This window comes from Streptomyces sp. P3 (genome assembly GCF_003032475.1).
Classification (GTDB): domain Bacteria; phylum Actinomycetota; class Actinomycetes; order Streptomycetales; family Streptomycetaceae; genus Streptomyces.
The window spans coordinates 230,686-346,028 of record NZ_CP028369.1 but is presented as its reverse complement, the minus strand read 5'-3'; the positions used below and the strand labels follow the sequence as shown (position 1 = coordinate 346,028).

The following is a 115,343-nucleotide window of genomic DNA, read 5'->3' as shown; positions in this document are numbered from 1 at the left end:
CATGGGCCAGATCAAGGACCAGATCGCCAACCTCGACGAGCGCGACGTCGACCGCACCGCCGCGATCATCAAGTCGATGACCCCGGGCGAGCGCCAGGACCCGACGATCATCAACGGCTCACGCCGCGCCCGTATCGCCAAGGGTTCCGGCGTCGAGGTCAGCGCCGTGAAGGGGCTGGTCGAGCGGTTCTTCGAGGCCCGCAAGATGATGTCCCGGATGGCCCAGGGCGGCGGAATGCCGGGGATGCCGGGGATGCCGGGCATGGGTGGCGGCGCGGGCCGGCAGAAGAAGCAGCCGAAGCAGGCCAAGGGCAAGCAGCGCTCCGGCAACCCGATGAAGCGCAAGCAGCAGGAGCTGGAGGCGGCCCAGCGTCGCGAGGCCCAGGCCCAGGGCGGCAACGCGCTCGGGCTGCCGCAGCAGGGCGCCCAGGACTTCGAGCTGCCGGACGAGTTCAAGAAGTTCATGGGCTGAGTCCGCCAGCCGTCGAGGGCGTCCTCCCGTGTCGGAGGGCGCCCTCGGTGCGTTCCGGCGCACCCCTCAGCGCATGCCGTGCCCGGCGCTCTGTCGTAGCGTCCAGATATGAGCAATGCCGCTCCGGAGCGCAAGGCCCCCGACCAGCCCTGGCGCACCGAGGGGACCCCGGACGACGACGGACGGCGCCCCCCGGACGGCAGGAGGGCGCGCGGCCGCTGGTGGGCACTGGCCGTCACCGCGGTGATCGTCTTCCTGTTGGTGTACGTCGGACTGAACTACCTCGGCGGCGGCGGCGAGCCGACGATCTCCTACACGGAGTTCAGCAGACAGGTCGACGCGGGCAACGTCGACAAGATCTACTCCAAGGGCGACGCCATCCAGGGCCAGCTCAAGAAGGCCCGCGACGACCCCGACGGCGGCGGCCAGTACACCAAGTTCACGACCCAGCGCCCGGCCTTCGCGGACGACGACCTCTGGCAGAGCCTGGATCGCCAGGACGTCACCGTGACGGCCCGGCCGGTCGTGCAGCAGCGCAGTCTGCTCGCCAACCTGCTCCTCTCGCTGGTGCCGATCGTGCTCCTGGTCGCCGTGTGGATCTTCTTCGCCCGGCGCTTCCGCGGCGGTCCGGGCGGCGCGGGCGGCATGCTCGGGCGCAAGACGCCGCCCAGACCGGTGGGCCTGCGACCCGACGGCCGGCGGACCACGTTCGCCGACGTGGCCGGCATCGACGAGGTCAAGGGCGAGCTCGACGATGTCGTCGACTTCCTCGAGCACCCGGAGGTCTACCGCCGGATGGGCGCGAAGATGCCCCGCGGCGTGCTGCTCGCCGGGTCGCCCGGCACCGGCAAGACGCTGCTGGCGCGCGCGGTGGCGGGCGAGGCCGGCGTGCCGTTCTTCTCGGCCTCGGCCTCCGAGTTCATCGAGATGATCGTGGGCGTCGGCGCGTCGCGCGTCCGTGAACTGTTCGCCGAGGCCCGCAAGGTGGCGCCGTCGATCATCTTCATCGACGAGATCGACACCATCGGGCGGATCCGCAGCGGCGGCGCCTCGGTGGGCGGGCACGACGAGCGCGAGCAGACGCTGAACCAGATCCTCACCGAGATGGACGGCTTCTCGGGGGCCGAGGGCGTCATCGTCATTGCGGCGACCAACCGCGCCGACATCCTGGACCCGGCGCTGACCAGGCCCGGCCGTTTCGACCGGGTGGTCAGCGTCTCCCCGCCGGACCGTGCCGGACGTGAGGCGATCCTCGCCATCCACACCCGCGAGATCCCGCTCGCACCGGACGTCGACCTGGCCTGGATGGCGCGGACCACCCCGGGCATGACGGGAGCCGATCTCGCCAATCTCGCCAACGAGGCAGCGCTGCTCGCCGTGAAGCGCGAGCAGGAACAGGTGACGCAGTCCGACCTGTCCGAGGCGCTGGAGAAGGTGCAGCTCGGGGCCGAGCGCACGCTGATCATGCCCGAGGAGGACCGCCGGCGCACCGCGTTCCACGAGAGCGGCCACGCCGTCCTCGGCATGCTGCAGCCCGGCGCCGACCCGGTCCGCAAGGTCACCATCGTGCCGCGCGGCCGCGCTCTCGGGGTGACCCTGTCGACCCCGGAGGTGGAGCGGTACGCGCTCTCCGAGGAGTATCTGCGCGGCCGGATCATCGGTGCCCTCGGCGGCATGGCGGCCGAACACATCGTCTACGGCGTCGTCACGACCGGCGCCGAGAACGACCTGGAGCAGGTGACCAACATCGCGCGCGGGATGGTCGCGCGGTGGGGCATGAGCGAGCGGGTGGGCCGCCTCTCCGCCCTCCCCGACGACGCCCAGCAGGCCTACGGCCTCGCCGCCGCCCCGGCGACCCTCGACGTCATCGACCACGAGATGCGCCGCATCGTCGACGAGTGCTACGAGGAGGCCTGCCGCAAACTCCGCGACCACCGCGAGCGGTTGGACGCCCTCGCCCTGGCGCTGCTGGAGCACGAGACGCTGGAGGAGGCGGACGCGTACCGCATCGCCGGCATCACCCGCCTGACCAAGGAGGACGTGTAGCCCCGGCCCGGGACCACGGCCCGGCCCCGGCGGTGGGCCCGGTCCGGAACCTGTACGGCCTCCGGTGAAGGGATCGTGCGCTCACGGGGTCCGGGCGATCAGATACCGGAACACGTTCGGCATCCAGACCGTGCCGTCCGGTCGCCGGTACGGGTGGAGTGCCTCCGCCGTCTCCTTCTCGACCTGCGCCTGGTCGCTCGCCGCGACGGCCGCGTCGAACAGACCCGTGGAGAGCAGCCCCTTGAGTGCGCTGTCCACGTCGGCGTACCCGAACGGACAGGCCAGCCGGCCCGATCCGTCCGGCCGCAGCCCGGCCCGCCGGGCGACGTCCTCGAGGTCGTCGCGCAGCGCGGGGCGCAGCCGGACCGTGCCGCGGTCCTGGTCGGCCGCCTTGGCCGCGACCCGGAGCACAGCCGTGGTGGCACAGCGCTCGGGCGGTCCCCAGCCGACGAGCACCACGGGGGCGCCGCGCCGGGCGAGCGGCGTCGCCGCCGCCAGCAGCGCGGTCAGTTCCTCCGTGTCGCCCGCCACGCGTCCGATCGGCTCGAAGGCCGTCACCAGGGTGTACGGGGACGTCTGCGCCCCCGGCCGGTCCGTGGGCAACCGGTCGGTGAGCCGGACCTCCGTACGCGCGTGTGCCCCCCAGCCCTCCCGCAGAGGCAGCCGCTCGCGCGCGAGGGCCAGCCGTGCCGGGGAGGAGGACTCGACGCCGGTGAGGGCCGCGCCTCTGGAGGCCGCCATCACCAGGGCGAGCCCGGAGCCGCAGCCGAGGGAGAGGAGCCGGGTGCCCGGCCCCACGTCCAGTCGCTCGTAGACGGCCTCGTAGAGCGGAACCAGCATCCGTTCCTGGATCTCGGACCAGTCACGCGCGCGTGCACCCAGATCCGCGTGGGGCGCCGGCCCCGCGTGAGGCAGGTGCTGTCGCACGAGCACAGGTGTCATGGAAAAGCGCCCCAATCCGCCGAGAGTCTGCTGCCGTACCCGATCAGGTGGGCCCCCGTGCAGTGCTCCGGCACCGCCCCCGTATGCCAGGTAACTCCCCGTCCGGGGCCGCGTCCAGGGGTTGCGGAGCCCTGCTTGAGGACGGCATGTGCCGGTGGCGAGAATTCACGTCCCGGCAATGTGGGCCCGTACCATCGCGCCATGGCTGCCCGCCGTCCTCGAGGAGGAGCAGGCGCTGCCGCTCCGGCAGTCGGGCGAGCGCCGCGAGTCGCGGACGGCGGACGTGTCGACGGGCGGGGCATCCGTCGAGGCGGTCGGCGCCGGCGGCTGGGCGCGCGTCCCGTGGGCGGCTCTCGGCGAGGAAGGCGAGGCCGCCGAACCGGTCGAGCAGCCGCTGACCGTACGGTGCCCGGTCGCCGAGGACGGGTCGGTGCCGGACGACGGGGGCGCCCCCGGTAACGTCGCGGTCGTCGCACGCGCTTACCGAGACAGCGCCCTGCGTACGTGAGAGCGGCCGAAACGCCCCTTGCGCCCCCGGGAGACCTCCGCGCTCCGGCGCGTGGAGAGGGTCTACGCGCCGGGTCGTACCGGGGACTACGCACCAGCTTGATACGAGCTGCGAGGCTTCTCCGCAGATCAGCGCACCCGCCCTCGTCCGGACGCATGAGTACCGACTGACGGGTACGTGCAAATTATTTGGGATGCCCCGGAATAGGAACACTGGGGCACCCACGCTCGTTGTCATTACGTGAGCACGACACAGACACCACCAGTTCTCGCCGCAGAGCTGGCAGAGGCGTGGGCCGATATTCAGCGGTACCACCCCGAGCTGCCGGATCTCGCCGCGCCAGAGTCCCTGATCGGGGAGTCGTCGTCCGCCTGCGGTCACGAGCTCTCCTTCGAGCGACTGCTTCACGAGGCAGTCCATGGCATCGCCGCCGCCCGTGGCGTCCGCGACACCTCCCGCGCCGGCCGCTACCACAACCGCAGATTCCTCGCGATCGCCGAGGAGATGGGGCTGGACCACCCCGAGGAACCGCACCCCAGCAGCGGCTTCTCCCTGGTCACGCTCAACCCCGAGGCCAAGCGTCGCTACCGCCCGACGATCGAGCGCCTGCAGCGGGCCCTCAAGGCCCACACGGCGGCCACCTCCGCCGACACCGCCCGCACCTTCCGAGGTCCGGCGGCCCGGCACGGCTCCTCCGGCGGAGGCGTCCGCGTCAAGGCCGTGTGCGACTGCGGACGCAACGTCCGGGTCGTGCCGTCGGTCCTGGCCCAGGCGCCGATCGTGTGCGGCGGTTGCGGCAAGCCGTTCCGGATCCCGGAGATCGCCGGCGCGGCCTAGCCGAGGAGGGTCCGGTACCGGCAACTCGTGGCTGCCGGTCCACGGCGAGGGCGGGGCGCCCGTCCGCCGCGTTCAGCAGCGCCTCCCCGGCGCCCCGACGGGCCCGGGGGCCTTCAGGGGCGCTTGCCGGGCACGGCTGCGGCGCCCCGCTGTGCCGGGCCGCGCATCGGGTCCGCCGGCGTGCGACGCCGGCGGCCGCACAGGCGTGCCCGGACGCCGCCCCGCGCGCTGCCCCTCGGCCGAGGGGACCCGCCGGGTATGGCACAATGGTCAGCTGTACTCGACAGTCGCACAGGACCCCTCTCTCCTCCGGCTGACGCGTCCATCGGGCACTCGGGTACCGCAACCCCACGCGGCCATCTCGCCGTGCCCAACCACGTCAAGACCAGGAGACACCACTTCCGTGGCAGTCAAGATCAAGCTGAAGCGTCTGGGCAAGATCCGTTCGCCTCACTACCGCATCGTCGTCGCCGACTCCCGCACCCGTCGTGACGGCCGTGCGATCGAGGAGATCGGCAAGTACCAGCCGACGTACCACCCGTCCGTCATCGAGGTGGACGCCGACCGCGTCGCCTACTGGCTGGGTGTCGGCGCGCAGCCGACCGAGCCCGTCCTCGCCATCCTGAAGAAGACCGGCGACTGGCAGAAGTTCAAGGGCGAGCCCGCCCCGGCGCCGCTGCTCGTCGCCGAGCCGAAGAAGGCTCGCCCGTCGTTCGAGGCCCTCGGCGGCGACGACTCGGGCAAGGGTGAGGCCATCACCCAGAAGAAGAAGGCCGAGAAGAAGGACGAGGCTGCCGCCGAGTCCTCTGAGTCGACCGAGGCCTGAGCACCATGCTCGAAGAGGCGCTTGAGCACCTCGTGAAGGGCATCGTCGACAACCCCGACGATGTGCAGGTCGCCTCGCGCAACCTGCGCCGCGGGCGGGTGCTCGAGGTCCGTGTCCACCCGGACGACCTCGGCAAGGTGATCGGTCGCAACGGCCGCACCGCACGCGCCCTGCGCACCGTCGTGGGCGCCATCGGCGGCCGGGGCGTCCGCGTCGACCTCGTCGACGTGGATCACGTCCGCTGACGCGTTTTCGCACCACCGGCTCGGGCCGGGGAAGGCCACTGGGCCGTCCCCGGCCCGTAGTCGTTACGGCACTCGTGACGACAGGCACGACAGGAGATCTTCAGAAGTGCAGCTCGTAGTCGCACGGATCGGCCGCGCCCACGGCATCAAGGGCGAGGTCACCGTCGAGGTACGCACCGACGAGCCGGAGCTGCGGCTCGCACCCGGCGCCGTCCTGTTCACGGACCCGGCTCCCACCGGCCCGCTGACCATCGAGACCGGCCGCGTCCACAGCGGCCGCCTCCTTCTGCGCTTCGAGGGCGTGCGCGACCGCAACGCCGCCGAGGCCCTGCGCAACACCCTCCTGATCGCCGAGGTCGATCCCGAGGAGCTGCCCGAGGAGGAGGACGAGTACTACGACCACCAGCTGATGGACCTGGACGTGGTCACCGTGGACGGCGCCGAGGTCGGCCGGATCATCGAGATCTCCCATCTGCCCTCCCAGGACCTCTTCATCGTGGAGCGGCCCGACGGCAGCGAGGTGATGATCCCGTTCGTCGAGTCGATCGTCACCGAGATCGACCTCGAGGAGCAGCGGGCGGTCATCGACCCGCCGCCCGGTCTCATCGACGACCGCGCCGAGGTCGCCGACACCCGGGACCCGGCCGGGGAAGAGTCCTGATGCGCCTCGACGTCGTCACGATCTTCCCCGAGTACCTGGAGCCGCTGAACGTCTCCCTCGTCGGCAAGGCACGCGCGCGCGGGCAGCTCGACGTGCGGGTGCACGACCTGCGGGAGTGGACGTACGACCGGCACAACACGGTCGACGACACCCCCTACGGCGGCGGTCCGGGCATGGTCATGAAGACCGATCCGTGGGGCGACGCCCTCGACTCCGTCCTCGCCGACGGCTACGAGAACGGCTCGCACGCCCCCGCGATGGTCGTCCCGACCCCCAGCGGCCGGCCCTTCACCCAGGAACTGGCGGTCGAGCTGTCCGAGCGCCCCTGGCTGATCTTCACGCCGGCCCGCTACGAGGGCATCGACCGGCGGGTCGTCGACGAGTACGCCGCCCGGATCCCCGTCTACGAGGTCTCCATCGGCGACTACGTGCTGGCCGGCGGCGAGGCGGCCGTCCTCGTCGTCACCGAGGCCGTCGCACGGCTGCTGCCCGGCGTGCTCGGAAACGCCGAGTCCCACCGCGACGACTCCTTCGCCCCCGGCCCCATGGCCAACCTCCTCGAAGGCCCCGTCTACACCAAGCCGCCCGCCTGGCGCGGCCGGGAGATCCCCGAGGTGCTGATCAGCGGGCACCACGGGAAGATCGCCCGGTGGCGCCGCGACGAGGCCCTGCGGCGCACGACGGTCAACCGGCCCGACCTGATCGAGCGCTGCGCACCCGCGTCCTTCGACAAGAAGGACCGCGAGATGCTCTCCATCCTGGGCTGGACGCCCGACCCGGAGGGCTCCCCCTACGGCCGATTTTGGCGCAGGACCGACGGCATGGAAGAATAGGTCGCTGTTGTGCGCCGTCCGGTGTGCGCCCCTGCCGCAGGGGGACACGACGCCCGCCTCGACGGGCACACGGCACTCAATCCCCGAACATCTAGTTCCGTTGATGACCTGTGGCATCAGCGAAGAAAGCAGACGAAATGTCTCACCTGCTCGACTCCGTCGACGCCGCGTCGCTGCGCAGCGACGTCCCGGCCTTCCGCCCGGGCGACACCGTCAACGTCCACGTGCGCGTCATCGAGGGCAACCGCTCCCGTGTGCAGCAGTTCAAGGGCGTGGTCATCCGCCGTCAGGGCGCCGGCGTCCGCGAGACCTTCACGGTCCGCAAGGTCTCCTTCTCCGTCGGCGTCGAGCGCACGTTCCCGGTGCACACCCCGATCGTCGAGAAGATCGAGCTCGTCACCCGCGGTGACGTGCGTCGCGCCAAGCTCTACTACCTCCGTGAGCTGCGCGGCAAGGCCGCGAAGATCAAGGAGAAGCGCGACAACTGAGCGCCTTCCGGAGTTCATGGAGGGGCCGGATAACATCTGGCCCCGATGGACACCGAAGCTCAGCCGACGCCGGAGCGCGATCGCTCCTCCCGCCCTTCCGTGGCCGCCGACGTCTCCCAGGAGACCGCGGACCCGGAGGGACCGGAGGGGCGGTCGCGTTTTGCGTGGGCGGGGCGGATCGTGTCGTGTGTTCCCGGAGGTCGCTACAGCCTGACCGCGCTGGTCAGCCTGCTGTTTTTGCTCGTCCTCAACGCGTTCGTGGTGCAACCGTTCCAGATTCCCAGCGGATCCATGGAAAACGCGTTGAGGATCGGTGACCGCGTTCTCGTAAATAAGTTGGCGTACCGTTTCGGTGCCGAGCCGCGGCGCGGCGACGTCGTCGTGTTCGACGGCACCGAGTACTTCGGGAACTCCGACTACATCAAGCGCGTCGTGGGTGTGGGGGGAGATCACGTGGTCTGCTGCGACAAGGAGGGGAGGATCCAGGTGAACGGCCGGTCGGTCGACGAGTCGACTTTCCTGTATCCCGGCGACAGCCCGTCCACGGCCGCCTTCGACGTGGTCGTGCCCGACGACGCCCTGTTCGTTCTGGGCGACCACCGCAGCCGCTCCAGCGACTCCCGGGACCATCTGGGCTCACCGGGCGGCGGCATGATCCCCGTCGGCCACGTGATCGGCCGCGCCGACTGGATCGTCTGGCCCTTCGCCCACCTCACCCGTCTCTCGCGTCCGAGCGCCTACGCGCACGTGCCCGGCTCGGAGGGCGCCCGTGGGTAACCGCGGCAAGCCGCGCGGCCTCCCGGACAGCGCCGCGGACAATCTCCTGCCCACCGGCGTGCGGCGCACCGCCGGCCCGGGCCCCGGCCGCTCCCGGGCGGAGCGGCGCAAGCTGCAGCGCAAGGTCAAGCGCAAGCGCAGGCGATCGGCCGTGCGGGAGATACCACTGCTGGTCGGCGTCGCCGTCCTGATCGCCCTGGTTCTGAAGACGTTCCTGGTGCAGGCCTTCGTGATCCCGTCCGGCTCCATGGAACAGACCATCCGGATCGGCGACCGGGTCCTGGTCGACAAGTTCACCCCGTGGTTCGGCTCCAGGCCCGAGCGCGGGGACGTCGTCGTGTTCAAGGACCCCGGCGGCTGGCTCGACGACGAACAGACCACCGCCAAGAAGGCGGATCCGGTCGTCGTCAAGCAGATCAAGGAAGGGCTCACCTTCATCGGTCTGCTGCCGTCCGACAACGAGAAGGACCTCATCAAGCGGGTCGTCGGGGTGGGCGGCGATCACGTCAAGTGCTGTGACGCGCAGGGGCGGGTCACCGTCAACGGTGTTCCGCTGGAAGAGGGAAGCTACCTCTACCCCGGCAACACCCCCTCGGACGACCCGTTCGACATCACCGTCCCCCAGGGGCGGCTGTGGGTGATGGGCGACCACCGGGCCAACTCCGCCGATTCCCGGGCGCATCGCAACACCGACTACGGCGGCACCGTCTCGGAGGACGAGGTGGTCGGCCGGGCCATGGTGATCGCCTGGCCCCTCGGTCACTGGATCCGTCTCAAGGAACCGCAAACTTTCTCCTCGGTGACCGGCTCGACGGTCGGGGCGACCGCCGCCGCCCGGCCGTCGCATAGGGTTGCTTCCGACGGTCCGAACGGATCGATCGGAAGACTCCCGACCCCTGCGGAACTCCCGCTCGTTATGGGAGTGGTGGGCCTGCGTCGTATGTGGGGCAGGCAGCGGCACAAGGTGAGGAGTTGGCGTGGGGGATGTGGCGGTTGGCGCACGGTCCGGGCACGACGGCGAGGAGCACCGCGGGCACCCCGTGGGCGCGGCCGACCCGGTCGCGGACAGCGCCGTGACCTCCGGGAGTGACCCCGTGGCGGGCGGCGACGGTCCGCCGCCGGACGAACCGCCCCGGACCGGCGGCGACGGTCCGGACGGCCCGGCGCCGAAGGCGAAGAAACCCCGCTCCTTCTGGAAGGAGCTGCCGATCCTGATCGGCATCGCACTGGTTCTCGCGCTCCTGATCAAGACGTTCCTGGTGCAGGCCTTCTCCATCCCGTCGGCCTCGATGGAGAACACCCTCAAGATCGGCGACCGGGTTCTCGTCGACAAGCTGACCCCGTGGTTCGGCTCCGAGCCGGAGCGCGGCGAGGTCATCGTCTTCCATGACCCCGACAACTGGCTCGCGGGCGAGAACACCGTCGAGCCGAACGCCTTCCAGACCCTCCTCAGCTGGATCGGCCTGATGCCGTCGGCGGAGGAGAAGGACCTGATCAAGCGGGTCATCGGCGTCGGCGGAGACACCGTCGCCTGCAAGGGCACCGGCCCGCTCACGGTCAACGGCAAGGCGCTGAACGAGCCGTACGTGTACCCCGGCAACACCCCGTGCAGCCAGGACGACCAGGGCGGCCAGTTCTCGGTGAAGGTCCCCAAGGGCTACGTCTGGGTCATGGGCGACCACCGCCAGAACTCGCGGGACTCGCGTTACAACCAGTCGGACAAGAACCACGGCATGGTGCCCGTCGACCAGGTCGTCGGTCGCGCCATCGTCAAGGCCTGGCCGCTCACCCACTGGGGCACGCTGCCGGTGCCGGACACCTTCGAGCAGACCGGTCTGAACGACAGGTCCGCGGCGTCCGCGGCCCTCACCGTCGCGCCGCAGGGTCTCGCCCTCGCCGGGGTCGTACCGGTGGTCCTGTGGCGGCGCCGGCGCAGCGGGGACTCCGGGACCCGCTGACCGCGAGGCCCCGGCGGCCCGCCGGGCCCTCTCTCGGCAAACCCTTTCCCAAGCGTGTGACCTCGGCCTGCGAAGACCGGGCCGAACCGGGCGGGGCCGGGAAAGAGGGGCTGACCGGGTTCGGTACCGCCGGGTAGGGTGCGGGTCCATGGGTGGCGAGAGCACTACACGAACGGCCCCGCACAGCGGCGGTGGCACCAGCAGCGGCCCGGTGGGCAGCCGGACCGGACAGCGACTGTCCGGACTGGCCGTCGCACTGGGCCTCGTGCTGTTCCTCGGCGGGTTCGCCTGGGGAGCCCTGCTCTACCGGCCCTACACCGTGCCCACCAGCTCCATGAGCCCGACGATCGCCGCCGGCGACCGCGTGCTCGCCCAGCGCGTCGACGGCGGCGAGGTGCACCGCGGGGACGTGGTCGTCTTCACCGACAAGACCTGGGTGAGCAACGCGCCCGTGGTCAAGCGCGTGGTCGCGGTCGGCGGCGACACGGTCTCCTGCTGCACCGACGGCAAGCTGACCGTCAACGGCAAGCAGATCGAGGAACCGTATCTGCCGCCGGGCACGCTGGCCGAGATCAAGAACTTCCCGACCGTGACGGTCCCCGAGGGCAGGCTCTTCCTCCTCGGCGACGAGCGCCAGGGCTCCCTGGACTCCACCGCCCACCTCACCGACGCGGCCCAGGGCACGGTGGCGCGCAGCGCCGTCAAGGCCCGCGTCGACGCCGTGGTCTGGCCCATGAAGGGCATGCTGAAGCGGCCCACGGGCTTCACGGACCTCGGCGCGCTCTCCGAGCCGGGTCCGCTGGGCACGATCGGCTGGCTGATCGTCGGCGGCGCCGTGCTGGTGCTCGGTGGCGGCGCATACGGCCCGATCGCCAAGCGGACGGGCCGCCGCCGTACCCGGCCGGAGCCCGCCGGTGCCCGCTGAGCCGGCGGACGAGCCGACCGGCGTGGGCGTCGACTCCTACGAGGGCGGGCTGCGCAAGGTGGCGCGGGTCGTCCTGCTCGACCCGCAGGACCGCATCCTGCTGCTCCACGGCCATGAACCGGACGACCCCGCCGACCACTGGTGGTTCACGCCCGGCGGCGGTGTGGAGGGCGACGAGACCCTTGAGGAGGCCGCTCTGCGGGAACTCGTCGAGGAGACCGGCATCACCGAGGTCGACCTCGGCCCCGTGCTGTGGCGGCGGAGGTGCTCATTCCCCTTCGCCGGACGCCGCTGGGACCAGGACGAGTGGTACTACCTCGCCCGGACGACGGTGACGGCGACCCGGGCGACGGCCCTGACCGAGCTGGAACGGCGCAGTGTCGCCGGAGCGCGCTGGTGGACGTGTCAGGAACTGACCCAGGCACATGAGACGGTGTATCCGACCAGACTCGCCGAGCTGCTGCGCAGGCTGCTCGACGAAGGTCCCCCGGCCGGACCGGTGACCCTTGAGACGGAAATCGTCTAGGGGCACTCGGGACTGGCGCACAATGGGGGGATCGCACGGCTGAAGGGGAACATGCCATGAGCGCCGAGGACCTCGAGAAGTACGAGACCGAGATGGAGCTGAAGCTCTACCGGGAGTACCGCGATGTCGTCGGTCTGTTCAAATACGTGATCGAGACCGAGCGTCGTTTCTATCTGACCAACGACTACGAGATGCAGGTGCACTCGGTCCAGGGCGAGGTGTTCTTCGAGGTGTCGATGGCCGACGCCTGGGTGTGGGACATGTACCGACCGGCCCGCTTCGTGAAGCAGGTGAGGGTCCTCACGTTCAAGGACGTGAACATCGAGGAGCTGAACAAGAGCGACCTGGAGCTTCCGGGGAACTGACCCCCCGGCCGCGGGCCCCGCCGGGTGCACGCCGCCTGCCCGGTGAGTGCCCCCGCCGGCCGGCGGCTGAGCCGGACCCCCCGGGCGGGTGACGGAGTTCTCCACAGTCGCCGGTCCGTCCACCAAGATCCTTTCGGTGGAGGCGGATGCGTGAACGTTGGCGCCGGAGGTGGTGCCGACATGAACGCACAGCTGGCACGTGGTGCACTCGGCAGGTACGGCGAGGAGCTGGCCGCCCGGCGGCTGGCCGAGACGGGGATGACGGTCCTGCAGCGCAACTGGCGCTGCGGCAGGAGCGGCGAGATCGACATCGTCGCGAGGGACGGCGACGTCCTGGTGGTCTGCGAGGTGAAGACCCGCAGGGGCGGCGGCTTCCAGCACCCGATGGCCGCGGTGACGCCGGAGAAGGCGGAGCGCCTGCGCGGGCTCGCCGAGCGATGGATCCAGGCACACGGCGGAGCCCCGCCGGGCGGCGTCCGGATCGACCTGGTCGGCGTGGTCCTGCCGCGCCGCGGAGCCGCCGTCGTGCAGCACGCGCGGGGGGTGGCCTGAGATGGGCTTCGCGCGTACGTGTGCGGTGGCGCTGGTGGGCGTCGAGGGCGTGGTCGTCGAGGTCCAGGCCGACCTCGAACCCGGAGTGGCGGCGTTCACCCTGGTGGGGCTGCCGGACAAGAGCCTGAGCGAGAGCCGGGACCGGGTGCGGGCGGCGGTGGTGAACTCGGGCGGCGAGTGGCCGCAGAAGAAGCTCACGGTGGGCCTCAGCCCCGCCTCCGTGCCCAAGGGCGGATCGGGCTTCGACCTCGCCGTGGCTTGTGCGGTGCTCGGCGCGGCGGAACGGATCGACCCGCGGGTGCTCGCCGACATCGTGATGATCGGCGAGCTGGGCCTGGACGGGCGGGTGCGGCCGGTGCGGGGCGTCCTCCCCGCGGTGCTGGCCGCCGCGACCGCCGGATACGAGCAGGTGGTCGTGCCCGAGAGCGCGGCCGCCGAGGCCGCGCTGGTGCCGGGCGTCTCCGTGCTCGGAGTGCGCAGCCTGCGGCAGCTCATCGCCGTCCTCGCCGACGAGCCCGTGCCCGAGGAGGATCCGGACGAGACGGGCCGCCCGGATCCGCTCCTGGCCGGCCTGCGGGTGCCCGGCACGGGCGAGGCCACCGGCATGGGCGCCGCTCACCCGGAGCAGGAGCACGACCTCGCGGACGTGGTCGGCCAGCGTTCGGCGCGCACCGCGGTGGAGGTGGCCGCCGCGGGCGGACACCATCTGTTCCTGGAGGGCCCGCCCGGCGCCGGCAAGACGATGCTCGCGGAGCGTCTGCCGACGGTGCTGCCCACGCTGTGCAGGGAGGAGTCGCTGGAAGTCACGGCGGTGCACTCGGTGGCCGGTCTGCTGCCGCCCGGCAAGCCTCTGATCGACGTGCCCCCGTACTGCGCCCCGCACCACTCGGCCACGATGCAGTCACTGGTCGGCGGCGGCCCCGGCATCGCCCGCCCCGGCGCGGTCTCGCTGGCCCATCGGGGCGTGCTCTTCCTCGACGAGACCCCCGAGTTCGGCAGCCGGGTCCTCGACGCCCTGCGGCAGCCGCTCGAATCGGGGCACGTGGTGATCGCGCGCAGCGCGGGCGTCGTACGGTTCCCGGCGCGGTTTCTCATGGTGCTCGCCGCCAACCCGTGCCCGTGCGGGCGGTTCTCGCTGCGCGACGCCCTGTGCGACTGTTCGCCCGCCGCGGTCCGCCGCTACCAGGCGCGGCTCTCCGGGCCGCTGCTCGACCGGGTCGACCTGCGTGTGGAGGTCGACGCGGTCAGCCGGGCCGAGCTCGCGCACCGCGGGCCCGGAGGCGAGTCCACAACGACCGTCGCCGACCGGGTGCGGGCCGCCCGGGAGCGCGCGGCGGCCCGGCTGGCGGGCACTCCGTGGCGGACCAACTCCGAAGTGCCGGGGCGGGAGCTGCGCCACCGCTGGCACGCGGCGGTCGGCGCGATGGACGAGGCGGAGCGGAACCTGGAGCGCGGGACGCTGACCGCCCGCGGGCTCGACCGTGTGCTGCGGGTCGCCTGGACGGTCGCCGACCTGGTCGGCCACGACCGGCCGGACGCGACGGACGTGGCACTGGCCCTCCAGCTGCGCACGGGGGTTCCCCGCGGGGTGCCGATGGCTCTCGGGGCCCTCACGTGAACGGCGGCGTCCGGGCCGACGACCGGCTGGCCCGGGTCTTCCTCTGCCGGGTCGTCGAGCCCGGCGACGAGGTCGGCGGTCAGTGGGTGCGCAAGCGTGGCGCGCGGGAGGTGGTGCGCCGGCTGTGCGCGGACGGGGAGCCGCTGCCGGGAGTGACCGCACGGCGGTGGGCCGGGCTCAGGGCGCGCGCCCAGCTGGCCGATCCGGAGCGGGACCTGGCCCTCGCCGAGAAGGCCGGGGTGCGGTTCGTGTGCCCGGGCGACGCGGAGTGGCCGGGGACGCTGGAAGAGCTCGGGGACGCCCGGCCGCTCGGGCTCTGGGTGCGGGGGCGGCCCAGCCTGCGGATGTGGGCGCTGCGCTCGGTGGCCGTCGTCGGCGCCCGCGCCTGCACCGAGTACGGCGCCCACATGGCCGCCTCCCTCGCCTGCGGCCTCGCCGAACGCGGCTGGGTGGTCGTGTCCGGCGGCGCCTACGGGGTCGACGGAGCCGCCCACCGGGGCGCCCTCGGCGCAGGCGGCGCCACCGTCGCCGTCCTCGCGTGCGGGGTGGACCAGCCCTATCCGCGGGGTCACACACAGTTGATCGGCAGGATCGCCGAACAGGGTCTGGTGATCGGGGAGTTGCCGCCGGGCGAGCACCCGACGCCGAGCCGCTTCATCCTGCGCAACCGGGTGATCGCCGCGCTCACCCGGGGCACGGTCGTCGTGGAGGCCGCCCATCGCAGCGGCTCGCTGGTCACCGCCCGGGCGGCACAACGCCTGGGACGGCACACGATAGGAGTGCCGGGCCCGGCCACCAGCGGCCTCTCCGCAGGGGTGCACGAACTGCTGCGGGAGGAGGCCGTGCTGGTCACCGATGCCGCGGAGATCGTCGAGCTGGTCGGTGACATGGGCGAACTGGCGCCCGCCCGGCGCGGGCCGGCGCTGCCGCGCGACCTCCTGGAGCCGGGGGCCCGGCGAGTGCTGGCCGCGCTCCCGGCACGCCGGACCGCGGCGGTCGACGAGATCGCCCGCGAAGCCCGGACGACACCGGACGACGCGATCGCGAGGCTGTACGAGCTCAGAGCGCTCGGATACGTCGAACGACACGGCGACGGCTGGAAGTTGACACGCCAGGCGATGGTCTCCGTTCGAGGGGATCGGCCTCCGGGTTGACTCCGGGGGTTCGGCCGTCCGGGGGAACGCCGAAAGCCTTGTGGAGTCCGGTAGTTGACGCGACCTCGTGATGGCGACCCCGATCGACCTGCCCCGGGAGGGCGCCAAGCGGAACGTATCTGCGTACCGGTCGCACCGCGAACTTCGCGCACCGCGACACCGCAGTCACGCTACGCTCACGAGGATTCCGTCACAGACCGGCACCACTGCACCACCTGGTAACACCTTCACCCACCCCGACGCACTTCACTGCAGAACGGCACAAGGCGACGAATGCCTCAGCACACCTCCGGGTCCGACCGGGCGGCGATCCCCCCAGCCGCCCGTGACGGTGGCAGCGTGCGGCCGCCCGCTCCCTCGACGCTCGACGAGCTGTGGCGCTCGTACAAGGCGACGGGCGACGAGCGGCTGCGGGAGCAGTTGATCCTGCACTACTCGCCGCTGGTGAAGTACGTGGCGGGAAGGGTGAGCGTCGGCCTGCCCCCCAACGTGGAGCAGGCCGACTTCGTGTCCTCCGGGGTCTTCGGGCTGATCGACGCGATCGAGAAGTTCGACGTCGACCGGGAGATCAAGTTCGAGACGTACGCGATCACCCGGATCCGCGGCGCGATGATCGACGAGCTGCGGGCGCTGGACTGGATCCCGAGGTCGGTCCGGCAGAAGGCGCGCAACGTGGAGCGGGCCTACGCCACGTTGGAGGCACGGCTGAGGCGGACCCCGTCGGAGTGCGAGGTCGCGGCCGAGCTGGGCATCGCCGTCGAGGACTTGCACGCCGTGTTCAGTCAGTTGTCGCTGGCCAACGTGGTGGCGCTGGAGGAGCTGCTGCACGTCGGCGGCGAGGGCGGCGACCGGCTGAGTCTGATGGACACGCTGGAGGACACGGCCGCCGACAACCCGGTGGAGGTGGCCGAGGACCGGGAGCTCAGGCGGTTCCTCGCCCGGGCGATCAACACGCTGCCCGACCGGGAGAAGACGGTCGTCACCCTGTACTACTACGAGGGGCTGACGCTCGCCGAGATCGGGAACGTGCTGGGTGTGACCGAGAGCAGGGTCAGTCAGATCCACACCAAGTCGGTGCTCCAGCTGCGGGCCAAACTGGCGAGCTTCGGTCGCTGACCCGCCCGTTGCCGGTGCCGGCGGGCGCAGTCACTCCCGCAGGGCGTGGCACGTCCGTAAAATGGACGACGTGCCAAGGATTCGAGCGGCCTCCGTGGCCGAGCACCGGTCGATGCAGCGTGCCGCCCTGCTGGACGCGGCACGTTCCCTGTTGTCCGAGGGCGGGACGGAAGCGCTGACGTTCCCGGCCCTCGCCGAGCGGACGGGTCTCGCGCGCTCGTCCGTGTACGAGTACTTCCGTTCGCGGGCCGCCGTGGTCGAGGAGCTGTGCGAGGTCGACTTCCCCGTGTGGACGGCGGAGGTCGAGGCCGCGATGACCGCGGCCGACGGCGCCGAGGCCAAGGTCGAGGCGTACGTGCGACGGCAGCTCGCCCTGGTCGGGGACCGGCGGCACCGGGCCGTCGTGGCGATCTCGGCCAGCGAGCTGGACGCCGGAGCCAGGGAGAAGATCCGGGCGGCGCACGGCGGCCTCGTGGCGATGATCGGAGAGGCGCTGGCCGAGCTGGGTCATGCGCAGCCCCGGCTGGCGGCGATGCTTCTGCAGGGCGTCGTGGACGCGGCGGTACGGCGGATCGAGCTGGGCGCCGCGGAGGACCCGTCGGCGATCACGGAGGCTGCGGTCGGCATGGTCCTACGAGGAGTCCGCGGCTGAACCTCGCCCTGCCGCCCTGCCGCCCTGCCGCCCTGCGCCCAGCCGGCCCGGCGGCCGAAGGGTGGCGGCGGCCGCGGCGCGGCGGGGGTGGCGGGGGCTCCCGGGCCGGATCACGGCAAGGGGACGCCCAGTACCGGCAGGAGTCTGGAGGGGGCCGTGCGCCGCAGCCACGGCGGCAGCAGGGACAACGGGTCGAGGTAGGTCTCGCCGCGCCGCAGCCCCCAGTGCACACAGCTCCGCGCGCAGTGCCGGTCCGACGGCTCCACCGTCCCGACCACCTGGCCCGGGCTCACCTGGTCCCCCTCGCGCACCGACGCCCGCACGGGCTCGTACGTCGTGCGCAGCGGCGGCATGCCCGTGGCCGTCAGCTCCACCGAGACCACGCCCCGGCCGGCCACCTGGCCGGCGAATGACACCCGTCCGGCTGCCACGGCCCGTACCGGTGCGCCCGGCGGGGCCGCCAGGTCGACCCCTCGATGGCCGCGGGCGTACGGCGTCGCCGGAGGTTCCCAGCCGCGTACCACCGGCGGACGCGTGCCCACCGGCCACGTCCGGCCGATCGCCGGAACGGGCAGCGCCTCACCGCCGCCCTCGGCCTCACCGCCGGCCTCGGCCGGGGTGGGGCCGGGGGGCGGGGAGGCCGACGGCTGGGTCGCTGAGACAGGCGGGGCCGTCGGCGTCGTCGGCGCTGACGAGCTCGACATTCTCGGCAGGGTCGGCGGGCTCGGCAGGGTCGGGAGGGCGGATGTGGTCGACGAGCCCGGCGAGGTCGGCGGGCCTGGTGGAGCGGACGGGCCCGGCGGGGCGGAAGGGTGCGGCAGGGCGGACGGGAGCTGTGGGGCGGACAAGCCGGGTCGGGCGGGTGGACCGGCCCACGCCGTGGACGTCAGCGTCATGATCGACAGGAGCAGCGCCAGGCCGCTGAGGCATCGCTTCGCATACATGACCGAACCGTCCCGCATCCCGCCGATCACGGCTGTGGCCTGTGGACAGCGCGCCACTTGTGGACAGCGGCGTCACCCGGCACCCCGCGGGTCCCGTACACTTCTTCTGGCGATCCGGGTCACCGGGTCGACTTCGCACGCCCCGATATCGGGGGCCCGGCCACGGTCGGTCTTCCGGTATCCGCGCCCCTCGGTCCTTAGTGGCTCGGCGCATCGCGGGCGTCAGGCGCGGGAGCCGCCCGGTTCCCGCGGCACAACCGAGAAACCCAAGGAGAACGGCCATGGCCGTCGTCACGATGCGGGAGCTGCTGGAAAGCGGCGTCCACTTCGGTCACCAGACCCGTCGCTGGAACCCGAAGATGAAGCGCTTCATCTTCACCGAGCGCAACGGCATCTACATCATCGACCTGCTCCAGTCGCTGTCGTACATCGACCGCGCCTACGAGTTCGTCAAGGAGACCGTCGCCCACGGCGGCACGGTCATGTTCGTCGGCACGAAGAAGCAGGCGCAGGAGGCCATCGCCGAGCAGGCCACCCGCGTCGGCATGCCCTACGTCAACCAGCGCTGGCTGGGCGGCATGCTCACCAACTTCTCGACCGTCTACAAGCGCCTGCAGCGCCTCAAGGAGCTCGAGCTCATCGACTTCGAGGACGTCGCCGCCTCGGGTCTGACGAAGAAGGAGCTCCTGGTCCTCTCGCGTGAGAAGGCCAAGCTCGAGAAGACCCTCGGTGGTATCCGCGAGATGTCCAAGGTCCCCAGCGCCGTCTGGATCGTGGACACCAAGAAGGAGCACATCGCGGTCGGTGAGGCCCGGAAGCTCAACATCCCGGTCGTCGCCATCCTCGACACCAACTGCGACCCCGACGAGGTCGACTACAAGATCCCGGGCAACGACGACGCGATCCGCTCCGTCACCCTGCTCACCCGCGTGATCGCCGACGCCGTCGCCGAGGGCCTCATCTCCCGTTCCGGCGTCGCCACCGGCGACAAGGGCGACAAGGCCGCCGGCGAGCCGCTGGCCGCGTGGGAGCGCGACCTGCTCGAGGGCGAGAAGAAGGCCGACGCCGAGAAGGCGGACGAGGCTGCCGAGAAGCCGGCCGAGGCCGCTGCCGACGAGGCTCCGGCCGCCGAGGCTCCCGCCGCCGAGGCCGCTGCCGACGAGGCTCCCGCCGCCGAGGCCGCTCCGGCCGCCGAGGGCGAGCAGGCCTGAGTCAGGCCGTGAGCCGTACGGTCGCCACGCGGTCCGTACGGTCGTAGGGCGAAGTGACGGCGGGAGGCACCGGGAGTGCCGCCCGCCGTCCACCCACAGCCCGCAGATCTTCGTAGATCTTCGAGACTTCGAACTCCGAGAGAGATTCACAGATCATGGCGAACTACACCGCCGCCGACGTCAAGAAGCTCCGTGAGCTCACCGGCGCCGGCATGATGGACTGCAAGAAGGCGCTGGACGAGGCCGAGGGCATCGTCGACAAGGCCGTCGAGGCGCTCCGCATCAAGGGCCAGAAGGGCGTCGCCAAGCGCGAGGGCCGCTCCGCCGAGAACGGCGCCGTGGTCTCGGTCATTGCCGACGACAACTCCTCCGGCGTCATCGTCGAGCTGAAGTGCGAGACCGACTTCGTCGCCAAGGGCGACAAGTTCCAGGCCGTCGCGAGCGCGATCGCCGAGCACGTGGCGAAGACCGCCCCGGCCGACATCGCGGCGCTGCTCGGCTCCGAGATCGAGCCCGGCAAGACCGTCCAGGCGTTCGTGGACGAGGCCAACGCCAACCTCGGCGAGAAGATCGTGCTGGACCGCTTCGCGCAGTTCACCGACGGCTACGTCACCGCGTACATGCACCGCACGATGCCCGACCTCCCCCCGCAGATCGGTGTCCTCGTCGAGCTCGACAAGCCGAACGCCGAGATCGCCAAGGGCGTCGCCCAGCACATCGCCGCCTTCGCGCCGAAGTACCTCTCCAAGGAGGACGTGCCGGCCGAGGTCGTCGAGTCCGAGCGCCGCGTCGCCGAGGAGACCACCCGCGCCGAGGGCAAGCCCGAGGCCGCCCTGCCGAAGATCGTCGAGGGTCGCCTCAACGGCTTCTTCAAGGACGCCACGCTGCTCGGCCAGCCGTACGCGCTGGACAACAAGAAGTCGGTCCAGAAGGTTCTGGACGAGGCCGGTGTCACCCTGAAGCGCTTCTCGCGCATCAAGGTCGGCATCTGAGTCCGTACCGCGATCGACGCGTCGGCCCGATAGGGTCGGGTGCAGTCGTCCGGTACGCCGTCACGCGCACGCGTGGCGGACGACAGCAGATCTGACGAGGAGGCCATTGCCGCGCATGGGATGCGAACGACACCCCACCGGCAGTGGCCTTCTTCGTTTGTGCACCACGCGAAAGAGGCGGGAACTCCCATGACCACCAAGGCCCAGAAGAGCGACGACGGCAAGGTACACGGCCGGTTCCTGCTGAAGCTGTCCGGAGAGGCGTTCTCCGGCGGCGGGGGCCTCGGCGTGGACCCCGACGTGGTGCACAAGATCGCCCGCGAGATCGCCGCGGTCGTGCGTGACGGCGCCGAGATCGCGGTCGTCATCGGCGGCGGCAACTTCTTCCGCGGGGCCGAACTCCAGCAGCGCGGCATGGACCGCGCGCGCTCGGACTACATGGGGATGCTCGGCACCGTCATGAACTGCCTCGCCCTCCAGGACTTCCTGGAGAAGGAGGGCATCGACAGCCGGGTGCAGACCGCCATCACCATGGGCCAGGTCGCCGAGCCGTACATCCCGTTGCGCGCCGTGCGGCACCTGGAGAAGGGCCGTGTGGTGATCTTCGGCGCCGGCATGGGCATGCCCTACTTCTCCACCGACACCACCGCCGCGCAGCGCGCCCTGGAGATCGACGCCGAGGCGCTGCTCATGGGCAAGAACGGCGTGGACGGCGTCTACGACTCCGACCCCAAGACCAACCCGGCGGCCGTCAAGTTCGACGCCCTCGGGTACGGCGAGGTCATCACGCGCGAGCTGAAGGTCGCCGACGCCACGGCGGTCACGCTGTGCCGCGACAACAAACTCCCGATTCTCGTCTTCGAGCTTCTCGCGGAGGGCAATATCGCTCGCGCCGTCAAGGGTGAGAAGATCGGCACGCTCGTGGACGAGCAAGGCGGCCGAGCCTGACCGGTGGAATCCCGGTTTCGCACGACAACACCTGACCGGGGGGCGGACCCTGGTCGGGGGATGGACAATGTCCTGCCGGTCGGGAACCGTGCAGGAAGAAGACGCGACGCAGCCGGCCGCCGCCCCGCAAGGATCCGCAGCCGGGCCTACTCAAGACACGCAGGAGCAAGTGGTGATCGAAGAGACCCTCCTCGAGGCCGAGGAGAAGATGGAGAAGGCCGTCGTCGTCGCCAAGGAGGACTTCGCCGCGATCCGCACCGGCCGTGCGCACCCGGCGATGTTCAACAAGATCGTCGCCGACTACTACGGTGCACCGACGCCGATCAACCAGCTGGCCTCGTTCTCCGTGCCGGAGCCGCGCATGGCGGTGGTGACCCCGTTCGACAAGACCGCGCTGCGCAACATCGAGCAGGCGATCCGCGACTCCGACCTGGGCGTCAACCCGAGCAACGACGGCAACATCATCCGCGTGGTGTTCCCCGAGCTGACCGAGGAGCGCCGCCGCGACTACATCAAGGTCGCCAAGGGCAAGGGCGAGGACGCCAAGGTGTCCATCCGCGCGGTCCGCCGCAAGGCCAAGGACGCGATCGACAAGCTCGTCAAGGACGGCGAGGTCGGCGAGGACGAGGGCCGCCGTGCGGAGAAGGAGCTCGACGACACCACCGCGAAGTACGTCGCCCAGGTGGACGAGCTCCTGAAGCACAAGGAATCAGAGCTGCTCGAGGTCTGATGAACGACTCTTCCTGGGGCTCACCGCCGCACGCCGGACCGAGGGCCGGGTACTGGGGGCCCGTCGACCAGGGGCAGGGACCTGTCCAGGGGGCCGCCCCGGCGGGTCCCGCGTACGATGCGCCTGAGGCGCAGCAGACTCGCCCCATGCCCATCGTCCCCGACGCACCCGCACACGGCGGTCACCAGGATGACGACCGGGGGGCCGCTCGGCCGGGCGGCCCCTTGTTCCGAGACGAGAACTACGGCGGCGCGCCCTACGGCACCCAGCCCTACGGCAACGCCGCCCGCGTCAACGACACCCCGTCGGCACAGCCCCCTGCGGCGGTGCCGCAGAATCCGGAGCCCATGCCCCACGCCCCCCAGCCTGCGCCCGCACCGCAGAAGAAGAGCGCGGGCCGAGACCTGGGCGCGGCCATAGGGGTCGGCGTCGGGCTCGGCGCGGTGATCGTCGCGTCGCTGTTCGTCGTCAAGGCCGTGTTCGTCGGAGTGATAGCGGTCGCCGTCGTCGTGGGTCTGTGGGAGCTGACCAGCAGGCTGCAGGAGCGCAAGGGCATCAGGGCGCCGCTCGTGCCGCTCGCGGTCGGCGGGGCCGCGATGGTCGTCGCCGGATACGTCCGGGGCCCCGAGGGCGCCTGGGTCGCCATGGCCCTCACCGCGCTCGCGGTGCTGGTCTGGCGTATGACCGAACCGCCCGAGGGTTACCTCAAGGACGTCACCGCCGGCGTCTTCGCGGCCTTCTACGTTCCGTTCCTGGCCACGTTCGTCGCCCTGATGCTCACCGCCGACGACGGCGCCTTCCGCGTCCTGATCTTCCTGCTCCTGACGGTCGTCAGCGACACGGGCGCGTACGCCGTCGGCTGGCGCTTCGGCAAGACCAAGCTCGCCCCGCGCATCAGCCCCGGCAAGACCCGCGAGGGCCTGCTCGGCGCGGTGTCGTTCGCGATGGTCGCCGGTGCGCTGTGCATGGAGTTCCTGATCGACGACGGCACCTGGTGGCAGGGTCTGTTGCTCGGCTTCGCCGTCGCGGTCAGCGCCACACTCGGCGACCTGGGCGAGTCCATGATCAAGCGGGATCTGGGCATCAAGGACATGGGCACCCTGCTCCCGGGCCACGGCGGCATCATGGACCGCCTGGACAGTCTCCTGCCGACGGCACCGGTGGTCTGGGCCCTGTTCGTCCTGTTCGCGGGTTCGAGCTGACGACGGCGTGTCGACGGCTCGTGCGGGCCTCTGCTCCGTTCTTCGGGGCGGGGGCCCGTTGCCGTGGCCCGGTGAGCGGCCGAGTGGGACGATTCTGGTGAGGGAGGAGGTCTCCAGTGTTTTGGGGGGTCTCTCGAAAGGGCGGCTTTCATGTCCCACTTCCGCGAATCGATAGATGTCGACCGCAGCCCCGAGGACGTATGGGCGTATGTCGTCGACCCTTCCCACCTGCCCGAATGGCAGCAGAGCGCGATCTCGGCGCATGCGGTGGATCCCGGGCCCGTCGGTGTCGGCTCCCGGGTGCGGATCACCCGGCACATCGGCCGCCGGGAGCTGCCGATGACCATGGAGTACACGGAGTACGACCCACCGCATGCCTGGGGTCTGAAGGGCCTCGACGGACCCATCCGCGGAAGAGTGCAGGGTGAGATCACTCCGCTCGACGACGGTCGCCGATCCCGGGTGACCCTGGATCTCGACTTCGAGGGCAAGGGCGTCGGCAAGGTTCTGCTGCCCCTCGTGGTCCGTCACCAGGTCCGCAGGGAACTGCCGAACAACGAGCGGTTGCTGAAGGACCGGCTGGAACACGGGGCCGCGTCGACGTGACGGCGAGGACGTGCTGGTGAACCCGCACGTGCTCGGAGCTCCCGCAGGGCAGAACCTGGTGCTGCACTTGCTCCCGTGCCGCCGGAGTGACGGGCGGTGGCGTCGCTGTCCGGGCACGGCCGGTCAGGGGCCGGCTGAGTCCCGGGGCCGTTCCTGAGCCGTCCGAAGCCGACCGACGCCGACAGACGTCACCGAGGGGTGACCACCCCCACCCCCCTCTGGCCTGGGCCCCCGGAGATGATCTGCGACACTGGTCGTGTTATGCCTAAGCCCGGAGAACTCACATTCGTCGCCCCCCGCGGAGCTCAGAAGCCGCCGCGGCATCTTGCCGATCTCTCGCCCGCCGAGCGGAAGGAGGCCGTGGCGGAGGTCGGGGAGAAGCCCTTTCGTGCCAAGCAGCTGTCGCAGCACTACTTCGCGCGCTACGCGCACGACCCGGCGGAGTGGACCGACATCCCCGCCGGTTCCCGCGAGAAGCTGCGCGAGGCGCTGTTGCCGGACCTGATGTCGGTCGTGCGGCACCTGTCGACGGACCAGGGGACCACGCGCAAGACGCTGTGGCGGCTGTTCGACGGCACGCTCGTGGAGTCGGTGCTGATGCGGTACCCGGACCGGGTGACCATGTGCATCAGCTCGCAGGCCGGATGCGGGATGAACTGCCCGTTCTGCGCGACCGGGCAGGCGGGGCTCGACCGGAACCTGTCCACCGCCGAGATCGTGCACCAGATCGTCGACGGGATGCGGGCGCTGCGCGACGGGGAGGTTCCCGGCGGGCCGGCGCGGCTGTCGAACATCGTCTTCATGGGGATGGGCGAGCCGCTCGCCAACTACAAGCGGGTCGTCAACGCCATCCGCGCGCTGACCGACCCGGCACCCGACGGGCTCGGGCTCTCCCAGCGGGGGATCACCGTGTCGACCGTCGGTCTCGTGCCGGCCATCCACCGGTTCGTCGACGAGGGCTTCAAGTGCCGGCTCGCGATCTCCCTGCACGCCCCTGACGACGAGCTGCGCGACACGCTCGTCCCCGTGAACACGCGGTGGAAGGTGCGCGAGGTACTGGACGCCGGGTTCGAGTACACCGAGCGCTCCGGCCGCCGGCTGTCCATCGAGTACGCGCTGATCAGGGACATCAACGACCAGGCCTGGCGTGGCGACCGGCTCGGCCGGCTGCTGCGCGGCAAGCCCGTGCACGTCAACCTGATCCCGCTGAACCCGACCCCGGGCTCGAAGTGGACGGCGTCCCGGCCCGAGGACGAGAAGGCGTTCGTCGAGGCGATCGCCGCCCACGGGGTGCCGGTCACCGTCCGGGACACCCGTGGTCAGGAGATCGACGGCGCCTGTGGTCAGCTCGCGGCCACGGAGAGGTAATCTGGCCACATCACATCGTCAGATTCGGACATCTTCATATTCCGACAGGGGAGCGCCACAGCGCTGAGAGTGCGGCAACCGGGCCGCAGACCCTCTGAACCTCGCCCAGGTCATTCTGGGTAGGAAGTTCGGTCATCACTCGAGCTGTTGCGCCCTGCCCGGTGTCCCGCGTGGACACCGGGCAGGGCCGCGTCTCTTCCTGGTCCAGCCCAGGAGGAAAACCAGTGCAGAACAAGACCTTCGTCGCCGCGGCCGTCGGGCTCGGCCTGGTCGCGCTCTCCGCGTGCGGGTCGTCGACGGACGCGACGGGCACGGCGGCGGAATCCAAGACCGTCACCCTCGTCAGCCACAACTCGTGGGCCGTCTCCAAGAGCGTGCTGGCCGACTTCGAGAAGCAGTCCGGCTACCGGGTGAAGGTCCTCAAGGACGGCGACGCCGGGCAGGCCGTCAACAAGGCGATCCTCACCAAGGACCACCCGCAGGGCGACGTCTTCTTCGGCATCGACAACACCCTTCTCTCCCGCGCCCTCGACAACGGGCTGTTCCAGCCGTACGAGGCGAAGGGGCTGGACCAGGTCGGCACCCCGTACCAGCTGGACGCCGGCAAGCACCGCGTGACGCCCATCGACTTCGGCGACATCTGCGTCAACTACGACAAGGCGTACTTCACCGAGCACGAGCTGGCACCGCCGGCCACCTTCGACGACCTGGTCAAGCCCGCGTACAAGGACCTCCTCGTCACCGAGAACGCCTCCACCTCCTCGCCCGGTCTCGGCTTCGTGCTCGGCACGGCCGCGCAGTACGGCGACACGGGCTGGGAGGGCTACTGGAAGAAGCTCAAGGCGAACGGGGTGAAGGTCGTCGACAGCTGGGACCAGGCCTACACCGTGGAGTTCTCCGGGTCCGCCGGCGGCAAGAAGGCCAAGGGCGACCGTCCGCTCGTCGTCTCCTACGCCTCCTCGCCGCCCGCCGAGGTGGTCTTCGGCGACCCCAAGCCGGCCACCGCACCCACCGGCGTCGCGACCGGCACCTGCTTCCGGCAGGTCGAGTTCGCCGGGCTGCTGAGCAACGCGGAGAACGCCAAGGGCGGCAAGGCGCTGATCGACTTCCTGATCGGCAAGGAGTTCCAGCAGGACATGCCGCTGAACATGTTCGTCTACCCGGTGGTGAAGGGCGCGGCCGTGCCCGCCGAGTTCACTCAGTACGGGCCCGCGGCCGAGCACCCCGAGACCATGGACCCGGCGAAGATCGCCGACCGTCGCGACCAGTGGGTCAAGTCGTGGACCTCGATCGTACTGAAGTAGCCCCGGCCGAAGGAGCCGAAGGAGCCGGCGGTGCCGGGGGAGTCGGCGCCGCCAAGGGTTCCCGCGGCGCCCGGGGGAGCGCGGCGGTGCGGCTCGGTCTCCTGGCCGTGCCCGTCGCGTTCTTCGCGGTCTTCTTCGCCTACCCGGTCGCCGCCATCGTCGCCCGGGGGCTGGATGCCGACGGCTCCTGGCGGTTCGGGCGGGTGTGGGACGTGCTCGCGCAGTCCGACATCCGGCACGTCCTGTGGTTCACCCTCTGGCAGGCGCTGGCCTCCACCGCGCTCACCCTGCTGGTCGCCCTACCCGCCGCGTATGTCTTCGCGCGGTTCGAGTTCCCGGGGAAGCAGGTGCTGCGGGCCGTCGTCACCGTGCCGTTCGTGCTGCCGACGGTCGTCGTCGGCACGGCGTTCCTGGCCCTGGTCGGCCGCGGCGGGTTGCTCGACGAGCTGTGGGGCGTACGGCTGGACACCACGGTGTGGGCGATCCTGCTGGCGCACGTGTTCTTCAACTACGCGGTTGTCGTACGGACCGTGGGCGGGCTGTGGGCGCAGCTGGACCCCCGGCAGGAAGAGGCGGCGCGGATGCTGGGCGCGTCCCGCCTGCGGGCCTGGCGCACGGTCACCCTGCCGGCGCTCGGACCCGCCGTCGCCGCCGCCGCGCTGATGGTGTTCCTCTTCACCTTCACCTCGTTCGGCGTGGTGCAGATCCTCGGCGGCCCCACCTTCTCCACCCTCGAGGTGGAGATCTACCGGCAGACCTCCGAGCTCTTCGACCTGCCGACGGCCGCCGTCCTCACCATCGTCCAGTTCGCCGCCGTCGGCGCGATCCTCGCCGTGCACGCCTGGACGGTGCGCCGACGGGAGTCCGCGCTGCGCCTGGTCGACGCGGCGGGCACGGTGCGCAGGCCGCGTGGGGCGGGGCAGTGGGCGCTGCTGGCAGGGGTGCTCGCCACGATCGCCGTGCTGCTGGTGCTGCCGCTCGCGGTGTTGGTGCAACGCTCGTTCGGCGGGTCCGACTTCGCCTATTACCGTGCGCTGACCAGCGACGAAGGCAATGTCTTCCTCGTCCCGCCGATCGACGCGATCGGCAACTCGCTGGAGTACGCCGTCGTCGCCACCGTCATCGCCGTGTTCGTCGGCGGGCTCGCCGCGGCCGCGCTCACCCGACGGGACGCCGGACGGCTGGTACGCGGTTTCGACGCGTTGCTGATGCTGCCGTTGGGCGTGTCGGCGGTGACCGTCGGATTCGGCTTCCTGATCGCGCTGGACGAGCCTCCGCTGGACCTGCGGACCAGTTGGATCCTCGTCCCGCTCGCGCAGGCGCTGGTCGGCGTCCCCTTCGTCGTGCGGACCATGCTGCCGGTGCTGAGGGCGGTGGACCAGCGGCTGCGGGAGGCCGCAGCAGTACTGGGCGCGTCCCCGTGGCGGGTCTGGCGGGAGGTGGACCTGCCGTTGGTGCGGCGGGCGCTGCTCGTCGCGGCCGGGTTCGCCTTCGCGGTGTCGCTGGGGGAGTTCGGGGCGACCGTGTTCATCGCGCGGCCCGACAACCCGACCCTGCCGGTCGCCGTGGCGCGGCTGCTCGGCCGGGCCGGAGAGCTCAACTACGGGCAGGCGATGGCCCTTTCGACGATTCTGATGGTGGTGTGCACGGTGGCGTTGCTGGTGCTGGAGCGACTGCGGACCGACCGGACGGGGGAGTTCTGATGCTGCTGGAGCTGGAACGCGCGACCGTGCGGTTCGGCGGGCGCGCCGTCCTCGACGAGGTCGACCTCGCGGTCGCCGAGCACGAGGTGGTGTGTGTGCTCGGGCCCAGCGGCAGCGGCAAGTCGACGCTGCTGCGGGCGGTCGCCGGGCTCCAGCCGCTCGACTTCGGACGGGTGTCGCTGGACGGACGCGACCAGGCCGGGGTGCCCGCGCACAAGCGGGAGCTCGGGCTGATGTTCCAGGACCACCAGCTGTTCCCGCAGCGGGACGTCGGCGGCAACGTCGCCTTCGGGCTGCGGATGCGCGGTATGCCGAAGGGCGGACGGGGCGACCGGGTGCGGGAGTTGCTCGAGCTGGTCGGGCTGCCGGGGGCGGCGAACCGCGCCGTGGCCGCGCTCTCCGGCGGTGAGCAGCAGCGGGTGGCGCTGGCCCGGGCGCTCGCCCCGCGGCCCCGGCTGCTGATGCTCGACGAGCCGCTCGGGCAGCTCGACCGGTCCCTGCGCGAGCGCCTCGTCGTCGAACTGCGGGAGCTGTTCGGCCGGTTGGGTACGACCGTGCTCGCGGTCACGCACGACCAGGGCGAGGCGTTCGCACTCGCCGACCGGGTGGTGGTGATGCGGGACGGCCGGATCGCCCAGTCGGGCACGCCCCTCGAGGTGTGGCAACGGCCCGCGGACGCGTTCGTGGCCCGCTTCCTCGGCTTCGACAACGTGGTGGCGGCGACCGTCACGGGCGAGGCGGCGGTCACGCCGTGGGGGAAGGTGCCGGTGCCGGCCGGGTCCGGTCAGGGGGCGCGCACGCTGCTCGTGCGGCCCGCCGGGGTCCGCCTGGCCGGCGCGGAGGAGGGGCTGCGCTGCACGGTCGCCGCGCGCACCTTCCGCGGCACCCATGTCACCGTCCGCCTGCAGCCGCAGGGCGCGCCGACGCTCGAGGCGGCGTGCGCGCTGCGGGACGCACCCGAGGTCGGGGACGCCGTGGGAGTCTCCTTCGACTCGGCCGACATCGTGGTGCTGGACTGATCCGCCGCCCCCTACGGTGTACCTCCATGACCCTTCTCACACATGATCGGCACTGCGACGAAATCGCCCGCCGGACAGACCGGTTGAGGGAAGTGGTGACCTCCGACGCGGATCTGTCGGCGACCGCCACGGTCGTGCTGCGCGGTCCGCTCACCTCCGTCCTGCTCGCCTTCTACCGACGGTTGCCGCCGGACAGCCCCGGGCTGGAAGTGCTGGGCGAGCGCGCGGTGCTGGAGTTCTGGCTGGAGAACACCGCGTTCGGCTGAGCGAGCCGGGGAGCGGGCCGCCTCGGACATGCGGGCGGCCCGCCCCCCATGAGGGACGGGCCGCGCACGCGTGTGTCCGTCGTGCGGTCAGCGGTGGCTGGACCCGCGGCGACGCATGCCGAAGAAGACCGCGCCACCGCCGACGACGACCAGCGCGGCCGCGACGCCGACGATCAGGCCGGTGTTGGAACCGGCGCCGGTCTCGGCGAGGTTGGACTCCTGGACCGCGGCCGAGGGCGCGTTGCTCACGGAGGGCGCGCCGGGCGCGGAGCTGTCGTTCGCCGAGTCGGACGGCGAGGGCAGGGCGGTGGCCGTCTCGGCCGGCGGCACGGTGGTGCGCGACGGCGTGGAGGACGGAGTGGAGGACGGGGTGCCGGTCGGCGTGGAGGTGTCGGCCGCGCACGCCTTGGCCGGGGTGGTCAGGTTCTCACCGGCGTTGATGTCGGCGTCCACCAAAACCTTCTTGCCCTTGACGGCCTTGACGTGGATCCGGTAGATCGCGCCCGGCTCCCAGTCCTCGGCGAAGGAGACGGTGACGCCCTTCTTCGAGCCCTTGACGGGCTGTTCGGTGCCGACCTGGCGGAGGTCGGCGCCGTTGTTCTCGAGGAAGACGGTGACGACGGCCGGGGCACCGGTGGTGTCCTTGTCGGTGATGGTGATGACGCCCTTGGCACCGTCGCAGGCGGCCGCGGCGGAGAAGTCGCCTATCTCGCTGGCCAGCGCGGTGCCCGAGACGCTCAACGAGAGGGCGGCGGAAGCCGCGGCGACACCGAGGATACGCACCGAACGGGCGGTGATACGGCGGGAAAGGGACACGTTTGTCCTTTACGGGAAGCGCAACTGCGGGGGGTGGAGGGGGAGATGGCGCCCCCGGTGAGCCGAGTGCGTCACCATCCCCAGCAGACCCACAGGTCTATAAGCGTTTCATAAGAAGTGTCAATCCGGGGAGTCTCCCGAGGGGTTGACTTTGCCCTCTTATTAACCGCCGAGACGTTTCGGCGCCTCCCGGACCTTCTCGATCCGGTCAACAAGGCCTAAACGGGACGTCGTATTCCGCTCCCGGGCGAGTCGCCGCAGGAACGGCCGGGTGGGCGCCGTCGGATACGCCCGCCCCTGCCCGGTGCCGGCGTGCGGGACCGGGGGCTGCCGCCCGAGGGTCAGCCCTGGACGGCCGACGGGTCCATCCACACGACCTCCCAGGTGTGGCCGTCGAGGTCGTCGAAGGAACGGCCGTACATGAAACCCATGTCCTGGGTCTGGCCGCTGGGGGAGCCGCCGAGGGTCAGCGCGCGGTCCACCAGCTCGTCGACCTTCTCGCGGCTCTCCGCGCTCAGCGCGATCAGGACCTCGCTGGTCTTCGAGGCGTCCGCGATCTCCTTCTTGGTGAAGGTCGAGTAGAACGGCTTGGTGAGCAGCATCGCGACGATCGTGTCGCTGATCACCACGGAGGCCGCGTTGTCGTCGCTGAACTGCGGGTTGATCCCGTAACCGAGCTCCGTGAAGAACTTCTTGGACGCGTCGAGGTCGTCGACGGGCAGGTTCACGAAGATCATCTGCTGGTAGGCCTGGGTGGTCATCGCGCTCTCCCAAGGGGTTCGTGTCGTTCAGATGTGCTGTTCGGTGGGGTAGACCGGGGTGTCGCGGAGAACTCATCGGGGTGCGGGAGGTTTTTCGGACGGTGTCTCAGCGGGCCAGCGGGAGGGCCGCCAGCTCGGCCACGACCAGGGTGAGCGGGACGAAGAGCGCCAGCAGGGCGCCGACGCGCAGAGCGGCGGCGCTGCGCAGCGTCCTGGGCGGAGCGCCGAGACGCAGCAGGGCGGCGGTGGTGTCGGCGCGGGCCTGCCGGGCCTCCACGGCCGATGTCAGGAGCGTCGCCACGGTGCAGACCACCACGACCAGGGCGCCCAGTGTGGACAGCGGGCCGAAGGACGGGTCGGCCGGGTCGTGCAGCGCGGCCATCGTGTACGCGCCCGAGGCCACCGCGCAGACCACCCCAAGGGGGCGGCCGATCCTGGACGCCTCCTGCATCAGCCCTCGGCCCGCGAGGAGGCGCAGGGCGCCGGGACGGGCCGCCTGCAGCACGCGGCCGCCGAAGTGGGTGAGTCCCGGGCCGACGAGAGCGAGGCCCACGACTGTGAGGGTCCAGCCGAAGAACACGGCGGCGGGGCCCTCGGGCAGGCCGCCGGGCAGGGGGAGCCCGCCGCCGCCGACGGTCCGGCTCGCGTACCCCTCCGCCGCCAGCCCGGCGGCGAGGAGCGCGGCTCCCCAGGGGAGGGCGGTGGGGTCGGGGGCAGGGGGGCTCTGCGAGGCGTGGAACGCGGAGCCGGCCTGGTCCTCCGCGTGGTCGCCGTCCCCCCGCGGAGTGGTCTCGTCGGCCCGCCCCTGCGGCGCGACGTCCGCGGCGGTGCGCGGAGCCGCCGCGCGACCCCCCGCGGCCGGGCGGTCCTCGGCCGCCGGGCCGGGCCGACCGTTCGTGGGGCGGACGTCCGGGCCGGCGGGACGGGTGAGGCGTTCGGTCGCCGCCGTCCGGGCGGTTCGGCCGACGGCGGCCGGGACGGTGCGGCGGAGCGGCGGCCGGTCACCGTCGCCGTCGGACAGCCGGGAACCTCGCAGGTGTGCGGCCCGGGAGTCGTCGCCCGCCGAAGGGGCGGCCCCGGCGCCCGTGGCCGCGGCGCCCGCGTCGGTGGTGGTCCGGCCGTCGGGTTCGGTGCGGCCGTCGGGTGTGCGGTGGGCCCGGCCGTCTCCTGCCCGGTCGGCACGGTCCTCGGCGGTCGCCGTCCCGTCCTCGCGGGCGGCGGTCCTCCGCGCGGAACGTTCGCGCGCACCCGGGCCGTCGGGGCCCTCGGTGCCGTCCGCGGTCGGGTCGGTGGGTGCGTGGTCGGCGCGGTCGTCGTCGCGCCGGCTGGCCGCGGTGCGAGCGCCGCGCCGGGGTTCTCCGTCGGCGGACGGCCGGGGTGCGCGGGGCGCCGCTGTGCGGTTGGCGCCGTGTCCGCCGTGCGCGCCGACCGTCTTCCCCGGACCCTGGGCGTCGGGTGCGCCGAAGCGGCCGAGTGGTCCCGGGTTCGCCCGGGCCGCCACGCGCGCGTCCCTGGGGCGGAGCATCAGCGCCACCGTCACGGCCGAGGCGGCGGGGACCAGCGAGAGGAGGGTCAGCGCGGCCGGCAGGGGCAGCGGGCGGCTCGCCGCCAGGAAGTCGCTCGCCACCCCGTCGAACGGCATGCCCGTGAGGTCGCCGCGGAGGTGGAGGAAGAGGAGCAGGGCCAGCATCGACCCGAGCAGCGTCGACAGGACCGTCGTTGTCGCCGAGACGACCATGAGGCGGGTCGGCCCCAGGCCGATCGCCGCGAGGCCGGGGCGTGGACGGGTCCCGGGATCGGTGCGGGCGACCGCCCGGGCGAGGTAGACCGTGGCGGCCAGGGGAGCGGCACACCAGGCGAGCCGGAGCGCGGCGGACGCCGGCGCCTCGGGGTGGGTGAGCGCGTGGCCGAGAGTGCTCAGCAGGAGGAAGCCGGTGCCCGCCGAGGCCGCCGCCACCAGGAGCCGGCGGAGCTGGACGGTGGGGTGGGCGCTGCGGGTCAGACGGAGAGCGAGCACGCGGCTTCCCGGCCTTCCGGCTCCGTGACCGGCGGCAGATGGACCGTGTCGACCCGGCGCCCGTCCAGCAGGGTGACCGTGCGGTCGGCGAGTGCCGCGGTCTGCGTGTCGTGGGTGGCGAGCACCACGGTGATGCCGTGCGCGCGGGCCGCCGAGGTCAGGGTGCGCAGGACGTGGACGCGGTCCGCGCGGTGGAGCGACGCGGCGGGCTCGTCCGCGAAGAGGACCGAGGGGGCCGGGGCCAGGGCCCGGGTGATGCACACCCGTTGGCGCTCGGCCCGGGTGAGTTCGTGCGGTCGCAGCCGGGACCGGTCGCCGATGTCCAGGCGTTCCAGCCATTCCAGTGCGGCGGCCTTGGCCCGGCGGCGGCTGGTGCCGCGCAGCATGAGGGGCAGGGCGGCGTTCTCCCAGACGTTCAGCTCGGGGACGAGGAGGGGGACCGGGTCGATCCAGCCGAAGCGGTTCCGGCGCAGCCGTTCGCGGGCCGAGGGGCGCATCATGTGTACGGGGACGCTGTTGAACCAGACCTCGCCGTGGGAGGCGCGGACGAGTCCGGACAGACAGCGCAGCAGTGTCGTCTTGCCACTGCCACGGGGCCCGCTGACGGCGAGGATCTCGCCCTCCCGCACACCCATCGAGACGCCGGCCAGCCCGGGGGAGCCGTCGGGGTGCGTGAAGTGCAGGGAGCGTGCCCAGAGCACGTCGTTGTCCGGCGGGGCCTCCATGGGCGTACACCTCGGTTCAGATCTGTGGTTCCCGTGCCGATCCCCCGAGCGGGGGAACGAAGGCAGGGTCGATCGGTCACTGGCACGCTAGGCAGGCGACGGTGGGAGGCCGGACAGCACACGGCCCCGGACCGCCGATTCTCACTCGAACGGCAGACTCCGGGGCCGGTGTTGATCAGCTGATCAGGCTGACGTCGTGGACGTCACAGCTTGGTCCACGCCTCCGTCAGGGTGGCGCGCAGGATCTGCTCGATCTCGTCGAACGTCTCCTGGTCGGAGATCAGCGGCGGGGCCAGCTGGACGACCGGGTCGCCGCGGTCGTCCGCACGGCAGTACAGGCCGTTCTCGAACAGGGCCTTCGAGAGGTAGCCGTAGAGGACGCGCTCGGTCTCCTCCTCGTTGAACGATTCCTTCGTGGCCTTGTCCTTCACGAGCTCGATGCCGTAGAAGAAGCCGTTGCCGCGGACGTCGCCGACGATCGGCAGGTCGTGCAGCTTCTGGAGCGTGGACAGGAACGCGCCCTCGTTGTCGAGGACGTGCTGGTTCAGGCCCTCGCGCTCGAACAGGTCGAGGTTGGCCAGGCCGACCGCGGCCGAGACCGGGTGGCCGCCGAACGTGTAGCCGTGCAGGAAGGTGTTGTCGCCCTTGTAGAACGGCTCGGCCAGCCGGTCGCTGACGATGCAGGCGCCGATCGGCGAGTAGCCCGAGGTCATGCCCTTGGCGCAGGTGATCATGTCCGGGACGTAGCCGAACTTGTCGCAGGCGAACATCGTGCCGAGGCGGCCGAAGGCGCAGATGACCTCGTCCGAGACGAGCAGCACGTCGTACTGGTCGCAGATCTCGCGCACCCGCCGGAAGTAGCCGGGCGGCGGCGGGAAGCAGCCGCCGGCGTTCTGGACCGGCTCGAGGAAGACCGCGGCGACCGTGTCCGGGCCCTCGAAGAGGATCTGCTGCTCGATCTGGTCGGCGGCCCAGCGGCCGAAGGCCTCGGGGTCGTCGCCGTGGATCGGGGCGCGGTAGATGTTGGTGTTCGGCACCTTGTGCGCGCCTGGGACGAGCGGCTCGAAGGGCGCCTTGAGAGCGGGCAGGCCGGTGATGGACAGGGCGCCCTGCGGGGTGCCGTGGTAGGCGACCGCCCGCGAGATGACCTTGTACTTGGTCGGCTTGCCGGTCAGCTTGAAGTACTGCTTGGCGAGCTTCCAGGCGGTCTCCACGGCCTCGCCGCCGCCGGTGGTGAAGAAGACCTTGTTGAGGTCGCCCGGCGCGTGGTCGGCGAGACGCTCCGCGAGTTCCACGGCCTTCGGGTGCGCGTAGGACCACACCGGGAAGAACGCCAGCTCCTGCGCCTGCTTGAAGGCCGCCTCGGCGAGTTCCACGCGCCCGTGGCCGGCCTGCACCACGAACAGGCCGGCGAGGCCGTCGAGGTAGCGCTTGCCCTTGTCGTCGTAGATGTAGGTGCCCTCGCCCCGGACGATCGTCGGGACCGGCGAGTTCTCGTACGAGGACATGCGGGTGAAGTGCATCCACAGGTGGTCGTACGCGGTGCGGCTGAGGTCCTTGGTGCTCACGGTTATCGGGTCCTCACGGTTATCGGGTTCCCCACATGTAGGTCTGCTTCTTCAGCTTCAGATAGACGAAGCTCTCGGTGGAGCGCACGCCCGGCAGGGCCCGGATGCGCTTGTTGATGACGTCCAGCAGGTGGTCGTCGTCCTCGCAGACGATCTCGGCGAGGACGTCGAACGAGCCCGCGGTCATCACCACGTACTCGACCTCGGACATGTCGGTGAGCGCTTCCGCGATGGACTCCACGTCGCCCTCGACGTTGATCCCGACCATCGCCTGCCGCCGGAAGCCCACGGTGAGCGGGTCGGTGACGGCGACGATCTGCATCACGCCCTGGTCGAGCAGCTTCTGGACGCGCTGGCGTACGGCCGCCTCCGACAGGCCGACGGCCTTGCCGATCGCGGCGTACGGCCGGCGGCCGTCCTCCTGGAGCTGCTCGATGATGGCGAGGCTGACGGCATCCAGGTGAGGGGTGCTGCCGTTCCTGGACTCGCGGGAGTCCCTGTGCTCTGCGCTTCGACTGGCCACGACGTCACTGTGCACGACAGCTCGACAGTTCCGCAAGGTCGAGGCGATGAAATTCGTTGTTTACGTGAGTGAGATCTGCGGATTCCGCAGCCATGGCGCGATCGGGGGTGTTGAAAACGTGGGCGAGCGGATTAGGGTGGGTGTCTCAGTACATGGACACCCCCAGCAGTCAGAAACCGATCAGGAGGCCCGGCAGTGAGCACCGAGCTGCGTCCGATGCGCAAACTACGGAATTACATCGCCGGTGAGTTCCGGGACGCCGCCGACGGACGGACCACCGAGGTGGTCAACCCGGCGACGGGCGAGGCGTACGCGACCGCACCGCTGTCCGGCCGGGCGGACGTCGACGCCGCGATGGCCGCCGCCGCCGAGGCGTTCCCGGGCTGGCGCGACACGACGCCCGCCGAGCGTCAGAAGGCCCTGCTGAAGATCGCGGACGCCTTCGAGGAGCGCGCCGAGGAACTCATCGCGGCAGAGGTGGAGAACACGGGCAAGCCCGTCGGGCTCACCCGCTCCGAGGAGATCCCGCCCATGGTCGACCAGATCCGCTTCTTCGCGGGCGCGGCCCGGATGCTCGAGGGGCGCTCGGCCGGCGAGTACATGGACGGGATGACCTCGATCGTGCGCCGGGAGCCGGTCGGCGTCTGCGCGCAGGTCGCGCCGTGGAACTACCCGATGATGATGGCCGTGTGGAAGTTCGCCCCGGCGATCGCGGCGGGCAACACGGTCGTCCTCAAGCCCTCGGACACCACCCCGGCGTCCACCGTCCTGATCGCCGACATCGTCGGCTCGATCCTGCCCAAGGGCGTCTTCAACGTCGTCACCGGCGACCGGGACACCGGCCGGCTGATGGTGGAGCACCCCACTCCGGCGATGGCCTCCATCACCGGCTCGGTGCGCGCCGGCATGTCGGTCGCCGAGTCGGCGTCCAGGGACCTCAAGCGCGTCCACCTGGAGTTGGGCGGCAAGGCGCCGGTCGTCGTCTTCGAGGACACCGACATCGCCAAGGCGGTCGAGGACATCTCCGTGGCGGGCTACTTCAACGCCGGCCAGGACTGCACGGCCGCCACCCGCGTCCTCGTCCAGGAGTCCATCCACGACGAGTTCGTGGCCGCGCTCGCGAAGGCCGCGTCCGAGACGAAGACCGGGCAGCCGGACGACGAGGACGTGCTGTACGGCCCGCTGAACAACCCCAACCAGCTCAAGCAGGTGTCCGGCTTCATCGAGCGGCTGCCCGCGCACGCCAAGGTCGAGGCGGGCGGCAAGCAGGTCGGCGACAAGGGCTACTTCTACGCCGCGACCGTGGTGTCCGGGCTGAAGCAGGACGACGAGATCATCCAGAACGAGGTCTTCGGACCGGTCATCACCGTCCAGTCCTTCACCGACGAGGAGCAGGCGGTGGAGTGGGCCAACGGCGTCGACTACGCGCTCGCCTCCTCGGTGTGGACCAAGGACCACGGCCGCGCCATGCGGATGTCCAAGAAGCTCGACTTCGGCTGCGTGTGGATCAACACCCACATCCCGCTGGTCGCCGAGATGCCGCACGGCGGCTTCAAGAAGTCCGGCTACGGCAAGGACCTCTCGGGCTACGGCTTCGACGACTACACCCGCATCAAGCACGTCATGACCTCCCTGGACGCGTAGCGCTCCGCCGGCCGTCCGGGTTCCGCGGACGGCCGGTCATGGTGGGGTGCGGGTGAGCTGTCGTGCCGGCCGCGCGGTCCCCGCGCCCCTTCGACGGTCGGTGCCGGGGGGTTGAGACTGGTCGCGCAGTTCCCCGCGCCCCTGGGGGAGTTCGGCCCCGGGCTGCCTGAACCGGTCCCGCCGATGCCGGGCACCCGGCCCCCGTCCCCGCCCGCCCGGCCCTCCCCGCTCGCCCCGGCCCTCGCCGCTGTTCCGGCTTTGCCATCTCTTTACAACCCGGGCCTGTGCTGTCTCGTCTCTTCGTCCGATCCGTCAACGGACCGATGAAAGAGAGCGATTCATGCGACTCATGTCCCGAACGGGCCTGGCCGGCCTGGCAGTTGCGGGCGCCGCCCTGCTGGCGGGCGCAGCGCCCGCACTCGCCGACTCGGGGACGCCCACCCCGATGCCCACCGCCCCCGGGCAGACCGCCACCCCGGCCCCCGCCGAGGCCTCCACCATGCCGACCACCGCTCCCGCCGAGTCCGGCAGGACGCCGTCGGCCGTGCCGAGCCAGGTCGGCGTGGTGCCCAGGGGAGGTGCCGGGACGGGTGTGGCCGAGCCGTCGCCCGAGGGCCACGGCGCACTGATCGGCGGCGCGGCCGCGGCGTCCGCTGCGGCCGGCGTGGTCTTCCACGTCGTACGCCGCCGGAGGGCGTCCGGCGCATGAGCCCGCTCTCCAGGCGCGCCGCGGCCCTGACGGCCCTCGCGGTGCTGCTGCTCACGGGCTGTGGCGGCGGCCCGACGGCGGCGCCCGTGCCGGACGCCGGCGCGACCGCTTCGGGCCCCGCCGCCTCCTCGGCTCCCTCCGTCTCCACCGGGCGGCCGGCGCGCCCGCCGACGCGGTCGGCGCCGGTCGGGCTGCGGATCGCGGCCATCGGGGTCGACACCCCGGTCATGCGGTTGGGGCTGGCCGCCGACGGAACCGTCCAGGTGCCTCCGGTCGAGGAGCACGACCGGGCGGGGTGGTACGAGCACTCGCCGACGCCGGGGCAGACCGGGCCGGCGGTGATCCTCGGTCACGTCACGGTCGGCCGTTACGGCGACGGCGTCTTCCGCCGTCTGGGCCGGCTGCGTGCCGGCGACCGGATCGCGGCGCGTCTGGAGAACGGCACGACGGCCGAGTTCGCCGTCACCGAGGTGCGCACCGTCGACAAGGCGCGCTTTCCCACACAGGACGTCTACGGGAACGTGGACCGCCCCGAACTGCGTCTCATCACGTGCGGCGGCCCCCGCGGCGGCGACGGATACCGTGACAACGTGATCGTCTTCGCCGTGCTGAGCGCCGGGTCGAGCACGGGATCGAGCACCGGGCCGGGCGTCGCGCCGAGCGGCTCGAACAGTTCTGCGGGAGAACGTTGAAACGCTCACGCTCGCGCGACAGGGCGGCGTCCGAGCTGTTCGCCGCCCTCTATCCACGCCTGGCCGGCTGGTGCCGCCGTCTCGTCGACGACGACGAGACGGCGCACGAGATCGCGTCGGAGGCGTTCACCCGGCTGTGGGCCCGCTGGACGTCGGTGGCGGAACCCCAGGGCTTCCTCTTCGTCACCGCCGCCAATCTCGTCCGCGATCACTGGCGCAAGCTCGAGCGGGAGCGCCGGGCCGTGCGCCGCGCCGGCGTCGAGGCCGCGATCGCCCCGCCCGCCGAACCGGCCGACCCCTCGGTGCGGATGCTCGTGCAGTCCCTGCCCGACCGGCTGCGCGTACCGATCCTGCTGCACTACTACGCTGACATGCCGATCCGGGAGGTGTCCGCGCTGACCGGGCGCAAGGAAGGGACCGTCAAGGCCGATCTGCACGCGGCCCGCGAACTGCTCCGCGCCCACCTGAGGAGAAGCCTTGATCACGCCCGTTGACGACTTCGACGACGGCCGACCGGACCTCGCGCCGGACGACCCCCTCGCCGTCGTCCTGCGGCCCGCCTCCGGCCGTCTCGCGCCGCCGCCCGGCAGCTACGAGAGCATCCGCCGCGGTGCGCGCCGCCGCCGGACACTGCGCGCCGCGGCCGCGGCCGGCGCCACCTGCGCTGTCGCCGCGCTCGCGGTCCTTCTGCCGCTGCGCCCGACCGGGGCGCCGCCGCCGGCGATCCCGCTCGCCCCGCCCCCGGCGAGCGGCCCGGCGACCGTGCCCGACCCGGCGAGCGCGCCCGCCCAGGCGGCCTCGCCCACCCCGGCCGTCGAGGACCCTACCGAGGGGGCGACCGCGACCGGAGCACCGGACGCCCGGGCCTCGACTGCTCCCACCGGCACCGCTGCCTCCACCGGCGACCGCAGCAGTGACCGGTCGCCGTCGCCGTCGCCCTCGTCGAGGACCGGGACCCGCCCGGCTCCGGCGGAGACGAGTGAGCGTTCCGCCATGCCGTCCGCCGTGGCCACGAGCCGCTGACGCGTCGTCGCGGCGCTGCCCGTGAAACAGGTTTTTGAACATGTTCAGTTTCGGCGTACGCTGCCGTCATGAGCGACAGAGCCGCCCTGCTGAAGGGCATTCGTGTCTGGTTGGCCCTCTTCGTCGTCTGCCTGGTGCTCAGCGGCGTCACGGCCTTCCCGCTCGTCCATGAACTGCGCTGGACGGAGGAGTTGCTGCGCGCGCTGTCCGTGCCGGAGCGGCTGCCCGGTGCGATGGAGTGGATCGAGCGCGTCCGGCGCGGCCTCGACACCGCCGACGCCGACTACCCGTTCCTCCTCTACGGCACGGACTGGCTGGCCTTCGCCCACCTTGTGATCGCCGTCGCGTTCTACGGCCCCTACCGCGACCCGGTCCGCAACGTCTGGGTCGTGGAGTTCGCGATGATCGCCTGCGCCGGGATCGTTCCGCTCGCGCTGGTCTGCGGACCGATCCGGGGCATCCCCTTCTGGTGGAGCGTGATCGACATGTCCTTCGGCGTCTTCGGGATCGTCCCGCTGTACGTCGTGCGCGGGAAGATCCTGCGGCTGGCGCGGATCGACCCGAACCCCTGGACGGCGCCCGCGGCGTGAACGCCGCGGCTCGCGGGCGAGGCGGGCGAGGGAGGTGAAACGGCTCGCGGGCGAGGCGGGCGAGGGAGGTGAAGAGGGGAGGGATGTGATTGGGAGGGGAGGGAAAAGTGTTATCCCCGGTTGCCGCCGCCCGTCCCCTCAGGTGTGATCTCCGACATTGCCAACCACGGGGGCCCGGCTGAGAGGGTGCGGGCATGAAGACGCACGTCGACGCCGAGACCGGGCGGCGCTGGCGCGCCACGATCGCGGCGGCGCAGGCCGGTGACCGGGACGCGCTTGACGAACTGGTGGCGGGCTGGCTGCCGTTCGTCTACAACGTCGTCGGCCGGGCCCTCAACGGGCACGCGGACGTGGACGACGTCGTCCAGGAGACCATGCTGCGTGCCGTCGGCAACCTCGGCTCGCTGCGCGACCCCGACAGCTTCCGCTCCTGGCTGGTGGCCATCGCCATGCGGCAGGTGCGTGACCGGGCCCGCCGCAGGACCGCGGCCTCCCTCGACGAGAGCACGACCCTGGACGGGACCGCCGACTTCGCCGAACTCACCGTGCTGCGGTTGCAGCTGGAGGGGCAGCGGCGGGAGGTCGCGGAGGCGGTCCGCTGGCTGGACGACGAGGACCGGCAGTTGCTGTCCCTGTGGTGGCTGGAGGTCGCGGGCGAGCTCACCCGGCGCGAGCTGGCCGCGGCCGTCGGCATCAGCCGGCAGCACGCGGCCGTGCGCGTGCAGCGGGTCAAGGAACGTCTGGAGGTCTCCCGGGGCATCGTGCGCGCCCTCGACGGCGCCTGTCCCGACCTGCGCGAACTGACCGCCCGCTGGACCGGCCGCCCCGACTCGGTCTGGCGCAAGCGGCTGGCCCGGCACATCCGAGGCTGCGGCTACTGCGACGGCGCCTGCGAGTCCGTCGTGCCGGCGGAACGGCTGCTCGTGGGGATCGCCCTGGTGCCCGTCCCGGCCGGATTCGCGGTCTCCCTCGCTCTCGGCGGGAAGACGGGGGCCGCGGCCGTCGGCACCGCTTCCGTCGGCTGGTCCGCGAAGGTGCTGACCGCGCTGACCAAGCCGGCCGTCGTGGTCACGGCCGGCGCGACGCTCGCCGCGGGCGGTGCGTACGTCGTCGTGCAGACCCCCGACGACCCGCCCGGACGCGCGGCCGTCGCGCCGACGGCGGTCGCGACGCCCGCCGCGCCCGCCGCCTCCGCGTCGGGCGGGGCCGCTCCCTCCGTCTCGCCGTCGCCCTCGCCGTCGCCGTCGAGGAGCGCGCAGAGAGCGGTGCGGTACGGCAGCGTCGTCGACGCCGTCGACCGCGCGCCCGACCCGGACACCCCGCCGGCCGCCCTGCCGGAGCGGCCTGCGTCCGGCGTCACCAGCAGCGGCGGCGGCCACGCCACCATGAACCACCGCGGGGACAGCGTGACGCTCAGCGGGCAGGGCTATGTCCTCGTGCGCTGGCAGATATCGCCCCAGTACCGGTCCGGCGCCCTGGTCATGCCGAGCTGGACCGGCCTCAGGGGCAGGCTCTTCCATGTGGCCTCCGGCGGTGGACGCCGGATGGACGACCCCGTCGGCACGGACGGGACGGCCACCGGCATGGGCGACAGGGCCACCGGCTACACCGTTCTGCCGCCTGGCGCGCAGCAGATGTGGCAGAACGAGTACTTCTACCTCACCGGCACCGTCACGCTCACCGTGAACGAGCGGGGCGCCGACTACGGCCTCAACGTCTTCCCGACGACCTGGGACGCCGTGGAGAAGGACGTCACGAGCGGCCCCGGCCACCGGGTACGGCGCTACGGGCTGGTCCGCGACACCGGCGGGGACGACACACCCGTCCCGCAGTACGCGACCCGGGAGACCCCGGCCGACCCCGCGACCGTGCCGCAGCGCTCCCGCGTGTGACGGCGGCGTTCCCGCCTCCGACGCCGGTGGCCCGCGCCCGACGCCGGGCGCCCCGAATCCGACGCCTGCCTGCGCAGTCCGGTGCCGACGTCCCGTGTCCGACGGCCGAGGGGCTCAGCCCTCCTTGCGCAGCGTGATCAGGAGGTCGACGCGGTTCGTGGTGATCGAGTCGACGCCCAGGCCGATGAGCCGCCGCAGGGAGCGCCGGGTGTCGGGGGTCCAGACGGAGAGCAGGTGGCCGTCCCGGTGGACGCGCGCGGCGAGATCCCGGTCCACCAGGGAGAAGCGGTAGTTGAGCCAGCGCGGCTTCACCGCCGCGAGCAGCGCCGGGCGCGGGGGCGCCAGACTCGTGCAGGTGAGCGCGATCTCGGCGGACGGGTCGGCGACGCGCACGGCGAGCATCGCGTCGGCGCCCGCGCAGTAGTACACCCGGTCCGCCGCACCTGCCTCGCGTACGGCGTCGACGATCCGCCGGGCCGTGCCCACCTCCCGGGTCCCGGGCAGGTCGAGCATCAGCCGGCTGCCCTCGGTCGCCGCGAGCGCCTCCGCGAGCGTCGGCACCGCGCCGGCCGTGAGCCCGCGCACCTCGGCCGCGGACAACGCGGCGAGCGGACGGTCCTGTCCCCACAGCCGCTTCAACGTCGCGTCGTGCAGCAGCACGGGCACGCCGTCCCTGGTGAGCCGTACGTCGCACTCCACGGCGTCCGCGCCCAGGTCGAGCGCGGAACGCAGCGAGGCGATCGTGTTCTCACGGAGACGGTAGGGGTCGCCGCGATGGGCCACGGCGGTCACGTTCTGCATGAGCCCATGGTGCAGGACCCGGACCCGGACCCGGCGCGGGGCACCGCACGGGGAGGGCCCGGGAGCCCGGGATCAGGGGGCGAGCCACCCGGCGGCGTACGTGTCGATCTCGGTCCGCAGCCGGGCCTTGCCGGCCTCGTCCAGGAAGGCCGCCTCGACCGCGTTCTTCGCGAGGCCGGCGATGCCTTGCTCGTCGAGGTCGAGGAGCCGGGCGGCGACCTCGTACTCGTTGTTCAGATCGGTGCCGAACATGGGCGGGTCGTCGGAGTTGACCGTGACCAGGACGCCGGCCTTCACGAACTCCCTGATCGGGTGCTCGTCGAGGGTGCGGACCGCACGTGTGGCGATGTTCGAGGTCGGGCACACCTCCAGGGCGATGCGGTGTTCGGCGAGGTGCGCGAGCAGCTTCTCGTCCTGGGCGGAGCTGGTGCCGTGTCCGATGCGCTCGGCGCGCAGATGCGTGAGCGCGTCCCACACCGTCTGCGGCCCGGTGGTCTCGCCCGCGTGCGGCGCCGACCGCAGTCCGGCTGCGATCGCCCGGTCGAAGTACGGCTTGAACTGCGGTCGTTCCACGCCGACCTCGGGCCCGCCGAGCCCGAAGGAGACCAGCCCCTCCGGTCGGATCCGGTCGTCGGTGGCGAGCCGCGTCGTCTCCTCGGCGGCGTCGAGACCGGCCTCGCCGGGGATGTCGAAGCACCAGCGCAGCACGGTCCCGAACTCCGCCTCGGCCGCCTTGCGGGCGTCCTCGATGGCGTCCATGAAGGCGCGTTCGTCGATGCCGCGCCGGGTCGAGGAGAACGGGGTGACGGTCAGCTCGGCGTACCGCACCTGCTGACGGGCCAGGTCCCGGGCGACCTCGTAGGTGAGCAGCCGGACGTCCTCGGGGGTGCGGATGAGATCGACGACGGACAGGTAGACCTCGATGAAGTGGGCGAAGTCCGTGAACGTGAAGTAGTCGGCGAGGGCCTCGGGGTCGGTGGGCACTTTGGAGTCGGGGTGCCGGGCGGCCAGCTCGGAGACGATGCGGGGGGACGCGGAGCCGACGTGGTGGACGTGCAATTCGGCCTTGGGCAGCCCGGCGACGAAGGCGTGCAGATCACGGGCGCCGGCCGCCGCCGCGGCGGTGGGGCCGGCGGGCACGCCGGAGCGGGGGGAGCCGGGTGCGGCGGCTGCCGAGGATGCGTCGAGGCGGTCGGTCATGGGGTCCTCCCCGGGACGGCGCCCCGGGCCGGGCCGGACGGGACGCGGGTGATCGGCTGATCGATGAGTCCCGATCATCGTAGGCGGAGGCCCTGAGGTGCGGAGACCTGGATGCCCGGAGACCCATAGGCCTGAAGGCGCGGCTGGTGGAAGGCCCGGAGGTGGGGGCGGCGCAAAGACGTGGCGGTGGTGGGGCATCGGGGCTGGGGGAGGCGGTGGAGGGGTGGGTCGGCGGCCTTGCGCGTGGTACGGCCCGGTGACGTTCTCGGCTGCCACGGGCCGTAGCATGACGGAACGTACGCAGGGCGGAACCGTGTACGGATGACGGAACGCAGAGCGCCCGCCCGGTCGAGGGGCGACAGAGGGGATCCACGTATGTCCGACGACGCGCCGACTCCGGCCGGTGACGCCGCCCGCGACCCGTGGCCCGCGCCCGCCTCCGACGCGATGGACGGACCGCGGGACGCGGAGCCGGGGACGCGCCGGGTGCCGTTGGACAAGGCCGCCCCGGCCGGCAGTGCTCCGGACGCGGCCTCCCCGCTCCCGCCGAACCCGTGGGCGGCGCCCGGCGGCGAGGCGCGGGGCGGCCCCGGCCACACCGTCGCCGCGAACGAACCGCTGACCCCCGGCACCGGCGGTCCCGCAGCCCAGGACCAGGCGCCGCCCTCCGTCCACGACCAGCGGACGATGATTTCGCTGCCCGGCGTGACGCCTCAGCCCTGGGCCGACCCCTTCGGGGGACCGCAGCCGAACGGCACGCTCGGCGGCTTCCCGCCGCCGGATCCCGCCACGGCCGCGGGCGGTCCGCCGCCCGGCCACTTCGCTCCTCCGGCCCACTTCGCTCCTCCGGCCCACGGCGGGCCGGTGCCCCCACCGCCCATCGCTCCCGACGGGCCCGGGCAGGTCCCGTACGGCTACCCCGGCGGCTACGGCTATCCGTCCCACCCGCACTACGGTGGCGCGCCCGGCCTCTACGGCTGGGGCGGCGGGGTCGGGGACAACAACGGCCTGGGCGTGGCCGGACTGGTGCTCGGGATCCTCGCAGCCGTCGTCTTCTGTCTGTGGCCGCTGGCCATCGTCTTCGGCATCCTGGGCGTCGTGTTCGGCGCGATCGGCCGTGGAAAGGCCCGCCGGGGCGAGGCGTCGAACCCCGGTCAGGCACTGGCCGGGATCATCTGCGGCGCGGTGGGCATGGTGCTGGCGATCGGCATGGGCATCCTGACGTTCGTGGCCCCTTAGCGCCGAATCAGCACCGAACCGCCCCTGCCCCGCGCCCCCCTCCCGCGCCTCAGGCCCGTGTCAGCAGCCGCTCTCTGGCCTGCATCAGGGCGAAGCCCAGCAGGTTCAGGCCGCGCCAGCGCTCGGGGTTCATCGCCGCCTCGTCGTCCGCTGCCAGGCCGATGCCCCACACACGGTCCAGCGGGCTCGCCTCGACCAGCACCCTCGAGTGGGTGCCCAGCAGGAACGCGCTCAGTGCGGGGTCCGAGGCGAACTTGTGGACGCTGCCCTCGACGACGATCCGGAACCGCTCCCGCTCCCACGTCGCGTCGTCGAAGCCGCGGACCAGCCGCCCCTCCTTCTTCGCCTGGGCGGGCGACCCGGCGGCCAGCGCCCGCCTCTCCGCCTCCGGGTCCTCGAAGAGCCGTGCTTTCGCGGCCATCATCCAGTGTTCCGCGGTCGCGTAGACGACGTCGTCGACCACGAACGGTGACGGCCACCACTGGCTGAGGCAGCTCGCACCGATCCGCCCGTCCGGCCGCGGACGGTGGCCCCAGAAGTGCAGGTATTTGATGCGCGCCCCCGACCGGACCTCCCTGACCAGGGATTCCCGGCTGTCGATCGTCTCCATGCACCAGAGGATGGCACGCGCCACTGACAGACCGTCCTGCCTTTTCCGTCGCGACTCGACACCTGGTCGACCCCTCGCCGACAGATTCCGTCGCGTAACCAAAAGGCAACAACGGAATCACTTGTTGGAGTGCCCTTGCTCTGTCAGGATCGGCAATCAAATCAGGCTGGAGCTACGCCACCCGCCCCCGCGCACAGCGGGGCGAAGGCGGAGGAGAGCGACATGCAGGACCGGTTTCCCGCGCAGCGGTTGTTCGCGGAGGGCGCCCAGTACATCGACGGCCGCCTCGCCCGTGGCGACTCGGGGCGCGCCCATGCCGTGGTCGATCCCGCCACCGGTGAGGAGGTCTACACCTACGATCTGGCGGGCACGGACACCGTCGACGCGGCCGTCGCCGCGGCCCGGGCCGCTTTTCCCGGCTGGGCGGGCGCCACGCCGGGCGAGCGTTCCGACGCCCTGCACCGTTTCGCCGCGGTCCTCGCCGACCGCGCCGACGACTTCGCCCGCGCCGAGTCCCTTCAGTGCGGCAAGCCGCTGAAGCTGACCCGGGAGTTCGACGTCCCGGGGACGATCGACAACACCGCCTTCTTCGCCGGCGCCGCCCGGCATCTCGCGGGCCAGTCGGCCGGCGAGTACTCCGGCGACCACACCTCGTACGTCCGCCGGGAACCCATCGGTGTCGTCGGGTCCGTAGCACCCTGGAACTACCCACTCCAGATGGCGGCCTGGAAGATCCTCCCGGCGATCGCCGCGGGCAACACGATCGTGCTCAAGCCCGCCGAGCTCACCCCGCTCACCTCGCTGCTGTTCGCCCGGGCGGCGTCGGAGGCCGGGATCCCCGACGGTGTGATCAACATCGTCACCGGGACCGGACGGGAGGCGGGCGAACACCTCGTCGGCCACCCCGACGTCGTCATGACCTCCTTCACCGGCTCCACCGCCGTCGGCAGGCGGGTCGCCGAGATCGCCACCGCGACCGTCAAGCGGCTCCACCTGGAGCTCGGCGGCAAGGCGCCCTTCGTCGTCTTCGAGGACGCCGACCTGGAGGCCGCCGTCCACGGCGCGGTCGCCGGCTCGCTCATCAACACCGGGCAGGACTGCACGGCCGCCACGCGCGCGTACGTGCAACGGCCGCTCTACGAGGCCTTCGTCGAGCGGACGGCGGCCCTGATGGAGACCGTGCGGGTCGGGGACCCGTTCGCCGCGGGCACCGATCTCGGCCCGCTCGTGTCGCACGCGCACCGCGACCGGGTCGCCGCCCTCGTCGACCGGGCTCGCGGCTACGCGCGCGTGGTGACGGGAGGCGAGGCGCCCCAGGGAGACCTCGAGAACGGCGCCTACTATCTGCCCACCCTGATCGCGGACGCGGCCCAGGACAGCGAGGCCGTCCAGTCGGAGATCTTCGGGCCGGTGCTGGTCGTCCTGCCGTTCGACACCGACGAGGAGGGCATCCGGCTCGCCAACGACACCCCCTACGGGCTCGCGGCCTCGGCGTGGACCCGGGACGTCTTCCGGGCGAACCGTGCCACACGCGAGATCAAGGCCGGGTGCGTGTGGATCAACGACCACATCCCGATCATCAGCGAAATGCCGCACGGCGGTTACAAGGCATCCGGCTTCGGCAAGGACATGTCAGCGTACTCGTTCGAGGAGTACACGCAGGTAAAGCACGTTATGTTCGATAACACGGCGGTGGCCCGCAAGCCCTGGCACCGCACGGTCTTCGGGGACTCATAAGCGACGACGAACGGCCGCAGACCACGGCCGGACCTCCCGAAAGGGCACCACGCGCATGGAGCAGTACGAGCCCGACCGCCTGAGCCCGGCCGAACTGGCCGCCGTACGGCGCAGTTTCCGAGGCGGCAGGGCGGCCATGAACCGCCGGTCGCTGTTGCGCGCCTCCGCCGGCGGCGCGCTCACCCTGGGCGGCCTCGGAGCGCTGGCCGGCTGCGGAATCCCCGCCGCCGGCAAGTCGCAGGGCGGCGTGTCCGCCGACGACCATTCGGCGAAGGAGAAGGTCGTCAACTTCTCCAACTGGCCGGAGTACATCGACGTGGACGACAGCGGGAAGCACCGTCCCACGCTGGACGCGTTCCGCAAGCGGACCGGCATCACGGTCAAGTACACCGAGGACATCAACGACAACGACGAGTTCTTCGGCAAGATCCAGCCGCAGCTCGCCGCCGGTCAGGACACCGGCCGCGACCTCATCGTCCTCACCGACTGGCTGGCCGCCCGCATGATCAGGCTCGGCTACGTCCAGAAGCTGGACGCGTCGAACCTTCCGCACGCCTTCGCCAACCTGTCGGACCAGTTCCGCAGCCCCGACTGGGACCCGGGCCGCGCCTACTCGTACCCCTGGCAGGGCATCTCGACGGTCGTCGCCTACAACAAGAAGGCGCTCGACGGCGTCGAGGTGAAGTCGGTCTCCGACCTGCTCGACACCCCCGCGCTCAAGGGCCGGGTCGGCCTGCTGACCGAGATGCGCGACACCGTCGGCATGACCATGCTCGACATGGGCAAGGACCCGGCGAAGTTCACCGACGACGACTACGACGCGGTCGTCGCCCGCCTCCAGAAGGCCGTCGACAGGGGCCAGATCCGCCGCTTCACCGGCAACGACTACACCTCCGACCTCAGTAAGGGCGACCTGGCGGCCTGCGTCGCCTGGGCCGGTGACATCGTGCAGCTCCAGGCCGACAACCCGGACGTCGGGTACGTCATCCCGGACAGCGGCTACATGACGTCGACCGACAACATGCTGATCCCCAACAAGGCTCGCCACAAGACGAACGCCGAGCGGCTGATCGATTACTACTACGAGCCCGAGCCGGCCGCCGAACTGGCCGCGTACATCAACTACGTGAGTCCGGTCGCCGACGTGAAACCGTACCTCGCCAAGATCGACAAGTCGGCGGCGGACAACCCGCTGATCCTTCCCGACAAGGCCATGCAGGCCAAGTCCCACGCCTTCCGCTCGCTGAGCCCGAAGGAAGAGACCGCCTACCAGGCCAAGTTCGCAAAGCTCACTGGGGCGTGACGACGATGAAGACGACCGACAGCGGCAGCGGCGACGTCCGCCTCACCGGCATCAGCAAGACCTACGGCTCCTTCACCGCCGTGCACCCGCTGGACCTGACCGTCCCGCAGGGCTCCTTCTTCGCCCTGCTCGGCGCGTCCGGCTGCGGCAAGACCACCACCCTGCGCATGATCGCCGGCCTGGAGGAACCGTCCTCCGGGACCGTGCACCTCGGCGACCAGGACGTGACGGCGCTCCCGCCCTACAAGCGGCCGGTGAACACCGTGTTCCAGTCCTACGCCCTCTTCCCGCACCTCGACATCTTCGAGAACGTCGCCTTCGGCCTGCGCCGACGCGGCATCAAGAGCGTGAAGAAGCAGGTCGAGGACATGCTGGAGCTCGTCCAGCTCGGGGAACAGGCCCGCAAGAAGCCCCACCAGCTCTCCGGCGGCCAGCAGCAGCGCGTAGCCGTGGCCCGTGCCCTGATCAACCACCCCAAGGTGCTGCTGCTCGACGAGCCGCTCGGCGCCCTCGACCTCAAGCTGCGCCGCCAGATGCAGCTGGAGCTCAAGCGCATCCAGACCGAGGTCGGCATCACCTTCGTCCACGTCACGCACGACCAGGAGGAGGCCATGACGATGGCCGACACGGTCGCCGTGATGAACGGGGGCCGCGTCGAACAGCTCGGCTCCCCGGCCGACCTCTACGAGAACCCGCACACCACGTTCGTCGCCAACTTCCTCGGCACCTCCAACCTGATCGAGGCCGAGGTCGACTCCAAGGCCGGTGACGACATCGTGCTCAAGGCGGGCGACGGCAAGCTCGTGCTGCCCGTGGCGCGCTGCTCCGCGCCCACCACGAACGGCGGCCGGGTGCTGGTCGGCGTACGCCCCGAGAAGATCTCCCTGACCCACGCCGACGACGCCGGCGAGATTCCCGAGGGCCGCAACCGGATCACCGGGAAGATCGCCGACTCCTCGTTCATCGGCGTCTCCACCCAGTACGTGATCGACAGCTCGGTCTGCCCGGAGTTCGAGGTCTACGTCCAGAACGTCGACCGCGACGCCCGGCTCGTGCCCGGCGCCGACGTGGTCCTGCACTGGAGCCCGGCCCACACCTTCGGCCTCGACGCGGCCCAGGACATCGACGCGGGCATCCAGGAAGAGGCGGGGGTCTGAGATGGCGACGCTCACCGAGGCGCCCCCGCCTCTCTCCCCGACGACGCCGACGAGGAAGTCGCCCCGCAAGCGCGGCCGTCTGACGCCGTACTGGCTGCTGCTGCCGGGCCTGCTCTGGCTGGTCGTGTTCTTCGCGCTGCCGATGATCTACCAGGCCTCCACGTCCGTGCAGACGGGCTCCCTGGAGGAGGGCTACAAGGTCACCTGGCACTTCGCGACCTACTGGGACGCCCTCAGCGCGTACTGGCCGCAGTTCCTGCGCTCGGTCCTCTACGCGGGCGCCGCGACGGTCCTGTGCCTGGCGCTCGGCTACCCGCTGGCCTATCTGATCGCCTTCCGGGCCGGCCGCTGGCGGAACCTGATCATGATTTTGGTGATCGCGCCGTTCTTCACCAGCTTCCTGATCCGCACCCTCGCCTGGAAGACGATCCTCGCGGACGGCGGCCCCGTCGTCGGCGCCCTGAACACCCTGCACGTCCTGGACGTCACCAGCTGGCTCGGCTGGACCGCGGGCGACCGCGTCCTCGCCACGCCCCTCGCGGTGGTCTGCGGTCTGACGTACAACTTCCTGCCGTTCATGATCCTTCCGCTGTACTCCTCACTGGAACGCATCGACGGACGGCTGCACGAGGCGGCCGGCGACCTGTACGCCAGGCCGGCCACCGTCTTCCGCAAGGTCACCTTCCCGCTGTCGATGCCGGGCGTGGTCTCGGGCACCCTGCTCACCTTCATCCCGGCGTCCGGCGACTACGTCAACGCGGAACTCCTGGGCTCGACCGACACCCGCATGATCGGAAACGTCATCCAGACGCAGTTCCTGCGGGTGCTGGACTATCCGACGGCGGCGGCCCTGTCCTTCATCCTCATGGCCGCGATCCTCTTCATGGTCACCTTCTACATCCGCAGGTCGGGGACGGAGGATCTGGTCTGATGCGCCTCGTCAACTGGCTCAAGCGCCATTTCGTGGTCATCGCGGGACTTCTCACGCTCGGCTATCTCCTCCTGCCGAACGTCGTCGTCACCGTGTTCTCCTTCAACAAGCCGAAGGGCCGTTTCAACTACGAGTGGCAGCAGTTCTCCACCGACGCCTGGCAGGACCCGTGCGGGGTCGCGGGCCTGTGCGGCTCGCTGTCGCTCAGCCTCCAGATCGCGGTGTGGGCGACCCTCGGCGCCACCCTGCTCGGCACGATGATCGCCTTCGCGCTGGTGCGCTACCGCTTCCGCGCGCGCGGCGCGGTGAACTCGCTGATCTTCCTGCCGATGGCGATGCCCGAGGTCGTCATGGCCGCCTCGCTGCTCACCCTGTTCCTCAACCTCGGCGCACAGCTGGGGTTCTGGACCATCCTCATCGCGCACATCATGTTCTGCCTGAGCTTCGTCGTGACGGCGGTCAAGGCGCGCGTCATGTCGATGGACCCCCGGCTGGAACAGGCCGCCCAGGACCTCTACGCCGGGCCGGCGCAGACGTTCCTGCGCGTCACCCTGCCCATCGCGGCCCCCGGAATCGCCGCGGGCGCGCTGCTCGCCTTCGCGCTGTCCTTCGACGACTTCATCATCACCAATTTCAACGCGGGCTCGACCGTCACCTTCCCCATGTTCGTGTGGGGCTCGGCGCAGCGCGGAACGCCCGTCCAGATCAACGTCATCGGCACGGCCATGTTCCTGGTCGCCGTCCTGCTGGTGCTGACGTCGATGGTCGTCGGCAACCGCCGCAACAAGCAAAAGGCATAGAGCCCGAAGCCGACAGGCCCCGTAGGGAGTTGACATCATGGCCCCAGGCGCCATGAACCGGTGGACCACTTCTCTTTCCGACGCACAGCCCGTCCCGTACTGGCTGGACGACCCGGGCAGACCCCGCCCCGAACCCGCGCTCACCGGCCCCGAGACCTGCGATCTGCTGGTCGTCGGGGGCGGATACAGCGGACTGTGGACCGCGCTCGTCGCCAAGGAGCGCGACCCGCAGCGGGACGTGGTGCTGCTGGAGGGCCGCGAGGTGGGCTGGGCCGCCTCCGGCCGCAACGGCGGGTTCTGCGCGGCCTCCCTCACCCACGGGCTGCCCAACGGGCTGGCCCGGTGGCCGGACGAGATCCACCGGCTCGAGGAGCTGGGGATGCGCAACCTCGACGGGATCGAGGCGGCGATCGCCCGGCACGGCATCGACTGCGACTTCGAGCGCACCGGCGAGATCGACGTCGCCACCGAGGAGTACCAGGCACGGGAACTGCGCGACTGGTACGAGGAGCTCGGGAACAGGGGCCTCGCCGACGGCATCGAGTTCCTCGACGCCGACGCGGTGCGCGAGCAGGTCGCCTCGCCCACCTTCCGGGCGGGCCTGCACGACCGCCGGGGCGTGGCCATGCTCCACCCCGCCAAGCTCGTCTGGGGTCTGAAGCAGGCGTGCGTCCGCCTCGGGGTGCGGGTGTACGAGCACACGCCCGCGCTGGACCTGAAGCCGTACGGCGCGGGGACGACCGTCCGCACGCCGTACGGGCAGGTCCGCGCCCGGCAGGTGGCCCTCGGTACGAACATCTTCCCGAACCTGGTCAAGCGCGTGCGCGCGTACACCGTCCCGGTCTACGACTACGCGCTGATGACCGAACCGCTGACCGCGGCACAGATCGACTCGATCGGCTGGAAGAACCGGCAGGGACTCGGGGACAGCGCCAACCAGTTCCACTACTTCCGGCTGTCCGCCGACAACCGGATCCTGTGGGGCGGGTACGACGCCGTCTACCCCTACGGGGGCCGGGTGCGCGCCGAGTACGACGACCGGCCGGAGACCTACGCGAAGCTCGCCGGACACTTCTTCACCTGCTTCCCGCAGCTGGAGGGCGTCCGCTTCACGCACGCGTGGGGCGGGGCGATCGACACCTGTTCGCGCTTCTCGGCGTTCTTCGGCACCGCGCACCAGGGGAAAGTCGCCTATGCGGCCGGGTACACCGGCCTGGGCGTCGGCGCGACCCGGTTCGGCGCGGAGGTGATGCTCGACCTGCTGGCGGGGGAGAGCACCGAGCGGACACGGCTGGAGATGGTCCGCAGGAAGCCGCTGCCCTTCCCGCCCGAGCCCTTCGCCTGGACCGGCATCGCCCTCACCAAGTGGTCGCTGGCCCGCGCCGACGCGCACGGAGGCCGGCGCAACCTGTGGCTGAAGACCATGGACCGGCTGGGGCTCGGTTTCGACAGCTGAGCCGGCCAGGCGCCGCCCCGCGAAGCCCGGCCCGCCGACAGCGGCCCGCGGCATGTGACCCGGTTCACCCGTACGAGTGGTCCGAACCCGCGTAATGCACGCCGCCGGCCTCCCTCTCCCTCGTGGACGCGCCCGCGTCCCACGAGCGAGAGGGAGGTCCTCACATGGCTGGGGCGAAGACGGCGGTCGACTGGCTGGCATCCGTCGCACCGGATCCCGAGGCGTGCCGCAGGGAGTGGGAGCTCAACCCGCTCGGGGTGGCGCTGCTGCCCGCGGGCAGGGCCTGGGACGTGCTCATCCTGCCGGGCACGCTCGGCTATCCCACCCTCGACGTGCTCACCCGGATCCTCGACCGGCCGGGCCCGGTGCTCGTCGACTTCGGCGACGACCGCATGGGGTTCTTCGTGGCGCCGGGGACGGCGGCGCGCTGGCTCGGCACCGGCATCCGCACCGCGGGGGCCGGCACCTGGATCGTGGTGCCCCATCCGGGCCGCTCGGCCAGGGGAGTCCGCTGGCTGGTGACGCCGGACGGCTCAGGCACGCTGACCGACGCGGTGCTCCTCGAACTGGCGATGCACGAGGCGGCGGCGGGTCTGGCCGCCGGAGAGGACGGCTGACCACCGGACGCGCTCGCACAGCCGTACCCGCCGGACCTGTGAGCCCCACGTCCGAGACCCGCAGGCGCGCCGGCCGTTCCCACACCGGCCGCCCGCGCGGCCGGCACGGCACCGGTACGGCCGCGTGCCCGGGTGGCCTGGTCTCCGGTCTCTGATCCCACGACCCGGTCTCGGTCGAGGGCGAGGGCGAGCGAGGGCGGTGCCGGGCGCGGGGCGGGAGCGGTGTCGTCGCGGCGGGGCGTTCAGTCCGTCGACGTCGCCTTCAGGGCCAGCCACAGCTCCATGCGGACGTCCGGGTCGTCCAGCGAGCGGCCGAGGATCTCCTCCACCCGGCGCATGCGGTACCGCAAGGTGTGGCGGTGGACGCCCAGGTCGGCCGCCGCCGCGTCCCACTGGCCGTGGCGGGAGAGCCAGGCCCGCAGGGAGGCCACCAGATCGCCGCGGCCGGTCGCGTCGTGCTCGTGCAGGGCGCGCAGCAGGCTGTCCGCGAACGCCTTCACCGCGTCGTCCGCGAGCAGCGGCAGCACCGACCCCGCCGCCAGCCGCTCGTGCTCCACGAACACCCGGCCCCGGCGCCGTGCCACGGACAACGCCTGCTCCGACTGCTTGTAGGCGGCCGCCGCCGCGATCGGCCCGGCCGGCGCGGAGAGGCCCACCACCAGCTCGTCCCCCGGGTCCGCCTCGGCCGCGCCGCCCCCGTTCGCCCGGGAGGCCTCCAGCGCCGTCGCGTACCGGGCGCATGCCGACACGGCCGCTCCGCCGTCCGTGACCAGCGCCACCAGCCGTTCGCCCTCGGGCACCACCAGCACCGCCTCACCGGCCCGGGCGGCCGCCGACTCGAGGGCCTCGACTAGACCGCCGAAAGGATCGTCGGCCGTGTCGGACACGGTCTGCGGCCGGGCCGTGAGCGGACCGTGCCCGGGCCCCTCGGGGCGCGCCCGCACGACCGCGGCCGGCACGGACTCGGCGACGATCACCCGGAAGGGCACGTCGAGCAGATCGCCGTACAGGTGCCCGGCGACGGCCCGCGCGTGGTCCGGTTCACCCGCCAGCAGCATCCGCAGCACCGCCGCGCCGATCCGCTGCTGCGCCGCGTACAGCGAGCGCGAGCGTTCCGTGGTGAGGGTGAGCAGCGCGATGGCCGAGTGGACGGCGTACCGCTCGGCGGTGCCCGGAGCCGCGGCGGTGCCGACGGCGAGCGCCGCGCGAGGACGCCGCCCGGTGCCCAGAGAGTGCAGTTCGACCCGGTCGTCGTGGCGGTCCCCGGACGCGGCGTGCTGGGGCCCGCCGCCGCTGCCGACCACCGCCGAGGCCGGGGCGGGCCGCTCCCGCAGCCGCTCCACCTCGGCGGTGAGGCGGGCGGCCCGCCGGGCGGCCCACTCGGGCGCGGCCGCCACCACGGCGCCCGAAGCGTCGTACAGCGCCGCCCACCCGTCGACCTGGGCGGCGAGCGCGCGGAGCAGCCCTTCGGCGCCGTCCGTGAGGGCCTGCTTCGTCAGCTCGCGCTGAGCCGCGAACCCGGCGGTCACCGCCCGGTACTGGTCGGCCGCGATCGCCGCCGACACCGCCTTGCTGATCGCGAGGAAGGGCGTGCGGCGCGGCACCTCCAGCAGGGGCAGGTTCTCCTCCTCCGCCGCGTCCACGAGCGCCTGCGGGATCTCGTCGTAGTTGACGCCGACGGCGAAGCCGAGCCCGACCACGCCGGCCCTCGACAGCCGCCGCACATAGCGCCGCATGGCCTCCGGGTCCTCCGCGTCCAGCTTGAGCGCGGTGATCAGCAGCAGCTCCCCGCCCTCCATGTACGGCACGGGGTCCGCGAGCTCGCTGACGTGCGCCCAGCGCACCGGCACGTCAAGACGGTCCCCGCCGGCCCGCACGGTGAGCTTCAGCGCGGAGTGGTGGACGAGCGACGCGAGGGTGGGAGGCATGGGGCCTTCAGGTCGGGGGAGGGAGCGGAGCGATCCGGGTGCGGACGTGAGGGGGCGTGCCGCTCCCGACGCCTGCTCTGCTGAGGCCTGCTCTTGTGGTGCGTGATCCGTGGCACGTGGTCCTGGCGCATGATCCCGCGGCGCGTGATCCTTTGGCCGCTTCGTATGAACGGCCTGTCTCGATTCTGCCTCACCGTACGGTCGCGGGCCGCCGTTTCAGCCGCGCAGGTCCAGCAGCAGCGGCGGCGCGTGCTCGCCGTCCGTGCTCGTCAGGGACAGCACCGCGTGGCCGGGCGGGATCTCGTGCGCCAGCTGGGACGCCGACCACCGCTCCCGCTCCACCTGCCGCACGGTCACCGCGTCCGTGGTCACCGCCCTGCCGGTCACCAGCTTGCGCAGCGCGTGGATGGCGCGGGTCATCGGCTGGTCGGCGAAGACGGTGTGCTTGGCGACCTCCGTGGTCTCCACCCACTCGGTGCCCCACGCCTGCGCGAACCGGCTGCCGTCCCACGTGGTGATGCCGGAGAACGCCATCCGGCAGCCGACCGCCCCGTACAGCGGCCCGTGCAGCGCCTCGGGCACGTCGACGACGCTGCGCAGGGCGAGCACCACGCCCGCGTTCTGCGAGCGCAGCCGTTGCAGCCGGCGTACGGACCCCTCGGTGACGGTCCCCGTGGCGTCGTCGAGGACGAGGCACGCGAAGTGGTCGCGCCGCTCCCGTACGACCGTCTGGAACTGGGCGAGGACCAGCCGGGTGATCAGCCGGCCCGCCTCCTCGTGTCCCCGGTCCGGCAGGTCGACACGGACCCGCAGCGGATGATGGGCGACGGCGCGCAGCGAGAACGCCCGGTGCGCGCCGCTCCCGCCGCCGAAGAACTCCGCGAACACCGGACGGTTCAGCAGCGCCAGCCGGTCGGCGAGGGCACGGCCCGCGTCGCCCGGGGCCCCCGTCTGGCGGACGCGTGCCTCCAGCTCCCGGCGCATCACCTCGTCGCCTGCCACCGCCTCGCGCAGCGCGGCGACCGCCCCCGGCTCGCCCTCCAGCAGTTCGAGCAGTTCGGGGAGGGAGGGGAAGCGCCCGTGGGCGGCCCGGTAGGGGCCGAGCAACTGGGCCAGCGCCGTCGTCGCGCCCTGGCCGCTCACCGCGTCGAGGTCGCCGGCCAGCGCCTCGGCGAGGAGCGCGGCCGCCTCGTCCGGGTCGTCCGAGCCCGCGTACGGGTCCAGGTCGTGCACGGACGACGGGTCGCCGATCCGGACGATCACGTCGAACGCCGCGTCCGGGCCGAGCGGTCCGCCGCCCGGCGACGACACGGCGACCACGGCGCACGTGCCGGTGAGCGCCTGCAGGGCCAGCGCCTCGGTCAGCGGTTCGAGCAGGTTGCGTGTCTTGCCCGACCCGGACGGCCCGACGGCGAGCAGCGAGGTGCCCAGCACGTCCGGGCCGAGAGCGGCGCCCGCCTCCCGGTAGCCGACGGGAGTGCGCTCGCCGCCCGCCCAGCGGCCGATGCGCACCTGCCCGGCGAGCAGGTCGTGGCGCGCTGCGCGCCGGGGCAGGTCGCGGGCGCCGGAGGGGTGGGTCCAGGCGCCGCCGCCCTGCCGCAGCACGGTCTCCCGGAAGTCCCCGAGTCCGGCGGTCCACGCCCGCCGGACGCGTACGCAGTCCACGTCGTTCATCCGGCCCGCGGCGACCTCGCCGGTCAGCAGGTCGGCCGCCTCGTACTGCCCGGCCTCCCGCAGCTCGGGCCACTGGGAGCGGGGCCGCTCGGCCGCGGGCGCGGCCGGGCCGGGCCCGGCCCCGCGGGCGGCGAGCAGTTCCTTCGCGTACGGCCACCAGCCGCCGACCCGGGCGAACGGCCACACCACCAGCAGCGTGACGGCGGCGTACAGCGCGTTCGTGAACAGGGGGGAGGCGAACAGCTCGTAGCCGCCGGCGATCAGCACGATGAGCGAGAACAGCGGGTCGACGACCGGCAGCGCGTCCCAGCCGACGCCGAACGCGCCGGGGAGGACGAGGCTCAGCGCGGCGAGAGCGCCGAGCAGGGCGATCAGGGCCCGCCCGGGCTGCGGCCGACGGCCGACGAAGTGCCGCACCACGTGCGGCCAGCTGCCCAGCCGTCCCATGGCGTAGACGAGGACGGCGAAGAAGACGCCGTCGTAGACGACCCGCGCCTCAGCGCCCTCCGTGGTCTTCGGGGAGGCGATGGTGCCGCCCCACCACCAGTCGTCCGGGGTGAACAGCCGCAGCAGGGTGAACTGGTAGGGCATGGCGCCCCGCCGCCACAGCGACCACAGGACCAGCGCGATGACCAGCGGCACCAGCATGCCGATGACGGTCACGGGCGCGAGCCGCTCCGCGGTCCGCACCGTCCTCGGCGGCCGGTGACCGTGCCGCCAGACGCCCGGCCGGGTCGCGGGGCGCGCCTCGTCGAGCCAGGCGGCCACCGCGGAAGCGGCCCGCGGGGCGTGCTCGAAGGCGGGCGGGACGGCCGGCGCCCGGTCCGGCCGCGGCGGCGTGGCGGGCGGCCTCGGCGGCCCTGCCGGGCGCGGCACAGGATTCGCCTGCGCACGCCGCGCGTCCTGCGTCCCGTCGCTGTCCATCGCCCCTGCCCCCTGACCAGCCGTTCCGTCTGCCATCAGCGAGTCAATCTAACGCGCCCGCAAGGGGAGTTCACCGCTTACGCGGCCGGGCCTGCGACGATCGCCGCCCGTGCGCACTGTCCACGACGGACAAGCCGACCCGCCGACACCGCCCACATGGAGCATGCCGACCCACCCCTCCCCGTCCTAGCCTGCGAGAAGAGAACGAAAGCGTCCGCAGAACCCCAGGAGCCCCTCATGACCGCCCTTCCGCAGGAGCGCCGCGTCGTCACCGCCATCCCCGGCCCCAAGTCGCAGGAACTGCAGGCCCGCCGGACCGCCGCGGTCGCGGCCGGCGTGGGCTCGGTGCTGCCCGTGTTCACCGCGCGCGCGGGCGGCGGCATCATCGAGGACGTCGACGGCAACCGCCTGATCGACTTCGGCTCCGGCATCGCCGTCACCTCCGTCGGCGCGTCCGCCGAGGCCGTGGTGCGCCGGGCCTCCGCCCAGCTCGCCGACTTCACCCACACCTGCTTCATGGTCACGCCCTACGAGGGATACGTGGAGGTCGCCGAGGCGCTCGCCGAGCTGACCCCGGGCGACCACGCCAAGAAGTCCGCGCTGTTCAACTCCGGCGCCGAGGCCGTCGAGAACGCCGTGAAGATCGCGCGGGCGTACACCAGGCGCCAGGCCGTCGTCGTCTTCGACCACGGCTACCACGGGCGCACCAACCTCACCATGGCGCTGACCGCGAAGAACATGCCGTACAAGCACGGCTTCGGCCCGTTCGCGCCCGAGGTCTACCGGGTGCCGGTCGCCTACGGCTACCGCTGGCCGACCGGCGCCGAGAACGCCGGCCCCGAGGCCGCCGCCCAGGCCGTCGACCAGATCAGCAAGCAGGTCGGCGCGGAGAACGTGGCCGCCATCATCATCGAGCCGGTGCTCGGCGAGGGCGGCTTCATCGAACCCGCCAAGGGCTTCCTGCCGGCCATCAGCAAGTTCGCGTCCGACAACGGCATCGTCTTCGTCGCCGACGAGATCCAGTCCGGCTTCTGCCGCACCGGCCAGTGGTTCGCCTGTGAGGACGAGGGGATCGTCCCCGACCTGATCACCACCGCCAAGGGCATCGCCGGCGGTCTGCCGCTGGCCGCCGTCACCGGCCGCGCCGAGATCATGGACGCGGCGCACGCGGGTGGTCTGGGCGGCACCTACGGCGGCAACCCGGTCGCCTGCGCGGGCGCGCTCGGCTCCATCGAGACGATGAAGGAGCTGGACCTCAACGCCCGGGCGAAGAACATCGAGGCGATCATGAAGGCCCGCCTCACCGCCATGGCCGAGAAGTTCGACGTCATCGGAGACATCCGCGGACGCGGCGCGATGATCGCCATCGAGCTGGTCAAGGACCGCACGACGAAGGAGCCGAACGCCGAGGCGACCGCCGCGCTCGCCAAGGCCTGCCACCAGGAGGGCCTGCTGGTGCTCACCTGCGGCACCTACGGCAACGTGCTGCGCTTCCTGCCCCCGCTGGTCATCGGCGAGGACCTGCTCACCGAGGGCCTCGACATCATCGAGCAGGCGTTCGCGCGCATCTGATGCGGTCCCCGCACAGCTGATCCCCCGCGGCCGCACAGCGTGTGAAGAAGGTGTGCGAGGAGGATGGCGGGACGGCAGACGACCTGTCGAACGGTCTGCCGCTGCCGTAGGTTCTACCCGGATGAGAGATACACCCCGCCCGCGGGAGACCGTGGGCGGATTCCAGGCCGGGGTTTCCCCAGCTTCGACCTGGTCGTGCCCTCGCGCACACAACCGGAGCTTCAGGCTTCGGATCTCCACCGATCGGACGGTCGCCCGCCCCAAACCCCCCGGGGCGGCCGGCATCTCCGGTCCGGACGGCCACCCCGGAACAATCCCCCCTGTTCCGGGGCGGCCGACCTCCTTCTCCACGCGCCGACCACGCGGAAAGACCCCGGATGCGCTCCGGGGTCTTTTTCGGTCGTCCTCCGCCGGACGGCCGCTCCGACAAGCTGACAAGCTGTGGGCCATGTCGTCCCGTCCGAGCCGCCCGCCACTCGGCCCCCCCGCCGGCCCCCGCTCCGGCCCCCACCCCGGTCACCGTTTCGGCCGCCCCCTCGTCGGCCTTCTCTGCGGTCTGCCCGCCGTCCTCTTCGCGGTGATCACCTGGCAGGTCGCCGTCGGCGGACCGCTGCTGCGCGCGGACGAACGCCTCAGCCGGGCCCTCGTCCACCCCGACCGGGTCTCCGAGCTGCTGGCCGACCTGGGCGAGGTGCAGATCGCGGTGCCCGTGCTGGTGCTGGCCGCCGGGTACGCGGCCCGGCGGGGGAGTGCGGCGGGCGGGGCGCGGTGGTGGGCGCCGCCGGTCGCGGCGCTGGGCCTGATGCTGCTGGTGCCGCTGATCGTCGTCCCCCTCAAGGAGTGGACCGACCGGCCCGGCACGCCCGCCGTGCCGCCCGCCACCGGCTACTACCCCTCCGGGCACACGGCGACGGCGGCCGTCGCCTACGGTTCGGCGGTGCTGGTCCTGCTGCCGTGGCTGCGGACCGCGACCGCCCGCCGGGCTGCCGCGGCCGTGAGCGCGCTCCTCGTCCTCGCCGTCTCCTTCGGGCTGGTCCGGCGCGGCTACCACTGGCCGCTGGACGTGGTGGCCAGCTGGTGTCTGTGCACGGTGCTGCTCGGAGCGCTGTGGCTCCTGTCCGCACGGGAACGGGGCCGCCCGGCGCCGGAACACGGCCCGGCAAGGGAACGCGGCCCGGCAAGGGAAGGCGGCCCGGCACGGGAAGGCGGCCCGGCACGGGAAGGCGGCCCGGCACGGGAACACGGCCCCGCACGGGAACACGGCCCCGCACGGGAACGCCGCCGACCACGCCAAACCGTCGCACCCGAGCCGCCCACCCGTACGACTCGGACAAGCGCCCCCTCGGCCTCACGCCCCTACCGTGGACCACGAAAGCCACAGGACACCCCCTAAGCGGAAGGGCCGGGACTCGACCATGCCCCAGGAAACGAACGTGGGGGCCACCCACGCCTTCTGGCTCGCCGGACGCCAGGTCACCGGTGAGGACAGCTTCGACGTCACCTCCCCGTGGGACGGCCGTCTCGTCGGCAGGGTCGGCGTGCCGACGGACGCGCAGGTCGAGGAGGCCGTCGCCGCCGCGTACGCCGTGCGGGACGAGTTCGCCGCCACCCCGGCCCATGTGCGCGCCGCCGCCCTCGACCACGTCAGCAAGCGGCTCGCCGAGCGCACCGAGGAGATCGCGCGGCTGATCTCCGCCGAGAACGGCAAGCCCGTCAAGTGGGCGCGCGGGGAGGTCGGCCGGGCCGTCTCCGTGTTCCGCTTCGCGGCCGAGGAGGCCCGTCGGTTCAACGGCGGCGAGGCCCAGCGGCTCGACACCGACGCCGGCGGCCAGGGGCGGCTCGCGCTCACCCGGCGCTTCCCGAAGGGCGTGGTGCTCGGCATCGCGCCGTTCAACTTCCCGCTGAACCTGTGCGCCCACAAGATCGCCCCGGCCATCGCGGCCGGCGCGCCGATCATCCTGAAGCCCGCCCCGGCGACCCCGCTGTCCGCTCTGGTCATCGGCGAGCTGCTCGCCGAGACCGAGCTGCCCGTCGGTTCCTGGTCGATCCTGCCGGTCTCCAACGACCGCATGCCGGCCCTCGTCCAGGACGAGCGGCTGCCCGTGATCTCCTTCACCGGCTCCGAGAAGGTCGGCTACGCGATCATGGACTCGGTGCCGCGCAAACACTGCACCCTGGAGCTGGGCGGCAACGGCGCGGCCGTCGTCCTCGGCGACTTCGCGAGCGACGCCGACCTCGACTGGGCCGCCACCCGCATCGCGACCTTCTCCAACTACCAGGGCGGTCAGTCCTGCATCTCCGTGCAGCGGGTCATCGCGGACGCCTCCGTGTACGACCGGCTGCTGCCGCGCATCGTCGCCGCCGTCGAGGCGCAGGTCACCGGCGACCCGTCGGACGCCGCGACCGACGTCGGCCCGCTGGTCAGCGAGGACGCGGCCCGGCGGGTCGAGACATGGGTGGACGAGGCCGTCGCGGCGGGGGCGAAGCTCCTGACCGGCGGTGAGCGCGACGGCGCCACCTACGCGCCGACCGTGCTGGTCGACGTGCCGGCCGACACCAAGGTCGCCTGCGAGGAGGTCTTCGGACCGGTCCTCACCGTGCAGCGCGCCGACGGCGAGGCCGAGGCCTTCGCGGCTGTCAACTCCTCCAAGTACGGCCTCCAGGCGGGCGTGTTCACCCATGACGTCCAGGCGGCCTTCCGCGCCCACCGCGCGCTCGAGGTCGGCGGCGTCGTCATCGGCGACGTGCCCTCCTACCGCGCCGACCAGATGCCGTACGGCGGCGCCAAGCAGTCCGGCGTGGGCCGCGAGGGCGTCCGGTTCGCGATGGAGGACTACACCTACGAGCGGGTGCTGGTGCTGACGGGGCTCGCGCTCTGAGCCGGTCGGCCCCCGACCGGCCGGATCCCGGCCGTCCGGAACCCTCTAGCTAATGGGAACCATTTTCATATAGTCTTCGGGTCGGCGCTCACACGCCGTCCCCGAAGGGGCCCGGCGCCGCTGCCTTCCGGCGCCGGGCCCCTTCTTGCTGCCGGCCTCGTCCGGACCCTCAACCGGAGAAGCCGACGTGCGCGAGCCGCAGTGGGCCGCGCAGTCCGAGGCGCAGGTCGCGGACGCCGTCCGCGACGAAGGGCGCGTCCACGGTGACATAGGCGTACGGGCCCGGCGTGGGAGTGCCGAGGGCCACCGTGGCCAGCACCGGGCCGCCGTCCAGGGACAGCTCCACCGTGCCCCGGCCGGACGCCGTCACCGTCACCGCCGTCACCCCCGGTGTGTCCGCGCCCGCGCCGAAGTCGCAGGCGCGGTAGAGCAGTTCGCCCGCCCCTCCGTCGACCGGCGTCACCGCGTCGCCCGACTCCTTCGTGCGGTCGACGATCTCGGTGCCGCCCTGCTCGTCGAAGTCGGCCGCCGCGAGTCCGTCCGCGCGCACCGCGCGCGGCGCCGTCGGCTCGCCGTCGAGTACGGCGGTCGCGCGCAGGCGGACGTCCTCGCTGGACGCGCCGACCAGCAGTTCGTACGGGCCCGGCTCCAGACGCGGCCCGCCCCGCGCCACGTCCCAGAACGCGAAGGCGGACAGCGGCACGTCGAAGGCGACGTCCGTGCTCGCCCCGGGGACCAGGGTGATCCGGCGGCAGTCGAGCAGCTCACGGCGCGGGCGGACGACCGACGGGTCCACGGCGCGGGCGTACAGTTGGACGACCTCGTCGGCCGTCATGTCGCCGGTGTTGGTCAGCGTGCAGGCGACGTGCGCCCTCCCGTCCCTCACCCGCACCGCGAGATCGGTGTACGCGAACGAGGCGTACGACAGGCCGTGCCCGAACGGGAACAGCGCGGCGCCCTCGAAGTAGAGGTAGGTCTGCCGGGCGCCGATCACGTCGTAGTCCAGCAGGTCGGGCAGGTCCGCGTCGTCGGCGTACCAGGTCTGCGGCAGGCGGCCGGCCGGGGAGACGTCGCCGGCCAGGACGCGCGCCAGGGCGGCCCCCGCGGCCTGGCCGCCGTGCGCTGTCCACAGCGCCGCGGACAGCGGGCCGGGCTCGAACGCGTACGGGTACGCCGACACCAGCACCAGCACCGTGCGCGCCTGCGCCGCCCGGGCGGCCGCAAGCAGCCGCTCCTGGTGGGCCGGCAGGCGCAGCGTGGTGCGGTCCTCGGTCTCCCGGCCGTTGATGTGCGGGTCGTTGCCGGCCACCACCACGACCACGTCGGCCCCGGCGGTGATCCGGGTCACTGCGCTCTCGCCTGATTCGACGACGATGAGCTCGAAGACCTCGGGGCTCCCCCCGGTCTCCGCGTCCGGTCCGGCAACCCGCACATCGTCGGCGGCGACACACACGTGACGACCCGTGCCCAGGTGCAGCAGGAGGTGACCGTTTCCGTGGGGTTCCAGGCGGAACGTCTCCTGCACGATCCAGCCGCCGGGCTGGTCCGCGGAGGCGCGCAGCAGGCCGTCCTCGGCGACCGAGAGGTAGCGGCCGTCGGGGGCGCGCAGCGTCAGCACGCCCTCGCCCCAGTCCACCAGCGCCAGCTCCGTGCCCTCGGCGTCCGCGGTCAGCGGCGGCAGGTCGGTGCGGCCGGCCAGCAGCGCAGGGTCGAGGGCGCCCTCGGCGCCGCGCACCTCGTCGCAGGCCTCGGGCGTGGCGGGGACCTTCAGGAACGCTCCGGCCGAGGTCTTCAGCAGGACCCGGTCCACGCCCTCGGCGAACTCGACCCGCTCGGCGCCGAACCGCTCGTACAGCCCCTCCAGCGGGGTGGAGCGGTGGATCGGCGTGCCGCTGTACCAGTCGACCTTGCACTCGTCAGCGAGCAGTCCGACCACCGCGATCCGGGTGTCGGCGGCCAGCGGCAGCACGCCGTCGTTGCGCAGCAGCACCACCGCCTGCTCGGCGGCCTTGCCGGCGAGCGCGCGGTGCGCCGGGGTGTCGAACTCGCCGGTCCCCGCGTGCGGGTCGTCGTGCGGGTCGAACTCGCCGAGCCGGAAGCGGACCGAGAGCTGGCGGCGGACCGCCGTGTCGACGTCCGCCTCGGTGAGCAGGCCCTGCTCCAGGGCGCCCCGGACCCGGGCGACGATCTTCGAGCCGTCGGTGCCGTGGTCGGTGAAGCTGTCCACGCCGGCGAGCAACGAGGCCGCCGTAGCCTCCTCGTGGGTGTCGAAGTAGTGCTCGGAGTCGACCAGGTTGGACGGCGCGCCCGCGTCGGAGCAGACCATCAGGTCCTCGTCGGTCCAGGCCCGCAGCTGCTCGCGCAGATACGGCGAGACGTGGTTGGGGCGGCCGTTGACCAGGTTGTACGCGGGCATCACGCCCGCCACCGCGCCCGCCTCGACGGTGTCGCGGAAGGCGCGCAGATCGTACTCGTGGAGCACCCGGGGACGCACCGACGACGAGGTGAGGGCGCGGTCCGTCTCGTTGTTGTGCGCGAGCCAGTGCTTGAGGACGGGGGCCGTGCGCCAGTACGTCGGGTGGTCTCCGCGCAGGCCGTGGGTGTACGCGGTGGCGATGGCGGACGTCAGCTTCGGGTCCTCCGAGTAGCCCTCCTCGTTGCGGCCCCACAGGGGGTGGCGCAGCAGGTTGACGGTGGGGGCCCAGACGTTCAGCCCGACGCGCTCGTCGAGGGCGCGCATCGCCCGTACCTCCTTGGACACCGCCTCGCCGACCCGCCGTACCAGATCGGTGTTCCAGGTCGCTCCCAACCCGACGGCCTGCGGGAACACCGTCGCCGGGCCCATCCACGCGACGCCGTGCAGCGCCTCCTGGCCGGTGCGGAACGCCTCGACGCCGAGCCGCTCGACGGCCGGGGCGAACTGGTGCAGGAAGGAGACCTTCTCGTCCAGGGTCAGCCGGGACAGCAGGTCGTCGATGCGCTTCGCGAACGGCAGCCGCGGATCGCGGAAAGGCGGCGTGGGCGGCGTGTGTGCGGTCACGTGGGGTTCCCTTTGCGATGGAGCGAGCTGGCTCTTTCGAAGCGCTTCGATGCTCATTCGGCGTACCGGTGGGTGTCAAGGGGACCTCACGCTTATTTCAAGCGGTGCATACGAACAGGTCACCCCGGATGCCTCGGAGGAAACTTGGGGACGACCCTTGTGCGCCCTCGGGTGTTCACTTAACCTCGCAGCAACATCGAAGCGCTTCGACTGAAAAGCCTCAGCGTATGGGGCCGCAGGAACCGCTTCAGCTCAGCCAGTTCCACTCGAGACACCGCAGCCGACGGCCACCGCCGGGTGTCCTGGTGCGCCATGAAGGGTTGACGCAATGACGCCGAACGCCGCTTCCGCCTCCTCCGGGCCGAGCCGGAGAAGCTTCCTCGCCTCCACGGCGGTCGCCACCGCAGCGGTGGCGGGAGGGATGCCACTGCTCGCCGCCTGCGGCGGTTCGGAGAGCGGCTCGCGCGACGGCACCACGTCGGGCAAGGACGCCAAGAAGATCCTCCCCGCCTTCGTGGCCAGCAACGTGGTGACGCCGGACATCCCGGCCAAGAACGGCTCGGCGATCGGGTTCACCGGCAAACTGGACCTGGCGACGCTGAAGGACTCGGTGCCCAAGAAGCTCGGCAAGGGCGGCAAGGTCACGATCATGTCGCCGTTCTGGGGCTCCCCGCCCAAGGGCACGAACGCCTACTACAAGGGGATGAACGACCTCATCGGCGTCGACGTCGTCTGGCAGAACCAGGACGGCAACACCTACGACCAGAAGCTCGGCGCGGTCCTCGCCTCCAGCGAGGTGCCCGACGTGGTGGTCGTCCCCGGCTGGAACATGGGCGGCAAGATACCCAGCGCCATCCTCAGCAAGTTCGCCGACCTCGGCCCCTACCTGTCCGGCGACAAGGTCAAGGAGTACCCGAACCTCGCGGCGATCCCGACGGACGCCTGGCAGCGCTCCATCTTCGGCGGCAAGCTGCGCGGTCTGCCGATGCCCGCACCGTACGTCCCCAGCATCGTGCCCCTCTACCGCAAGGACATCTTCGACAAGGAGGGCTACCAGGTACCGCGCTCGGCGGACGAGTTCATGGCCCTGGCCAAGGAGATCACCAACGCCAAGGCCAAGCGGTGGGCCTGCCTGGACATGAAGTGGACCGCCTGGCAGATGTTCGGCGTGCTCTCCGGCAGCGAGAAGCCGCTCGGCTGGAACCTCGTCGACGGCAAGCTCGTCAACCGCATCGAGACCGACGAGTACCTCGAGGCACTGGAGTGGACCCGCAAGCTGTTCGCCGCCAAAGTGGTGCACCCCGACGGCGAACTGGGCAAGACGGCCCCCGACCCCGGCCCCAAGTTCGCGGCGGGCGAGTTCCTGATCTACGCCAACAACATCAGCCAGTGGTGGGGCCGCACCGCCGAACAGGCCACCCAGAACCCGCAGTTCAAGATCTGGGGGATGGACGTCTTCGCGCACGACGGCGGCGACCCCACCCTCTGGGCCGAACAGCCGGCCGGCATCTTCGCCTTCGTCAACAAGAAGGCGTCCGAGTCGGTCATCCGTGACGTGCTGGCCGTGGCCAACGTCACCGCCGCGCCGTACGGCACCAAGGAGTACATGATGACCAACTACGGCGTGGAGGGAACCCACTACACCGTCAAGGACGGTGTCCCGGTCAAGACCGACCTGGGCAACAACGAGGTGTCGAACGCGTACGTCATGGTCGCGAGCCCCGCCGCCACCATCGCGCACCCCGACTTCCCCGCGGTCGCCAAGGCGCAGGTCGAGTGGCAGCAGCGCGCGGGCGGCTTCACCAAGAAGTCCTCCTTCTACGGCATGCAGATCACCGAGCCGGCCCGCTACACCAACCTCTCCAACGACTTCGAGCAGTTGGAGGACGACGTCACCCGCGGCCGCAAGAAGATCAGCGACATGCAGCAGGCCGTCTCCGACTGGAAGAGCAAGGGCGGCGACAAGCTGCGCGACTGGTACCAGAAGCTGCTCGACGACAACGGTCCGGCGGCGGGCTGACCGGCAGCGAGGCGAGGAGAACGGCCGTGTCCCACAGCACGGTGCCTCGAAGCGGGGCCAAGACGACGAAAGCCCGACCGCCGCGGATCCCGGCGCCGGCCGGCGGTGACACCGGCGCGCGGAAGGAGACAGGCCCCACCGGGAAGCAGAGCCTGCGGCTGCGGTTCCGGCGGGACCGGACCCTGCTCCTGATGACCCTGCCGGCCCTCGTGCTGCTCCTGGTCTTCAACTACCTCCCGATCCTGGGCAACATCGTCGCGTTCCAGGACTACGACCCGTACATCAGCGACAACGGCATCGTCTCGATGCTGCACAGTCCCTGGGTGGGCCTGGAGAACTTCCAGCGCATCTTCGAGGACTCGGCGTTCTGGAACGCGGTGCAGAACACCCTGGTCCTCTTCTTCCTCCAGCTCGTGCTGTACTTCCCGATCCCGATCGTCCTCGCCCTGGTGATCAACAGCGTGGTCAGGCCGAGGGTGCGGGCGCTCTCGCAGGCGATCCTCTACCTGCCGCACTTCTTCTCCTGGGTGCTGGTCATCGCGGTGTTCCAGCAGCTGTTCGGCGGCGCGGGCATCCTGTCGCAACTCCTGCGCCAGCACGGCTACGACGGCCTCGACATCATGACCGACCCGAACACCTTCAAGTACCTCGTCACGGCGGAGAGCGTGTGGAAGGACGCGGGCTGGGGGATCATCGTCTTCCTCGCCGCGCTCTCCTCCGTCCCGACGGACCTCTACGAGGCCGCCGCGATGGACGGCGCCGGGCGCTGGCGCCGTACCTGGCACGTGACGCTGCCCGCGCTGCGGCCGGTGATCGCGCTGCTCCTGGTGCTGCGGGTGGGGGACGCGCTGACGGTCGGCTTCGAACAGATCCTGCTGCAACGTGACGCGGTCGGGCCGGGAGCCTCGGAGGTGCTGGACACCTTCGTCTGGTGGAACGGCGTGCGCAACCAGGACTTCGGATACGCGGCCGCCGCAGGGCTGGTCAAGGGCGTCGTCAGTCTCGGACTGGTCCTCGCCGCGAACAAGGTGGCCCATCTCATGGGCGAGCAGGGGGTGTACAAGAAGTGAGCACGGTCCTCGACAAGGCGGCGGTCCTCGGCAAGGCGACGGCGGACCGGCCCGGCCGGTGGGCGGCCCCGCCCCGTCCGGCCTGGGAGGAGGAGCCCGGCAAGGCGGGCCTCGCGGGCAAGGGAATCGTCCTCGCGCTCGCCTGCTTCGGCATCGTCTTCCCCATCTGGATCGTCGTCGTCACCAGCCTCTCCTCACGCAGGACGATCGACGAGGCCGGCGGCCTGGTGATGATCCCCAAGGGCATCACCTTCGTCGCCTACCAGGAGCTGCTCAGCGGTGGACAGGTGACGAGGGCGGCGGTGATCAGCGTGCTGATCACCGTCGTCGGCACCCTCTTCTCGATGAGCGTCTCCGTGCTGTGCGCCTACGGGCTCTCGCGCCCGGGTTCGCTCGCGCACCGCTGGATCCTGATGATCCTGCTGGCGACGATGTTCTTCAGCGCCGGCCTGATCCCGACCTATCTCCTGGTGCAGTCGCTCGGCCTGACCGACACCTACCTCGCGCTGATCCTGCCGAGCGCGATCAGCGTGTTCAACATCCTGGTCCTGCGCGGCTTCTTCACGGGCATCTCGCAGGAACTCATCGACAGCGCGCGGATCGACGGGGCCGGGGACTTCCGGATCCTGTGGCAGATCATCATGCCTCTGTCGAGGGCGGTGCTGGCCGTGATCACGCTCTTCTACGCCGTCGGCTACTGGAGCGCCTGGTTCAACGCGTCGCTGTACCTCAACGACCAGGACATGATGCCGCTGCAGAACGTCATGATCCAGCTGGTGCAGAAGCAGGAGGCCCCGGTCGGCCTGGGCCAGGCCATCAAGACCGGTCAGCTGTCGGGTCTCGCCGTGCAGATGGCGGTCATGGTGATGGCGCTGCTGCCGGTCGCCGTGCTGTCCCCGTTCGTCCAGAAGCACTTCAAGAAGGGCATGCTCACCGGCGCGGTGAAGGGCTAGCGGCCCCGCCGGTGAGGCCGGTTCGTCCGAGACCTTCGGGCCGTGCGCTCGTGCGCCGGTCCGTGGCCGGCCGCGCCCGCGCGGCGAAGCCGCACACCGCCGCGACCCCGCACCCGGGGGCGCCCCCACCCGTGCACACCGCCTCGGCCCCGCACCCGGAGCCCCACACGCATCCCGCGGGCCGGCGCCTCCGGCAGCACCCCACGAACCGAGAACCCACCCTGCGAGGTACCCCATGCACGCCACCCCGCTCAGCCGCCGCACCGTCCTCGCCGGCACCGCTGCCGCCGCCGCGCTCACCGGACTCCCGTCGGTGCAGGGGCGCGCCGAAGCGGCCGAGGGCGTCGCCGCCCCCGCCTACCGCTGGCGCAACGCCGTCATCGGCGGCACCGGATTCATCACCGGCGTCCTCTTCCACCCCGCCGTGCGCGGTCTCGCCTACGCCCGCACGGACATGGGCGGCGCCTACCGCTGGGACGACCGGACCGCCCGCTGGACGCCCCTCACCGACCACCTCGGCTGGGACGACTGGAACCTGCTCGGCGTGGAGGCTCTCGCCGTCGACCCCGCGCATCCGAACCGTGTCTACCTGGCCCTCGGCACCTACGCCCAGTCCTGGGCCGGCAACGGCGCGATCCTGCGCTCCGAGGACCGCGGCGCCACCTGGACCCGCACCGACCTCACCGTGAAGCTCGGCAGCAACGAGGACGGCCGGGGCACGGGAGAGCGGCTGCTGGTCGATCCGCGCGACAGCGACACCCTGTGGCTGGGAACCCGCCACGACGGCCTGCTGAAGTCGACCGACCGGGGGGCGACCTGGGCGGCCGCGGCCGGGTTCCCCGCGACGCCGTCCGCCACCGGGCAGGGCGTCACGCTGCTCGTCGCCGCCGGCCGCGCCCTGTACGCCGGCTGGGGCGACTCCGACGGCACGGCGCCCAACCTGTACCGCACGACCGACGGCAGCACCTGGCAGGCCGTTCCGGGACAGCCCTCCGGCGCCTCCGCCAAGCTCCCGGTCCGGGCCGCGTACGACTGCCACACCCGTGAGCTGTACGTGACGTACGCCAACGCGCCCGGCCCCAACGGACAGTCCGACGGCAGTGTGCACAAGCTGGCGACCGCCGGTGGGAGGTGGACCGACGTGACCCCGGTCGCGCCGGGCGGGACCGCGGGCGACGGCTCCACCGACACCTTCGCCTACGGAGGCGTCGCCGTCGACGCCCGGCGCCCCGGCACCCTCGTCGTCTCCACGAACGACCGCTGGGCCGCCGTCGACACCCTGTACCGGACCACGAACGGCGGCCGCACCTGGACGTCGCTCAAGGACTCCGCGGTCCTCGACGTCTCCGAGACCCCGTTCCTCACCTTCGGCGCCGACGCGCCCAAGTTCGGCTGGTGGATCCAGGCCGTCGCCGTGGACCCCCACGACTCGAAGCACGTCGTGTACGGCACCGGCGCCACCCTCTACGGCACCCGGGACCTGAAGCACTGGGCCCCGCAGATCCGCGGCCTGGAGCAGACCTCGGTACGCCAGTTGATCTCGCCCCCGACCGGGACGGCGCACCTGGTCAGCGGACTCGGGGACGTCGGCGTGATGTACCACGAGCGGCTCACGGCCTCACCGTCCCGCGGTACGGCGGCGAACCCCGTGTTCGGAACGGCGACGGGGCTCGCCCAGGCCGCGGCCAGGCCCTCGTACGTCGTGCGCACCGGCTTCGGCGACCACGGCAACGGCGCGTACTCCCACGACGGCGGGAAGACCTGGGCGCCCTTCGCGGCCCAGCCCGCGATCGCCAAGGACGCCCCCGGGCCGATCGCGACCAACAGCGACGGCAGCGTGCTGCTGTGGTCCTTCGTGCACTGGGACGGCACCAAGCACCCCGCGCAGCGCTCCACCGACAACGGCGCGACCTGGTCCGAGGTCGCCTCCTTCCCCAAGGGCGCCACCCCGCTCGCCGACCCGGCCGACCCGACGCGCTTCTACGCGTACGACACCGACACCGGCACCCTGTTCGCCAGCACGGACCGCGGTCTCACGTTCACCGCGCGCGCGGGCGGACTGCCGTCCGGAGACAACCAGTTCCAACTGGCCGCCGCCCCGGGCCGGTCCGGCGACCTGTGGCTGAGCACCAAGTGGAACGGGCTCTACCGATCCACCGACGGCGGGGCGGTCTTCACCAAGCTGACCAGCTGCTGGGCCTCCTACACCCTCGCCTTCGGCAAGGCCGCCGCCGGCGCCGCCTACCCGGCGGTCTACCAGGTCGGCTCGACGGAGACGATCACCGCCGTCTACCGCTCCGACGACGGCGCCCAGACCTGGGTGCGGATCAACGACGACCGCCACCAGTGGGGCTGGATCGGCGCGACCATCGCCGCCGACCCGCGGCTGTACGGCCGCGTCTACATCGCCACCAACGGCCGCGGCATCCAGTACGGGGAGCCCGTCTGATGCCGCACCTGGGCGACGCCACCCGCGGTCGCATCCTCTTCGGCGGCGACTACAACCCCGAGCAGTGGCCCGAGGAGACCTGGCACGAGGACGTCCGGCTGATGCGGGACGCCGGCGTCAACTCCGTCACGCTCGGCGTCTTCTCCTGGTCGCGACTCGAACCTGAGCCGGGAGCAAGGGAGTTCGGCTGGCTGGACACGCTGATGGACCTGCTGCACGCGGGCGGCGTCGGCGTCGTCCTCGCCACCCCCACCGCCTCGCCCCCGCCCTGGATGGGCCGGCTGCACCCGGAGACCCTGCCCACCACCGAGGACGGCCGCGTCGAGTGGTGGGGCGGCCGCCAGCACTTCTCGCACTCCAGCGCCACCTATCGGCGCTACGCCGCCGCCATCACCGAGGACCTGGCCGCCCGCTACGGCGGCCACCCCGCCCTCACCATGTGGCACATCAACAACGAGTACTGCACCTTCGACCACGGCGACGAGGCCGCCACCGCCTTCAGGCGCTGGCTGCGCGAGAGGTACCGCACCCTCGACGCCCTCAACACCGCCTGGGGCACGGCGTTCTGGTCCCAGGGCTACGACACCTGGGACGGCATCCTGCCCCCGCGCACCCCGCACTACCTGAAGAACCCGACCCAGGTGCTGGACTTCCGGCGCTTCACCTCCGACATGCTCCTGGAGTGCTACCGCGCCGAACGCGACATCGTCGCCCGGCACACCCCGCACCTGCCGGTCACCACCAACTTCATGCCGCTGTGGATCGGCCAGGACGCCTGGCGCTGGGCCGAGGAGGAGGACGTCGTCTCCGTCGACCTCTACCCCGACCCCCGCGACCCCTTCGGCGCCCAGTCCGCCGCCATGGTCCAGGACCTGACCCGCTCCCAGGCACGCGGACCCTGGATGCTGATGGAGCAGGCGGCCGGACCGGTCAACTGGCGCGGCGTCAACCACCCCAAGCCGCGCGGCATGAACCGCCTGTGGTCCCTGCAGGCGGTGGCCCGCGGCGCGGACGCCGTCTGCTACTTCCAGTGGCGGCAGTCCCGGCAGGGCGCGGAGAAGTTCCACTCCGGGATGGTCAGCCACGCGGGCGAGCGGGGCCGCACCTTCCAGGAGGTCAAGCAGCTCGGCGCCGACCTCGCGAAACTCGGCCCGCACACGGCGGACCGGCACATCACCGCCGAGGTCGCCGTCCTGCACGACTGGCACGCCTGGTGGGCCGGCGCCCAGGACGCCCGTCCGTCCGCCGAGGTCGACCTGCCGGCCGTCCTCACCGCCTGGCACCGGGCCCTGTGGGAGAACAACCTCACCGCCGACTTCGCCCACCCCGAGCACGACCTGTCCGGCTACCGGATGGTCCTCGCCCCGCAGCTGTACGCCCTCACCGACGATGCGATCGACAACCTCCTCGGCTACGTCCGCGGCGGCGGAACCCTCGTCTGCGGGTTCCTGACCGGCGTCGCCGACGAGGACGACCGGGTACGCGACGGCGGCATGGACGCCCGGCTGCGCGAGCTGTTCGGCATCCGCGTCCTGCACGAATGGTGGCCGCTGGACCCGGGGGAGACCGTGGAGGCCGACGGCTTCCGCGGCACCCTGTGGTCCGAGGAACTGGAGCCGACCGCGGACGCCCGCGTCGAGAACGTCTACCGGCGGGGCGAGCTGGCGGGGATGCCCGCCGTCCTGCGCCGGGAGGGCGCCTGGTACCTGTCCACCCTCCCCGAACCCGACGCCCTGCGCACGCTGCTCGCGCGGATCGCCGCCGAGGCGGGCGCCCGACCCGTCCTCGAAGGCCTCCCGCCCGGCGTCGAGGCCGTGCGCCGCGGCGACCTGCTCTTCCTGCTCCATCACGGCCGCGAGCCCGTGACCGTCGCCCTCGCCGGCACCCATCACGACCTGCTGACCGGCACGACCGTCACGGACGAGGTCCGGCTGGGCCGCTACGGCGTGGCGGTGCTGCGCCCATGACCGCCCCACCCGTCCCGGCCGCCCTGGGCGGCGCCGACGGCCCCGTGCACGGCACCTGGGAGAGCCGGCCCGCGGCCCGCTGGGAGGACGCCTTCCTCAGCGGCAACGGCCGCCACGGCGTCCTCGTGTTCGGCGACCCCGACGACGAACGTGTCGTCGTCACCCATCACGAGCTGGTCCGCCCCAACGGCTCCGAACACGCCGGGCCGCCCGAGCTGGCCGACGAACTCCCGGCGCTGCAGGACAGATTGCTCGCCGGTGAGACCACGGCCGCCGAGAGCTTCACCGACCACCGCCCGCTGCAGTGGGTCCAGCCCTTCCACCCGGCCTTCCGGATGAGCGTGCGCCGCACACCCGCCGACGAGCCGCGCCGCGACGGCGGGCAGTTGCGGTACGTCGACTTCACCACCGGCGAGACCGTCGCGACCCGTACGGGTGCCGTCGGCCGGGTGTTCGTCTCCCGCGCCGACGACGTGATCGTCCAGCAGGTCACCGGCCTCGACCTGGACATCGAGCTGGACCACCGGCTCCCCGGCGTCCCCGCCGGCCTCGCCGTCGGCCACGGCGCCGTCCGCACGACGACCGGGGCCCTGCTCACCCTGCGCGCCCGCTACCCGGACAGCGACCGCGCCTACACCGGCGTCACCCTGGTCGTCGCCACCGGCGGCCGCACCGAGCTCACCCTTCCCGGAGTGCGGGTCACGGGAGCCGCGTCGGTGCTGCTGCTGACCCGGGTGCGAAGGCACACCGGCGAACTGGACGTCCTCGCGGAGCAGCGCGCCCTGAGCCGGCTCCCGCACTCCTACGACGACCTGCTCGAACGCCACCTCGCCCTGCACCGCGCCGCCTACCGCCGCGTCAGCCTGGACCTGCACGCAGACCCCGCCGAGCGCGCCATGACCGGCTCCGACCTGCTCCGGCGCCCGCGCAGCGCGGCCCTCCTCGAGCGGCTCTTCGCCGCGGGCCGCTACCACCTCCTCTCCTCCTCCGGTGTGAACCCGCCGCGCCTGCCGGGCCTGTGGACCGGCGACTGGGACACCGCCTGGTCCGGGGCGTTCACCAACGACGCCAACGTCAACCTCCAGACCGCCTCGGCCGCGGCCGCCGCCCTGCCCGAAGTCACCGAGGCACTCGCCTCACTGGTCCACCGTCAGCTCGACGACTGGCGGGCGAACGCCCGCGCGGTGTTCGGCGCCCGGGGCGCGGTCGCGCCCGCGCACACCGACGGCGAGTCCGGGCTGGCCTACCACTTCAGCCGCGAGTACCCGCTCCACCTGTGGACCGCGGGCGCGGACTGGCTGCTCAAGCCCCTCGTCGACCACGACGAGACCCGCGGCGCCCGCGACCCGCGCACCGCCGCCGCCCTCGCCGAGGTCGCCCGGTTCTACGAGGACTTCCTCACCCGCACCGACCGGGACGGCCGGCTCGTCGTCGTCCCCTCGTACTCACCGGAGAACCGGCCCGCGAACGGCGGCTGGGGCGCGCTGAACGCGGCCATGGACCTCTCCGCGGCCCGGCACGCGCTGCTCACCGCGGCCGACTACCACCCCGAGGCCCCCGAGGAGGCCGCCCGCTGGCGGGCCCTCGCCGACCGCCTCCCGCCCCACCGGACCAACGCCGACGGGGCACTCGCCGAATGGGCCTGGCCGGGCCTCGACGACTCCTACGACCACCGCCACCTCAGCCATCTGTACGGTGTCTGGCCGCTCGACGAGATCAACCCCTACGACACCCCGCGGCCGGCCGCCGCCGCCCACCGCGCCCTGGAGCTGCGCGGCGCCGAGAACGACTCCGCGCACGGCCATCTGCACCACGCGCTGGTCGCCGCCCGCCTCCGGGACGGCCGGCGGGTAGGGAACGCCCTGGGAGCGGTCCTCGACGGCGACTTCTTCCACGACTCCCTGATGAGCGCCCACTACCCCCGCCGCGACGTCTACAACGCCGACGCCGCGCACACCCTGCCCGCCCTGCTGATCGAGGCGCTCGTCCAGTCCACCCCCGACCGGCTGGTGCTGCTGCCGGCGGTGCCCCCGGCGCTCCCGGCGGGCGAACTGCGCGGCGTACGCACCCGGTTCGGCGCCGGACTCGACCTGACCTGGGGCCCCCACGGCGCGCGTGCGGTCCTCACACCGCACCGCACGCACCGCGTCGAACTCCGGACTTCCTCCGGCGATCCCCGACCGCTCGACCTGGTCGCCGGAGAAGACCACGTCCTCACCCTGAGGACGTGGTGACTCCCCCCGAGAAGAACGCAGTTCCCCCCACCCATGGAAGGGACACCATGGCAACACGCACCCGAACCCCCCGCAGGGTCGTCAAGGCCCTCCTCGCTCCCGCCCTCGCGCTCGGCGCCACCGTGGGCCTCGCCTCCGCCCCCGCCTCGGCCGCCGTCTGGAACAGCTGCGAGCAGTACGGCAACACCGGCCTGAACGGCTACACCCTCTACAACAACATCTGGGGCTCCGGCGCCGGCAGCCAGTGCTTCTGGGCCAACTCCGGCACCAACTGGGGTGTCTGGGCCAACCACCCCAACACCGGTGGCATCAAGTCCTACCCCGACTCCAAGAAGGTGATCAACAAGTCGATCACCTCGCTGGGCTCGCTCACCGGCAGCTACAACGTCACCGTCCCGTCCGCCGGCTCGTACAACACCTCGTACGACATCTGGGACACCGCGCATCGCTACGAGGTCATGCTCTGGGTCAACAAGACCGGCGCCGTCGGCCCTCTCGGCGCCTCGCAGGGCACCGTCACCCTCGGCGGTCACACCTGGACCGTCTACAAGGGCAACAACACCGCCAACGACGTGTTCTCCTTCGTACGCACCTCGAACTCGACGTCCGGCACCGTGAACATCCTGCCGATCCTGAAGTGGATCAAGGACACCAAGGGCTGGTTCGGCAACGAGACCATCGGGGACGTGCAGTTCGGCTTCGAGATCACCTCGTCGTCCGGCGGCCTCGACTTCAGGACCAACAGCGCGACGGTCAGCAGCAGCTGACCGGCTTCCAGGGCCGGCTCCGCGCACCCCGCGGGGCCGGCCCCCGCCGTGCGTCAGGCCCGGTCGACCTCGGCCCGCAGGACGTCGTAGTCGGCGAACGCGGTGTCGACGTCGGCCCGGGTCAGACCGTAACGGGCCAGGTCGTAGCTGTGCGGCCGGCTGCCCTTGGGCCGGGCGGCGATCCGGGGGAGCCGCGCCGCGTCGGCGTCGGTCCAACGGGCGCCCACGGCGTCGTAGAGCTTCGGGGCTCCGGTGGCCGGGTCCGATCCCAGCCAGGAGTACGGGACGTCCACCAGCGCCTCGCGCGGTACGGCGGCGCGGGCCGCGAGGCCGCGCCGCACGGAACGGCTCAGCAGGGCGAGCCAGGTGGCGCCCAGCTCGTGCAGGTCGAGCGGCCGCCGGGTGATCGCCATGCCGTGCTCGATCAAGCTGCAGAACGAGGCCACGACGACGGCCGGATCCCGGTGCGTCCACACGAGCGTGGCGTCGGGGAAGACGGCGAGCAGCGCGTCGAGGTTGCCGGTGTGCAGCGGCGACTTCAGCACCCAGCGGCGGCGCGGGCGGCCGTACTGGAGCACCTGGTAGACCTGCTTGAGGTAGGCGTAGTCGGGGACGAAGTCCCGCTCCTCCAGCGCCGCCCGGTAGGCGGGGACACGGGCCTGGGACAGCGGCATGACGGTGTGCGGGAGGGCGAACGTGCACTCCTCGGGTCCCTCGGCCGCCAACGGGTGGATGTCGCGGTAGCGCGGCGCGAACAGGTCGATCGCGCCGACCATCAGGCGCGCCGCGGTGATCGCTCTGCGGCGCCGCTCGGGCGAGCCCTCCAGGTCCGGTGCCAGCAGCTCCCACAGCAGGGGACACCGGTGCTGCTCGGACAGCGAGAGCACACCGTGGGTGAGCGTCGTGGCGGTGCGCGGCAGGCCCACCACGAACACCGGCCGCTCGATCGGCTCCCGCGCGATCCCGGGGTGCTCGGCGATCAGCCGCCGGACCCGGGCGCGGTTGGCCAGATGCCGCCGGACGTGCCCCTGCGCCGACCACCAGCCGACCGGCGTGAGGTTCTCGTCCCGGGACCAGTGGCGCAGCAGGCGCCGGAACTCCTCGGTGAACTCCTCGTCCCCGTCCGCCGGGCGGGCCGTGGCCGAGAGCCGGTCGAAGACGCGGTCGGGCGTGCGCCGGGAGGCGAAGCCGGGCCGCAGCAGCAGGTCGGCCACAGTGAGGGCGAGCGGGGATGAGGACACGGCAGAACACCCTTTCGCGGGGCAGCGGGGGACGGAGGGGCAGCGGACGCCAGCCCCCTACCCCGCCAACCCCCCTTTGCCACAAGGGAGTTCGACCAGTGTCGGCGTATCGGTGTTACTCGGCCACCGGCAGCCGGGCCCCGTCCCGCAGGAACAGCGGGAGGCGGTCCAGCGGGGCGTCGACCGTCACGGTCGCCCCGCCCTCGTACGTCTCGCCCGTCCACGCGTCCGTCCAGACCGCGCCCGCCGGGAGGTGGGCCGTGCGGGTCGTCGCGCCCGCCGTCAGCACCGGCGCGACGAGCAGGTCCCGGCCGAAGAGGTAGCAGTCGTCCACCGACCAGGCGGCCCGGTCACCGGGGAACTCCAGGAACAGCGGCCGCATGGGCGGCAGGCCCTCCTCGTGCGCCTCCCGCATGACCTCAAGGACGTACGGCTTGAGCCGCTCGCGCAGCCGCAGGTACGCCTCCATGATCGCGCCCGCCTCCTCGCCGTACGACCACACCTCGTTCGGGCCGCCGGTCATGTCGGGGCCGAGCGGCATGCCCGGGTCACGGAAGCCGTGCAGACGCATCAGCGGGGACACCGCGCCGAACTGGAACCAGCGGACCATCACCTCCCGGTACGCCGGGTCGTCCGGGTCGCCGCCGTGGAAGCCGCCGATGTCGGTGTTCCACCACGGAATGCCCGACAGCGCGGTGTTGAGGCCGGCCGCGATCTGCCGGCGCAGCGTCGGGAAGTCGGTCCCGATGTCACCGGACCACAGGGCGGCGCCGTAGCGCTGACTGCCCGCCCACGCCGAGCGGTTGAGGCTGACGATCTCCTCCTCGCCGGCCGCGCGCAGCCCCTCGTAGAACGTGCGGGCGTTCTCGGCCGGGTACATGTTGCCGACCTCCAGACCCGGACCCGCCCAGTAGCGCAGGTTCTCCGGGAAGCCGGGCTTCAGCTCCGGCTCGCAGGCGTCCAGCCAGAAGGCCGTGATGCCGTACGGGGCGAGGTAGTTGTCGCGGATCTTCGACCACAGGAATTCCCGGGCCTCGGGGTTGGTCGCGTCGTAGAACGCCACCTGGACGGTCGACGCGACCCCCTTGTCGGGCCAGTCGGCGTGTGCCATCGGGCCGTACTGGGTGCCGATGAGGTAGCCGCGCTGCTCCAGCACCTGATGGTTCTCGCTCAGCGGCGACACCGACGGCCACACGCTCACCACCAGCTTGACGCCCAGTTCCTCGAGCTCGCGGACCATCGCCGCCGGGTCGGGCCACTCGGCCGGGTCGAACTTCCAGTCGCCCAGATGCGTCCAGTGGAAGAAGTCGCAGACGATGGCGTCGAGCGGCAGCCCCCGGCGCTTGTACTCCCGTGCCACCTCGAGGAGTTCGTCCTGCGTGCGATAGCGCAGCTTGCACTGCCAGAAGCCCGCCGCCCACGCCGGCAGCATCGGGGTCCGGCCGGTGACCGCGCTGTAGCGGCGCTGGCCGTCGGCCGGGGCGCCGGCCGTGATCCAGTAGTCGATCTGCCGGGCCGAGTCGGCGACCCAGCGGGTGCCGTTCCCGGCCAGTTCGACGCGGCCGATCGCCGGGTTGTTCCACAGCAGCGTGTAGCCGCGGTTCGAGGTGAGCACCGGGATGCCGACCTCGGCGTTGCGCTGGACCAGATCCAGGACCAGGCCCTTCTGGTCGAGGCGGCCGTGCTGGTGCTGGCCGAGGCCGTACAACTGCTCGTCGTCGTAGGCGGCGAACCGCTGCTCCAGACGGTGGTGGCCGTTGCCGACGGCCGTGTAGAGGCGCGAGCCCGGCCACCAGAAGTGGGCGCGGTCCTCGGCCAGGATCTCGGTGCGGTCGTCGGTGCGCAGGAAGCGGACCAGGCCCTCGGCGCTCACTTCGACGGTGAGCGCGCCGACCGTCAGCAGGCCCTCGCCGTCACCGGTCTTGACGCTGCTCTCGGTGGCGGGCGGCTCGTCGAGCAGGGCGCCCGGCAGTCCCTCGAGGATCGGTCCGCCGAGCCGGGCGCGCACCCGGACGGCGTCCGGCCCCCAGGGCTCGATCCGCAGGGTCTCCTGACGGCCGCTCCACTCCAGCGCGCCGTCGCGCTCCCGGAAGGTGCCGACCGTGGGCGACGACTGCGCGAGGCTGACCTGAGGCTGGTTTTCGGCAGGCTGGTTCACGTGGGGTGCTCCTTGAAGGAGTGCAGACAGGAGTGAAACAGGGGATGCGGGCAGGGGGGCGCCCCGACGGGCGAGAGGGGCGGGGAGCGAGGTGCGAGAGCGACAGGGGGCGGGAGGCGGGATGCGGGGTGCGGGTCAGGCTCCGGAGGGCGCCGGTCCCGAGCTCGCCCGGACCGTCAGCTCGGGCGCGATGAGCACGACTTCGTCGCCGCCGCGCCCCTCCAGCTTGGCGACGAGGCGTTCCACGGCGTGCCGGCCCATCTCCTGGGCGGGGATGGCGACCGAGGTCAGCCGCACCGACGCCTGGACGGCGACCTGATCGGGGCAGATCGCCACCACCGACACGTCCTCCGGGACGGCCCGGCCCTGCTGGCGCAGCAGCGCGAGCAGGGGCTCGACCGCCGACTCGTTCTGCACGACGAAGCCGGTGGTGCCCGGCCGCTCGTCGAGGACCCGGGCCAGTGTCACGGCCATCGCGTCGTACCCGCCCTCGCACGGGCGGTGCAGCAGCCGCAGGCCCAGTTCCCTGGCCCGGTGCCGGAGACCGTCGAGGGTGCGTTCGGCGAAACCGGTGTGCCGTTCGTAGACCGCGGGCGCCTCACCGATGACCGCGACGTCACGGTGCCCCAGCTGCGCCAGGTGTTCCACGCACAGCGCGCCGGTCGCCGCGAAGTCCAGGTCGACGCAGGTCAGGCCGGAGGTGTCGGCGGGCAGCCCGATCAGCACGGAGGGCTGGTCGGTGGAGCGCAACAGCGGCAGCCGCTCGTCGTCCAGTTCGACGTCCATCAGGATCATCGCGTCGGCGAGCCCGCTGCCGGTGACGCGCCGGACGGCGTCGGGCCCCTCCTCGCCGGTCAGCAGCAGGACGTCGTACCCGTACGCGCGCGCCGTGGTGGCCACCGCGATGGCGATCTCCATCATCACCGGCACGTAGATGTCGGTGCGCAGCGGAATCATCAGCGCGATGATGTTGGACCGGCTGCTGGCCAGTGCGCGGGCGCCCGCGTTCGGGTGGTAGCCGAGTTCCCGGATGCTCTGTTCGACGCGCTGCCGGGTCGTCGTCGAGATGGACCGCTTGCCACTGAGGACATAGCTCACCGTGCTCGCCGAGACTCCGGCGTGCTGGGCGACCTCGGCGAGGGTGACCATCCAGCTCTCCAAGCTTTGTGAAGCGCTTCGACAGTGCGCATTGCGAACGTGGGCGGGTGAGAGTGGTTCGACAGTAACCCCGGAGGGGGTGGGTGTCCATAGGTTGTCGAAGCGCTTCGACAACGAGTTATGGCGGAATGGTGGAGAAGGGTACGGGAACCCCTCGCGGGAGTCGCGCACACCCGTTCGGCGCAGGCCGCCCGACGGGGGGAAGCGGTGCTTCCGCACGCCCCGGCGCACACCCGGGCGCCGTGATCCGCCGGGGCGCGGGCCGCTCGCGACCGGAGCCCGCCGGGGGCCGGTCCGGTCGAACGCGCGCACACGGGGTGGCCACCTCGGCCCGGATCGGGTACCAACGATCGGGTAGCACCGATCGGTAACCGATGTGGTCCGAGATCCCGATTCGCGGCGAGGTGAGCCTCATGTCCGCACCACCCCTCAAGAAACCCACCGTCACCGAACGTGAGGCCCGTCAGGTCGCCGAGGCCGCCCGGGAACAGGACTGGCGCAAGCCCAGCTTCGCCAAGGAACTGTTCCTGGGCCGTTTCCGGCTCGACCTCATCCACCCTCACCCGGTCCCCTCCGACGAGGCCGTCCGGCGCGGCGAGGCGTTCCTGGCCAAGCTCCGCGCCTTCTGCGACACGCAGGTGGACGCGGCCCGTATCGAGCGCGAGGCCAGGATCCCCGACGAGGTGATCACCGGGCTCAAGGAGCTCGGCGCCCTCGGCATGAAGATCGACCCCAAGTACGGCGGCCTCGGCCTGACGCAGGTCTACTACAACAAGGCGCTGGCCCTGGTCGGCTCGGCCAGCCCGGCGATCGGCGTGCTGCTGTCGGCGCACCAGTCGATCGGCGTGCCGCAGCCGCTGAAGATGTTCGGCACCCCCGAGCAGAAGCAGAAGTTCCTGCCCCGCTGTGCCACCACCGACATCAGCGCCTTCCTCCTCACCGAGCCGGACGTCGGCTCCGACCCGGCGCGCCTCGCCACGAGCGCGGTGCCCGAGGGGGACGACTACGTCCTCGACGGCGTGAAGCTGTGGACGACCAACGGCGTCGTCGCCGACCTGCTGGTGGTGATGGCCCGGGTGCCGAAGAGCGAGGGCCACAAGGGCGGCATCACCGCCTTCGTGGTGGAGAGCGACTCGCCCGGCATCACCGTCGAGAACCGCAACGCCTTCATGGGCCTGCGCGGCATCGAGAACGGCGTCACCCGCTTCCACCGGGTCCGGGTCCCGGCCGCCCACCGCATCGGACCCGAGGGCGCGGGCCTCAAGATCGCCCTGACCACCCTCAACACCGGCCGTCTGTCGCTGCCCGCGTCCTGCGTGGCCGCCGGCAAGTGGAGCCTGAAGATCGCCCGCGAGTGGTCGGCCGCGCGCGAGCAGTGGGGCAAGCCGATCGCCCACCACGAGGCGGTCGGCGCCAAGATCAGCTTCATCGCGGCGACGACCTTCGCCCTGGAGGCCGTCCTCGACCTGTCCTCGCAGATGGCCGACGAGGACCGCAACGACATCCGCATCGAGGGCGCGCTGGCCAAGCTCATCGCCTCCGAGATGGGCTGGCGGATGGCCGACGAACTGGTCCAGATCCGCGGTGGCCGCGGCTTCGAGACGGCCGCGTCCCTCGCCGCCCGCGGCGAGCGGGCGGTCCCCGCCGAGCAGGTGCTGCGCGACCTGCGGATCAACCGCATCTTCGAGGGCTCGACGGAGATCATGCACCTCCTCATCGCCCGCGAGGCCGTCGACGCCCACCTCACGGTCGCCGGTGACCTCATCGACCCCGACAAGTCCCTCCAGGACAAGGCGAAGGCGGGCGCCAACGCGGGCGTCTTCTACGCCAAGTGGCTGCCCAGGCTGGTCGCGGGACCGGGGCAACTGCCGTCCTCGTACGGGGAGTTCAAGCACGCGGGCGTCGACCTCGCCCCGCATCTGCGCCATGTGGAGCGGCACGCGCGCAAGCTCGCCCGCTCGACGTTCTACGCCATGTCCCGCTGGCAGGGCCGCATGGAGACCAAACAGGGCTTCCTCGGCCGGATCGTGGACATCGGCGCGGAGCTCTTCGCGATGAGCGCGGCCTGTGTGCGCGCCGAGCTGCTGCGCTCGCGCGGTGAGCACGGCCGCGAGGCCTACCAGCTCGCCGACGCCTTCTGCCGCCAGTCCCGGCTGCGCGTGGACGAGCTCTTCGGCCGCCTGTGGAGCAACACCGACGACGTGGACCGCAAGGTCGTCAAGGGCGTCATGGCAGGCTCCTACGAGTGGCTGGAGCAGGGCATCGTCGACCCGTCCGGGGACGGCCCGTGGATCGCCGAGGCGGCCCCGGGACCCAGCGAACGGGAGAACGTCCACCGCTCGATCGGGTGAGCCGTCGCACACCGGTGCGCAGGGTGTCCTCCTTGGGGGGACACCCTGTCCCGGCGCGCACGCCGTGCGGCGACAATGGGGGGATGAGCGACAGTCCAAGCCCTCTCGCCGACCCGCACCTCGTCTACGACCCTGTCGTGGGCGACGGTCCCAAGGACGTGGTGGTCCTCGGCTCCACCGGCTCGATCGGCACCCAGGCCATCGACCTCGTGCTGCGCAACCCGGACCGGTTCCGGGTGACGGGCCTGTCCGCCAACGGCGGCCGGGTCGCCCTCCTCGCCGAACAGGCCCGGCTGCTGCGGGTGCGGAGCGTCGCGGTGGCCCGTGAGGACGTCGTGCCGGCCCTGCGCGAGGCGCTCGCCGCCGAGTACGGCGCGGGGGAGCCGCTGCCCGAGATCCTGGCCGGACCGGACGCGGCCACCCGGCTCGCCGCCTCCGACTGCCACACCGTCCTGAACGGCATCACGGGCTCCATCGGTCTCGCGCCCACCCTCGCCGCCCTGGAGGCGGGCCGCACCCTCGCGCTCGCCAACAAGGAGTCGCTCATCGTCGGCGGCCCGCTGGTCAAGGCGCTCGCGAAGCCCGGCCAGATCATCCCGGTGGACTCCGAGCACGCGGCCCTCTTCCAGGCCCTGGCCGGCGGCGCGCGGGCCGACGTCCGCAAGCTGGTCGTCACCGCCTCCGGCGGCCCCTTCCGAGGCCGCACCAGGGCGCAGCTGGCGAACGTCACGGTCGAGGACGCCCTCGCCCACCCCACCTGGTCCATGGGCCCGGTGATCACGATCAACTCCGCGACCCTCGTCAACAAGGGCCTGGAAGTCATCGAGGCGCACCTCCTCTACGACATTCCCTTCTCCCGGATTGAGGTGGTCGTGCACCCGCAGTCGTATGTCCACTCGATGGTTGAGTTCACGGACGGATCGACACTGGCGCAGGCGACGCCCCCCGACATGCGCGGGCCCATCGCCATCGGCCTCGGCTGGCCGCAGCGCGTTCCCGACGCGGCGCCCGCCTTCGACTGGAGCACCGCGTCGACCTGGGAGTTCTTCCCTCTCGACGACGAGGCGTTCCCCTCGGTGAGCCTCGCCCGGCATGTGGGCGAGCTCGCGGGTACGGCCCCGGCGGTGTTCAATGCCGCGAACGAGGAGTGCGTGGAGGCGTTCCGCAAGGGCGCGCTCCCGTTCAACGGGATCATGGAGACCGTCACCCGGGTCGTGCGGGAGCACGGCACGCCGGCGACGGGAACCTCACTCACCGTGTCGGACGTCCTCGAGGCGGAGACCTGGGCCCGGGCCCGGACACAAGAACTGACGGCTACCGCGGAGGCGCGTGCATGACAGCCCTGATGATGGTCCTCGGCATAGTCGTCTTCGTGGTCGGCCTGCTGTTCTCGATCGCCTGGCACGAGCTGGGCCACCTCTCCACGGCCAAACTCTTCGGCATCCGGGTGCCGCAGTACATGGTCGGCTTCGGCCCGACCCTCTTCTCGCGCAGGAAGGGCGAGACCGAGTACGGCTTCAAGGCCATCCCGTTCGGCGGCTACATCCGCATGATCGGCATGTTCCCGCCCGGCGAGGACGGCCGCGTGACGGCCCGCTCCACCTCCCCCTGGCGCGGCATGATCGAGGACGCCCGCTCGGCCGCCTACGAGGAGCTCCAGCCGGGCGACGAGACGCGCATGTTCTACACGCGCAAACCCTGGAAACGCGTCATCGTGATGTTCGCGGGCCCCTTCATGAACCTGGTGCTCGCGGTGGGCCTCTTCCTCACCGTCCTGATGGGCTTCGGCATCCAGCAGCAGACCACCACCGTCAGCTCGGTCTCCCCCTGCGTCATCTCGCAGAGCGAGAACCGCGACGCGTGCAAGTCGACCGACCCGGCCTCCCCGGCCGCGGCCGCTGGCATGAAGCCCGGGGACAAGATCGTCTCCTTCGCCGGGCAGCGGACGGACGACTGGGACAAGCTGTCCGACCTCATCCGGGTCAGCGCCGGCAAGGACGTGGCCATCGTCGTCGACCGCAAGGGCCAGGAGCTGACCCTGCACACGACGATCGCCACCAACCAGGTCGCCAAGAAGGACTCCAACGGGGCGTACGTCCAGGGCGAGTACGTCAAGGCCGGCTTCCTCGGCTTCAGCGCGGCCACCGGCGTCGTCCAGCAGGACTTCGGCGACTCGGTGTCCTGGATGACCGACCGGGTGGGCGAGGCCGTCGACTCCATCGCCGCCCTCCCCGGCAAGATCCCGGCCCTGTGGAACGCGGCCTTCGACGGCGCGCCCCGCGAGCCCGACTCGCCCATGGGCGTGATCGGCGCGGCCCGCGTCGGCGGTGAGATCTTCACCCTCGACATCCCGGCCTCGCAGCAGCTCGCGATGGCTGTGATGCTGGTCGCCGGCTTCAACCTCTCCCTGTTCCTGTTCAACATGCTCCCCCTGCTGCCCCTGGACGGCGGGCACATCGCGGGCGCCCTGTGGGAGTCGCTGCGCCGCAACCTGGCGAAGCTGCTGCGCAGGCCCGACCCGGGCCCGTTCGACGTGGCGAAGCTGATGCCGGTGGCCTACGTGGTCGCGGGCGTCTTCATCTGCTTCACCGTCCTGGTGCTGATCGCGGACGTGGTGAACCCGGTGAAGATCTCGTAGGGCAGGCCCCCTCACCCTTTGTCATGCGCGCTCCGGGAAGGCCCGGCACCCTCTTCGGTGCCGGGCCGACTCCATCGGGTGTGTCCGACGGCCGCGATGTGCTCCCGCCCGGGGCAGTGCCGTAATCTCGAAGCCTGGAACCCGCCTGAAGACGGGACCTGAGCCTTGATCCACGACTTGGGGTTGCACAGCAGATGACTGCGATTTCTCTCGGCATGCCGTCCGTCCCGACCAAAATCGCCGAGCGCCGCAAGAGCCGGCAGATCCAGGTCGGCTCCGTGGCGGTGGGCGGAGACGCCCCGGTGTCGGTGCAGTCGATGACGACGACGCGGACGTCGGACGTGGGCGCGACGCTGCAGCAGATCGCGGAGCTGACGGCGTCGGGGTGCCAGATCGTGCGGGTGGCGTGTCCGACGCAGGACGACGCGGACGTGCTGTCGACGATCGCGCGCAAGTCGCAGATCCCGGTGATCGCGGACATCCACTTCCAGCCGAAGTACGTGTTCGCGGCGATCGAGGCGGGCTGCGCGGCGGTGCGGGTGAACCCGGGCAACATCAAGCAGTTCGACGACAAGGTGCGGGAGATCGCGAAGGCGGCGAAGGAGCACGGCACGCCGATCCGCATCGGTGTCAACGCCGGTTCGCTGGACCGCCGGCTGCTGCAGAAGTACGGGAAGGCCACCCCGGAGGCGCTGGTGGAGTCGGCGCTGTGGGAGGCGTCGCTGTTCGAGGAGCACGACTTCCGCGACATCAAGATCTCGGTCAAGCACAACGACCCGGTGGTGATGATCGAGGCGTACCGGCAGCTCGCCGCGCAGTGCGACTACCCCCTGCACCTCGGCGTCACCGAGGCCGGCCCCGCCTTCCAGGGCACGATCAAGTCGGCGGTCGCCTTCGGCGCGCTGCTCTCCGAGGGCATCGGCGACACCATCCGGGTCTCCCTCTCGGCGCCGCCGGTGGAGGAGGTCAAGGTCGGCAACCAGATCCTGGAGTCCCTCAACCTCAAGCAGCGCGGTCTGGAGATCGTCTCCTGCCCGTCCTGCGGCCGCGCGCAGGTCGACGTCTACAAGCTCGCCGAAGAGGTCACCGCCGGCCTCACCGGCATGGAGGTCCCGCTGCGCGTCGCCGTCATGGGCTGCGTGGTCAACGGGCCCGGCGAGGCCCGCGAGGCCGACCTCGGCGTCGCCTCCGGCAACGGCAAGGGGCAGATCTTCGTGAAGGGCGAGGTCATCAAGACCGTCCCCGAGTCGAAGATCGTCGAGACCCTCATCGAGGAGGCCATGAAGCTGGCCGAGCAGATGGAAGCCGCGGGCATCGCCTCCGGCGAACCGTCCGTGTCGGTAGCAGGCTGACACCGACGCCCGCTCCCGGGGATGTCCCGGGATGACGCCGGCCGGCGTTCCCAGCCCGTCGGTCCCGGGACGACGCCGGCCGGTCTGTTCAGCCCGTCCGGCGTCCGAGGACGGGGCCCGTCCAGGGCCGGTCGGGGGTTCGGGGGCGCAGCCCCCGCGGGACGGCACGACAAGCCCACGCTCACGGCGGACGAACGCCGGCTGAACGCAGGGCGGCACGCCAAAGCTTCCGCGGGTACAGTGCGGGGAGCCAGTCAGACCTGAGTGTGAGGCCCCCGCGCGTGTTGACCCAGACGACCTCCCGGGTCCTCGAACCGAGCGACCTGGACGCCGCGCTCGCCGTCCTCGACCGCGAGCCGGTCGCCAACGCCTTCGTGACGTCCCGCGTCCAGGTCGCGGGCCTGGACCCGTGGCGGCTCGGCGGCGAGATGTGGGGCTGGTACGAGGACGGCATGCTGACGTCCCTGTGCTACGCGGGCGCCAACCTCGTCCCGATCTGCGCCACCCCCCGCGCCGTGCGCGCCTTCGCCGACCGCGCCCGCCGCGCGGGCCGGCGCTGCTCCTCGATCGTCGGCCCCACCGAGGCGACGACCCGCCTCTGGCGCTTCCTCGAACCCCACTGGGGCCCGGCCCGCGAGGTCCGCACCCGCCAGCCCCTCATGGTCACCGACCGCATGCCCGCCGACATCGCCCCGGACCCCTACGTCCGCCGCATCCGCAAGGACGAGATGGACACGATCATGCCGGCGTGCGTGGCGATGTTCACCGAAGAGGTCGGTGTCTCCCCGATGGCCGGTGACGGCGGTCTGCTCTACCAGGCCCGCGTCGCCGAACTCGTCGGCTCCGGCCGCTCGTTCGCCCGCCTCGACGACCGGGGCAAGGTCGTCTTCAAGGCCGAGATCGGCGCGGCGACCCCTCAGGCCTGCCAGATCCAGGGCGTGTGGGTGGCACCCGAGTACCGCGGCCGGGGATTCGCCGCCCCCGGCATGGCCGCGATCCTGCGCTACGCCCTGGCGGACGTGGCCCCGGTGGCGAGCCTGTACGTCAACGACTTCAACACGGCGGCACGGCGCACGTACACGAAGGTGGGCTTCCAGGAGGTCGGCGCCTTCACGAGCGTGCTCTTCTGACGCCCCTGTAGGCTCCCCGCCATGGACCTCGCCATCGGCCCCCTGGACCTTCCCGCCCACGTGGACGAGGCCCTGGCCGTCCAGGCAGTCGCCTTCGGGCTGGGGCCGGACGAAGTGGCTGTCAGACGGCAGATCGTCCTGCGCCACATGACCAGCCCGGGGGCACGGGCCTTCGGTGCGACGACCCCCGAGGGCCGGCTGATCGGCTTCGTCTACGGCATGCCGAACGACCGCACCCACTGGTGGTCCACCGTCGTCCAGCCCTACCTGCGAGCCCGGAACAACGAGTACTGGCTGGACGACTCCTTCGTGATCACGGAGCTCCACGTCCACCCCGCCTTCCAGAACCGCGGCGCGGGCCGGGCCCTGATCACCACGATCACCGACACCGCGACCGAGCCCCGCTCGATCCTCTCCGCGATCGACACCGAGAGCCCCGCCCGCGCCCTCTACCGCTCCCTCGGGTACCGCGACCTGGCCGGCCGGGTCCTGTTCCCGAGCGCCCCCCGGCCGTACGCGGTGATGGGCGCCCCGCTGCCTCTCCTGCGCCGCTGAAACGGATTTCCGGGCACGCCGCGCTCCCGGCTAACCTCCTAGTGCCGTGACCGGAAGGGTTCGCGCGAGCCGGTGAACCCTTCCGTGCGCGGCGCTAGCCACCACCTTCCCCGCTCCCGGTCCCGCCCGGGTCCGGAGGACCCCATCGGCAGGAGTACGAGAACCATGGCCAACGCACCGGTCCAGCGCATGTCCCAGTTGATGGCGAAGACGCTGCGCGACGACCCGGCGGACGCCGAAGTCCTCAGCCACAAGCTCCTCGTCCGGGCGGGCTACGTCCGCCGCACCGCCGCCGGAATCTGGTCCTGGCTGCCGCTCGGCAAGAAGGTCCTCGCGAACGTGGAGCGCATCGTCCGCGAGGAGATGGACGCCATCGGCGCCCAGGAGGTCAGCCTCCCCGCGCTGCTGCCCCGCGAGCCCTACGAGGCGACCGGCCGCTGGGACGAGTACGGTGCCGAGCTGTTCCGCCTTCAGGACCGCAGGGGCGGCGACTACCTTCTCGGTCCGACCCACGAGGAGATCTTCACGCTGATCGTGAAGGACCAGGCGTCCTCCTACAAGGACCTGCCGGTCATCCTCTACCAGATCCAGACGAAGTTCCGTGACGAGGCCCGCCCCCGGGCCGGCATCCTGCGCGGCCGCGAGTTCCTCATGAAGGACTCCTACTCCTTCGACACCGAGGACGAGGGCTTGGCCCACTCGTACGCGCTGCACCGCCAGGCCTACCAGAAGGTGTTCGAGCGTCTCGGCCTCGACTACCGCATCTGCGCCGCCACCGCGGGCGCCATGGGCGGCTCGAAGTCGGAGGAGTTCCTGGCCCCGGCCGGCGCCGGCGAGGACACCTTCGCCGACTGCCCCAACTGCGACTTCGCGGCCAACACCGAGGCGATCACCTACGAGCTGAAGCCGGTCGACGCCGACGGCGTGCCCGCGCTCGAGGAGATCCCCACCCCGGACACCCCCACCATCGAGACCCTCGCCGCCCACCTCGGCGTGCCGGCCTCCGCGACCCTGAAGAACCTTCTGGTGAAGGTGGACGGCGAGATCGTCGCCGTCGGCGTGCCCGGCGACCGCGAGGTCGACCTCGGCAAGGTCGAGGCGCACTTCGCCCCGGCCGCCGTCGAACTCGTCACCGCCGAGGACTTCGTGGGCCGCCCCGACCTGGTCCGCGGCTACGTCGGTCCGCAGGGCCTGGGCGAGAAGGTCACGTACATCGCCGACCCGCGGGTGGCCCCCGGCACCTCCTGGATCACCGGCGCCAACAAGGAGGGCACGCACGCGAAGAACGTCGTCGCGGGCCGAGACTTCGAGGTCGGCGCGTACGTCGACGTCGTCGTCGTCCAGGAGGGCGACCCCTGCCCGAAGTGCGGCACCGGCCTCCACCTGGACCGCGCCATCGAGATCGGCCACATCTTCCAGCTGGGCCGCAAGTACGCCGACGCCCTCAAGCTCGACGTCCTCGGCCAGAACGGCAAGCCGGTCCGGGTGACCATGGGCTCGTACGGCATCGGCGTCTCCCGCGCGGTCGCCGCCCTCGCCGAGCAGACCGCCGACGACAAGGGTCTGTGCTGGCCCGCCGAGGTCGCCCCGGCCGACGTGCACGTCGTCGCCGCGGGCAAGGCCCTGCAGACCGAGCTGGCGCTCGAGGTGTCGGAGAAGCTGCGCGCGGCCGGTCTGCGCGTCCTGGTCGACGACCGGGCCGGCGTCTCCCCGGGCGTGAAGTTCACCGACTCCGAGCTGATGGGCGTGCCGAAGATCCTGGTGGCGGGCCGCCGCTCCGCCGAGGGCGTCCTGGAGCTGAAGGACCGCAGGAGCGGCGAGCGCGAGGAGCTCACGGTGGACGAGGCGATCACCCGCCTCACCGTGTGACATTCCGCGTGACGTGAAGAGCCGTCCCGGGGAGTACCGGTCGTCGCAGGGAGTCCCGGTGAGGCGTACGGCCGCCTCACCGGGCTCTCCCGGGCGGTTCCCCGACCGTGGGGCGTGACAGGACGTCACCGCGGAGGAGAGCGGTCATGCCGACCGGGGAACAGGCAGCGGGAACCGCGCACATCGGGTCGGACGAGTGGGGGTTCCCCCGGCCGACGGTGCGTCCGGTCACGGCACTAGAGCCAGCCGGCGAACTCCAGCAGCAACTCCGCGTCCGTGCGGCGTCCCACCCGCAGTGCGCGCACGCCCGACTCCACCGCCCGGAACAGCGTCCAGCCCCGCACCCGCTCCTGGTCCAGCTCCAGCGACTCCGCGAGCCGCTTCACCCGTCGGCGGGTCGTCGCCGCCCCGGACGGCGACGCGATCAGATCCTCCACCCGGTCCCGCACCAGCCGAGCGAGATCGAACGCGCGCTCGCCGGCCACCGGGTCCGGCCCCACCGCGAGCCACGGCATCCGCTCACCCGCCAGCACCTTGCTCTGCCGGAACGTCCCGTGCAGCAACAGATGCTCGGGCGGCGCGGCCAGCAGGCCCTCGCGTGCGGCGAGCGCCGCGTCCACCAGGGCGGCCACGTCGGGCTCGGCCGAGACGCTCGCCCGCATGGCCTCCGCCTGCCGCCCGGTGCGTTCGGCGACGGTCTCGAAGGGATGGCCGGCCGGGGGCTGCACCCACAGCCGCCGCAGTGTCCCGGCCGCCTCCAGCAGCGCCTTCGCCTCGGGCAGGGACCGCACGGACACGTCGGGGTGCAGCCGCTCGAGAAGCAGCGCCCCCGGTGTCGTCGGCCCGTCCAGCAGCTGGACGGCGCCCAGGCCGTCCCAGTGCGTCAGCGCGGCCCGCTCGGCCTCGGGCCGGAACCGGGGCGGGGCCAGCTTCAGCACGGCCGGCGACCCGTCCGCCCGCCGCACCAGCACGACGAGGCTGCTCCGGCCGCCCGGCGCCTGCACCCGGTCGACGGTCAACTCGCGCAGAGCGACGGCCTGCCGGGCCGTCTCCGGCAGGGTCTCCAACCAGCCGTCACCGTCCGGTGCCGTCTCACCGAGCGCTCGGACCAGACGCTGAGGCGGTTCGAAAGCCATGCGCGAGTCGTTCCCTTCCGTCTCCCGGTCAACCGTGGGCGCCCCCGCGGCCGCAGTCGTGGGAACCGCCGCCTGTCGCCGCCGGACCCGGACCGTCGCCGCGGCCCGAGCGTCGCCCGGGCCCTCGTCTAACGCGCGGTCGCTCCCGCCGCCGCGTCCACAGCCGCCGCGGACGCCGGGCCCGTGGCCGGATCCGTACCGTTCTGCTCGGCGAGTCCTGGGAAGGCTACGCTCCCGCCCCGCCAGCGCGCCGCGCGGACCGCCGCCTCCCGCAACGCCCCCGCGGCCTCCCGCCTCCGTGTCCCGGCGGCTGCCCGCACCAGGTCGGAGTACACCCCGGCCACCCGATCCTCCAGATCGGCGGCGAGCCGTACCGCAGTCGCGGAGTCCGCCACCGGGAACGGCAGCGCGTAGCCGGCGCTCGCGGCGACCGGCTCGGCGCCCAGACCGCGCACCTCGCGCGCCAGCGCGTCCCGCCGCGCCCGGTGCGCGTCGTAGGCCGCCCGCGCCTCGGTGCTCCGGCCCTCGCCGACGCGGCCGCCGACCACCCCGTAGCCGTACACGGCGGCATGCTCCGCGGCCAGCACCGCCTGCAGCGCCGTCAGCTCCGCGCCCGTCTCCCCGCTCATCGCGTCCCCTCCGTCAGCAGATAGGCGTGCGCGGCGCCGGCCGCCGCCACCGAGGCGAGCAGCCGGGCCAGTTCGCCCGGAACATCCAGCAGCTCCGCGGCCCTGCGGTCGGCGAGCGCCCGCTCGGCGGCGGCGAGCCCGACCAGGGCCTCACGCTCGGTCGCCGGCGCGGCGGCGGACGGTGGGGCGGCGGACGGTGGGGCCGAGGAGGCGCCGCCGGGCGCAGTCGCGGCGGGGGCGGAGCCGGTGACGGAAGCCGAGGGACCGCCGGTGACGGGTCCGGTTTCGGGGCGGTCGCCGGTGGCCGTGGGGGAGGGGGAGGGGGACGCCGTGGCGGCGCCCCCGAACGCCGCCACATGCCGGACGACCTCCGCCCGCAGCGGAGCCAGCCGCGCCGCCAGCGTCGGATGGACGGCCAGCGCGGCGTCGTACCGCGCGACCAGACCGTTGCTCTCCTGTGCCGCACGTGCGCGTACCCGTTCGGTGACCGACGGGGTGCCGCTCGCGCGCTTCGCGCTCTCCTCGGGCCCGGCGGAGCAGCCCGTCAGCAGAGCGGCCCCGGCGGCCGAGGCGAGCAGGGTTCTTCTTCGCGGCCCCGAGGGGGTGCGCGAGGGGTGGGGGAGCGGCACGGCAGACGTCCTCGGCGAACTCGTACGGAACCAGGACCTGTCCTGGTGGGCGGCGAACCCGTGATCACCGTACCCGCGCGCCCCGCGCGCACCACTCAGCGGCACCGCGCGCGGGAGCCCCCGCCACCCTCCGTGCACAGGTGGACGGCAACACTCCCTGCGACCGGATACCCTTTGACCAGACACGAGCCCCCACCCACAACAGCACACGCGGCCGAGGAGTCACCCGGATGAGCACCACCCAGAGCGAGAGGCTGCGAGAGCTCCTGGAACCGCTCGTCGCCTCCCAGGGTCTGGATCTCGAAGAGATCACCGTGGACTCGGTAGGCCGCAGAAGAGTGCTGAGCGTCGTCGTCGACTCCGACACCGGAGCGGACCTGGACCGGATCGCCGATGTGAGCCGTGCGCTCTCGGCGAAGCTCGACGAGACGGACGCGATGGGCGAGGGCGAGTACACCCTCGAGGTCGGCACCCCGGGCGCGGAGCGCGCCCTCACCGAACACCGGCACTACGTGCGCGCCACCGGCCGGCTGGTCCGGTTCCAGCTCGGGGCGGGCGGCGACCTGGTCGCCCGGATCCTGACGGTCGACGACGAGGGGCTCGACGTCGAGGTGCCCGGCGTGAAGGGCCGCAAGGCCACCGCCCGCCGACTCGCCTTCGGCGACGTCGACAAGGCGCGCGTACAGGTCGAGTTCAACCGCAAGGACGGCTCGGCCGACCAGAGCGACAGCAACGAGAAGGAAGAGGAGGCGTAGCCGTGGACATCGACATGAGCGCCCTGCGGGGCTTGGTGCGGGAGAAGGAGATCTCCTTCGACCTGCTGGTCGAGGCGATCGAGTCGGCCCTCCTCATCGCCTACCACCGCACCGAGGGAAGCCGCCGTCACGCGCGCGTGGAGCTCGACCGGCAATCGGGGCACGTGACCGTGTGGGCGAAGGAGGACCCCGAGGACCTCGAGGAGGGGCAGGAGCCCCGGACGTTCGACGACACCCCGTCCGACTTCGGCCGTATCGCCGCCACCACGGCCAAGCAGGTCATCCTGCAGCGCCTGCGCGACGCCGAGGACGACGCGACGCTCGGCGAGTACGCCGGCCGTGAGGGCGACATCGTCACCGGCGTGGTCCAGCAGGGCCGCGACCCGAAGAACGTGCTCGTGGACATCGGCAAGCTGGAGGCCATCCTGCCGGTGCAGGAGCAGGTGCCCGGCGAGACGTACCCGCACGGCCTGCGACTGCGGTCGTACGTCGTCCGGGTGGCGAAGGGCGTGCGCGGCCCGTCCGTCACCCTCTCCCGGACGCACCCCAACCTGGTGAAGAAGCTCTTCGCGCTGGAGGTGCCGGAGATCGCCGACGGGTCCGTCGAGATCGCCGCCATCGCCCGCGAGGCCGGTCACCGCACGAAGATCGCCGTCAGGTCCACCCGTTCGGGCCTGAACGCCAAGGGCGCCTGCATCGGCCCCATGGGCGGCCGGGTGCGCAACGTCATGGGCGAGCTCAACGGCGAGAAGATCGACATCGTGGACTGGTCGGACGACCCGGCCGAGATGGTGGCGAACGCCCTGTCCCCGGCCCGTGTCTCCAAGGTGGAGGTCGTGGACCTCGGGGCCCGCTCCGCGCGCGTGACCGTGCCGGACTACCAGCTGTCCCTGGCGATCGGCAAGGAGGGGCAGAACGCCCGCCTCGCCGCCCGTCTGACCGGCTGGCGCATCGACATCCGCCCGGACACCGAACAGACGGAGGAATAGATCTCGGCCTGAGTGGGCTGAGATCACGTCAGAGTTCTGTGCGGCAAGTGTTCGACTCCTGCCCCGAAGGGGTGAGGTCGGCACGGGGAGGTAGACTTAGCTGTGTCTGGCCGGACGCACGCCGGAGCATGCCCTGAACGCACCTGTGTGGGGTGCCGGGAGCGAGCGGCCAAGACGGAGCTGCTGCGCATCGTGGCGATCAAGGACGCATGTGTCCCTGATCCACGCGGTACGCTGCCCGGCCGGGGTGCGTATCTGCATCCCGCCCCGTTCTGTCTCGATCAGGCGGTACGCCGGCGGGCGTTCACGAGGGCGTTGCGAGCCCCGGGAGCGCTCGACACAAAGGTGTTGCGCCAGTACGTCGAGCAGACGACCGTTGCCGAGCAGGCAACACCGTAAGAAGGCGTCGCACGGAACCCCCGTGCGGCTCTGGTACCCCGCGAGTTGGAAGTAGGTCGAGATTGCGATGAGCACTCGATGAGCACGCGATGAGTACGCCCATGAAGTAGCGACGGTCCGGACACACCCGGACCTAAAAGGAGCGAAGTGGCTAAGGTCCGGGTATACGAACTCGCCAAGGAGTTCGGGGTGGAGAGCAAGGTCGTCATGGCCAAGCTCCAGGAACTCGGTGAATTCGTCCGTTCGGCGTCCTCGACGATCGAGGCGCCCGTTGTCCGCAAACTGACAGACGCCTTCCAGGGCGGCGGCAAGCCCGCCCCCCGCAAGGCTGCCCCCAGGCCCGGCGCGCCCTCTCCGGCGCAGTCGGCCCGTCCGGGCCCGGCTGCTCCGCGGCCGGCCGCCCCCAAGCCTCCGACGGCTCAGCAGCCCGCGGCTCCCGCCGCCCCTGCTGCCTCGTCGGTCCCGTCGGCCCCCGCGCCGACGACCCCCGGCCCGCGTCCGGGCCCCAAGCCCGCCCCGCGTCCGGCCCCCGCCGCTCCGGAGTTCACCGCTCCGCCGTCGGCCCCCGCCGCTCCGGCGGCTTCGGCCCAGCCCGCGGCTCCGGCCCAGTCCGCTCCGCGTCCGGCCTCGCAGGGACCGCGCCCCGGCGCGCCCCGTCCCGCCGGCCGCCCCGGCGCCGGTCAGGGCCAGGACCGCGGCGACCGTGGTGACCGCGGTGACCGCGGTCAGCGTCCGGCCGCCGCGCAGGGCCCGCGTCCCGGTGGCGCACCCCGTCCGGGCGGTGCCCGTCCGGCAGGCCCGCGTCCGGGCAACAACCCCTTCACGTCCGGCGGCAACGCCGGCATGGCGCGTCCGCAGGCGCCCCGCCCGCAGGGCGCCCCGCGTCCCGGCGGCCCGGGTGCTCCCGGCGCCGGTCCCCGTCCCCAGGCCCCCGGCGGCCAGGGCGGCGGTCCCCGTCCGCAGTCCCCGGGCGGCGCCCGTCCGAGCCCGGGCGGCATGCCTCGCCCGCAGGGCGCCGGACCCGGCGGTCCGCGTCCCGGCGGCGGTCCGCGTCCGAACCCCGGCATGATGCCGCAGCGTCCCGCTGCCGGCCCGCGTCCCGGCGGTGGCCCCGGCGGCCGCGGCCCGGGTGGCGGCGGCGGTGCGGGTCGTCCCGGCGGCGGCGGTCGTCCCGGCGGCGGCGGCTTCGCAGGTCGTCCGGCCGGTCCCGGCGGCGGCGCCCGTCCCGGTGGCGGTGGCGGCTTCGCCGGTCGTCCCGGCGGCGGCGGTCCCGGTGGCGGCGGCGGCTTCGGCGGCGGTCGTCCCGGCTTCGGCGGACGTCCCGGCGGTCCCGGTGGCCGTGGTGGCACGCAGGGCGCCTTCGGTCGTCCCGGCGGTCCCGCGCGTCGCGGTCGCAAGTCGAAGCGGCAGAGGCGCCAGGAGTACGAGGCCATGCAGGCCCCGTCGGTCGGCGGCGTGATGCTGCCTCGCGGCAACGGCGAGACCATTCGCCTGTCGCGCGGTGCGTCCCTCACCGACTTCGCCGAGAAGATCAACGCCAATCCGGCGTCGCTCGTCGCGGTGATGATGAACCTCGGCGAGATGGTCACGGCCACGCAGTCCGTCTCCGACGCGACCCTCGAGGTCCTCGCCGGCGAGATGAACTACACGATCCAGATCGTCAGCCCCGAGGAGGAGGACCGCGAGCTGCTCGAGTCCTTCGACATCGAGTTCGGCGAGGACGAGGGCGACGAGGAGGACCTGGTGGTCCGCCCGCCGGTCGTCACCGTCATGGGTCACGTCGACCACGGAAAGACCCGACTGCTCGACGCCATCCGCAAGACGAACGTCATCGCGGGCGAGGCCGGCGGCATCACCCAGCACATCGGTGCCTACCAGGTCTCGACCCAGGTCAACGAAGAGGACCGCGCGATCACCTTCATCGACACCCCGGGTCACGAGGCGTTCACCGCCATGCGTGCCCGTGGTGCCCGGTCGACGGACATCGCGATCCTGGTCGTCGCGGCCAACGACGGCGTCATGCCGCAGACGGTCGAGGCGCTCAACCACGCCAAGGCGGCCGAGGTCCCGATCGTCGTCGCGGTCAACAAGATCGACGTCGAGGGCGCCGACCCGACCAAGGTGCGCGGTCAGCTCACCGAGTTCGGTCTGGTGGCCGAGGAGTACGGCGGCGACACGATGTTCGTCGACATCTCCGCCAAGCAGGGTCTGAACATCGACTCGCTGCTGGAGGCCGTGATCCTCACGGCCGACGCCTCGCTCGACCTGCGGGCCAACCCCAGCCAGGACGCGCAGGGCATCTCGATCGAGTCCCGTCTCGACCGCGGCCGCGGCGCCGTGGCGACGGTCCTCGTGCAGCGAGGCACCCTGCGGGTCGGCGACACGATGGTCGTGGGCGACGCCTACGGCCGGGTGCGCGCCATGCTCGACGACAACGGCAACAACGTCGCCGAGGCCGGCCCGTCGACGCCGGTCCAGGTCCTGGGCCTGACCAACGTCCCGGGTGCGGGCGACAACTTCCTCGTCGTCGACGAGGACCGCACCGCCCGCCAGATCGCCGAGAAGCGTGCCGCCCGCGAGCGGAACGCCGCCTTCGCCAAGCGCACGCGCAGGTTCTCCCTGGAGAACCTGGACGCCGCCCTGAAGGCCGGCGAGGTCCAGCAGCTGAACCTGATCATCAAGGGTGACGCTTCTGGTTCGGTGGAGGCCCTCGAGTCCTCCCTGCTCCAGCTGGACGTCGGCGAAGAGGTCGACATCCGCGTCCTGCACCGCGGCGTCGGTGCGGTCACGGAGTCGGACATCGACCTGGCCATGGGCTCGGACGCCATCGTCATCGGCTTCAACGTTCGTGCGGCGGGCCGCGCGGCGCAGATGGCCGAGCGCGAGGGTGTCGACGTCCGGTACTACTCGGTCATCTACCAGGCGATCGAGGAGATCGAGGCGGCCCTGAAGGGCATGCTGAAGCCGGAGTACGAGGAGGTCGAGCTCGGCACGGCGGAGATCCGCGAGATCTTCAAGTCGTCCAAGCTGGGCAACATCGCCGGTGTCCTGGTCCGCTCGGGCGAGGTCAAGCGCAACACCAAGGCGCGCCTCATCCGCGACGGCAAGGTCATCGCGGAGAACCTCAACATCGAGGGCCTGCGCCGCTTCAAGGACGACGTCACCGAGATCCGCGAAGGCTACGAGGGCGGTATCAACCTCGGAAACTTCAACGACATCAAGATCGACGACGTCATCGCGACGTACGAGATGCGCGAGAAGCCGCGGGTGTAGGCACCCGTGGTGCGCACCGGCCGGCGGGGGATCCTTCCCCGCCGGCCGGTGCGGCGTCCGGCGGGCGTGTGAGCGGGCGAAACCCCGTCGAGTCCACGCCGTGAACGCTGTACCGTTCTTGATGTCCCTGCCCCCTGGCGGCAGGGCCGTCGATCCCGTACCGGCGGGTGAACCGGTTACACATGTACGTGGGGACACTGTCCTTCGACCTTCTCCTCGGCGACGTGCACTCGCTGAAGGAGAAGCGCTCCGTCATCCGTCCGATCGTCGCCGAGCTCCAGCGCAAGTACGCGGTGAGCGCGGCCGAGGTGGACAATCAGAACCTCCACCGCAGGGCCGAGATCGGCCTCGCCGTGGTCTCCGGTGACACGGAGCATCTGACCGACGTCCTGGACCGGTGCGAACGGCTGGTGGCCGCCCGCCCCGAAGTGGAGCTGCTGTCGGTCAGACGCCGCCTCCACGGCGACGACGACTGACACCGACCGACCACGTGAAGAACGCAACAAGGAAAGAACGGGAGACGGACCAGTGGCCGACAACGCGCGCGCCAAGAGGCTGGCGGACCTCATCCGAGAGGTGGTGGCCCAGAAGCTGCAGCGTGGGATCAAGGACCCGCGGCTCGGTTCCCACGTCACCATCACGGACACCCGGGTGACCGGCGACCTCAGGGAAGCGACCGTCTTCTACACCGTGTACGGCGACGACGAGGAGCGGGCGGCCGCGGCCGCGGGCCTGGAGAGCGCCAAGGGCGTCCTGCGGTCCGAGGTGGGCCGTGCGGCCGGTGTGAAGTTCACGCCGACGCTGGCCTTCGTGGCCGACGCCCTGCCGGACAACGCCCGCACCATCGACGACCTCCTCGACAGGGCGCGCGCCGCCGACGAGAAGGTCCGCGAGGTGTCCGCGGGCGCCGGGTACGCCGGTGAGGCCGACCCGTACCGCAAGCCCGGCGACGAGGACGAGACGGACGACTGACGCCTGATGAACGGCAAGCAGAACACGCCCGACGGCCTTGTCATCGTCGACAAGCCGTCGGGCTTCACTTCGCACGACGTCGTGGCCAAGATGCGGGGGATCGCCCGGACCCGCCGCGTCGGCCACGCCGGCACGCTCGACCCGATGGCGACGGGCGTCCTCGTCCTCGGCGTCGAGAAGGCGACCAAGCTCCTCGGGCATCTCGCGCTCACCGAGAAGGAGTACCTGGGCACGATCAGGCTCGGCCAGACGACCCTGACGGACGACGCGGAGGGCGAGATCACGGGGTCCACGGACGCCTCGAAGGTCACCCGGGACGCGATCGACGCGGGCATCGCCAAGCTGAGCGGCGACATCATGCAGGTGCCGTCCAAGGTCAGCGCCATCAAGATCGACGGCGTCCGCTCCTACAAGCGCGCCAGGGACGGCGAGGAATTCGAGATCCCGGCCCGCCCGGTCACCGTCTCGGCCTTCTCGGTGTACGACGTCCGTGACGCCGTCGCCGAGGACGGCACCCCGGTCACGGACCTGGTGGTGTCGGTCGTCTGCTCCTCCGGCACCTACATTCGCGCCCTCGCCCGGGACCTGGGCGCGGACCTCGGCGTCGGCGGCCACCTCACCGCCCTGCGCCGCACCCGTGTCGGCCCGTACAAGCTGGACGCGGCGAGGACGCTCGACCAGCTGCAGCAGGAGCTGAGCGTGCTGCCGATCGCCGACGCCGCAGCCGCGGCCTTCCCCCGCTGGAACGTGGACGCGAGGCGCGCACGGCTGCTCCTGAACGGCGTACGCCTGGAGATGCCCGACGAGTACGCGGGCGCGGGCGCGGTGGCCGTGTTCGACCCCGAGGGCCGCTTCCTGGCCCTGGTGGAGGAGCAGAAGGGCAAGGCGAAGAGCCTCGCCGTGCTCGGCTGAGCCGTCCTCCCGTCCGGTCCGCCCGTGGAGCGGCGAACACGGGGTTCTGCGCCGCCGCTCCACGGTCCCCCCTCGGTTCCCCCACCCTTAGGCTGCGTCCGACGCCGGGTGTTCATTCACCCGTCCGGGCAGGCGCTCGGAGTGAACCGAGGGAGCGCAGGGGGGCGCTTTCGTTCCGCGATCCGTCCCGCTGATCATTCGCGCCTACCGTCGACCGGAGGGCACGTGGGCGCGGTGGGAGGTACGGCGATGGCGGGACGGGGCCCGCGGACCCCGCGGCACGACTCCCTGTGGGGCGGATCGCGGGACGGCCGGACGGATCCTCGCGGCACCCGCGACGAAGATCCCGGCGTCCCCTTCGGCGCCGACGCCTCCCTGGTCCACATCCGCGACCTGGCCGGCCGGCCACGCGGCGCCGGCTTCGTCGCCGACCACCACGGCACGGTGCTCACCAGCCACGAGACCGTCGACGGCCTCTCCCGGCTCGTGGTGCACGCCGCGGGCGACCGCAGCTGCGTCGTGAGCGCCGACGCGGTCACCCCGCTGCCCGAGCTCGATCTGGCACTCGTCCGCACCGAAGGCCTCGGCGCGGACCCGTTGCCGGTGACCGTACGGGAGGGCGTCGAGCCCGGCCGGTACGTCCGGCTCGCCGCCGGCTGCTGGCGCGAGGCGCGGGTCCTGGCCCGGACGCCCGTGACGTACACGGCCACGGACCGACTCCACCAGCTCGGCGGGGCCGTCGAGCTGGCGATCGGCACGGCGGGCCGGGACGCGCTGAGGCCTGGCGGCGGCGCGGCCGGCGGGCCGGTCCTCGACGCCACCACCGGTGCGGTCGTCGCCGTCCTCGGCACGGCACTGTGCTCCGGCACCCGCGACAGCGGCTTCGCCGTCGCCCTGCGCCCCACGCCCCCGACGCCGCCCGGTGACGCACCGGTGAGCGAAGAGGGCCCGGCGGGCGCCGGCGGTCCGGCGGCCGGAGGCGGAGTCGGTCCCGCGGCAGGCGCCGGTGTGGGTCAGGGCCACGGACTTGGCACCGGGGACGATGTCTCGACGGGTGCCCGGTCGGCAGTGCCGCCGCGAGAGACCCGACACGGGTTCGGGGTCGGGCTCGGGGTCGGGCTCGGACACGGGTACCGATGCCGGGACATGGCCGGGGCCGCGGGCACCGGTCCGGCCCCCGCGCCGGCTGTCGCGGTGCCGTACGGCGGTTCGCCGCCGGGGGAGGGCGATGTGCGGGCGGCACCGGCTCAGGCCGCCGGGTCCCTGGCCGAACTGCTCGCCCGCAACGCGGCGACCGTGCCCGCCTACGGCGCGGACCTCAATCTGGCGGGCGTCCTGGAGCTGACGGCCACCTCCGTCGCGTCCGACGGGCCACCCGGCGCGCTGTCCGGCTGCCTCGGCGGCACCGCCGGCGGTTCCCGCCCCGCCGCGACGGCCCCGGTGGAACGCGCGCACCCCACAAGGGAGTTCGCCGCCTTCGCGGTGAGTCCGGCGGCCGTCCTCGGCCTCGTCGGAGCACCCGGCAGCGGCCGGACGACGGAGCTCGCGGCGCTCGCCGCCCGCCGCTACCGGGCATCCGGCCAGGCTCCCACCCTGTGGCTGCGCGGCGCCGACCTGCGGGCCGAGGACGACTCGCTCGCGGACGCGGTCCGCCGCACCCTGGCCAGGGCGGCACGCATCGTGTCCGCGGGGCGGAGCACGCCGCGGACGGCGGTCCCCGGCCCACCGCACCCACCGGGGACCTCACAGACGGCGGAGACGTCAGGGACGGCGGGGACGGCGCAGACGCCAGGGACGGAGGGGGCCTCGGGCAGGGCGGCCGCACCGAGTGGGTCCGGCGTCGGCTCGTCCGGCCACTCGTCGGGCGGTGCCGGTCCGGACGACGTCACCCCCGAGCGGCTGGCCTGTGTCGCCCGGGCCGCGGGCCGCCCCCTGCTGCTGCTCCTCGACGGCCCCGAGGAGATGTCCCCGGTCCTCGCCCACCGGCTCGCCGACTGGACCGAGAACACCGCCGACTGGCTGCGGGAGACCGGCGCCCGACTGGTGGTCGCGTGCCGGGCGGAGTACTGGGAGCGGGCGGGCGCGCAGTTCCCGCCGGAGACGCTGTACGGGACCGCGGCGCCGTCGGGCCCGCTCCCGCCCTGCGTCCGCCTCGGCGACCTCACGCCCGACGAGGCGTGCGAGGCCCGAGCCCGTTACGCCGTCCCCGAGACCGCGCTCGCCGCGCCCGACGACCGTCACCCCCTCACCCTCCGCCTCCTCTCGGAGATCCGTGCCGCCCTGCCCGGCCCCGCGGACCGGCCCCAGGCCGACCGGACGCAGGTCGGCCGAACCCCCGTAGACCGGGACGACGTCTTCGCCGCCCACCTCGACCTGATGTGCCTGCGCGTCGCCGTCCGGATCGCCGTCGAGAACGGACTGCGGGGCGCGGCCGTGCGCCGTCTGGCGGCGAAGGTCTCCGGACAGGTCCACGAGGCCGCCCGCCGCAGTCTGGGACCGGGGCAGGGCCAGCTGGACCGTGCCTCGTTCGAAGCGGTGTTCCCCTGGGGGCCGGCGCCCGCCCGGCTCGGCGGCGGCAGCGGCTGGGCGTCGGCCGTCCTCGCCGAGGGCCTCCTGGTGCCCGCGGGCGGCGGCTACCGCTTCGCCCACGAGGAACTCGCCGACTGGATCCAGGGCTTCCATCTCGACCTGGACGAGGCGCTGCGCGCCCTGGTCCACGGCCCCGACGCGCCCGGCGGCGACCGCCTGCCGCCCGTGCCGCATCACCGCATCGGCCCCGTGCTCCAGGCCCTGCTGCTCCTGGGCCGGCACCAGGGCCCCCACCGGCTCGCCGCGCGATTGCGCGAGCTGATCCACTCCCTGGAGGCCGATCCGGGCTCCTGGTGGGCCGCCCGGCTGCTCGCCGGAACCCTGCTGCGCGTGCCGGACGCGACGCCGTACACGGGCGTCCTGCGCCTGCTCGCGGACCGCATCGGCTCCTGCGCCGCCGAGACGGACGGCCCCTTCGCGGACTTCGGCCCCGGATTCTGGACGGAACTGGCCCTCCCCTGCGACGCCCGCCTCGACCTCCTGCGCCGTCTGGTCCTCGCCGACGGCGCCCCCCGCGACGCGGACGCGCCCCGCTACCTGGACGTCGTGGCAGGTCTGCTCGCGGCCGACCCGGCCGCCGTGCAGCCGCACCTCACCCACTGGTTCGACGACGAGCGGCCGCTGCCCGCGGCCCCGCACGCCACGGTGGCGACGGCCGCGCAGGCCCTGCTGCACACCCATCGGCGACGGGCCCTCGACGACCTCACCGACGTGCTCGTCGACTGCACCCACCACCGCGCCGCCGAGCTGCTCGCCGTGCTGGCCGAGGAGGAGCCGTCCGCGCTGTGCCGGGCCGTCGACCGCTGGGCACACGACGAGCGCCCGGCCCGGCGGGTCGCGGCGGTCGCACACGCCCTGCGCGCCGCGCCGCAGGTGGACACGGAGGCCGACCGCCGACTGCTGCGGCACGCCGCCCTGGACCTGCTCGCCCGTCCCGCCGACGGCGCGCTGCACGGCGGGGCGCTCGCCCTCCTCGTCCGCGACCCCGAGACCCGCCCGGGGCACCTGGTGCGGGCCCTGGAGAGGTTCGCGGCGGGCGACGACCCGTATCTCCCGCCCGGCGCGCTGCTGCCCGCCCTGTCCACCGACCCCGGGCCGGTGCTGCACGCGTTCCGGGCGCGGCTGCTCGGCACCGACCGCGCGGACGCGGGCAGGATCCTGCGGACGCTCGCCGACGTCACCAGCCCTCCCGACCCGGCCCGCCGGATCGCCGTCCTGGTCCGGGAGGCCGGAGAGCGCCGGCCGGAGTGCGCAGGACATGTGGCCGCGTACGTCGACCGACGTCTCGACCACGGGCCCGACGCCCGCGCCCTGCTCCTCCCGCTGGTCACCGGCCTGTTGACCGACGGGAGCCCGGAGCCGGTCCGAGCCGCGCTGGCCGGGGTGCTGGCCGCCCCGGGCGCGCCCGGGTCCCGCCCGCTGCGGGACGAGTTCCTGGAGTACCTCCTCGCCCGTGAGCAGGCCCCGCGGTCCTGTACGCCGTCCTGTACGCGGCCGCGGGCCGCGACGGCGACGACCTGCGCGACCTCGTCCACCGCATCGGCCACGTCCTCGTCCGCACCCCGCAAGGCGCGACCTGCTTCGACCGCGGGCTGGCCGACCTGGGCCGGCATGTGCCGGGCTTCGCGGTGCGGGCGGTGGAGTGGCTGACGGAGGCGCCGGGGGAGTGGGCAGGCGTGGTCGGCCCCAGCGGCCGTCGCGCTCTGGAGAACCTGGCCGGGGCCGGGGCCGGGGCCGGGGCCGGGGGCGGGGGCGTGGGCGGGGGCGTGGCACGGGCCGGGGCAGGGTCGGGGGAGGGGGCGGGGAGTGAATGGGAATCGGTGAGCGGGGCGGGACCGCGTGTGACGGTGTGACGCCGCGGTGCGCGAGCCGGGTCCTGGGGCTGTCATGCGGCTCGCCCACGTGGGCCGTCTCACGTGGGCCGGGTCACAGCCTCCATGCCGATGCGGGCGGGAAGCACCCGGCATGGCACCCTTAGACCTGCGTAAGAGGCAAGAACAGACACGGACAAGGGTTCGAGGAGCGGTCACAGTGCAGCGCTGGCGTGGCTTGGCAGACATCCCCGAGGACTGGGGACGCAGCGTCGTCACCATCGGCTCCTACGACGGTGTCCACCGGGGTCACCAGCTGATCATCCGGCACGCCGTGGACCGGGCCCGCGAGCTGGGCGTTCCGGCCGTCGTCGTCACCTTCGACCCGCACCCCAGCGAAGTCGTCCGTCCCGGCAGCCATCCGCCCCTGCTCGCCCCGCACCACCGCCGCGCCGAACTGATGGCGGACCTGGGGGTCGACGCCGTTCTCATCCTGCCGTTCACCACCGGGTTCTCGAAGCTCTCCCCTGCCGAGTTCGTCGTGAAGGTCCTGGTCGACAGGCTGCACGCCAGGGCCGTCGTCGAGGGACCGAACTTCCGCTTCGGCCACAAGGCGGCGGGCAACGTCGAGTTCCTCACCGAGCAGGGCAAGGTGTACGACTTCGAGGTGGAGGTCGTCGACCTCTACGTGCGCGGCGAGGCCGGCGGTGGCGAACCGTTCTCCTCGACCCTGACCCGGCGTCTGGTCGCCGAGGGCGACCTCGCGGGCGCGGCGGAGATCCTCGGCCGTCCGCACCGGGTGGAGGGCGTCGTGGTGCGCGGGGCCCAGCGCGGGCGCGAGCTCGGTTTCCCGACCGCCAACGTCGAGACCCTGCCCCACACGGCGATCCCGGCGGACGGTGTCTACGCGGGCTGGCTGCACGTGGACGGCGAGGCGATGCCCGCCGCGATCTCCGTCGGCACCAACCCGCAGTTCGACGGCACCGAACGCACGGTGGAGGCGTACGCCATCGACCGCGTCGGTCTCGACCTCTACGGTCTGCACGTCGCCGTCGACTTCCTGGCCTTCGTGCGCGGCCAGGCGAAGTTCGACTCCTTGGACGGGCTGTTGGAGCAGATGGCCGAGGACGTGAAGCGCTGCCGGGAACTGGTGGCGGCGCAGGAGCAGTAGCAGGATGCGGCAGCGGTGACCGGTGGGCTGGTTCGGCCCGTCCGGTGAACGGCCGAGGGGCGGCAGGTGTCCAGGACACCTGCCGCCCCTCGGTCATTTCTCCGGGTGCTCGGTACTGCTACTGCTGCGGCGGTTGAGGCTGGGGCGCTTGCGGCGCCTCGGGAGCCTGGGGGTACGGCGGCTGTTCGGGCTGTTCGTGCTGCTGCGGATAGCCGTAACCGGCCGGGGGGTACCCCGGATGCGGTTGTTGCGGGTGCTGGGGCTGGTGCTGGGTGTAGGGCTCCTGGCCCGGTTGCTGTTGCTGTGGCGGTTGCTGTTGCTGCGGATACGGCGGGTACGGCTGACCCGGCTGCTGCGGGTACGGCTGGGCCGGCGGCTGTCCCTGGGGCACCGCCTGCTGCGGGAACGGCTGGCCGGGCTGGGGCGCCTGCGGCGGATAGGGATAGCCCGCCTGGGACGGATAGGACTGTCCAGGCGCGGGCTGTCCGGGCAGGGATTGCCCCGGCATGGGCTGTCCGGGCATCGGCTGTCCGGGCATGGGCGGGGCGGCCACCGGGGGCGGGTTGCCGTCGTTGGTCCACAGCCCCTGACGCTGCTGGTGGCGGATGAAGTCCTCCGCGACCAACGCCGTGAGGTTGAAGTACGCCTCGCGCACCTTCGGCCGCATCATGTCGAGGTCCACCTCCGCGCCCGCGGCGAGGTGCTCGTCGAACGGCACCACGACCACACCGCGGCAGCGGGTCTCGAAGTGCGACACGATGTCGTCCACCTTGATCATCTTGCCGGTCTCGCGCACCCCGGAGATCACGGTGAGGGACCGCGAGACGAGCTCGGCGTATCCGTGCGCGGACAGCCAGTCCAGCGTCGTGCTGGCGCTGCTCGCGCCGTCCACGGACGGCGTGGAGATGATGATGAGCTGGTCGGCGAGGTCGAGCACCCCGCGCATCGCGCTGTAGAGCAGACCGGTGCCGGAGTCGGTGAGGATGATCGGGTACTGGTTGCCGAGCACCTCGATCGCGCGCCGGTAGTCCTCGTCGTTGAAGGCCGTGGACACCGCCGGGTCGACGTCGTTGGCGATGATCTCCAGGCCGGAGGGCGCCTGGGAGGTGAACCGCCGGATGTCCATGTAGGAGTTGAGGTACGGGATCGCCTGGACGAGGTCACGGATCGTGGCTCCCGTCTCCCGGCGCACCCGTCGGCCGAGCGTGCCGGCGTCCGGGTTGGCGTCGATCGCGAGGATCTTGTCCTGGCGTTCGGTGGCGAGGGTGGCGCCGAGCGCGGTGGTCGTCGTGGTCTTGCCCACGCCGCCCTTGAGGCTGATGACGGCGATCCGGTAGCACGACAGCACCGGCGTGCGGATCAGCTCCAGTTTGCGCTGACGCTCCGCCTCCTCCTTCTTCCCGCCGAGCTTGAAGCGGGAGGACGCGGCGGTCGGTCGGCCACTCTTCGCCTTCTGCTTCTTGTTGTTGAGCAGTCGGTCGGACGACAGCTCCACGGCGGCCGTGTAACCCAGGGGCGCGGCACCGGGGTTGACCGGCTGCCGCTGGTCGTGCTGGATCGGCTGCGGCCAGGCGGCCCCGGCCCGGGGATCGACCGGCTGCTGGGAGACCTGCGGTGTATGCGGCTGCTCGGGCTGCGGTGCCTGGGGCGCGGGTGGCTGGGGGAAGCCGTAGGCGCCGGGGGCGGCAGGCGGGGTCGGCTGAGGCGCCGAGGTCGGCTGCGCCACCGGGGGCTGTCCGTCGCCCTGCTGCGGAATCCCCGGCTGCGGGAATCCGGGCTGGGGGAATCCCGGCTGGATCTGGGGTGCCTGGGCAACCTGCGGCTGCGGGGCCTGCGGGGCCTGCGGGGCCTGCGGGGCCTGCGGGGCCTGTGGCGCGGGTGGCTGGGGGAAGCCGTAGCCACCGGGGACGGCAGGCGGCGTCGGGTGCGGCTGTTGCGCGGCTGCGGCGGGGGGCGCCGCTGGATCCGCGTGGTGCTGGGGGAAGCCGTGACCGCCGGGTGCCGCGGGCGGCCGGGCGGCCGGAGGCATCGGCTGGGAGCCCGGCATCGGAGCATGAGCAGGAGCGGCGGGAGACGTCGCAGGGCCCGCGTTGTGCTGCGGGAAGCCGTAACCGCCGGGGACGCCTGGCGGGTTCGGTGCGGGAGCGACGCCGGGCGGCGGAAAACCGTAGCCCGGCTGCGGGGCCTGGGGCTGCTGCGGGGCCGGGGCCTGGGCATGCGGCTGTGGGGCCTGGGGGGACGGGGGGTGAGGGAAGCCGTAACCGGGCTGCGGTCCGGCCGGAGCGGGCTGCTGGGCCGCCGGGTTCCAGCCGGCCGGGGCCTGGGCCACGGCGTCGGCCGGCTGCGGCTGTGCCGGCCACTGGGCCGCCGCCGCAGGGGCCGCGGGCTCGTACGACGGCGGCAGCGGTGGCAGTTCGGCGTGTGGAGCCGGCGGGGGCGTCCAGGCGGCCGGGGCGGCGGGAACGGCGTGCTGGGGAGCGGCAGCGTCGCCCTGCGGAACGCCGCCCGACTCGGCTGCGGATTCCGCGGCGGCGGCCACGGCGGCGTTGTCGGGTGTCGGTTCCGTCGCGCCACCGGCGTCCGGGCCCTCGGGCAGAGCCGTGGGCCCGGTCTCCGGCTGGGCCCCGGCAGTGGCGTCCGCCTGCGCCTGCGCCTCCGCCTGAGCATTCGCCTTCGCGTCCGCAGGGGCGTCCGCGTCCGCGTCCGCCTGCGCCTCCGCGGGCGCTTCCGCCTCGGCGGCGGTGTCACCGTCCGCGTCCGTGGCCACGGACGCGGACGGGTCCGACGCATCCGGGGAGGCGGTTGTCTCAGCGCCCTCGGACACCGGGGAGACCTCAGGGGAGGAATCCGTGGCCGTTCCGGGGGACTCGGCCGGCTCGTCGGCGTGGACGGGCTCGACGGGAGTCTCGTCGGCACCTGCGGCACCCGTCGCGTCGACGGGTGTTTCGTTGTCGGCCGCGACGGTGTCGTCCCTCTCCGCGGGCTTCTCGGGTTCGGCCTGCACCGTGGCGCCGTGTTCCGCCTTCGCGATGTCACGCCGGAGAGCGGCCGACGAGAAGCGCATGGTGGCACCGCTCTCGAGGTCGCCGTTGTCGTCGTCGCCCCGCTCGGCGACGCCTGCGTCGAGGCCCGCGCCCGCAGCCCCCCAGGGCGCCGCCGGATGTCCCTGGGACTGCGGCTGAACATGAGGCTGGGGCTGAACATGGGGTTGGGGCTGCGCTTGGGGTTGCGGCTCGAAGCCGCCGGCCGGCGGAACGCCGGGCACCTGGGCCGGCTCGGCGGCGAAGGGCGCGGCAGGAGGCACGGCCGGATTCACCGGGCCGGCAGGGTGCACCGGGCCGACGGGATTCACCGCACCCGTGGCGTTCGCGGGGTCGGTCGACACGGGAGGGGCCGTAGGCGCGCCGGGCGGCGGAGGCGTGGCCGACCCGAACGGCGCCCCCGGAGCAGGCGGCGTGACCGGGCCGCCCGGGACTCCGGGGGCCGGCGGTGCGGCAGGAGCGGCAGGCGTTCCCGGCGCGGGTGTCGCTCCTGCCGCACCGCCGCCCGCGTTCTGCGTGTACCAAGCCGGCGGCGCGTAGTCGATGGTGAACTCGCCCGTAGCCTCGACGGCGGATTCCGCGTCGGGCTGGTCATCGCCGGGTGTGGCCCAGCCCCCGCGGATGCCGTCCCGATCGCTGCTCACAGTTCCTCCTGGTTGGTCGAGCACCCTCATGCCGTGCCGAAGCGACCGTTTCTGTCGTCCGATGTGGGTTCGCGGCCGTCTGACGTCGTCGGATGTGCGGGCCCTTCCCCGGGGGCGCCGACGTCCACCCCACGGTTTCCGGCCCTGCGCCCCGTACCAGCCTAATCACCGAACGGCCCGCCCCGGCAGGCCCGCCCACCCCTCGGCACCGGTCCGTCACGTCACGCACCGCCCGAGAGGCCGCGCGGACATGTCGGCTCACTCGACAAAACTGCCATAGTGCCCGAAGTGCCGCGCAGTTGGAAGCGGAAGAGGCCTCGGTAAGTGCCGCGAGGGTGGAAGCGGAAGCGGCCTCAGTCGATCCGTCTCGGCGTGCCCAGCAGCCCGATCTCCGCGTCGGTGGGCTGGGTCATCACGTACTGCCGGTCCCGGTCCCCGCACCACAGCGTGAAGCCGTCGGCGAGGGCGGGCAGGGCCTCCACGTCACGAGCGGGCAGCGCGAGCGCGCGTCCGAGTTCCGTTGCCTCGTCCGGCGAGATCCGCTGCACGCCCACGAGTCGGGCCTGCCGTATCAACCGGGGAGCGACCGGGCTGAGATACGGCAGCAGGGTCAGCACGGACTGCCAGGGCCCGGAGGCGACCCGTCCGCGCGGGGGGCGCATACCGCAGTCCCGCACCACCAACGCGGGCGTACCCGCCGAGGCGCCCTGCGGAGGCACCCGTCCGACCTCGTACACCGCCAGCCCGTTCTGTCCGCCGCCCATCGCGTGCACCATCTGCACCCAGGCCTGCGGCCGCCCCGTCTCCACGGCCACCCGGGCCCCGGTGGCCGCCGCCCTCAGCGCCAGCACCTGCGCCGTCCACAGACCGCCGATGAGGACGACGTCGTACGGCGAGGGCCGGTTGATCCCCAGCACGGCCGGCCGCCCTTCGGCGTCCACACCGATCACGACACCGTCGTCCCCGATGGGCAGGGCGAGGGCCCCCAGTTGTTCCAGAGACGCCGAGTGGCGGCCGTGCCGCGGCCCGAGGAGGCCGAAGCCACTGCGCGGCGAGCGGCGTCCGGACCGCCCGGCGGGCGGCTCCGGTTCACCGGAATCGGTGGTTGCGTGTGCTGTCGTCGCCGTCATCGAGCACCTCCGAGGGGCAGTGTCGCGAGCATGCCGGGCACCTGCTCCCGGTCGAGGCGGGCGAGGCCCGCGCCGGTGTGCCGGGCGGCGCCCTGCACCGCGCGCCGGGCCGCCACGAGTTCGTCGTCACTGCGCCCGGTCACCCGGATGTGCCCGGACAGGGACACCTCCTGCCGTTCGCCGCGCGCGAGCGTGACGCTGAACGTGGTGGCGAGCGCGGGAACGGCCGTGACCAGGGCGACGAACTGCGGCAGCGAGGGACCGGCGCCGCCCAGCGCGGGCCAGCGGCGCAACCAGTACGTGGTGTGGCGGCGGTTGTCGCACCGCCAGCTCCGGCCGGTCTCCTCGGTCCGCCGCTCCAGCTGGCCGGTCCGGCCTGCCTCCGCCGTGACCAGCGGGTTGGCGCAGGCGGACGTGGCGACGGCGGCGGTCAGCTCCTCCTCGTCGAGGACGGTCGCCCGGAACCCGGCGCCGGTCAGCCGGCTCGCGAGATGGTCCGCCGCCCGCACGACGCACTTCTGCGCCCCGCTCAGGCCACCCCCGCGGACCGCGACGGCCTCCGGGCACAGCTCGGGGTCCAGCTTCAGCGCGATCCAGGTGATCCGCACGGCGGGCGCCCCGGTCTGCTCCTGCAGCGGCGCGTAGTTGGCCACCGCCACCGACTGCCGGGGCAGATGCAGGGCGGGCGCGGGCTGGGTGTGCAGCACGATCTGCGCGGACTCCAGGACGATGCCGTCCACTTCGAGGGCGTCCGCCACCAGCGCCAGGGGCAGCGGCTGACGGTCCCGCTCGGCGCGCAACGCGGTCGCGTCAGCCTGCACCTGCAGGACGGCGGTGACGAACGTGCCGTCCCCGACGAGCCCGACCGGCCGCCGGTCGCGTCCGCCGTACGTGTAGGTGCGCAGGCCGGGATCGCACTCCACGGCCGGCCCGAACCCCGGTTCCGTCCCGGGCGGTATCCCGAGCCGGTCGGCCCGGCGCCGGCGGGCCTTCAACGCCCGTGCGGTGGCCAGCCATTCCGGCAGCGAGCGGCCCCGGCGGCGGGCGAAGGCGAGGATCACCAGTGCGACGGCGACGATCCCCGCCGCGACCACGGCCACGGGCCCGGCCACCCAGCCGACGACCATCGCCGCCGCCGCGATCTCCAGCAGGACGAGGCGTTGCAACCGGAATGCCCCGCCTTGCGCGGTGCGCGCCCTGAGGTGCGGCGCCCCGGACGCCGAGGGGTTTCGGCCCCGTGCGGGCGGCTGCGGACCGGTGGGCGCGGAGCCCCGGTTCCGCGACCGGCCGGCCAAGCGCACGCCCGTTCCCGAAGCCATCACTCCATCTCCCCGTTCCGTTCACGAATCACCCGTGTTCCAGCACCGCACACGGCACTCGACGGCCCAGGAACCCTACCCGCTCCCCGAGTCCCCAGGGTTACCGGGCATAGTAGGTGGCCGCTCTGACATCGAAAGACGGGGAACCGGGCCCGCCCGCGCAGCAGATCACGCGGATCGGCCGGAAAACGGGGAGTGACGAGCACAGATGGCATCTCGGCGGGACCAGCTCAACGCCTACACCTTCGCGAAGCGCAGGATGCTCGCGGCCTTCCTCCAGTCGTCACCCGACGGTTCGGAGGAGGGGGCGCCGCGACCGCTGCGCGGAATCCTGCCCGGCATCGTGGTCGGGGTGATCGTCATGGCCGTCTTCGGGGCGTGGGGCATGTTCAAGCCGACCGCCCCCAAGGGCTGGGACGAGCCCAACGCCAAGGTGATCGTCGCGAGCAAGTCGACCACCCGCTACGTCGTCCTGCGGACCGGCAAAGAGGTCCAGCTGCACCCGGTCCTCAACATGGCCTCCGCGAAACTGCTCCTCGAGGAGGGGCAGGGCGACGTGGTGACGGTCTCGGAGTCCGTCCTGGACAGCGGCAAGGTTCCGCACGGTGTGACCGTCGGCATCCCGTACGCCCCCGACCGGCTGCCCTCCGCGTCCGAGGCGGGCACCTCCAAGCGCTGGGCGGTCTGCGAGCGGCCGGGGGCGGGCGGCGGCGCCTCGGTCCAGAAGGCCGCGCTGGTGCTGGCGTCCCGTGAGAAGGACGCCACCGAGGGCTCGGAGCGCCTGCACGGCGGCCAACTGCTGTACGTGGCAGGCCCGGACGGCAAGCGTTTCGTCGTGGACGCGGCCGGCACCGCGTATCCGGTGGGCGGCGACGACGAGTTGCTGCTGCGCGCGGTGGTCGGCTCCGGCCGGCAGCCGCAGCGGGTCTCCGCGGAATGGCTGGCGACCCTGCACCGGGGCGACCGGATCGCCTTCCCGGACGTCCCCGGAGAGCCCGGCTCCGCGGCCGGCGCGCCCGGCCGGCTGGGCGGGGCGGAGAACAGGATCGGCATGGTGCTCAAGGCGTCCGACAACCACAAGGACCAGTACTACGTGGTGGTGAAGGGCCGGGTGGCTCCCGTCTCCGCGTTCGTCGCGCAACTGCTGCTGTTCAGCAAGGAACTGACCACGCTCGGCCAGGACGGTCACGCCCGCGAGATGAGCCCCGGAGCGATCGTGCCGGGCGCACCGTTCGGCACCGAGCACCGCTGGCCGACGGGGAGCCCCGTGCCGGTCAACGAGGCGTCGTCGGCCGCCGGGAGCCGCAGCACGGTCTGCACCGTCCTGCGGGGCGTGAACGCGGGAACGGGGGCCACGACCCTGAGCACCTGGGCGGGCGACGACTTCCCGGCCAAGCTGCCCACGGGCTC

Annotated in this window: 92 protein-coding genes, 5 pseudogenes and 1 riboswitch (2 of these 98 only partly in view); of the genes and pseudogenes, 73 read left to right on the top strand and 24 right to left on the bottom strand. The window is 72.4% G+C overall.

Features of this window, described 5'->3' with window-relative positions; genetic code table 11:
• Together ffh and ftsH are read left to right on the top strand one after the other, a co-directional pair.
• Nucleotides 1–472, top strand: partial view of a signal recognition particle protein gene (gene ffh, locus C6376_RS01365; RefSeq protein WP_057580515.1) — the 3' end only. It extends 1,079 nt beyond the left edge of the window; 472 of the gene's 1,551 nt are visible here — the last part of the coding sequence; its start codon lies off the left edge, out of view; it ends in the stop codon at nt 470–472.
• Nucleotides 473–580: 108 nt separating this feature from the next.
• Nucleotides 581–2,518: an ATP-dependent zinc metalloprotease FtsH gene (ftsH, locus tag C6376_RS01360; protein WP_107441718.1), complete on the top strand. Its 1,938-nt coding sequence runs from the start codon at nt 581–583 to the stop codon at nt 2,516–2,518.
• 81 nt (nt 2,519–2,599) lie between these two features.
• Here ftsH and C6376_RS01355 read toward each other — a convergent pair whose 3' ends face one another.
• Nucleotides 2,600–3,460, bottom strand: coding sequence for a cyclopropane-fatty-acyl-phospholipid synthase family protein (locus C6376_RS01355; RefSeq protein ID WP_107441717.1), 861 nt, complete (start codon nt 3,458–3,460; stop codon nt 2,600–2,602).
• Between the two features lie 205 nt (nt 3,461–3,665).
• Here C6376_RS01355 and C6376_RS01350 point away from each other — a divergent pair.
• The 18 genes and pseudogenes from C6376_RS01350 to C6376_RS01265 all read left to right on the top strand — a co-directional run.
• Nucleotides 3,666–3,968: pseudogene (locus C6376_RS01350) on the top strand (proline--tRNA ligase); the annotation flags it as partial.
• Nucleotides 3,969–4,208: 240 nt separating this feature from the next.
• Nucleotides 4,209–4,805, top strand: a complete 597-nt coding sequence (locus C6376_RS01345; protein ID WP_107441716.1) for a hypothetical protein — start codon at nt 4,209–4,211, stop codon at nt 4,803–4,805.
• 403 nt (nt 4,806–5,208) lie between these two features.
• Nucleotides 5,209–5,631: a 30S ribosomal protein S16 gene (gene rpsP, locus C6376_RS01340; protein WP_107441715.1), complete on the top strand. Its 423-nt coding sequence runs from the start codon at nt 5,209–5,211 to the stop codon at nt 5,629–5,631.
• Between the two features lie 5 nt (nt 5,632–5,636).
• Entirely contained in the window at nt 5,637–5,876 is a 240-nt protein-coding gene (locus C6376_RS01335; RefSeq protein ID WP_003973401.1) for an RNA-binding protein, read from the top strand.
• A 106-nt stretch (nt 5,877–5,982) separates the two neighbouring features.
• Entirely contained in the window at nt 5,983–6,537 is a 555-nt protein-coding gene (gene rimM / locus C6376_RS01330; protein WP_107441714.1) for a ribosome maturation factor RimM, read from the top strand.
• The gene (gene trmD / locus C6376_RS01325; protein ID WP_107441713.1) at nt 6,537–7,370 is read left to right on the top strand and encodes a tRNA (guanosine(37)-N1)-methyltransferase TrmD; all 834 of its coding nucleotides are present in this window, start codon (nt 6,537–6,539) and stop codon (nt 7,368–7,370) included. Before rimM ends, trmD begins: the two co-directional genes overlap by 1 nt.
• A gap of 137 nt (nt 7,371–7,507) precedes the next feature.
• Nucleotides 7,508–7,858, top strand: coding sequence for a 50S ribosomal protein L19 (gene rplS, locus C6376_RS01320; RefSeq protein ID WP_020128707.1), 351 nt, complete (start codon nt 7,508–7,510; stop codon nt 7,856–7,858).
• A gap of 45 nt (nt 7,859–7,903) precedes the next feature.
• Nucleotides 7,904–8,635 carry a signal peptidase I gene (gene lepB, locus C6376_RS01315; RefSeq protein WP_107441712.1) on the top strand — a complete coding sequence of 244 codons (732 nt, stop codon included), beginning with the start codon at nt 7,904–7,906 and terminating at the stop codon, nt 8,633–8,635.
• Nucleotides 8,628–9,725: a signal peptidase I gene (gene lepB / locus C6376_RS01310; RefSeq protein ID WP_107441711.1), complete on the top strand. Its 1,098-nt coding sequence runs from the start codon at nt 8,628–8,630 to the stop codon at nt 9,723–9,725. The genes lepB (C6376_RS01315) and lepB (C6376_RS01310) overlap by 8 nt, the downstream gene beginning before the upstream one ends.
• A complete protein-coding gene (lepB, locus tag C6376_RS01305) occupies nt 9,613–10,593 on the top strand; it encodes a signal peptidase I (RefSeq protein ID WP_107441710.1) in 981 nt (326 codons plus the stop codon). The genes lepB (C6376_RS01310) and lepB (C6376_RS01305) overlap by 113 nt, the downstream gene beginning before the upstream one ends.
• Before the next feature lie 148 nt (nt 10,594–10,741).
• Nucleotides 10,742–11,518 (top strand): signal peptidase I, encoded by a 777-nt coding sequence (lepB, locus tag C6376_RS01300; protein WP_107441709.1) that lies wholly within the window; start codon nt 10,742–10,744, stop codon nt 11,516–11,518.
• The gene (locus tag C6376_RS01295) at nt 11,508–12,044 is read left to right on the top strand and encodes an NUDIX hydrolase (protein WP_173985557.1); all 537 of its coding nucleotides are present in this window, start codon (nt 11,508–11,510) and stop codon (nt 12,042–12,044) included. The genes lepB (C6376_RS01300) and C6376_RS01295 overlap by 11 nt, the downstream gene beginning before the upstream one ends.
• Before the next feature lie 56 nt (nt 12,045–12,100).
• Nucleotides 12,101–12,409: a DUF2469 domain-containing protein gene (locus tag C6376_RS01290; protein ID WP_010353840.1), complete on the top strand. Its 309-nt coding sequence runs from the start codon at nt 12,101–12,103 to the stop codon at nt 12,407–12,409.
• A gap of 150 nt (nt 12,410–12,559) precedes the next feature.
• On the top strand, nt 12,560–12,961 hold the full coding sequence (locus C6376_RS01285; RefSeq protein ID WP_107441708.1) for a YraN family protein: 402 nt from the start codon (nt 12,560–12,562) through the stop codon (nt 12,959–12,961).
• Nucleotide 12,962: 1 nt separating this feature from the next.
• A complete protein-coding gene (locus C6376_RS01280; RefSeq protein ID WP_107441707.1) occupies nt 12,963–14,579 on the top strand; it encodes a YifB family Mg chelatase-like AAA ATPase in 1,617 nt (538 codons plus the stop codon).
• Nucleotides 14,576–15,733, top strand: coding sequence for a DNA-processing protein DprA (gene dprA / locus C6376_RS01275; RefSeq protein WP_107441706.1), 1,158 nt, complete (start codon nt 14,576–14,578; stop codon nt 15,731–15,733). Before C6376_RS01280 ends, dprA begins: the two co-directional genes overlap by 4 nt.
• Before the next feature lie 273 nt (nt 15,734–16,006).
• Nucleotides 16,007–16,849, top strand: a complete 843-nt coding sequence (gene whiG / locus C6376_RS01270) for an RNA polymerase sigma factor WhiG (RefSeq protein WP_107441705.1) — start codon at nt 16,007–16,009, stop codon at nt 16,847–16,849.
• A gap of 94 nt (nt 16,850–16,943) precedes the next feature.
• Nucleotides 16,944–17,501 (top strand): TetR/AcrR family transcriptional regulator, encoded by a 558-nt coding sequence (locus tag C6376_RS01265; protein ID WP_107441704.1) that lies wholly within the window; start codon nt 16,944–16,946, stop codon nt 17,499–17,501.
• Between the two features lie 110 nt (nt 17,502–17,611).
• Here the strand turns inward: C6376_RS01265 and C6376_RS01260 are convergent, their stop codons facing one another.
• Entirely contained in the window at nt 17,612–18,205 is a 594-nt protein-coding gene (locus C6376_RS01260; RefSeq protein WP_107441703.1) for a murein hydrolase activator EnvC, read from the bottom strand.
• 521 nt (nt 18,206–18,726) lie between these two features.
• On the opposite strand from C6376_RS01260, the gene rpsB reads away from it, so the two are divergent.
• The 11 genes from rpsB (at nt 18,727) to C6376_RS43660 (ending at nt 29,794) form a co-directional block, all read left to right on the top strand.
• Nucleotides 18,727–19,656: a 30S ribosomal protein S2 gene (gene rpsB / locus C6376_RS01250; RefSeq protein ID WP_107441702.1), complete on the top strand. Its 930-nt coding sequence runs from the start codon at nt 18,727–18,729 to the stop codon at nt 19,654–19,656.
• 155 nt (nt 19,657–19,811) lie between these two features.
• Nucleotides 19,812–20,648, top strand: coding sequence for a translation elongation factor Ts (tsf, locus tag C6376_RS01245; protein ID WP_107441701.1), 837 nt, complete (start codon nt 19,812–19,814; stop codon nt 20,646–20,648).
• 189 nt (nt 20,649–20,837) lie between these two features.
• On the top strand, nt 20,838–21,596 hold the full coding sequence (gene pyrH / locus C6376_RS01240) for a UMP kinase (protein WP_107441700.1): 759 nt from the start codon (nt 20,838–20,840) through the stop codon (nt 21,594–21,596).
• A gap of 172 nt (nt 21,597–21,768) precedes the next feature.
• The gene (gene frr, locus C6376_RS01235) at nt 21,769–22,326 is read left to right on the top strand and encodes a ribosome recycling factor (RefSeq protein WP_107448712.1); all 558 of its coding nucleotides are present in this window, start codon (nt 21,769–21,771) and stop codon (nt 22,324–22,326) included.
• Entirely contained in the window at nt 22,326–23,528 is a 1,203-nt protein-coding gene (locus C6376_RS01230; protein WP_107441699.1) for a phosphatidate cytidylyltransferase, read from the top strand. The genes frr and C6376_RS01230 overlap by 1 nt, the downstream gene beginning before the upstream one ends.
• Nucleotides 23,529–23,678: 150 nt before the next feature.
• A complete protein-coding gene (locus C6376_RS01225) occupies nt 23,679–24,134 on the top strand; it encodes an SRPBCC family protein (RefSeq protein WP_107441698.1) in 456 nt (151 codons plus the stop codon).
• A 261-nt stretch (nt 24,135–24,395) separates the two neighbouring features.
• A complete protein-coding gene (rlmN, locus tag C6376_RS01220; RefSeq protein ID WP_107441697.1) occupies nt 24,396–25,502 on the top strand; it encodes a 23S rRNA (adenine(2503)-C(2))-methyltransferase RlmN in 1,107 nt (368 codons plus the stop codon).
• A 36-nt stretch (nt 25,503–25,538) separates the two neighbouring features.
• Nucleotides 25,539–25,646: riboswitch (TPP riboswitch) on the top strand.
• 80 nt (nt 25,647–25,726) lie between these two features.
• Complete coding sequence (locus C6376_RS01215; RefSeq protein WP_107441696.1) at nt 25,727–26,806, top strand: thiamine ABC transporter substrate binding subunit; 1,080 nt, start codon at nt 25,727–25,729, stop codon at nt 26,804–26,806.
• A gap of 86 nt (nt 26,807–26,892) precedes the next feature.
• A complete protein-coding gene (locus C6376_RS01210) occupies nt 26,893–28,509 on the top strand; it encodes an iron ABC transporter permease (protein WP_107441695.1) in 1,617 nt (538 codons plus the stop codon).
• Entirely contained in the window at nt 28,509–29,528 is a 1,020-nt protein-coding gene (locus C6376_RS01205; RefSeq protein WP_107441694.1) for an ABC transporter ATP-binding protein, read from the top strand. The genes C6376_RS01210 and C6376_RS01205 overlap by 1 nt, the downstream gene beginning before the upstream one ends.
• Before the next feature lie 26 nt (nt 29,529–29,554).
• Nucleotides 29,555–29,794 (top strand): hypothetical protein, encoded by a 240-nt coding sequence (locus C6376_RS43660; RefSeq protein WP_159083136.1) that lies wholly within the window; start codon nt 29,555–29,557, stop codon nt 29,792–29,794.
• Nucleotides 29,795–29,881: 87 nt separating this feature from the next.
• Here the strand turns inward: C6376_RS43660 and C6376_RS01200 are convergent, their stop codons facing one another.
• The 7 genes and pseudogenes from C6376_RS01200 to C6376_RS01170 all read right to left on the bottom strand — a co-directional run bounded on the left by C6376_RS01200 (nt 29,882) and on the right by C6376_RS01170 (nt 36,219).
• A complete protein-coding gene (locus C6376_RS01200; protein WP_107441693.1) occupies nt 29,882–30,610 on the bottom strand; it encodes an LAETG motif-containing sortase-dependent surface protein in 729 nt (242 codons plus the stop codon).
• Between the two features lie 341 nt (nt 30,611–30,951).
• A complete protein-coding gene (locus C6376_RS01195) occupies nt 30,952–31,371 on the bottom strand; it encodes a VOC family protein (protein WP_107441692.1) in 420 nt (139 codons plus the stop codon).
• A 106-nt stretch (nt 31,372–31,477) separates the two neighbouring features.
• Nucleotides 31,478–32,068, bottom strand: a pseudogene (locus tag C6376_RS01190) (hypothetical protein); the annotation flags it as partial.
• Nucleotides 32,069–32,878: 810 nt separating this feature from the next.
• Nucleotides 32,879–33,388: pseudogene (locus C6376_RS01185) on the bottom strand (hypothetical protein); the annotation flags it as partial.
• Nucleotides 33,370–34,113: an ABC transporter ATP-binding protein gene (locus C6376_RS01180; RefSeq protein ID WP_107441691.1), complete on the bottom strand. Its 744-nt coding sequence runs from the start codon at nt 34,111–34,113 to the stop codon at nt 33,370–33,372. The gene C6376_RS01180 and the pseudogene C6376_RS01185, both read right to left, overlap by 19 nt.
• Nucleotides 34,114–34,316: 203 nt before the next feature.
• A complete protein-coding gene (locus C6376_RS01175; protein ID WP_107441690.1) occupies nt 34,317–35,681 on the bottom strand; it encodes an aspartate aminotransferase family protein in 1,365 nt (454 codons plus the stop codon).
• Between the two features lie 19 nt (nt 35,682–35,700).
• Nucleotides 35,701–36,219: an Lrp/AsnC family transcriptional regulator gene (locus tag C6376_RS01170; RefSeq protein ID WP_057580545.1), complete on the bottom strand. Its 519-nt coding sequence runs from the start codon at nt 36,217–36,219 to the stop codon at nt 35,701–35,703.
• A gap of 180 nt (nt 36,220–36,399) precedes the next feature.
• Between C6376_RS01170 and C6376_RS01165 the strand changes: the two genes are divergently transcribed.
• The 7 genes from C6376_RS01165 (at nt 36,400) to C6376_RS01135 (ending at nt 42,754) form a co-directional block, all read left to right on the top strand.
• A complete protein-coding gene (locus C6376_RS01165; RefSeq protein WP_107441689.1) occupies nt 36,400–37,848 on the top strand; it encodes a gamma-aminobutyraldehyde dehydrogenase in 1,449 nt (482 codons plus the stop codon).
• A 349-nt stretch (nt 37,849–38,197) separates the two neighbouring features.
• Nucleotides 38,198–38,557, top strand: a complete 360-nt coding sequence (locus C6376_RS01160; protein ID WP_107448711.1) for a Tat pathway signal sequence domain protein — start codon at nt 38,198–38,200, stop codon at nt 38,555–38,557.
• Nucleotides 38,554–39,249 (top strand): class F sortase, encoded by a 696-nt coding sequence (locus C6376_RS01155; RefSeq protein ID WP_107441688.1) that lies wholly within the window; start codon nt 38,554–38,556, stop codon nt 39,247–39,249. The genes C6376_RS01160 and C6376_RS01155 overlap by 4 nt, the downstream gene beginning before the upstream one ends.
• Complete coding sequence (locus C6376_RS01150; protein WP_107441687.1) at nt 39,246–39,743, top strand: RNA polymerase sigma factor; 498 nt, start codon at nt 39,246–39,248, stop codon at nt 39,741–39,743. The genes C6376_RS01155 and C6376_RS01150 overlap by 4 nt, the downstream gene beginning before the upstream one ends.
• The gene (locus C6376_RS01145) at nt 39,727–40,272 is read left to right on the top strand and encodes a hypothetical protein (protein ID WP_107441686.1); all 546 of its coding nucleotides are present in this window, start codon (nt 39,727–39,729) and stop codon (nt 40,270–40,272) included. Before C6376_RS01150 ends, C6376_RS01145 begins: the two co-directional genes overlap by 17 nt.
• 68 nt (nt 40,273–40,340) lie before the next feature.
• Nucleotides 40,341–40,862, top strand: coding sequence for a hypothetical protein (locus C6376_RS01140; RefSeq protein WP_107441685.1), 522 nt, complete (start codon nt 40,341–40,343; stop codon nt 40,860–40,862).
• 194 nt (nt 40,863–41,056) lie between these two features.
• On the top strand, nt 41,057–42,754 hold the full coding sequence (locus C6376_RS01135; RefSeq protein ID WP_107441684.1) for an RNA polymerase sigma factor: 1,698 nt from the start codon (nt 41,057–41,059) through the stop codon (nt 42,752–42,754).
• Between the two features lie 114 nt (nt 42,755–42,868).
• On the opposite strand, the gene C6376_RS01130 is transcribed toward C6376_RS01135, so the two are convergent.
• Entirely contained in the window at nt 42,869–43,555 is a 687-nt protein-coding gene (locus tag C6376_RS01130; protein ID WP_107441683.1) for a glycerophosphodiester phosphodiesterase, read from the bottom strand.
• Between the two features lie 72 nt (nt 43,556–43,627).
• Nucleotides 43,628–44,735, bottom strand: a pseudogene (locus C6376_RS01125) (adenosine deaminase).
• Nucleotides 44,736–45,130: 395 nt separating this feature from the next.
• Between C6376_RS01125 and C6376_RS44930 the strand changes: the two are divergent.
• Nucleotides 45,131–45,994 (top strand): DUF4190 domain-containing protein, encoded by an 864-nt coding sequence (locus C6376_RS44930; protein ID WP_254075802.1) that lies wholly within the window; start codon nt 45,131–45,133, stop codon nt 45,992–45,994.
• 49 nt (nt 45,995–46,043) lie between these two features.
• Here C6376_RS44930 and C6376_RS01110 read toward each other — a convergent pair whose 3' ends face one another.
• The gene (locus C6376_RS01110) at nt 46,044–46,604 is read right to left on the bottom strand and encodes an NADAR family protein (RefSeq protein WP_173985555.1); all 561 of its coding nucleotides are present in this window, start codon (nt 46,602–46,604) and stop codon (nt 46,044–46,046) included.
• A gap of 222 nt (nt 46,605–46,826) precedes the next feature.
• Between C6376_RS01110 and C6376_RS01105 the strand changes: the two genes are divergently transcribed.
• The 7 genes from C6376_RS01105 (at nt 46,827) to C6376_RS01075 (ending at nt 54,605) form a co-directional block, all read left to right on the top strand.
• Nucleotides 46,827–48,341 carry a gamma-aminobutyraldehyde dehydrogenase gene (locus C6376_RS01105; RefSeq protein ID WP_107441681.1) on the top strand — a complete coding sequence of 505 codons (1,515 nt, stop codon included), beginning with the start codon at nt 46,827–46,829 and terminating at the stop codon, nt 48,339–48,341.
• Between the two features lie 55 nt (nt 48,342–48,396).
• On the top strand, nt 48,397–49,644 hold the full coding sequence (locus C6376_RS01100) for a PotD/PotF family extracellular solute-binding protein (RefSeq protein ID WP_107441680.1): 1,248 nt from the start codon (nt 48,397–48,399) through the stop codon (nt 49,642–49,644).
• Nucleotides 49,645–49,649: 5 nt separating this feature from the next.
• Nucleotides 49,650–50,801, top strand: coding sequence for an ABC transporter ATP-binding protein (locus C6376_RS01095; protein ID WP_173985849.1), 1,152 nt, complete (start codon nt 49,650–49,652; stop codon nt 50,799–50,801).
• A gap of 1 nt (nt 50,802) precedes the next feature.
• Entirely contained in the window at nt 50,803–51,732 is a 930-nt protein-coding gene (locus tag C6376_RS01090; protein WP_107441678.1) for an ABC transporter permease, read from the top strand.
• On the top strand, nt 51,732–52,532 hold the full coding sequence (locus C6376_RS01085) for an ABC transporter permease (protein ID WP_107441677.1): 801 nt from the start codon (nt 51,732–51,734) through the stop codon (nt 52,530–52,532). Before C6376_RS01090 ends, C6376_RS01085 begins: the two co-directional genes overlap by 1 nt.
• A 37-nt stretch (nt 52,533–52,569) precedes the next feature.
• Nucleotides 52,570–53,988, top strand: coding sequence for an FAD-binding oxidoreductase (locus tag C6376_RS01080; protein ID WP_107441676.1), 1,419 nt, complete (start codon nt 52,570–52,572; stop codon nt 53,986–53,988).
• A 164-nt stretch (nt 53,989–54,152) separates the two neighbouring features.
• Nucleotides 54,153–54,605 (top strand): hypothetical protein, encoded by a 453-nt coding sequence (locus tag C6376_RS01075; protein WP_107441675.1) that lies wholly within the window; start codon nt 54,153–54,155, stop codon nt 54,603–54,605.
• A gap of 242 nt (nt 54,606–54,847) precedes the next feature.
• On the opposite strand, the gene C6376_RS01070 is transcribed toward C6376_RS01075, so the two are convergent.
• Nucleotides 54,848–56,533, bottom strand: a complete 1,686-nt coding sequence (locus tag C6376_RS01070) for a PucR family transcriptional regulator (RefSeq protein WP_107441674.1) — start codon at nt 56,531–56,533, stop codon at nt 54,848–54,850.
• A gap of 216 nt (nt 56,534–56,749) precedes the next feature.
• Nucleotides 56,750–59,131 carry an ATP/GTP-binding protein gene (locus C6376_RS01065; RefSeq protein WP_107441673.1) on the bottom strand — a complete coding sequence of 794 codons (2,382 nt, stop codon included), beginning with the start codon at nt 59,129–59,131 and terminating at the stop codon, nt 56,750–56,752.
• Nucleotides 59,132–59,368: 237 nt separating this feature from the next.
• Here C6376_RS01065 and gabT point away from each other — a divergent pair, with 237 nt between their 5' ends.
• The 3 genes and pseudogenes from gabT to C6376_RS01045 all read left to right on the top strand — a co-directional run bounded on the left by gabT (nt 59,369) and on the right by C6376_RS01045 (nt 63,582).
• Complete coding sequence (gene gabT / locus C6376_RS01060; RefSeq protein WP_107441672.1) at nt 59,369–60,703, top strand: 4-aminobutyrate--2-oxoglutarate transaminase; 1,335 nt, start codon at nt 59,369–59,371, stop codon at nt 60,701–60,703.
• A gap of 121 nt (nt 60,704–60,824) precedes the next feature.
• A pseudogene (locus tag C6376_RS01050) lies at nt 60,825–61,787 on the top strand (phosphatase PAP2 family protein); the annotation flags it as partial.
• 349 nt (nt 61,788–62,136) lie between these two features.
• A complete protein-coding gene (locus C6376_RS01045; RefSeq protein WP_107441670.1) occupies nt 62,137–63,582 on the top strand; it encodes an aldehyde dehydrogenase family protein in 1,446 nt (481 codons plus the stop codon).
• Between the two features lie 169 nt (nt 63,583–63,751).
• On the opposite strand, the gene C6376_RS01040 is transcribed toward C6376_RS01045, so the two are convergent.
• Nucleotides 63,752–66,622, bottom strand: a complete 2,871-nt coding sequence (locus C6376_RS01040; protein WP_107441669.1) for a glycoside hydrolase family 3 C-terminal domain-containing protein — start codon at nt 66,620–66,622, stop codon at nt 63,752–63,754.
• Nucleotides 66,623–66,950: 328 nt separating this feature from the next.
• Here C6376_RS01040 and C6376_RS01035 point away from each other — a divergent pair, with 328 nt between their 5' ends.
• From C6376_RS01035 to C6376_RS01005, 7 genes are all read left to right on the top strand, one after another.
• The gene (locus tag C6376_RS01035; RefSeq protein WP_107441668.1) at nt 66,951–68,642 is read left to right on the top strand and encodes an extracellular solute-binding protein; all 1,692 of its coding nucleotides are present in this window, start codon (nt 66,951–66,953) and stop codon (nt 68,640–68,642) included.
• 26 nt (nt 68,643–68,668) lie between these two features.
• The gene (locus tag C6376_RS01030) at nt 68,669–69,712 is read left to right on the top strand and encodes a sugar ABC transporter permease (protein ID WP_107441667.1); all 1,044 of its coding nucleotides are present in this window, start codon (nt 68,669–68,671) and stop codon (nt 69,710–69,712) included.
• Nucleotides 69,709–70,665, top strand: a complete 957-nt coding sequence (locus C6376_RS01025) for a carbohydrate ABC transporter permease (protein WP_107441666.1) — start codon at nt 69,709–69,711, stop codon at nt 70,663–70,665. Before C6376_RS01030 ends, C6376_RS01025 begins: the two co-directional genes overlap by 4 nt.
• A gap of 235 nt (nt 70,666–70,900) precedes the next feature.
• A complete protein-coding gene (locus tag C6376_RS01020) occupies nt 70,901–73,114 on the top strand; it encodes a sialidase family protein (protein ID WP_107441665.1) in 2,214 nt (737 codons plus the stop codon).
• On the top strand, nt 73,114–75,081 hold the full coding sequence (locus tag C6376_RS01015) for a beta-galactosidase (RefSeq protein WP_107441664.1): 1,968 nt from the start codon (nt 73,114–73,116) through the stop codon (nt 75,079–75,081). The genes C6376_RS01020 and C6376_RS01015 overlap by 1 nt, the downstream gene beginning before the upstream one ends.
• Entirely contained in the window at nt 75,078–77,315 is a 2,238-nt protein-coding gene (locus C6376_RS01010) for a glycoside hydrolase N-terminal domain-containing protein (RefSeq protein ID WP_107441663.1), read from the top strand. Before C6376_RS01015 ends, C6376_RS01010 begins: the two co-directional genes overlap by 4 nt.
• A gap of 47 nt (nt 77,316–77,362) precedes the next feature.
• Entirely contained in the window at nt 77,363–78,082 is a 720-nt protein-coding gene (locus C6376_RS01005) for a hypothetical protein (protein ID WP_107441662.1), read from the top strand.
• Nucleotides 78,083–78,135: 53 nt separating this feature from the next.
• Here C6376_RS01005 and C6376_RS01000 read toward each other — a convergent pair whose 3' ends face one another.
• From C6376_RS01000 to C6376_RS00990, 3 genes are all read right to left on the bottom strand, one after another.
• Complete coding sequence (locus C6376_RS01000) at nt 78,136–79,323, bottom strand: sulfotransferase (RefSeq protein ID WP_107441661.1); 1,188 nt, start codon at nt 79,321–79,323, stop codon at nt 78,136–78,138.
• 115 nt (nt 79,324–79,438) lie between these two features.
• A complete protein-coding gene (locus C6376_RS00995; protein WP_107441660.1) occupies nt 79,439–81,481 on the bottom strand; it encodes a TIM-barrel domain-containing protein in 2,043 nt (680 codons plus the stop codon).
• Between the two features lie 135 nt (nt 81,482–81,616).
• A complete protein-coding gene (locus tag C6376_RS00990) occupies nt 81,617–82,630 on the bottom strand; it encodes a LacI family DNA-binding transcriptional regulator (protein WP_107441659.1) in 1,014 nt (337 codons plus the stop codon).
• A 422-nt stretch (nt 82,631–83,052) separates the two neighbouring features.
• Here C6376_RS00990 and C6376_RS00985 point away from each other — a divergent pair, with 422 nt between their 5' ends.
• The 7 genes from C6376_RS00985 (at nt 83,053) to C6376_RS00955 (ending at nt 92,534) form a co-directional block, all read left to right on the top strand.
• Nucleotides 83,053–84,990, top strand: coding sequence for an acyl-CoA dehydrogenase family protein (locus C6376_RS00985; protein ID WP_107448707.1), 1,938 nt, complete (start codon nt 83,053–83,055; stop codon nt 84,988–84,990).
• An 83-nt stretch (nt 84,991–85,073) separates the two neighbouring features.
• Entirely contained in the window at nt 85,074–86,327 is a 1,254-nt protein-coding gene (gene dxr / locus C6376_RS00980; protein WP_107441658.1) for a 1-deoxy-D-xylulose-5-phosphate reductoisomerase, read from the top strand.
• Nucleotides 86,324–87,628: an RIP metalloprotease gene (locus C6376_RS00975; protein ID WP_107441657.1), complete on the top strand. Its 1,305-nt coding sequence runs from the start codon at nt 86,324–86,326 to the stop codon at nt 87,626–87,628. Before dxr ends, C6376_RS00975 begins: the two co-directional genes overlap by 4 nt.
• A gap of 194 nt (nt 87,629–87,822) precedes the next feature.
• On the top strand, nt 87,823–88,980 hold the full coding sequence (gene ispG, locus C6376_RS00970; RefSeq protein WP_107441656.1) for a flavodoxin-dependent (E)-4-hydroxy-3-methylbut-2-enyl-diphosphate synthase: 1,158 nt from the start codon (nt 87,823–87,825) through the stop codon (nt 88,978–88,980).
• Between the two features lie 281 nt (nt 88,981–89,261).
• The gene (locus C6376_RS00965; RefSeq protein ID WP_107441655.1) at nt 89,262–90,110 is read left to right on the top strand and encodes a GNAT family N-acetyltransferase; all 849 of its coding nucleotides are present in this window, start codon (nt 89,262–89,264) and stop codon (nt 90,108–90,110) included.
• Between the two features lie 21 nt (nt 90,111–90,131).
• Nucleotides 90,132–90,665 (top strand): GNAT family N-acetyltransferase, encoded by a 534-nt coding sequence (locus C6376_RS00960; protein ID WP_107441654.1) that lies wholly within the window; start codon nt 90,132–90,134, stop codon nt 90,663–90,665.
• 165 nt (nt 90,666–90,830) lie between these two features.
• Nucleotides 90,831–92,534: a proline--tRNA ligase gene (locus C6376_RS00955; RefSeq protein WP_107441653.1), complete on the top strand. Its 1,704-nt coding sequence runs from the start codon at nt 90,831–90,833 to the stop codon at nt 92,532–92,534.
• A gap of 236 nt (nt 92,535–92,770) precedes the next feature.
• On the opposite strand, the gene C6376_RS00950 is transcribed toward C6376_RS00955, so the two are convergent.
• The 3 genes from C6376_RS00950 to C6376_RS00940 all read right to left on the bottom strand — a co-directional run bounded on the left by C6376_RS00950 (nt 92,771) and on the right by C6376_RS00940 (nt 94,928).
• The gene (locus C6376_RS00950; RefSeq protein ID WP_107441652.1) at nt 92,771–93,670 is read right to left on the bottom strand and encodes an aminoglycoside phosphotransferase family protein; all 900 of its coding nucleotides are present in this window, start codon (nt 93,668–93,670) and stop codon (nt 92,771–92,773) included.
• Nucleotides 93,671–93,798: 128 nt separating this feature from the next.
• A complete protein-coding gene (locus tag C6376_RS00945) occupies nt 93,799–94,299 on the bottom strand; it encodes a ferritin-like domain-containing protein (RefSeq protein ID WP_107441651.1) in 501 nt (166 codons plus the stop codon).
• Nucleotides 94,296–94,928: a hypothetical protein gene (locus C6376_RS00940; RefSeq protein WP_107441650.1), complete on the bottom strand. Its 633-nt coding sequence runs from the start codon at nt 94,926–94,928 to the stop codon at nt 94,296–94,298. The genes C6376_RS00945 and C6376_RS00940 overlap by 4 nt, the downstream gene beginning before the upstream one ends.
• A 230-nt stretch (nt 94,929–95,158) precedes the next feature.
• On the opposite strand from C6376_RS00940, the gene rimP reads away from it, so the two are divergent.
• The 9 genes from rimP to C6376_RS00895 all read left to right on the top strand — a co-directional run bounded on the left by rimP (nt 95,159) and on the right by C6376_RS00895 (nt 107,799).
• On the top strand, nt 95,159–95,683 hold the full coding sequence (gene rimP, locus C6376_RS00935; protein ID WP_107441649.1) for a ribosome maturation factor RimP: 525 nt from the start codon (nt 95,159–95,161) through the stop codon (nt 95,681–95,683).
• Nucleotides 95,684–95,685: 2 nt separating this feature from the next.
• Nucleotides 95,686–96,672, top strand: coding sequence for a transcription termination factor NusA (gene nusA / locus C6376_RS00930; RefSeq protein ID WP_107441648.1), 987 nt, complete (start codon nt 95,686–95,688; stop codon nt 96,670–96,672).
• Nucleotides 96,673–96,774: 102 nt separating this feature from the next.
• Nucleotides 96,775–97,071, top strand: coding sequence for a YlxR family protein (locus tag C6376_RS00925; protein WP_079041309.1), 297 nt, complete (start codon nt 96,775–96,777; stop codon nt 97,069–97,071).
• 147 nt (nt 97,072–97,218) lie between these two features.
• Nucleotides 97,219–100,344: a translation initiation factor IF-2 gene (gene infB, locus C6376_RS00920; protein WP_107441647.1), complete on the top strand. Its 3,126-nt coding sequence runs from the start codon at nt 97,219–97,221 to the stop codon at nt 100,342–100,344.
• Nucleotides 100,345–100,526: 182 nt separating this feature from the next.
• Entirely contained in the window at nt 100,527–100,820 is a 294-nt protein-coding gene (locus C6376_RS00915) for a DUF503 domain-containing protein (RefSeq protein ID WP_107441646.1), read from the top strand.
• A gap of 52 nt (nt 100,821–100,872) precedes the next feature.
• Entirely contained in the window at nt 100,873–101,316 is a 444-nt protein-coding gene (gene rbfA / locus C6376_RS00910) for a 30S ribosome-binding factor RbfA (RefSeq protein WP_107441645.1), read from the top strand.
• A gap of 6 nt (nt 101,317–101,322) precedes the next feature.
• Nucleotides 101,323–102,228, top strand: a complete 906-nt coding sequence (gene truB / locus C6376_RS00905) for a tRNA pseudouridine(55) synthase TruB (RefSeq protein WP_107441644.1) — start codon at nt 101,323–101,325, stop codon at nt 102,226–102,228.
• Nucleotides 102,229–102,477: 249 nt separating this feature from the next.
• Entirely contained in the window at nt 102,478–106,467 is a 3,990-nt protein-coding gene (locus tag C6376_RS00900; protein ID WP_254075801.1) for a serine protease, read from the top strand.
• Between the two features lie 381 nt (nt 106,468–106,848).
• Nucleotides 106,849–107,799 carry a bifunctional riboflavin kinase/FAD synthetase gene (locus tag C6376_RS00895; protein ID WP_107441643.1) on the top strand — a complete coding sequence of 317 codons (951 nt, stop codon included), beginning with the start codon at nt 106,849–106,851 and terminating at the stop codon, nt 107,797–107,799.
• Nucleotides 107,800–107,917: 118 nt separating this feature from the next.
• Here the strand turns inward: C6376_RS00895 and C6376_RS00890 are convergent, their stop codons facing one another.
• The 3 genes from C6376_RS00890 to eccE form a co-directional block, all read right to left on the bottom strand.
• Complete coding sequence (locus tag C6376_RS00890) at nt 107,918–111,484, bottom strand: SCO5717 family growth-regulating ATPase (protein WP_107441642.1); 3,567 nt, start codon at nt 111,482–111,484, stop codon at nt 107,918–107,920.
• Between the two features lie 353 nt (nt 111,485–111,837).
• On the bottom strand, nt 111,838–112,614 hold the full coding sequence (locus C6376_RS00885) for a hypothetical protein (protein ID WP_107441641.1): 777 nt from the start codon (nt 112,612–112,614) through the stop codon (nt 111,838–111,840).
• Nucleotides 112,611–113,933: a type VII secretion protein EccE gene (gene eccE, locus C6376_RS00880; protein WP_173985554.1), complete on the bottom strand. Its 1,323-nt coding sequence runs from the start codon at nt 113,931–113,933 to the stop codon at nt 112,611–112,613. The genes C6376_RS00885 and eccE overlap by 4 nt, the downstream gene beginning before the upstream one ends.
• Before the next feature lie 208 nt (nt 113,934–114,141).
• On the opposite strand from eccE, the gene eccB reads away from it, so the two are divergent.
• A protein-coding gene (gene eccB, locus C6376_RS00875; protein ID WP_107441639.1) for a type VII secretion protein EccB crosses the window boundary here: on the top strand, nt 114,142–115,343 show its 5' portion. Its footprint extends 325 nt past the window's final position; only the first 1,202 of its 1,527 coding nucleotides appear in the window; it begins with the start codon at nt 114,142–114,144; its stop codon lies off the right edge, out of view.

Excerpts from the sequence above, each read along its gene's own strand:
- ftsH (WP_107441718.1), top strand. The coding sequence starts at position 581 with ATGAGCAATGCCGCTCCGGAGCGCAAGGCCCCCGACCAGCCCTGGCGC.
- C6376_RS01355 (WP_107441717.1), bottom strand. The coding sequence starts at position 3,460 with ATGACACCTGTGCTCGTGCGACAGCACCTGCCTCACGCGGGGCCGGCG.
- C6376_RS01335 (WP_003973401.1), top strand. The coding sequence starts at position 5,637 with ATGCTCGAAGAGGCGCTTGAGCACCTCGTGAAGGGCATCGTCGACAAC.
- trmD (WP_107441713.1), top strand. The coding sequence starts at position 6,537 with ATGCGCCTCGACGTCGTCACGATCTTCCCCGAGTACCTGGAGCCGCTG.
- rplS (WP_020128707.1), top strand. The coding sequence starts at position 7,508 with ATGTCTCACCTGCTCGACTCCGTCGACGCCGCGTCGCTGCGCAGCGAC.
- lepB (WP_107441712.1), top strand. The coding sequence starts at position 7,904 with ATGGACACCGAAGCTCAGCCGACGCCGGAGCGCGATCGCTCCTCCCGC.
- lepB (WP_107441709.1), top strand. The coding sequence starts at position 10,742 with ATGGGTGGCGAGAGCACTACACGAACGGCCCCGCACAGCGGCGGTGGC.
- C6376_RS01290 (WP_010353840.1), top strand. The coding sequence starts at position 12,101 with ATGAGCGCCGAGGACCTCGAGAAGTACGAGACCGAGATGGAGCTGAAG.
- C6376_RS01280 (WP_107441707.1), top strand. The coding sequence starts at position 12,963 with ATGGGCTTCGCGCGTACGTGTGCGGTGGCGCTGGTGGGCGTCGAGGGC.
- whiG (WP_107441705.1), top strand. The coding sequence starts at position 16,007 with ATGCCTCAGCACACCTCCGGGTCCGACCGGGCGGCGATCCCCCCAGCC.
- C6376_RS01260 (WP_107441703.1), bottom strand. The coding sequence starts at position 18,205 with ATGTCGAGCTCGTCAGCGCCGACGACGCCGACGGCCCCGCCTGTCTCA.
- rpsB (WP_107441702.1), top strand. The coding sequence starts at position 18,727 with ATGGCCGTCGTCACGATGCGGGAGCTGCTGGAAAGCGGCGTCCACTTC.
- tsf (WP_107441701.1), top strand. The coding sequence starts at position 19,812 with ATGGCGAACTACACCGCCGCCGACGTCAAGAAGCTCCGTGAGCTCACC.
- pyrH (WP_107441700.1), top strand. The coding sequence starts at position 20,838 with ATGACCACCAAGGCCCAGAAGAGCGACGACGGCAAGGTACACGGCCGG.
- C6376_RS01230 (WP_107441699.1), top strand. The coding sequence starts at position 22,326 with ATGAACGACTCTTCCTGGGGCTCACCGCCGCACGCCGGACCGAGGGCC.
- C6376_RS01225 (WP_107441698.1), top strand. The coding sequence starts at position 23,679 with ATGTCCCACTTCCGCGAATCGATAGATGTCGACCGCAGCCCCGAGGAC.
- rlmN (WP_107441697.1), top strand. The coding sequence starts at position 24,396 with ATGCCTAAGCCCGGAGAACTCACATTCGTCGCCCCCCGCGGAGCTCAG.
- C6376_RS01205 (WP_107441694.1), top strand. The coding sequence starts at position 28,509 with ATGCTGCTGGAGCTGGAACGCGCGACCGTGCGGTTCGGCGGGCGCGCC.
- C6376_RS43660 (WP_159083136.1), top strand. The coding sequence starts at position 29,555 with ATGACCCTTCTCACACATGATCGGCACTGCGACGAAATCGCCCGCCGG.
- C6376_RS01195 (WP_107441692.1), bottom strand. The coding sequence starts at position 31,371 with ATGACCACCCAGGCCTACCAGCAGATGATCTTCGTGAACCTGCCCGTC.
- C6376_RS01180 (WP_107441691.1), bottom strand. The coding sequence starts at position 34,113 with ATGGAGGCCCCGCCGGACAACGACGTGCTCTGGGCACGCTCCCTGCAC.
- C6376_RS01160 (WP_107448711.1), top strand. The coding sequence starts at position 38,198 with ATGTCCCGAACGGGCCTGGCCGGCCTGGCAGTTGCGGGCGCCGCCCTG.
- C6376_RS01155 (WP_107441688.1), top strand. The coding sequence starts at position 38,554 with ATGAGCCCGCTCTCCAGGCGCGCCGCGGCCCTGACGGCCCTCGCGGTG.
- C6376_RS01140 (WP_107441685.1), top strand. The coding sequence starts at position 40,341 with ATGAGCGACAGAGCCGCCCTGCTGAAGGGCATTCGTGTCTGGTTGGCC.
- C6376_RS01135 (WP_107441684.1), top strand. The coding sequence starts at position 41,057 with ATGAAGACGCACGTCGACGCCGAGACCGGGCGGCGCTGGCGCGCCACG.
- C6376_RS01130 (WP_107441683.1), bottom strand. The coding sequence starts at position 43,555 with ATGCAGAACGTGACCGCCGTGGCCCATCGCGGCGACCCCTACCGTCTC.
- C6376_RS44930 (WP_254075802.1), top strand. The coding sequence starts at position 45,131 with ATGTCCGACGACGCGCCGACTCCGGCCGGTGACGCCGCCCGCGACCCG.
- C6376_RS01110 (WP_173985555.1), bottom strand. The coding sequence starts at position 46,604 with ATGGAGACGATCGACAGCCGGGAATCCCTGGTCAGGGAGGTCCGGTCG.
- C6376_RS01105 (WP_107441681.1), top strand. The coding sequence starts at position 46,827 with ATGCAGGACCGGTTTCCCGCGCAGCGGTTGTTCGCGGAGGGCGCCCAG.
- C6376_RS01100 (WP_107441680.1), top strand. The coding sequence starts at position 48,397 with ATGGAGCAGTACGAGCCCGACCGCCTGAGCCCGGCCGAACTGGCCGCC.
- C6376_RS01095 (WP_173985849.1), top strand. The coding sequence starts at position 49,650 with ATGAAGACGACCGACAGCGGCAGCGGCGACGTCCGCCTCACCGGCATC.
- C6376_RS01090 (WP_107441678.1), top strand. The coding sequence starts at position 50,803 with ATGGCGACGCTCACCGAGGCGCCCCCGCCTCTCTCCCCGACGACGCCG.
- C6376_RS01085 (WP_107441677.1), top strand. The coding sequence starts at position 51,732 with ATGCGCCTCGTCAACTGGCTCAAGCGCCATTTCGTGGTCATCGCGGGA.
- C6376_RS01080 (WP_107441676.1), top strand. The coding sequence starts at position 52,570 with ATGGCCCCAGGCGCCATGAACCGGTGGACCACTTCTCTTTCCGACGCA.
- C6376_RS01075 (WP_107441675.1), top strand. The coding sequence starts at position 54,153 with ATGGCTGGGGCGAAGACGGCGGTCGACTGGCTGGCATCCGTCGCACCG.
- C6376_RS01070 (WP_107441674.1), bottom strand. The coding sequence starts at position 56,533 with ATGCCTCCCACCCTCGCGTCGCTCGTCCACCACTCCGCGCTGAAGCTC.
- C6376_RS01065 (WP_107441673.1), bottom strand. The coding sequence starts at position 59,131 with ATGGACAGCGACGGGACGCAGGACGCGCGGCGTGCGCAGGCGAATCCT.
- gabT (WP_107441672.1), top strand. The coding sequence starts at position 59,369 with ATGACCGCCCTTCCGCAGGAGCGCCGCGTCGTCACCGCCATCCCCGGC.
- C6376_RS01035 (WP_107441668.1), top strand. The coding sequence starts at position 66,951 with ATGACGCCGAACGCCGCTTCCGCCTCCTCCGGGCCGAGCCGGAGAAGC.
- C6376_RS01020 (WP_107441665.1), top strand. The coding sequence starts at position 70,901 with ATGCACGCCACCCCGCTCAGCCGCCGCACCGTCCTCGCCGGCACCGCT.
- C6376_RS01015 (WP_107441664.1), top strand. The coding sequence starts at position 73,114 with ATGCCGCACCTGGGCGACGCCACCCGCGGTCGCATCCTCTTCGGCGGC.
- C6376_RS01010 (WP_107441663.1), top strand. The coding sequence starts at position 75,078 with ATGACCGCCCCACCCGTCCCGGCCGCCCTGGGCGGCGCCGACGGCCCC.
- C6376_RS01005 (WP_107441662.1), top strand. The coding sequence starts at position 77,363 with ATGGCAACACGCACCCGAACCCCCCGCAGGGTCGTCAAGGCCCTCCTC.
- C6376_RS00990 (WP_107441659.1), bottom strand. The coding sequence starts at position 82,630 with ATGGTCACCCTCGCCGAGGTCGCCCAGCACGCCGGAGTCTCGGCGAGC.
- C6376_RS00985 (WP_107448707.1), top strand. The coding sequence starts at position 83,053 with ATGTCCGCACCACCCCTCAAGAAACCCACCGTCACCGAACGTGAGGCC.
- dxr (WP_107441658.1), top strand. The coding sequence starts at position 85,074 with ATGAGCGACAGTCCAAGCCCTCTCGCCGACCCGCACCTCGTCTACGAC.
- C6376_RS00975 (WP_107441657.1), top strand. The coding sequence starts at position 86,324 with ATGACAGCCCTGATGATGGTCCTCGGCATAGTCGTCTTCGTGGTCGGC.
- ispG (WP_107441656.1), top strand. The coding sequence starts at position 87,823 with ATGACTGCGATTTCTCTCGGCATGCCGTCCGTCCCGACCAAAATCGCC.
- C6376_RS00960 (WP_107441654.1), top strand. The coding sequence starts at position 90,132 with ATGGACCTCGCCATCGGCCCCCTGGACCTTCCCGCCCACGTGGACGAG.
- C6376_RS00955 (WP_107441653.1), top strand. The coding sequence starts at position 90,831 with ATGGCCAACGCACCGGTCCAGCGCATGTCCCAGTTGATGGCGAAGACG.
- C6376_RS00950 (WP_107441652.1), bottom strand. The coding sequence starts at position 93,670 with ATGGCTTTCGAACCGCCTCAGCGTCTGGTCCGAGCGCTCGGTGAGACG.
- C6376_RS00945 (WP_107441651.1), bottom strand. The coding sequence starts at position 94,299 with ATGAGCGGGGAGACGGGCGCGGAGCTGACGGCGCTGCAGGCGGTGCTG.
- rimP (WP_107441649.1), top strand. The coding sequence starts at position 95,159 with ATGAGCACCACCCAGAGCGAGAGGCTGCGAGAGCTCCTGGAACCGCTC.
- C6376_RS00915 (WP_107441646.1), top strand. The coding sequence starts at position 100,527 with ATGTACGTGGGGACACTGTCCTTCGACCTTCTCCTCGGCGACGTGCAC.
- truB (WP_107441644.1), top strand. The coding sequence starts at position 101,323 with ATGAACGGCAAGCAGAACACGCCCGACGGCCTTGTCATCGTCGACAAG.
- C6376_RS00900 (WP_254075801.1), top strand. The coding sequence starts at position 102,478 with ATGGCGGGACGGGGCCCGCGGACCCCGCGGCACGACTCCCTGTGGGGC.
- C6376_RS00885 (WP_107441641.1), bottom strand. The coding sequence starts at position 112,614 with ATGACGGCGACGACAGCACACGCAACCACCGATTCCGGTGAACCGGAG.
- eccE (WP_173985554.1), bottom strand. The coding sequence starts at position 113,933 with ATGGCTTCGGGAACGGGCGTGCGCTTGGCCGGCCGGTCGCGGAACCGG.